65 protein-coding genes and 1 other RNA gene (1 of these 66 running past the window's edge) are annotated in these 92,147 nt (G+C 39.2%); 46 read left to right on the top strand and 20 right to left on the bottom strand.

Annotated features, from left to right (window positions below; all coding sequences use genetic code 11):
- Positions 1–661 precede the first annotated feature (661 nt).
- The 12 genes from HDC90_RS01255 (at position 662) to HDC90_RS01200 (ending at position 22,949) form a co-directional block, all read left to right on the top strand.
- Positions 662–1,870, top strand: coding sequence for a glycoside hydrolase family 88 protein (locus tag HDC90_RS01255; RefSeq protein WP_184463046.1), 1,209 nt, complete (start codon positions 662–664; stop codon positions 1,868–1,870).
- Positions 1,871–2,462: 592 nt separating this feature from the next.
- Positions 2,463–5,624, top strand: coding sequence for a SusC/RagA family TonB-linked outer membrane protein (locus HDC90_RS01250; protein ID WP_184463044.1), 3,162 nt, complete (start codon positions 2,463–2,465; stop codon positions 5,622–5,624).
- A gap of 11 nt (positions 5,625–5,635) precedes the next feature.
- Positions 5,636–7,387, top strand: a complete 1,752-nt coding sequence (locus tag HDC90_RS01245; RefSeq protein ID WP_184463042.1) for a RagB/SusD family nutrient uptake outer membrane protein — start codon at positions 5,636–5,638, stop codon at positions 7,385–7,387.
- 22 nt (positions 7,388–7,409) lie between these two features.
- Positions 7,410–10,493: a TonB-dependent receptor gene (locus HDC90_RS01240; protein WP_184463040.1), complete on the top strand. Its 3,084-nt coding sequence runs from the start codon at positions 7,410–7,412 to the stop codon at positions 10,491–10,493.
- 17 nt (positions 10,494–10,510) lie between these two features.
- Positions 10,511–12,364 (top strand): RagB/SusD family nutrient uptake outer membrane protein, encoded by a 1,854-nt coding sequence (locus HDC90_RS01235; protein ID WP_184463038.1) that lies wholly within the window; start codon positions 10,511–10,513, stop codon positions 12,362–12,364.
- 25 nt (positions 12,365–12,389) lie between these two features.
- Positions 12,390–12,887: a CHRD domain-containing protein gene (locus HDC90_RS01230; RefSeq protein ID WP_184463036.1), complete on the top strand. Its 498-nt coding sequence runs from the start codon at positions 12,390–12,392 to the stop codon at positions 12,885–12,887.
- Between the two features lie 252 nt (positions 12,888–13,139).
- Positions 13,140–13,313, top strand: a complete 174-nt coding sequence (locus HDC90_RS01225; RefSeq protein ID WP_184463034.1) for a hypothetical protein — start codon at positions 13,140–13,142, stop codon at positions 13,311–13,313.
- 117 nt (positions 13,314–13,430) lie between these two features.
- Positions 13,431–15,329, top strand: a complete 1,899-nt coding sequence (locus tag HDC90_RS01220) for a glycoside hydrolase family 97 protein (protein ID WP_184463032.1) — start codon at positions 13,431–13,433, stop codon at positions 15,327–15,329.
- Between the two features lie 28 nt (positions 15,330–15,357).
- Positions 15,358–16,590, top strand: a complete 1,233-nt coding sequence (fucP, locus tag HDC90_RS01215) for an L-fucose:H+ symporter permease (protein ID WP_184463030.1) — start codon at positions 15,358–15,360, stop codon at positions 16,588–16,590.
- Between the two features lie 270 nt (positions 16,591–16,860).
- Positions 16,861–21,012 carry a two-component regulator propeller domain-containing protein gene (locus HDC90_RS01210; RefSeq protein ID WP_184463028.1) on the top strand — a complete coding sequence of 1,384 codons (4,152 nt, stop codon included), beginning with the start codon at positions 16,861–16,863 and terminating at the stop codon, positions 21,010–21,012.
- Positions 21,013–21,165: 153 nt separating this feature from the next.
- Complete coding sequence (locus HDC90_RS01205; protein ID WP_184463026.1) at positions 21,166–21,729, top strand: RNA polymerase sigma factor; 564 nt, start codon at positions 21,166–21,168, stop codon at positions 21,727–21,729.
- Positions 21,730–21,905: 176 nt separating this feature from the next.
- Complete coding sequence (locus HDC90_RS01200) at positions 21,906–22,949, top strand: family 43 glycosylhydrolase (protein ID WP_221451768.1); 1,044 nt, start codon at positions 21,906–21,908, stop codon at positions 22,947–22,949.
- Between the two features lie 275 nt (positions 22,950–23,224).
- On the opposite strand, the gene HDC90_RS01195 is transcribed toward HDC90_RS01200, so the two are convergent.
- Positions 23,225–25,057: a glycoside hydrolase family 97 protein gene (locus HDC90_RS01195; RefSeq protein ID WP_184463025.1), complete on the bottom strand. Its 1,833-nt coding sequence runs from the start codon at positions 25,055–25,057 to the stop codon at positions 23,225–23,227.
- A 216-nt stretch (positions 25,058–25,273) separates the two neighbouring features.
- Here HDC90_RS01195 and HDC90_RS01190 point away from each other — a divergent pair, with 216 nt between their 5' ends.
- From HDC90_RS01190 to HDC90_RS01150, 9 genes are all read left to right on the top strand, one after another.
- Positions 25,274–26,404, top strand: a complete 1,131-nt coding sequence (locus HDC90_RS01190) for an alginate lyase family protein (RefSeq protein ID WP_184463023.1) — start codon at positions 25,274–25,276, stop codon at positions 26,402–26,404.
- A 478-nt stretch (positions 26,405–26,882) separates the two neighbouring features.
- Complete coding sequence (locus HDC90_RS01185) at positions 26,883–28,652, top strand: right-handed parallel beta-helix repeat-containing protein (protein ID WP_184463021.1); 1,770 nt, start codon at positions 26,883–26,885, stop codon at positions 28,650–28,652.
- A 10-nt stretch (positions 28,653–28,662) separates the two neighbouring features.
- Positions 28,663–29,865, top strand: a complete 1,203-nt coding sequence (locus HDC90_RS01180) for an alginate lyase family protein (RefSeq protein WP_184463019.1) — start codon at positions 28,663–28,665, stop codon at positions 29,863–29,865.
- A gap of 67 nt (positions 29,866–29,932) precedes the next feature.
- Positions 29,933–31,537, top strand: coding sequence for a hypothetical protein (locus HDC90_RS01175; RefSeq protein WP_184463017.1), 1,605 nt, complete (start codon positions 29,933–29,935; stop codon positions 31,535–31,537).
- Between the two features lie 26 nt (positions 31,538–31,563).
- Positions 31,564–32,580 carry a LacI family DNA-binding transcriptional regulator gene (locus tag HDC90_RS01170; RefSeq protein WP_184463015.1) on the top strand — a complete coding sequence of 339 codons (1,017 nt, stop codon included), beginning with the start codon at positions 31,564–31,566 and terminating at the stop codon, positions 32,578–32,580.
- A 160-nt stretch (positions 32,581–32,740) separates the two neighbouring features.
- Positions 32,741–33,107, top strand: a transfer-messenger RNA (tmRNA) gene (gene ssrA / locus HDC90_RS01165).
- A gap of 379 nt (positions 33,108–33,486) precedes the next feature.
- The gene (locus HDC90_RS01160; RefSeq protein ID WP_184463013.1) at positions 33,487–34,218 is read left to right on the top strand and encodes a TIGR04255 family protein; all 732 of its coding nucleotides are present in this window, start codon (positions 33,487–33,489) and stop codon (positions 34,216–34,218) included.
- Entirely contained in the window at positions 34,218–34,565 is a 348-nt protein-coding gene (locus HDC90_RS01155; RefSeq protein ID WP_184463011.1) for a hypothetical protein, read from the top strand. Before HDC90_RS01160 ends, HDC90_RS01155 begins: the two co-directional genes overlap by 1 nt.
- Position 34,566: 1 nt before the next feature.
- Positions 34,567–35,208: a hypothetical protein gene (locus HDC90_RS01150; protein ID WP_184463009.1), complete on the top strand. Its 642-nt coding sequence runs from the start codon at positions 34,567–34,569 to the stop codon at positions 35,206–35,208.
- A 340-nt stretch (positions 35,209–35,548) separates the two neighbouring features.
- Here the strand turns inward: HDC90_RS01150 and HDC90_RS01145 are convergent, their stop codons facing one another.
- The 10 genes from HDC90_RS01145 to HDC90_RS01100 form a co-directional block, all read right to left on the bottom strand.
- Complete coding sequence (locus tag HDC90_RS01145) at positions 35,549–36,442, bottom strand: hypothetical protein (protein ID WP_184463007.1); 894 nt, start codon at positions 36,440–36,442, stop codon at positions 35,549–35,551.
- A gap of 28 nt (positions 36,443–36,470) precedes the next feature.
- A complete protein-coding gene (locus tag HDC90_RS01140) occupies positions 36,471–38,063 on the bottom strand; it encodes a RagB/SusD family nutrient uptake outer membrane protein (RefSeq protein ID WP_184463005.1) in 1,593 nt (530 codons plus the stop codon).
- 19 nt (positions 38,064–38,082) lie between these two features.
- Complete coding sequence (locus tag HDC90_RS01135) at positions 38,083–41,184, bottom strand: TonB-dependent receptor (protein WP_184463003.1); 3,102 nt, start codon at positions 41,182–41,184, stop codon at positions 38,083–38,085.
- Positions 41,185–41,345: 161 nt separating this feature from the next.
- A complete protein-coding gene (locus HDC90_RS01130; protein WP_184463001.1) occupies positions 41,346–41,633 on the bottom strand; it encodes a hypothetical protein in 288 nt (95 codons plus the stop codon).
- A 133-nt stretch (positions 41,634–41,766) separates the two neighbouring features.
- The gene (locus HDC90_RS01125; protein WP_184462999.1) at positions 41,767–45,894 is read right to left on the bottom strand and encodes a two-component regulator propeller domain-containing protein; all 4,128 of its coding nucleotides are present in this window, start codon (positions 45,892–45,894) and stop codon (positions 41,767–41,769) included.
- 961 nt (positions 45,895–46,855) lie between these two features.
- Positions 46,856–47,275, bottom strand: a complete 420-nt coding sequence (locus tag HDC90_RS01120; RefSeq protein ID WP_184462997.1) for an arsenate reductase ArsC — start codon at positions 47,273–47,275, stop codon at positions 46,856–46,858.
- A gap of 134 nt (positions 47,276–47,409) precedes the next feature.
- The gene (locus HDC90_RS01115; protein ID WP_184462995.1) at positions 47,410–48,258 is read right to left on the bottom strand and encodes an arsenite methyltransferase; all 849 of its coding nucleotides are present in this window, start codon (positions 48,256–48,258) and stop codon (positions 47,410–47,412) included.
- Positions 48,259–48,295: 37 nt separating this feature from the next.
- Positions 48,296–48,625, bottom strand: coding sequence for a helix-turn-helix transcriptional regulator (locus HDC90_RS01110; RefSeq protein ID WP_184462993.1), 330 nt, complete (start codon positions 48,623–48,625; stop codon positions 48,296–48,298).
- Positions 48,626–48,814: 189 nt separating this feature from the next.
- Positions 48,815–49,432, bottom strand: a complete 618-nt coding sequence (locus tag HDC90_RS01105; RefSeq protein ID WP_184462991.1) for a hypothetical protein — start codon at positions 49,430–49,432, stop codon at positions 48,815–48,817.
- Positions 49,433–49,516: 84 nt separating this feature from the next.
- Complete coding sequence (locus tag HDC90_RS01100; protein ID WP_184462989.1) at positions 49,517–50,098, bottom strand: Crp/Fnr family transcriptional regulator; 582 nt, start codon at positions 50,096–50,098, stop codon at positions 49,517–49,519.
- 501 nt (positions 50,099–50,599) lie between these two features.
- On the opposite strand from HDC90_RS01100, the gene katG reads away from it, so the two are divergent.
- From katG to HDC90_RS01040, 13 genes are all read left to right on the top strand, one after another.
- Positions 50,600–52,876 carry a catalase/peroxidase HPI gene (gene katG / locus HDC90_RS01095; RefSeq protein WP_184462987.1) on the top strand — a complete coding sequence of 759 codons (2,277 nt, stop codon included), beginning with the start codon at positions 50,600–50,602 and terminating at the stop codon, positions 52,874–52,876.
- An 832-nt stretch (positions 52,877–53,708) separates the two neighbouring features.
- Positions 53,709–56,909, top strand: coding sequence for a TonB-dependent receptor (locus HDC90_RS01090; protein ID WP_184462985.1), 3,201 nt, complete (start codon positions 53,709–53,711; stop codon positions 56,907–56,909).
- A 26-nt stretch (positions 56,910–56,935) separates the two neighbouring features.
- A complete protein-coding gene (locus tag HDC90_RS01085; protein ID WP_184462983.1) occupies positions 56,936–58,492 on the top strand; it encodes a RagB/SusD family nutrient uptake outer membrane protein in 1,557 nt (518 codons plus the stop codon).
- A gap of 337 nt (positions 58,493–58,829) precedes the next feature.
- Positions 58,830–59,327, top strand: coding sequence for a phosphoheptose isomerase (locus HDC90_RS01080; RefSeq protein ID WP_184462981.1), 498 nt, complete (start codon positions 58,830–58,832; stop codon positions 59,325–59,327).
- A gap of 139 nt (positions 59,328–59,466) precedes the next feature.
- Entirely contained in the window at positions 59,467–60,195 is a 729-nt protein-coding gene (locus HDC90_RS01075) for an acyl-CoA desaturase (protein ID WP_184462979.1), read from the top strand.
- Positions 60,196–60,372: 177 nt separating this feature from the next.
- Positions 60,373–60,504 carry a hypothetical protein gene (locus tag HDC90_RS25435; RefSeq protein WP_255497433.1) on the top strand — a complete coding sequence of 44 codons (132 nt, stop codon included), beginning with the start codon at positions 60,373–60,375 and terminating at the stop codon, positions 60,502–60,504.
- 165 nt (positions 60,505–60,669) lie between these two features.
- Positions 60,670–61,005, top strand: coding sequence for a DUF1475 family protein (locus HDC90_RS01070; protein ID WP_184462977.1), 336 nt, complete (start codon positions 60,670–60,672; stop codon positions 61,003–61,005).
- A gap of 88 nt (positions 61,006–61,093) precedes the next feature.
- A complete protein-coding gene (locus tag HDC90_RS01065) occupies positions 61,094–61,894 on the top strand; it encodes a DUF1295 domain-containing protein (protein ID WP_184462975.1) in 801 nt (266 codons plus the stop codon).
- Positions 61,895–62,041: 147 nt separating this feature from the next.
- A complete protein-coding gene (locus HDC90_RS01060) occupies positions 62,042–63,070 on the top strand; it encodes a cyclopropane-fatty-acyl-phospholipid synthase family protein (RefSeq protein WP_184462973.1) in 1,029 nt (342 codons plus the stop codon).
- Between the two features lie 88 nt (positions 63,071–63,158).
- Positions 63,159–64,403, top strand: coding sequence for an NAD(P)/FAD-dependent oxidoreductase (locus HDC90_RS01055; RefSeq protein ID WP_184462971.1), 1,245 nt, complete (start codon positions 63,159–63,161; stop codon positions 64,401–64,403).
- Positions 64,404–64,792: 389 nt separating this feature from the next.
- Positions 64,793–65,605 (top strand): DUF1365 domain-containing protein, encoded by an 813-nt coding sequence (locus HDC90_RS01050; protein ID WP_184462969.1) that lies wholly within the window; start codon positions 64,793–64,795, stop codon positions 65,603–65,605.
- Positions 65,606–65,615: 10 nt separating this feature from the next.
- Positions 65,616–66,854, top strand: coding sequence for a cyclopropane-fatty-acyl-phospholipid synthase family protein (locus HDC90_RS01045; RefSeq protein WP_184462967.1), 1,239 nt, complete (start codon positions 65,616–65,618; stop codon positions 66,852–66,854).
- Positions 66,855–67,058: 204 nt separating this feature from the next.
- On the top strand, positions 67,059–69,485 hold the full coding sequence (locus HDC90_RS01040) for an outer membrane beta-barrel family protein (RefSeq protein WP_184462965.1): 2,427 nt from the start codon (positions 67,059–67,061) through the stop codon (positions 69,483–69,485).
- A gap of 384 nt (positions 69,486–69,869) precedes the next feature.
- On the opposite strand, the gene HDC90_RS01035 is transcribed toward HDC90_RS01040, so the two are convergent.
- Positions 69,870–71,504 (bottom strand): ABC transporter substrate-binding protein, encoded by a 1,635-nt coding sequence (locus HDC90_RS01035; protein ID WP_184462963.1) that lies wholly within the window; start codon positions 71,502–71,504, stop codon positions 69,870–69,872.
- A 46-nt stretch (positions 71,505–71,550) separates the two neighbouring features.
- On the opposite strand from HDC90_RS01035, the gene HDC90_RS01030 reads away from it, so the two are divergent.
- Positions 71,551–72,003 (top strand): hypothetical protein, encoded by a 453-nt coding sequence (locus HDC90_RS01030; protein WP_184462961.1) that lies wholly within the window; start codon positions 71,551–71,553, stop codon positions 72,001–72,003.
- 237 nt (positions 72,004–72,240) lie between these two features.
- Here HDC90_RS01030 and HDC90_RS01025 read toward each other — a convergent pair whose 3' ends face one another.
- Positions 72,241–73,578: a sigma-54 dependent transcriptional regulator gene (locus HDC90_RS01025; RefSeq protein ID WP_184462959.1), complete on the bottom strand. Its 1,338-nt coding sequence runs from the start codon at positions 73,576–73,578 to the stop codon at positions 72,241–72,243.
- 283 nt (positions 73,579–73,861) lie between these two features.
- Between HDC90_RS01025 and HDC90_RS01020 the strand changes: the two genes are divergently transcribed.
- The 8 genes from HDC90_RS01020 to HDC90_RS00985 all read left to right on the top strand — a co-directional run bounded on the left by HDC90_RS01020 (position 73,862) and on the right by HDC90_RS00985 (position 82,854).
- Entirely contained in the window at positions 73,862–74,473 is a 612-nt protein-coding gene (locus HDC90_RS01020; protein ID WP_184462957.1) for an N-acetyltransferase, read from the top strand.
- Between the two features lie 9 nt (positions 74,474–74,482).
- Complete coding sequence (locus HDC90_RS01015; RefSeq protein ID WP_184462955.1) at positions 74,483–75,586, top strand: M20/M25/M40 family metallo-hydrolase; 1,104 nt, start codon at positions 74,483–74,485, stop codon at positions 75,584–75,586.
- A gap of 93 nt (positions 75,587–75,679) precedes the next feature.
- Positions 75,680–78,148 carry a PIG-L family deacetylase gene (locus HDC90_RS01010; protein ID WP_184462953.1) on the top strand — a complete coding sequence of 823 codons (2,469 nt, stop codon included), beginning with the start codon at positions 75,680–75,682 and terminating at the stop codon, positions 78,146–78,148.
- Between the two features lie 100 nt (positions 78,149–78,248).
- The gene (locus HDC90_RS01005; protein WP_184462951.1) at positions 78,249–79,943 is read left to right on the top strand and encodes a sodium:solute symporter; all 1,695 of its coding nucleotides are present in this window, start codon (positions 78,249–78,251) and stop codon (positions 79,941–79,943) included.
- 87 nt (positions 79,944–80,030) lie between these two features.
- Positions 80,031–80,654, top strand: a complete 624-nt coding sequence (locus HDC90_RS01000; protein ID WP_184462949.1) for a bifunctional 2-polyprenyl-6-hydroxyphenol methylase/3-demethylubiquinol 3-O-methyltransferase UbiG — start codon at positions 80,031–80,033, stop codon at positions 80,652–80,654.
- Positions 80,655–80,944: 290 nt separating this feature from the next.
- Positions 80,945–81,463, top strand: a complete 519-nt coding sequence (locus tag HDC90_RS00995; protein ID WP_184462947.1) for a DUF2911 domain-containing protein — start codon at positions 80,945–80,947, stop codon at positions 81,461–81,463.
- A 542-nt stretch (positions 81,464–82,005) separates the two neighbouring features.
- On the top strand, positions 82,006–82,197 hold the full coding sequence (locus tag HDC90_RS00990) for a hypothetical protein (protein ID WP_184462945.1): 192 nt from the start codon (positions 82,006–82,008) through the stop codon (positions 82,195–82,197).
- Between the two features lie 198 nt (positions 82,198–82,395).
- Positions 82,396–82,854 carry an NUDIX domain-containing protein gene (locus tag HDC90_RS00985; protein ID WP_184462943.1) on the top strand — a complete coding sequence of 153 codons (459 nt, stop codon included), beginning with the start codon at positions 82,396–82,398 and terminating at the stop codon, positions 82,852–82,854.
- Here HDC90_RS00985 and HDC90_RS00980 read toward each other — a convergent pair.
- Positions 82,843–83,946: a DNA alkylation repair protein gene (locus tag HDC90_RS00980; RefSeq protein WP_184462941.1), complete on the bottom strand. Its 1,104-nt coding sequence runs from the start codon at positions 83,944–83,946 to the stop codon at positions 82,843–82,845. The genes HDC90_RS00985 and HDC90_RS00980 overlap by 12 nt on opposite strands.
- Positions 83,947–84,121: 175 nt before the next feature.
- On the opposite strand from HDC90_RS00980, the gene HDC90_RS00975 reads away from it, so the two are divergent.
- Positions 84,122–84,976: an NAD(P)-dependent oxidoreductase gene (locus tag HDC90_RS00975; RefSeq protein ID WP_184462939.1), complete on the top strand. Its 855-nt coding sequence runs from the start codon at positions 84,122–84,124 to the stop codon at positions 84,974–84,976.
- Positions 84,977–85,307: 331 nt separating this feature from the next.
- Here the strand turns inward: HDC90_RS00975 and HDC90_RS00970 are convergent, their stop codons facing one another.
- From HDC90_RS00970 to HDC90_RS00945, 6 genes are all read right to left on the bottom strand, one after another.
- A complete protein-coding gene (locus HDC90_RS00970) occupies positions 85,308–85,709 on the bottom strand; it encodes a DUF1634 domain-containing protein (RefSeq protein ID WP_184462937.1) in 402 nt (133 codons plus the stop codon).
- A gap of 11 nt (positions 85,710–85,720) precedes the next feature.
- Positions 85,721–86,554 (bottom strand): sulfite exporter TauE/SafE family protein, encoded by an 834-nt coding sequence (locus tag HDC90_RS00965; protein ID WP_184462935.1) that lies wholly within the window; start codon positions 86,552–86,554, stop codon positions 85,721–85,723.
- Between the two features lie 9 nt (positions 86,555–86,563).
- Positions 86,564–87,214 (bottom strand): FadR/GntR family transcriptional regulator, encoded by a 651-nt coding sequence (locus tag HDC90_RS00960; protein ID WP_184462933.1) that lies wholly within the window; start codon positions 87,212–87,214, stop codon positions 86,564–86,566.
- A gap of 262 nt (positions 87,215–87,476) precedes the next feature.
- A complete protein-coding gene (locus HDC90_RS00955) occupies positions 87,477–88,103 on the bottom strand; it encodes a hypothetical protein (protein WP_184462931.1) in 627 nt (208 codons plus the stop codon).
- Positions 88,104–88,561: 458 nt separating this feature from the next.
- Positions 88,562–89,626: a response regulator gene (locus HDC90_RS00950; protein WP_184462929.1), complete on the bottom strand. Its 1,065-nt coding sequence runs from the start codon at positions 89,624–89,626 to the stop codon at positions 88,562–88,564.
- A gap of 452 nt (positions 89,627–90,078) precedes the next feature.
- Positions 90,079–90,747 carry a hypothetical protein gene (locus HDC90_RS00945; protein ID WP_184462927.1) on the bottom strand — a complete coding sequence of 223 codons (669 nt, stop codon included), beginning with the start codon at positions 90,745–90,747 and terminating at the stop codon, positions 90,079–90,081.
- A gap of 341 nt (positions 90,748–91,088) precedes the next feature.
- Here HDC90_RS00945 and HDC90_RS00940 point away from each other — a divergent pair, with 341 nt between their 5' ends.
- Both HDC90_RS00940 and HDC90_RS00935 read left to right on the top strand, forming a co-directional pair.
- Positions 91,089–91,478, top strand: coding sequence for a BlaI/MecI/CopY family transcriptional regulator (locus tag HDC90_RS00940; RefSeq protein WP_184462925.1), 390 nt, complete (start codon positions 91,089–91,091; stop codon positions 91,476–91,478).
- A 30-nt stretch (positions 91,479–91,508) separates the two neighbouring features.
- Positions 91,509–92,147, top strand: the 5' portion of a protein-coding gene (locus HDC90_RS00935; protein ID WP_184462923.1) for a M56 family metallopeptidase. The gene runs 1,263 nt beyond the window's last position; only the first 639 of its 1,902 coding nucleotides appear in the window; the start codon lies at positions 91,509–91,511; its stop codon lies off the right edge, out of view.

The raw sequence follows: 92,147 nt of genomic DNA, 5'->3' as shown, positions 1-92,147 counted from the left end.
ATAGCTGATTTAATATCGGCTGTCCGGTAAAAAATGTATTTTTGCCCATGTTGTATTTAGGTGTGGTAACTCAAATATAACACTACAAAGGGTAGACTTAAAGCTACCCTTTTTTATAAACAAAAAAATATTTCTCCGGACAACAGTGAATTCATTTCAGCATCTTTTCTGCTATTAAAACACACTGAATCCAAAAAGCTTTTTTTACGTAAAAATATTATTTTCCGCTCTCTGCCGCGGTGGCATGGTACTTTGGCGCCCCAAAGTACCCAAAGCGCTTTGTCAATCCAGCAATGTGGCTCCGCACAGCCCGTGCACATCAAAAAACAGTGACGCTTCGTTTTGTGTTCAACTTTCTTAGAGGTTTTGAAGTACTGTTTATGAACACAAAACCACTGCGTTTAAGGCTTGGCACTACTCTCTTTTCATTAGTACATCTGTTTTTTTGATTTTCCTACCACTTGGGATTGACGGTGTTCTTCGCTCTAGGCTGTGATTTTTCAAAGCAAGTATAGCACCGTGCTCAAAACTACTCCCAAAAAGATGTTTCCATACGTTAGATTTAAGAAGTGGGTTACTTTCGGCATTATACCTGAAAATCTTTTACAACTAGTTTAAATTTAATGAGTATGTTTTTCTTTTTTTGTTGTCTAGGTAATATATGCACAATCCGAGATATTTAGCTTTTGCTATCATTGCCTTACTGTTTTTTTCAGGCAAAGTTACTTTTGCACAGCTTAATGCGGCAAAAGAGCTGGCTTACTGTACTGAACAGGTAAAAAAGACTTTAAAAGTTATTCCTCAGCAGGGCAACAATATTCCAAGGAGTATTGTTCCAGGTTCATCCAAATGGAAATTTGTAGGGTATAAAGACTGGTGCAGTGGTTTTTGGCCTGGCGTATTGTGGTATAGTTACGAGGCAACCCAATCAAGCGTCTTTTTATCAGAAGCAAAGGCTTTTTCCTCAGAACTTATACCACTTTCGCAGCAGCCGGCTTTCGATCATGATCTGGGTTTCCAGATCTTCAATAGTTATGGGAACGGTTACAGGCTTACCAAAAACCCCGAATATAAAAAGATTATACTCAAAACAGCCGATACGTTGGCTACCTTGTTTAACCCGAAGGTGGGCACCATCCTTTCATGGCCGAGGGAAGTTTCAGGAATGCAATGGCCACAGCATAATACCATTATTGATAATATGATTAATCTGGAAATGCTCTTTTGGGCAGCTAAGAACGGGGGAGGGAAAAGATTATATGATATTGCTTTTTCTCATGCCAACATTACCATGAAAAATCATTTCAGGCCTGATTATTCTGCATACCATGCCGTGATCTATGACCGTGAAACGGGAAAAAAAATTAAAGGGGTAACCCACCAGGGATATGCTGACGACTCCATGTGGGCACGTGGCCAATCGTGGGCCATTTATGGATATACCATGTGTTTCCGCGAGACGGGTAATCGTGCATTTCTTGAATTTGCCCAAAAAGTAAGCGATGTTTATCTGGCCAAATTGCCAACAGATGGAATTCCTTATTGGGATTTTAATGATCCTGCTATTCCTAATGCACCAAAAGATGCATCTGCAGCGGCAGTAGTCGCATCAGGTCTTTTAGAGCTTTCTACATTTGTTAAAAACAAGGCAAAATCACAAAAATACAGGAAAGCTGCCGAGCTTATGCTCACCTCACTTTCTTCAGCAGCATACCAAAGCAGAAATAAAAATACAGCCTTTTTACTGCATTCAACAGGCCATAAGCCTAATGGGTCAGAAATAGATACCTCAATCATATACGCCGATTATTATTACATGGAGGCGCTGTTGAGATTGGAAAAACTTCAAAAAGGAAATAAGCTAAAGTAATCTTTAGTGTAATAATAATTGGTATAACGCACTCACCGGAATATTGCTGGGCGGGACGTCTGATTTAATTTCTGACTGTCTCTTTTTCATATTTAGTTTTAGTCGATTTATATGCCTGGAACTGTCAGAATACCGAGACTTAATTCAACAGTCCCACCCACAATATTTTTATAAAAATTATCCGGGTTCCGTTATTGCCATAAACAGGATTGGTTATTCTTTGAATAAAAGAATGATCTAAAATGAAAATAGCAGAATATTTTTTAATTCTGGAAGCTGCTATAAAAACATAAATCTGCATGTCAGTTTTATATTTGGTTAATGAGGCGCGTTCTGGATGGAATGTGCCTTTTATTTTAAACTTAACATGTTTTTTAAAATTTTTTCTCCCTAAATGAGTATCAGGTAAAGCCGGCTGTGTCTATAAACTGTTGTACCCTATATCTGGCCAAAACCAAAAAATATGAGATTAAACGCTATTTCTTTATGGCGCATTTTTTTTGAATCACGATCATTTGAGCACTCTCATTTACAGGTAAGATGGCATAGCCGTCAATCCTGCTTTTTATGCTAACCAATTAAGATATCATTTATGATAAACGATTACATTTTAGATAAGAAAAGCCTAGCATTAGGTTTTGTTTTTCTATTCCTTAATGCCTATAGTTTTGCGGCAAACCAACTTTCCCAAAATCATAAAGCTACTGAAAAGATTTTTTTGGATTCACTGAAAGGAACCATAGTAGATAATAATGGAAAACCTTTAAAAGATGTAAAAATTTCAAATAACGTTAGCGGTGTCACCGTATTTTCTAGTCTCAATGGATATTTTGCCTTGCCTGGAACAATGGGTGATAAGCTAAAATTTGAACACCCTGATTTTTATACCCTTGAAAAGATCTATACAGGTGGGAAAAGCTCATTGTGGATTCAGCTTGCCGGACGTTATCTTCCTTCAAAAGATGTTATCGGGATAGACCCAAAGGATTCTTTGGCAGTTGACCGGGCTTCGGTTGAGGTACTGCACGGGCGCCAGCTAAAAGAAAACCTGCTTCAGTCTGTGGTTACTGTTAATACCAATCAATTAACAACAACACCAGCCTCGCAATTTCTTCAGGCGCTGCCCGGAAGGATTGCTGGCCTGAACATCGGTTTTAACAGCGGCGGCCCAGGCCTTGATGGAAATGGCTTGAACTATAACGTACGTTCTGCCCTTGGTAATAACATTGTGCTAATTGATGGTGTGCAGCGACCTTATATTTCTATAGACCCTGATCAGATCGAATCGGTTTCTGTTTACAAAGATGCACTGGCTACAGTAATGTTCGGCATGCGTTCCTCAAACGGAATTATTGCGATTACTACTAAAAAGGGAGATAGAGGGGCACCGCGTATTTCATTCTCTGCACAGGGTGGCATTGAAAGACCGATTGTACTGCCAAAGTCGCTTGATGCAGCAACTTATGCGATGCTTTACAATGAAGCTAAACAGAACGACGCTCCGGCCGGAGTAACTTTAACGCCCTCTTATTCTCCTGCAGATATTGCACTTTATCAAAATCAGGCCGATCCATTCCGCCATCCGAATGTTGATTGGTATAATACCGTGCTGCGGAAGCAATCGTATATCAACAGGTACAATTTTAATGTGCAGGGCAGCGGTAAGGGCTTCCGTTATTTTGTAGATCTTGATAATTTAAAGGAAACAGGTTTATTTAATACCAACGATTCACTAAACACTTACAATACCAATGCACAGCTTGATCGGTATATCGTAAGAAGCAACCTGGGAGTAGACCTCACCAAAACCACAGTGATGCAGCTCAATCTTTTTGGGCGGATTGCAAAGAATAATCAGCCTGGTGGCACAACTGCCACGGTTTTTTCGGGCCTTGCTGCTACACCAAACAATGCCTACCCTGTATTTAACCCCAATGGCACGCTTGGCGGTACGAGTACTTATGGCCAAAATCAAAATCTTTACGGACAGATTTTGCAGCGCGGTTACCAGTTTCAGGATTCAAGGGATGTTTCAGTCGATCTCCAGTTAACCCAGCGCCTGGATGTGTTCTTACCGGGACTATATGCTAAAATCCAGGGTTCGTACAATAATTCTACACTTTATAAAACCGATCGGTCAAAGAATTTTGCATCTTTTCAGCTTAACCCCGATAATTCTTACACCACCGTGGGAACCCTTACCGAGCAGGGTACAACAGGAACACCGGGGGTACGCAGCAGGGTTATTTATACCGAAGCCGACCTCGGTTACGAGCATAGTTTTGAAAAGCACAACTTATCTGCCCTGGTTTTAAGAAATGAACAAAGCACCATGCAGTTCGATACAGGCACGCTTCCTGAAATTTATACCGACTATGCAGCCAGGTTCCAGTATAATTACGATCAGAAGTATCTTTTTGAAGCAGCAGGTAGTTATGCCGGTTATAACTGGTTTACACCAGCCAATCGCTGGGCTCCTTACTGGGCTTTGGGTATGGGCTGGAATATCCATAATGAAGCATTTGTAAAAAACAATTTTAAATGGATCAGTAATCTTAAAATCCGAGGTACCTATGGGCAAACCGGGCAGGCAAACGCCGGCTATTATACCTATATCCAAACTTATTGGACACCTGCTACCAACACAAATAATGGCGATGGATATTATTTTGGAAATACTGGTGTGGGCGTTACCCGTAGTACCGGAGAAAATAGCCTTGCCAACCCTAATCTTGCGTCAGAAAAGGCAAAAAAGACCAATATTGCACTCGATCTGGGTTTTTGGAATAATAAATTAACCATCACCGCCGAATATTTTAACAACAGGTTTTATGATCTGGTAGGTAGCCCCGGCATAAAAACCAATATACTCGGTGCGGCTTACCCCAATAAAAACTTATATACCTATAATTATAAAGGATCTGATATTTCCCTCACTTACCAGGATAACATCAGCAATTTTAACTTTTTTGTTTCGGGTAATTTCTCGCTTGTTCAGTCGAAGATTATTTTCGTGGACGAAATTACCAGAAATTACGATTACCAGCGCCAAACAGGAAAACCGGTAGGCATGCTGTATGGTTATACGGCTACAGGGCTTTTCCAGAGCTTTGCAGAAATTAACGATCCGGCAACGGCTGTACTTGCAGCTACTCCAAAATCTTCGTTAAGGCCGGGCGATATCCGTTACCTGGACAGGAATGGCGATGGGATAATTAATGATTTGGATAAAGGACCCATCGGCAACGGAAAACCGACCGTTTACTATGGTGCTACAATTGGTTTTAATTTCAAGGGTTTCGATTTTAGCGCACTGTTACAAGGTGTAATGAACCGTCAAACCGCATTGGGAGGGCCAACCACACAATATGGCGATTTCTATAATGGCTTTGGTAATGGCGGTGCAGCCAATGCATTTGAGTTTAACCTGGGCCGTTGGACCCCTGCAACAGCAGCTACCGCCAATCAGCCCCGTTTATGGTTAGGTGCCAATGCCAACAACCAGGAAGTATCCAGCTACTGGCTTCAGAATACCAGTTTCGTCAGGCTTAAAAATGTCGAAATCGGATACACTATACCAGCATACCTCACCAAAAAGATTGGAGTCGCTTCGATCAGGTTATTTAGTAACGGGCTAAACCTGTTCACATGGTCGCCACTATCTAAATTCAGGAATGATGTTGATCCTGAATCACTAAACCCAACTTATCCGATGTTAAAGGTTTTCAATTTTGGAATCAACGCTAAGTTTTAATTAAAAATGATATGAAAAAATTAGTTATCAATATTTTACTTGCATTTTTCCTGGTTTTATCGATATCATGTAAAAAAGTCCTTGAAGATCATCCGCTGAATGTAAATAGAGAAAGCGACATCTGGGACCAGAACGATGCCACCGGAACCAATGCCCAGGCATGGGTAATTAAAATATATTCGCAGTTACCCAATGGTTTTATACGCCTGAATGGAATGGAGCTCGATTGTGCTGCCGGAGATGGGGTGCCCAGTAACAGGGCCAATGCGGTTTGGAATGTGATTAACGGTGGGTACAATTCGATTAACACTTTCGATGATAACTGGGCCAACAGTTATAGCGCTATACGCAGGGCCAATATTTTCCTGAATAACTATAAACGCGTGCCCTGGAGCGACCCAACACTGCCCAAGTGGCTTGCGGCCGAAGTACGCACGTTACGGGCATATTTCTATTATGAAATGATCAGGCGTTATGGCGGTGTTCCGCTGCTGGGTGAAAAAGTTTACAACCCTGATGATCCTGCCTTGCTGCAGTTGAAACGTAGCAGTTTTGCCACCTGTGTAGATTACATTGTATCAGAGTTAGATGCCGTAAAGGATCAATTAAGGCCCGATGTCTCGTTGGCAAGCCGCGGCAGCGGCAATGGGGTAGCAGAGGGTACTGATAATGATGCCGGTCGTATGCGCCCAACAATTAACATGGCCATCAAAGCCAAGGTATTGTTGCTTGCTGCAAGCCCACTTTTTAATCCTTCAGCTACTCCGGCACTTGATTTTACTGGATACGCAAGTTTCGATGCCAATAGATGGAAAGCAGCAGCAGATGCGATGAAAGCCGTTATGGACTTAAATATGTTCGCATTAGAGCCTAACCGCTACGTTCTGAATACAACCCACGTAAACAAGGAATTTGTTTTTATGCGTTATGCGGCAAGCTACCAGATTACCTGGGGCAACCTGGCCTCGCCTGTTGGTTATACCGTGGGTAATGTGGTAAGTGGTGGAATTGTAAGTCCAACACAAGAGCTGGTAGATGCTTTTCCGATGGCAAACGGTAAGGCTATAGCCGATCCAACTTCAGGTTATAATCTGGCCAATCCGTATACAAACCGCGATCCAAGGCTTGCTCAAACCGTATTCTACAACGGAGCCACCTGGCTCAGAAGACCTGTACAAACTTATGAGGGTGGTTTAGACAAACCGAATAATACCAATATCGCTGGCGGTGTGCAAACACAGACCGGTTATTACCAAAAGAAATTTCTGGCACAGGATGATAACAATACAGCCTTTACGCCAACCATGTATCACCCATCTGGCTTATCAACTTTTTGCCTCATCAGATATGCTGATATTTTGCTAAACTATGCTGAAGCACAAAACGAATTTGCAGGGCCTGATGCAACTGTTTATGCAGCAGTTAATGCGGTAAGACAACGCGCTGGTTTAAACCCTTTTGCAGCCCCTATAGGCTTGAGTAAAGAGCAGATGAGAAGCTTAATTCAGAATGAATGCCGTTTGGAATTTGCTTTTGAAGAAAGGCGCTTTTACGATATCCGTAGATGGAAGATTGCCAAAGAAGTATACGGAACAGGTTCGCTGCATGGTGTTAACATTGTTAAAAATGCAGATGGTTCTTTAATCTACACTCCGATTACTGTGGCTACTCCTTTCTTCAATGCCAATAACATGTACCTTTTGCCCATTGCAAATAGCGAAATCTTGGCTAATCCAAATATTGCTCAAAACCCCAACTACTAATCGATAACAACAAATATTAGTTATGAAATTTATAAAAATAATTTGTTTGTTCCTATTTGCGCTTACCTCCACAAAGTTATATGCTCAGGTGAGGACAATAAGAGGGCATATTGTGGATGAAAAAAATATAGCTTTGCCTGGTGTTACCATTTCAGAAGAAGGAAATCTGCGCAATGGTGCAATCAGTGATGAAAACGGAGATTTTGTAATTACCTTAAAATCAGTGAATAATACGATCCGTTTTACCATGGTAAGCTACATCACGCTTACCCAGCAAGCCGATGCAGGAAAAAAAATGGCCGTAAAAATGAAGCCAGATACCAAAGGGCTTGATGATGTGGTAATTGTAGGTTACAGTACGCAGAAAAGAATTACCAATCCAGGTGCAGTGAGTTCTATTAAAGCAGCCGAGATCGAAAACATCCCTACTTCGAGCATTCAGAATACACTGGCGGGCCGTTTGCCTGGTTTTACGGCGATTCAGCGTAGTGGTCAACCCGGATCAGATGCAGCCGAATTTTTTATCCGTGGAGTAAATTCGATGAACAATGATAACCAGCCACTCATCATTGTTGATGACATTCAATATACTTATGCACAAGTTGCCCAGCTCGATCCCAACGAGATTGAAACCATTACGATCCTGAAAGATGCATCTACTACAGCAATATATGGTGTAAGGGGTGCCAATGGTGCCATGGTAATTACAACCAAACGTGGTATGATTTCTAAACCTTCCATTAATGTTTCCACACAATTTGGTGTAAACCAGGTAATTCAGTATCCAAACTATCTGGATGCTTATGCAACTGCAGTTTTGCAAAACGAAGCTTACATTAACGACAGCTATAAACTAGCCTCACCGCTTACGCTGCCATGGACTGCTGCCGATTTGAAAATGTTTAAAGATGGATCGGATCCCTACGGTCATCCCAATGTGAACTGGCAAAACGAATTGTTAAAAAACAGTTCAACGCAGAGCAACTACAATGTTGATATCCGCGGCGGAAACAGCAAAGTAAAATATTTTACATCCTTTGGTTACTTTAAGCAGAACGGATTATTACGCGATTTTACCCCAACAAATCCGGATGATGATGGCGTTGAACCCAATTATTTCTATAACCGGGTAAATTTTAGGTCCAACCTGGATATTACCCCAACTAAAACCCTCAATATCAGGTTTGATTTAAACGGCCGTTTTGAAACCATTAATAATCCTAATGGACCGATTGATGCGGCGGGCTTATTTAAGGAATTAATTTCTTTTAGGAATCTATCGGCATTTAGTATGCCAATAAATAATCCAAACGGAACCTATGGCTATGCAAACCAGAGCTGGGGAAATGGATATGTTAACCCTATAAGCCGGCTCGCCAACAGCGGATATAAACGTAATTACAATAACAATTTTAATATTGTGGCTGGTGCCAACCAAAAACTCGATTTCATTGCCCAGGGCCTCGAAGTAAAATTAAATGTATCTTATGCCAGCAACATAAATGAACACCGTTTCCTTCAGCGCGATCCGGCAACGCTCCCGGCTTTTTACTATAACTCAGCAAATAACACCTATACGAGTAAAGGCAATAACCGGTTCCCGGTTTTCACGCAGGGCATAGGGAACGATGTCTTCAACAATTCTGTAAACAGTCAGTTATCACTAAATTACGACCACAATTTTGGTGTCCACAGGGTTTATGCGCTGGCATTGGTAAATGATATCAGCACCATTAACGGTGGAAATGTTCCGGTAAACTTCAGGGGGATTTCCGGTAGGTTAGGCTACAACTTTAGGCAGACCTATGGTATTGAATTTGATGTTGCACGAAATGGTAACGATTTGTTTAGAAAAGAACAGCGTTATGGCTTTTTTCCATCAATTTCTGGCTTCTGGAATTTAGGTGAAGAAAAGTTCTTTAAAAAATTATTCCCTTTTATCGATCTTTTTAAGTTCAGAGGATCTTACGGGCTTACCGGAAGCGACTTTGGCTACCCTATAGTACTTACCTCAATAGCCTATACACTGCCCGGTTCAGGAACAATTTTTGGAAACGGTGCAACCGAAGGTGCATTGGTAAATGCTGATGTAACCTGGGAAAAATCGAGGAAAACCGATGTCGGAGTTGATATTAATATGTTTGCAGGGAAACTCACCATGTCTGCAGATTATTTTTATGAATACCGGTACGATCAGCTGATTAACCAAGGGGCAATATCTACAATTATTGGTCAGGCCGTGCCAAGGAGAAATGTTGGAATTTCGGATAACAAAGGATTTGAGGTAGAACTGAATTACCGAGACAAGATCGGGGCAGTTTCCTATTCAATTGGTGGTAACCTTTCGCACTTTAAAAATAAGATCATTTATATCAGTGAGGCGCCAGATTATCCTTATCTGGCACAAACCGGAAGACAGATTGGTTTAACTAAAGGCTACCAGTTTATTGGCTTTTATCAAGCTTCAGATTTTGATGCAAACGGATCGGTTAGATCAGGGGTGGCTTACCCTTTATGGAGCACCATCCAGCCGGGTGATATGAAATATGCCGACCTGAATGGCGACGGCTTTATCACCGCAGCCGACCAGACCTTCCTGTCGCAGCCTAATATCCCAACCTATACTTATGGAATAAATCTGGGGTTAAATTATAAAAATTTCTCACTACGCGCACTGGTACAGGGCGCATGGGGTTATGCCATTAACGTTTTTGCCGAAGGGACTGATATTTTTAATGGTGTGCCGCAACCGCTGCATCTACAAAGCTGGAGTCCAAATAATCCGGATAATGCTATTTTTCCTAGGATTGGTTTTAATAACAACATTAACAACAGGACCTGGCAAACCATATCCGATTTTAGTCTTACACCCGGGAGCTATGTCCGTTTGAAATCGCTCGAACTTGGATTTCAGCTGCCTAAAAAGTGGATAGATAAAACGCATTTTATTCAGAATTGCAGGATATACACAGCAGGCTATAACCTCTTTACCATCAGAGATACGGGTAAGTTCCAGGTTGACCCGGAAATTGCCCAGGGTAGTAACGCCGGTACGGCATACCCCATTACAACGAACTATACATTTGGACTGCAGGTAGGTTTTTAATTTTAAAGGAGAGAAAAATGAAAAAGACAATTTTAGTGTATAAAAATATAGGTGCAGGTTGTTTAAACCTAATGATTGGATCTGGATCTCGGTTAATGTTTACAGCTATGCTTATTGCCGGTTTGAGCGCGTGCAGGAAAGCAGGATTTCTTGATCAGAAAAAACTCAGTCAGATAGATGAAAATACCGTTTTTACAGATAGTTTAAATAGTTGGAACTATATAAACAGTAGGTACAGTAATCTGAGTTATTCGTGGGAGCCGAACCGATGGGGAAGAGGTGGTGTTGATGCTGCAAGCGATGAGGTACAGTCGGCAAATGCCCCAACCGAACAAGAAACCTATTGGGCTGGTGGGGCTATTAACCCAAGCAACGTAACTGCCGAGATCTGGACAATTACCTGGCAACAGGTGCGGGCGGTTAATATTTTTCTTAAAAACCAAGCCCGTATACCCATGACAGCCAATACCAAAAAACTTTTGGAAGGACAAATGCGGTTTTTAAGAGCGTGGTATTACGCAACTATGCTGAAAACTTATGGAGGCTTCCCATTAATAGGTAACACCATTTTTAGCGATGGTGACGCAATTGATTTGCCACGTAACACTTACGAAGAATGCCTGAACTACATTATATCAGAGTGCGATGCTGCTGCAAGTCTGCTACCTGTTGATTTTGTGGCGGCCACAGGCAATCCGGCCGATTATGGCCGGGCTACAAAGGGCGCTGCTCTGGCATTAAAGGCCCGCTTACTTTTGTATGCGGCAAGTCCTTTGGTAAATGCATCAAGGGGCGACGATCCGGCACGACTGGTTTCATTGGGTAATACCGATCCTAACCGTTGGAAACATGCCGCCGATGCAGCACAAGCGGTAATTAACCTGGGGCAATATACTTTGTTTCGCAGGGTTACGCCATTTTTCTACAATCAGTTTCTCAATGGGCTTACTGCCAGTACACCAAATTCAGAGGCTGTTTTTTCTTTTTTACCCGCAACTACTACTCAAAATAATATGATCAGGGAAACGCTGGCCAATCCGGCAACAAGAGGTACAAGATATCAGAGTACGCCCAGTTGTTTTCCCTTACAAGAACTTGTAGATGCTTTTGGAATGGCTAATGGAAAAGCAATTGACGATCCTGCCTCTGGATATCCGGGCACTGGAAATAATATGTATCTCAACCGCGACCCACGTTTTTATGCCTCCATTACCTACAATGGCGGGTTGCGCTTTTTAAATGGTAAAGCAACAGATCAGCCAGTATGGACCTACACCGGAGATATACCCTCTTCACCTACGAATGATGCATCGATATCTGGTGCAAGAACCGATGGTATTTATACCGCAACAGGTACAAGTACAGGTTATTTTGCCTATAAAATGCTCGCCAATAATGTGGCTAATGGTGGGGTAGAATTAAACCGGCCAAGAATTCTGATTCGCTATGCCGAAGTGTTATTGAATGCCGCAGAAGCCAATAACGAATTCAGCGGACCATCTTCACAAATTTACACCTGGCTAAAGGATATAAGAGACCGCGCTGGCATTGCAGCAGGCACCGATGGCATGTACGGCATGAAAGCGAATATGACACAGGAAGAAATGAGAATATTTTTACAACGCGAGCGCCGGGTAGAACTGGCTTTAGAAGAGCACCGTTTCTGGGATGTTCGCCGATGGAAAATTGCACCTCAGGTACTCAATCAAGACCTTCATGGGATGGAAATTACGAGGGCAAGTAACGGAAGTTACAGCTACCGTACAATTGTAGTTAGAAAAAATGTTTTTAGGGATAACATGTATTTCTTTCCAATCCCACAGGCAGAATTAACCAAAGCACCTTCGATGAAACAAAACCCAGGATATTAACCTAATAATCACTAAGAATATAAAAATGATGAAAAACAACATATTTAAAATTCTGGTTTTATGTGCAGTCGTAATATTTACAGGCTGTACAAAAGGAAAAGAACTGAAATCTTTAACCGGGGCAACTTATACGGTTACCGGTGCTGCAGATGGAACGCAAATGGTACCCGCTACAGGTGTAAATGCTACAGGAAGTTTTAGTGGCTGGTACGATGAGCAGGTAAATGTATTAACCTTCACCCTAACCTGGAGCAATATTTTTACGGGTACTCCCGCTGATGTAATCACTTCGGTAAAATTTTATGGGCCTGCAGCAACAGGATCCAATGGCACGCTGATCAAAACAGTAACTTTTTCCAACAGTAATGCATCTGGCTCAGTTAACCTTGGGCTTGGCGGCTATGCCGAGCTAAGCTCAACAGAAATACCTGTATTACTTAACGGAAGCTGTTATTACGTGGTCTGTACCCAAAAATATCCAACAGGCATAATCAGGGGGCAACTTAAATCGGTCAAGAATTGATTGTAATCTGCTAGAATAATACATAGTATCATAAAGACAATTTCACCTTAAATGCTGCCATGATAAACTCGGCCTTTACTGAGCTTGACAAAGTATCGAAACAGATTAAAACTATTAAAATGGGGCGTTCGACAGGCTTAGGGTGATAAATCTAATTTATGATATAGCCTTTTTGTATTGGACGCTTTTTTTAAATTATTCAGTTTTATCGATTAATAGAGTATTAAAAACACTACACTGTGTCATAACAATATGAAAAACGAAAATCTGCCAGAAAAAACTGATAAAGAGAATCTGCCTTTCAACTTTAAGCGGCAGTTAGTTTCAGATGAAGATATCAGAAAGCATTGGAACCGCATCGCGACAAGAATTTTTAGAGATGGAGAAGCTGAACGTCCCCTGGAGCCAAAGAATAACAATATTTAATATGATTTAGCGGATAACGAAATTTTCCAGTACTATATTTTTACCCGTTTAAGTAGGGTAGTCTTTGATAACCGCACCTAATTTTTAAAACAAATGCCCCAATACGCCTAACATTTTATGAAATTTTACCGATATACTTTTCTTACACTATTTTTCTTTCTTACAATTTTTAGGGCATCAGCACAAAATATTAATCCTGGCTCAGAACAGATACTTTATTCTCCTGACAGATCTCTTATGATCCGTTTTTATCAAAAGGAATCAGCAGATCATAAAAAAGCATTTTTTTATCAAGTGTCTTATAAAGGGAAAAATGTTATTCTAGAGTCTAAACTTAATCTGGAGCTTGATAACCACCTGTCAGAAAGTGCAATGGCACTTCCGGTAGATACCCATCAACATTGGTTTGAGAATCTCGAGATAAAGAATTCAGTGCGCACGGAAAAAGATACAACCTGGACTCCTGTTTATGGAGAAAGAAAATTTATCCGTGATCATTACAACAGTTTGGTGATTAAAACGGTGAAGGACGATAATCCGATATACGAAATGAATATCGAATTCAGGGCCTATAATCAGGGTATTGCATTCCGATTTTTCTTCCCCGAAAACGTTAAGGGAACTTATTACCGGATCATGTCTGAAAATACTGAATTTAAGTTTGAAGAGGGTACATCTGCCTGGAAGGCAAACTGGGCACAGGCACCATATCATAAGGTTGCACTGGAGAACTGGGATGCAGAAGCCGAACGACCGCTGACCCTCGAACTGAAAAATGGCCTGTATGTATCTTTGTTAGAGGCCCAGATGGTAGATTATTCCAGAACAAAATTTAAACTAAAGGAAAAAAATACGGTAGTTACATCTATGTTTACCCCTGTAGATCTGATTTCTCCAGTAGCAACGCCCTGGAGAGCAGTAATGGTTGCCGAAAGTGCAACTGGTATTGCTGAAGGGACAGATCTGATCTTAAATCTTAATGAATCATCTAAAATAAAAGATCAAAGTTGGGTAAAACCAGGTAAGATTATGCGCGTAATGACGCAAACTACAAAGGATGCATTAGAGAATATCGATTTTGCTGCTAAACGGAACTTACAATACATTTTGTTCGATTGGAAATGGTATGGTCCGGCTTTTAGTTTTGATTCCGATGCCTCAAAAGTGGCCATCAACGATTTCGACTTACCTGCAATTATCAAATACGGAAAAGAAAAGGGAATAGGCGTATGGTTATATGTTAACCAACAGGCGCTCTTGATGCAAAGTGATAGTCTTTTTTCTATTTACAAAAAATGGGGTGTAGCAGGAGTTAAGTTTGGTTTTGTTCAGTCTGGTTCACACCGGTGGACCACCTGGATCGAAAAAGCGATACAGCAGGCTGCACAGAACCAGATAATGGTTAACATTCACGATGATTGGCGCCCAACGGGCGAGCAGCGCACCTGGCCCAATTTAATGACGGCAGAAGGAATAAGGGGAAATGAAGAAATGCCAGATGCCACCAGTAACACCGTAATGCCATTTACCAGGTATATTGCAGGAGCTGCAGATTATACTATCTGTTATTTTAATGCCAGGATTAAGACTACTCATGCGCATCAGCTTGCTTTGGCTGCCATTTATTTCAGCCCGATACAGACCCTATATTGGTATGATAAACCTGATCTTTATAAAGGCGAACCCGAACTTGAATTCTGGGATAAGATTCCTGCTACCTGGGATGAAACAAGGGTTTTATTGGGAAGCCCTGGCGAGTACGTTACAACTGCAAGGCGTAGTGGCGAAGAATGGTTTTTAGGTAGCATTACCAATAACGAGGCCCGTAAGCTAGAATTGAAGTTCGATTTTCTTCCGAAAGGACAAAAATTTATCGCCCGGATTTATAACGATGACAATACCGTTGCCACTGCCACTAAAGTAGGGATAAAAGACATAACAGTTGATTCAAAATCTACCCTGAAACTAGATCTTCAGGCTTCAGGAGGTGCTGCAATCTGGCTCCACAAAAAATAATCATATAAAGGATTACAACAACATCAAAATGAACAATAAACCTGCTTTTACAGAAAAGAAATTCCTTTTAACTTTTATCCTGGTTACTTCCCTGTTTATGTTATGGGGAGTGGCACACTCCATGAGCGATGTGCTCAATAAGCATTTTCAGAATGTACTTAACGTATCAAAAGCACAGTCTGGACTGATCCAGTTTTCCGTATTTGGTGCCTATTTTATCATGAGCATTCCTGCCGGGATATTTCTGAAACGCTTTGGCTACAAGGCCGGTGTAATATTGGGGCTTGGGCTTTTTGCGCTGGGCACTTTTCTTTTTGTACCAGCTGCAAATGCAGAAAGTTTTGGTTTTTTTAGGATAGCATTATTTATTCTCGGCTGCGGAATGGCAACATTAGAAACTGTTGCACATCCCTTTGCGGCCTCACTGGGCGATCAGCGTACCAGTGATAGAAGGGTAAACTTTTCACAGTCTTTCAATGCCATAGGTGCAATAATTGGTCCGGCGATAGGAACATTCTTTTTACTCAGAGCAACTTCCGGAGGACACGAAAATTCCCTCGATTCGGTAAAATTGCTTTACGCCGGACTAGGAGGATTTATTTTGATCGTTGCGGTAGCTTTTTTCTTTATCCGCATTCCCGACCTGATTGATCCCCATCACATTTCTGATGAACCCATTGCTGCACAGAATATCGATATTGCTCCTGGAAAAAAGCTTTTTCAGCACAGGCACTTTGTTTGGGCAGTAGCAGCTCAGTTTTTTAATGTAGCTGCACAGGCTGGTACCTGGAGTTATTTTATAAATTATGGACATGAGAAGATGGGCTTTTCTGATGAGAAGGCCGGAAATTTTATGGTATTGTTTATGGTAATGATGGCGCTTGGAAGATTCGTTGGGACTTACCTGATGAAATTTATAGCCCCGAATAAGATCCTTGCAGCATTTGCTATTTGTAGTATTGTTGCCTGCCTTATTGTAGCCCAAAGCTGGGGCTGGACATCATATTGCGCACTGCTAAGTATCAATTTTTTCTTTAGTATTATGTTCCCTACTATTTTTAGTCTCGGACTGAAAAATCTTGGTTCACATACGCAACAAGCTTCCTCGTATATTTCTATGGGCGTGGTTGGTGGAGCGGTAATGCCTTATTTCATGGGTAAGATAGCTAATGTAGATGTTGCAGATGCTTATTACCTGCCCATCATCTGTTATGTAGTGATCTTTCTTTTTGCTGCCAGATTTTTTAAGGTAACCAGGTAAACAATTTTAAGCATCCCATCTTAACACAGTATTTGAGCCTAAACCCAGCACTAGTCTAAAGCCCCGGATGATAGTTTTTTAGTTTTAGTTCTATATTAACCTGGCTGCCAATGGCGGCTGGGTTTTTATTCTTCAAACCTCACAAAAGGCTAGGCTTTATCAACGTATCAAATAACATTTGAGAAGAGAAATCGACAGAGTATGAATTAAGCTTGAATATGTCCTATTATTATAATGTTTCATTATTTTAGTAGCCAATAATCCAAAACTGTGCGAAGAATACTGCTGATCTTTCTTTTACTATATGCCGGTATAAGTGTGGCCTCTGAACGAGACTCGCTCAGCGTACGTCATCTGGAAATAGAAGATGGATTATCCAATAATTATATCCGCTGTGTTTACCAGGACAGAAAAGGATTTTTCTGGTTTGGGAGCAGAGATGGCCTAAACCGTTATGATGGATATGGGTTCAAAGTGTTCCGAAATGAGATTGGCAATAAAACTTCTCTGATCCATAATATTATACATGCAATTAACAGCGATGCAGACAATAATATATGGATAGGAACCAGGAAGGGATTAAGTATTTACAACGATAAAAAAGGCATTTTTACAGAAGGCTCATGGCATGAACCTGTAAAAGGAACAGATCTACCGTTTACAAATGTAATCAGAGATCTTGTTCCCGGCACAAACAACACGATGCTCGTAGCTACAGAGGGAATTGGACTGTTACGGTTTAAAAGAGGTAAAACCGTGGGCGAGCAAATCCCGCTTCTGGTAAATGGAAAACGCACTTTTTCTTATGGTGTGCAATCTGTGAGGCTTGATGATAAGGGGAGGGAGTGGGCATTTGTACAAAATCTGGGGCTTTATTATGTTGATCCTAAAGCTGGTGCACTGGTGCTGGCTAATGCAGATATCGTTCTTGCGCTTTCTTTGGGTGTAAGTAGCGGACAGGTGTATATTGGTACCAACAACGGTTTATACCACTATGATCCTATAAAAAGAAAAAATACAGCCATTCTAGGCAGTGGAATTAAACTCCCGGGTAAGGCAATTTCAAGCATTTCACCAGATAAGCATAATATGCTCTATCTGGGAACATATGGAGAAGGCGTGTTCTCTTATAATCCGGCAAGTGGAAGGGTGCAGGTGCTGGATAATGAAATTAATAACAGCTTGAGCGGCGAGCAGATTTACGCCATATTTATCGATAAAAACGATAGAAAATGGATCGGGACATATTCTGGCGGAGTAACCATTCTCGATCCGGTAAAAAAAATATTCCATACCTGGGCGCATAATCCCCAGGGCAATTCTATCCCGGGAAACTCCATATCATCATTTTTAGCCCCAAAAGATGGAAAACTTTATATTGGCACGGATGGTACCGGACTTAGTATCTGGGACAGGAAGTTAAATCAATTTACCAATTATAAATATACGTCAGATCCTAATACGATATCCAGTAATTTTATTTCATCAATGGTCTCTGACAGCTATGGAAACATCTGGATCGGGACTTTTACGGAAGGTGCTAACCGTTTCGATCCGAATACAAAGAGATTTACCAGGTATAAGATCGTAGATCCGCAGACAGGAGTAGAAAGTAAGGTCGCTTTTACGGTGTTTGAAGATAGCGACCTTGATATCTGGGCAGGAACCCTGAGGCGTGGAAGTCTTCTTGGCGGACTTTATCGCTTTAATCCCCGTTTGGATAAGTTTGAACTTTTCGACAAAAAACTGGGCGACCTGTTTACCATGATGCAGACCCGGGATGGACGCATTTGGGCCGGCAATCTCGATCAGCTGATCGAAGTTGATAAAAAAGGAAAGAATCACAGATTTTATGATCTTGGTTATACCGTTAGGGTGATATTTGAAGATAAAAAGGGATTGCTCTGGATAGGAACGGAAGGTGGTGGGCTCATTGTTTTTAATCCTTTTAAAAGAAAAATAGTTTCAAGGTTAACTACTGCTAATGGCCTTTGTAATAATTCGGTACTGAGCCTCATTCCCGATAATCAGGGAAATCTATGGATGAGTACCTATTTTGGGGTATCGTGTTATAATTTTGCTAAAGGTACTTTCAGAAGTTTTTACCAGAGTGATGGGTTACAGAGCAATCAGTTCCAGATCAATGCAGGCATCAAACTCAGTACCGGGGAAATCGCTTTTGGGGGCATAAAAGGGTTTAGTATTTTCGATCCACGGGAAATTATGCCACACAGCCAGATGCCAAGCCTGTTTCTTACCGGAATAACCATTAACAATACGCCGTTGGAAGAGAACCTGAAACTGATTGTTGATGAAGATAATATTACTATTAAGGAAATAGAGGTACCCTATGATCAGGCCGTATTTTCCTTTTCTTTTACCGCACTCGAATTTTCATCCCCAGAAAAAATTTCCTATAAATATTTTATGGATGGCTGGGACAGGGGCTGGACAAATTCGGGGAAAGACAGAAAAGCAACTTATACACATATTTCCGAAGGTAACTATACATTTAAGGTTAAAAGTACCAATGCGGAAGGGGTATGGGGGCACAATGAAATTATCCTGAAAATTAAGGTCCTTCCGCCATGGTACAGAACATGGTGGGCTTACCTGGGCTATATAGCCATTATCTCATCACTTATCTATATATATCTTCGATATAGGTCTGCGCAGACCCGCCTAAAATATGAAGTTCAGATTGTGAATCTCGAATCTCAACGGAAGAAAGCAGAATATGATACGCAAGTAGCCCAGCATAACATGGAGCGTTTAGCGCATGATAAGGAACGACTGATTAATGAGCAGGAAAAGGCGCTTGCCGAAAAGCGCATGTCATTCTTTACCAATATTTCTCATGAATTCCGTTCCCCACTTTCCCTGATCATTAATCCAATTAATGACCTGATCAAAAGCGGAAGCGTAGAAGGTAACGGAAATGCCGCGCTCAGCATGATCCAGCGCAATGCCAAAAGGATGCTGTCGCTGGTAGATCAGTTGCTGCTCTTCAGAAAAGCAGAAGAAGGTTTTGAGAACATTACAGCGGCTAAGCTTGATCTTGAAAAATTATCCAGGGAGGTGTTTTATTGCTTCGTTCAACAGGCCTCGGCCAAGCTCATCGATTACAGGTTTGAAAATTCTGCAATAAATAAGGAGGTATATGCCGATAGGATAAAGATCGAAATTGTGCTGTTTAACCTGATTTCTAATGCATTGAAATATACGCCAAATGGCGGCGAAATAGTGGTAAGGTTAACCGAAGCGGATCAAAGTCTTTTAATTACTGTTCAGGATTCAGGACCAGGGATTCCCCTTACGGCAGGAGAAAAGATTTTTGATCGTTTTTATCAGGCCGAGCGGACAGACGGAAACCATAAATCTGGATTTGGGATAGGGCTCTACCTGGCTAAACAGTTTATGGAAGCGCATTCTGGAAGTATTTCTTATAAAAACAGGACCGAAGGCGGAAGTATATTTACTATCTGTTTCTTAAAGGGGAAAACGCATCTTGTTGGCCATGTTATAGAAGAAGAACAGGAAAGTTCTGAAGCCCTTTTTAATGAAATGTATACCACCACACTTCCTGAATCTACAGAACAAAATAATATCAGTCTGGATGTAAACCTCGTTAGCGATCGGCAGTCTATTCTGGTTGTTGATGATGAAAGAGATATCCGGGAATACATTTCTGGCCTTTTCTCCAATCTTTACACTGTTTATCAGGCCGAGAATGGCGAACAGGGGCTGCAGTTTGCAGCAGAAAAACTTCCTGACCTGATTATTACAGATTTTAAGATGCAAGGGATAGATGGGATAGAGTTCTGTCAGATGATCAAATCCAATCCTACGCTTTCTTATATCCCTGTCATTCTATTAACCGCAAGTTCATCTCAGGAAGTAAAGCTGAAAAGTGTTCATGGTGGTGCTGATGATTACATCAACAAACCCTTTGAACGCGAATACCTGATTGCCAGAGTAGCCAATTTGCTTCGAAACAGGAATAATCTTCAAAATTACTTTTATAACGAGATTACGCTGCAGAGCAATGCTGTGGTGGTATCAGAAGAGTATAAGAAATTTTTGGACACCTGTATCTTAGTTGTTGAAAACCACCTTACAGATTCCGACTTTGGTATTAAGGCACTTGCCGATGAGATAGGGATGAGCCACTCTAATTTGTATAAGCGTGTGAAAAGTATTTCCGGCCAATCGGTGAATTCTTTCATCCGCTTTATCCGTTTGAGGAAAGCTGCAGAACTGATGATCAACTCTGACCATAATGTAACCGAGGTGGCTTTCCGTTCGGGATTTAATGACGCCAAATATTTTGGCAAACAGTTCTCAAAACTTTTTGGGGCCACCCCTTCGGAGTTTATCCGGAAACACCGCAAGGCTTTCAATAATAGATATAAAATGAAATAGAATGTTAGCCAAGCCCAAGTTTTGAAGACTGAAAAATGGCTTTTTTTGACTTGCTAAAGCGGTTTGGCGAAAATACACTCCTATTTTACGAATTTATACCCATCATTTTTTTTGGCTCATGCCATCTTCGTATCAACCAAATATTGATATGTTATGATGACCGAGAAATTAATTGCATTATGGGAAGGTACACTAGCGGGAAATGAGCGCGATTATGCACAACTACATGCAAGACTTTATCCAAAACTTTTCGTTTTTGCCAACAGGATGTTAGATGATGATGATGCGGTAAACGATCTTTTACAAGACCTTTTTATTAAGTTCTGGGAAAATAGAGAAAAAATCGGAGCAATCAGAAATGTAGAAGCTTACTTTTACAGGTCTGCGAGGTCAATCGTACTTAACCATATCCGTTTAACCAAACACCGTGAAACTAAGCTAACTTTAATGCCCGCTCCAAGCTTAGTATTTTCAGCAGAAGATATCATGGTATCTAATGAATCAGATTCGTTGATGAAACAGCAAATGGTTGTGGCGCTTAATACGCTCCCTGCCAAACAGCGTGAAATACTTACTATGCGTTTTTACGATGAGCTTAGCTATCCACAGATTGCCGACATCCTTAAAATACGTTATCAATCCGTTATAAATCATGTTTATCGTGCAGTACAAACACTTAGGCAGGTCTCAGACCTTTCATCTGTTTATGCAGCTTAGACAAGCAAGGTTAAGATAAATCGTCATCTCTCCGCTACGCTTTGCTCCGGTCGAGATGACGCTGATTTTTGAAATCTGCCAATTTTAAGTTAAGCGCAATTTAGAACACAATGAGAAGAAATGGTTTGTACGCAACTCAGTGCAGCAGTTCGAACGGAAGGATATCGTTTAAAAAAATGAAATCACATAAAATGAAAATGAACTATGCAGGCAAATGCCTGCTCAGATCTGCCTTTATCCTATTTACATTGTTATACACGGCAACAGGTATGGCACAGCAGCGAAAAGCTATCCTCCCGGGCGAACTTTGGCCAGATGATAAAGGAAATCATATCCAGGCGCATGGTGGAGGGATTATTAAGGTAAAGAATAGCTATTTCTGGTATGGAGAAGAGCGTCGCCAGGGATTGGATTCCAATTACAGGTACGTAAGCTGTTATTCTTCAAAAGATCTGATGAATTGGAAATTTAGAGGAGATGTATTTAAAATGACCGATCCGGATAGCCTTGGAAAAAAATGGGTACTGGAACGCCCGAAAGTTTACCATAACATCAAAACCGGAAAATACGTTATGTATATGCATATAGATGGGCAGGTTAAGGGCGAAGTAGGTAATTACAAGTATGCACGGGTAGGTGTAGCTATTGGCGATTCTCCTACAGGACCTTATAAGTTTATCCGCACTTTTCGCCCCTTAGGTCAGGTAAGCCGTGATATTGGCCAGTTTATAGATGATGATGGATCTGCTTATCTTATTTTTGAAGACCGGCCGGTTAAGGGCTTTCACATTGCAAAACTTTCTGAAGATTACCTGGATGTTGAAAAGGATATGTGTATCATTAAAGCACCCTTGGAAGGCGGAGCAGTGGTCAAATATAATGGTCTTTACTATGCAATTGGTTCAGCACTAACCAGTTGGAATCCAAACCCCAATAAGTATGCAACTGCTAAATCACTGGAAGGACCATGGTCTGAGTTCGAAGATATTGCTCCACCCGAAACCAATACCTATGGCTCACAATCTACCTTTATGCTTAAGGTTGTGGGTACAAAATCAACGGCTGTAATCTTTGTGGCCGACAAATGGAAGCCCCGTACCCAATGGGATTCCAGATACCTTTGGATGCCCCTGGAGATCGGTAATGGTAAACTCAAACTCCCTGAACCTAAACCGTGGCGCATCAACGTGAAAACAGGAGAAACAGCGTTCATAAAATAATGAAATCAGGGTAAAAGAAAAGTATCCATTTAACATCCTTTTTTTTCGTAGATATATCGTGTAGACATATATTTATGATTGTAATTTCTGATTTGTTTATGGCAATCGTCATGCTGAATTTATTTCAGCATCTTTTCTACAAAATAGACCCTGAAATAAATTCAGGGTGACGACTAGAAAATAAAAAAGTTCATAAAACATCTTCAGAATAGATTATTAATCGCACTAGGTTATATGACAGCTTCTTGCAATGACGAAGTTTTTAAGTCAAATACCTAACTAGGTGTAATCTCAATCGCTATACCACCTGCAGCCCTAATCATAAAAGGCATTTGATAGCCCCTTTTTACCGTGATCGTTTTTTTCGAAAGTTTTTTTTCACCGGTATCCTCCCAAATTGTTGCAGTATATGATTTGTTGGCATCAAGAAAGTCCATTACTATTGTGCCTTTCCAATCATTTTCGCCAGCAGCTGAACCTATAAACCAATTGTTCCCTTTTTTTCTCGCAACACTAATACTTTTTCCTATCTCTCCCTGAAGGTATATTGTACGGTCCCATACCGTAGGTACCCTGCTGAAAAATTCGATCTCATCCCAATTGGTATAATCTTTTGGCTTGCCATACCAGAAAATAGACTGCAGGGGGCTAAAGTTAATTACAGTAAGTGCAAGTTGCTGCCCCTTGCTTACTTTAAGGTTTTTGTTAAACTGGTTCTTTGGATTAGGGAAACAGAAAGTAAAATCAGCCGCCCCTGCCAAAAAACGTGTATAAGGGAGTACAGTGGTATGGAATGCATCAGGACTATTTTCATCACCACGGATGCCTTCCTGGGTTAATAGAAATGGATAGGTTCTATTCAGGCCGGTAGGTTTGTAGTTGTCATGGATATTTAGCAATAATCCGTAGTCATTAACTTTTTTTATTGCCGAAGAAAGCCATTGCAGCCCTTTTTGACTCAGGCCATCAATAAATCCGAATTTGATCCCCTTAACCCCCCACTTTTTATACAAAGGAAGAATCTCGTAAAGATGTGCCTGCAGTCCGATGTAATTTACATATACAATAAGTCCAACCCCGTGCTGTCTGCCATAACTGATTACTTTTTCCATGTCGATAGCTGCAATCGGAACTCTTGGGTCAGAAGATACACTTCTTTCCGGTCCGTACCAGCCCGCATCGAACATAATGTATTTAAAGTCCATTTTTTCTGCCAGGTCTATACAATCAAGCGCAGATTGGGTATCTAGCTGGGCACGCATCAGTTTTCCTGCAACTGGTTCGTCAGGTTGATTAGATAAGGGTGCGCTGGAAAGTTTAAATGGCAGTTCGCTAAATTGATGAAGGCCAATTGCATTTTTTGAAAAACTTATGGTTCTCCAGGGGCTTTGGAAGGGTAATATGGCCTTTACCCGGTTGTCTTTTTCAAATGAAACCTGCAGCGATCCAGGAGCCGTACCATGACTGAGTTCTGCTTTGGTATATCCGGTGTTTTCTGCCTCTCCAATACTTAAATAAGCATCTTTTGCCGTTAAAGTAGAAGGAAGGTCTGAGCTTCCTTTTAATGAATCAACAGGTAGCGGTCTGAATACAGATTCCTGGTGATACTGGTAAATCTGGTATTGCCCATTGAGATTGAAAGCCGTTTTTTCCTTTAATATGCTTAATTCTTTTTTTTCTTTTTGCTGTGGTATAATGTACCTTATGGCTAAACTTCCATCAAATACTCGAAAAAGTATTGAAAAATAATAATCCTTCGATTTTAAATTGATCCTGCGTTCAGTGTAGTCATTGTTAATTATCCTGTTTTCTCCTAGCAGGTTAATAATATTTTCCCGGTGCGAACTTCCGGATGTGCTGATGATGCTAAGTTCTGAAGCCACTTCATTCGAATCAATTTGAAGGCCAAGAGCAGACCAGCTCAAAATTTCTTTTCCATTTTTGCTCATACGGTACCTGATCTCCTTTTTTGAAAATAGGCTGATATCCACTTTTGTTCCCCTTTCTGGAGACTGGACCGAAATGATCTGCTGAACCTGCGCAAATGAGGAAATACCCCCCAAATTCAAGGCGATCAGCAACGCAAAAACTTTCCCTTTTTTTTTCATAAATGTTTAATTGAATATACGGTTAAGTTTTTTTTAATAGTAACTGCTACAAACCGGGGTTAGCCCGGAGGTCAGATTGGTGACTTATTGACAAAAGGAACAGTAAGGGATACTCTGCAATGTATATTTATATCTTTAGGCCTTAGAATGTGAGTATGGTGTTATATTTTTCGTGTCGTATAACGTATATTCCAAAATCTCCATTAATCCAAAACAATGAAAAAAAATCAGTGTGTTTATTTAGTTGTCTATTTTCTGTTTTTTTTAAGCTCTGTTTCGTCTGCACAGAAGAAATTTATACATCCTGGTATCTTGTTTTCAAGCTCAGATCTACAAAGAATACACCATACCGCTCAGGATAAAAACTCGGTCGGTTATGCATCATTTCAACTCCTAAAAGATAATCCACTAGCCAGTTCAGATTATAAGATAAAAGGGCCATTTAAGGTAATATCCAGAGATGGAGAATTTGGGAACACCAAGAGCCGTATGGAAGCAGACTTCAGTGCGGCTTATCTTAATAGCCTCATGTGGGTAGCCACCCACGATCAGAAACATGCTGAAAAGGCCATTGCCATTTTGCTGAGCTATGCAGATTCCCTGCAGCACATTCCGGCTACCAATGATGCTCCCTTATTGGTGGGTTTGGAAGGGATCAAGATTGTTAATGTTCTGGAAATCCTGAAATACGATTTTAAAACTGCTGATCCTAAAAAGCTTGAACGGATAGCCCGCATGGTAACTGGAATCTTTTTGCCGGTTTGCGAGCAGTTTTATGCAAGCCCTGCCTATACAAATGGAAACTGGGGCCCAATTGTAACTAAATTTTACCTCTCAGCTGCAATCTATCTTGATAATCAGAAAATGTATGATAAAGCGGTACATTTTTACCTGCATGCTAACGATAACGGAACTATAGCCAACTATGTGGATGGGAAAAGCGGACAGATACAGGAAAGCGGCAGAGACCAGGGCCATTCTCAGTTAGGTATAGGGGCAATGGCTACTGTTTGCGAAATTGCATGGAAACAAGGCAATGACCTTTATGGTGCGCTTGATAACCGACTATTAAAAGGATTTGAATATACTGCCAGCTATAACCTTGGCAACGAGGTTCCTTTTAAAACCTGGAAGGATATTACCGGAAAATATAGCGAATGGACACAAATTTCTACTGCCGGAAGGGGTAGGTTTATTCCCATCTATCAAATGGTTTATAACCATTATGTACGCAGAAAAGGGCTTTCAATGCCGTTTACCCAACAGGTGATTGCAAAAATGGGCGCTGAAGGTTATGATCGGGACCAACCCGGCTTTGGTGACCTACTTTACCTTGGCAGCAAATAAGCTTACAGCACAAATATTTTGTCTTTTTTCGATTGTCACAGGGCATACAGGGCAATCATGTCATTAAGTTAAGTACCGCGGTCGTTAGTCTGGGCGTAGTCGAGGATTTCTTGAGATTGATAGAAAGTAAGTAAATGCCTTCGAATAGGCTAAGATTGATAGATTTCAATAGAATGACGATTCCCACGCAATATACTTAACTTAATGATATTATCTATGCCGACAATCTATAACGCAGTGCATTAGGGTAAGTACACGGTCATAAAATCGAAAAAGATGTTCATTTTGCTAAACCGGTTTTGTTTAGTTAAGTTTGGCTAACCAGATAAGCAATTCATATAACCAGGATATTTCTCCAACAAACAATTTTCAGATATCTAGAGTATCCTATGGGCAATCAGGTGTCATTATTCTGTGGAATCTAAATCTTTTATCCTGTCTGATCTTTCATTAAAATAAAAGAAACCTATAAACATTGATGAGTAAAATTTTCTTATTTCTTATTTTTCCGTTACTGGGGCAATTTACAGACAAAACTATTAGATATGTCCCGGTTCCAGTTCCCCCTAAAAGTATTTATGTTTCCGTATCAGGCAGCGATAGGGCAGAAGGTTCGGCGGCTAAACCTTTCAGAACGATTAATTATGCAGTTTCAAAGGCCATGCCCGGAGATAAAATACTCATAGCTGCAGGCGTTTACCGTGAATCGGTGGTGTTTGAGCGTGGTGGAAGTTCAGCAGGCAAAAGCATTACGCTGCAAGCAGTAAACCAGGCAAAAGTGATGATCAAAGGCTCCGACCGGAAAACAGGATGGGTAAAGGATAAAAACAAACTTTGGAAATGTGTACTGGATACCACCCAGACCAGGATGATGCTCTTTTTTAACAGCAAGAAACTGTTTAATGTACCAACCCTCCAGGAGTGCAGTAAGGCATTGCGCTGGACTAAAACCCTTGAAGACGGAAAAGCGGTAATTTGGGCCAATTTCGGGACATTAGATCCTAATGTAGGGCTAACGGAGCTATCGGTCAGGAATATCGGGATTAGTGCCAGGCCGGGTGTAGATTATATTAACATCGAGGGAATTTCCATCAGCCAGGTAGCCAATGGTTATGCCTCTATTTATGCAGAACAGCCTGGCGCAATAGATACCAAAAACGGAAAGTACTGGAACATAATAAACTGTTCTATAAGTGAATGCCAGGCTGTGGGTATTTCTATAGGCATACCGGGGCATGTTTATACAGATGTTAACGCGGGCAGGCCAGAATTTAATGATTATACAGATCTGGCTTCTGTTGGGCACCACAAGATTAGCAGAAACCATATTTTTAATTGTGGGCAGGCAGGTATTTTTGGGTTAATTGGTGGTACAGCCAGTACTATAGAAGATAATCTGATAGAGAACATCAATCAGGATGGCGATTATACAGGTGATGAATCTGCAGGTATCCGTTTGGCTATGGCAGTTGATGCCACCCTTACGCATAACCTGATCCGTAGGGTTTATGGTAAAAATGGTTATGGTGTATTTTTAGGCCCGATTTTTCAGGGCGCCCGTTTATCAAGGAATATTATTTCAGACTGTGATGCCGGACTGTTATACCTGTTAAAAAACCATGGACCTACTCTGTTTGACAACAATATACTTGCAATGGCCGATACGGCAGATAAAAAAGTTGATGGCGTAAAAATGGAGGCATCTGAGGCAAATGTTTTTGTTCAGAACCTGTTTTATAACTGTAGCTTCCTCAATGGCCGGCAATCTGGTATGCCAGTATCAACATCCAATTTCTTGCCGCATAGCCTGGTCATCAAACAGACAATTCCTGCACTAAACATAGACCACAGATGGTATGGGAACCTTTTTATCGGCAAAGGGGCAGGCATAGCAAAGTCAACGGGGTGCGAGGCAGATTTTAATCTTTATGCAGATGGAGCAATGCCGCTAAGCTGGGCCGATGTGAATAGCACAAAAGCCAAAAATAGTCTATCCTTCCGCCTGGAACATCACCAGAAAGGTGTAGCATTATTATGGAAAAAGGAAGCACTAAGGCCAATAAAGATTCCGGCATTAACAGCTGATTTTTTAGGTTTTTTTGCACTGAGCAAGCAATATATAGAATATCCTGATGGAAAAAAGATAACGATTAACAGGGATTTCCTGAATGTGACAGGTGCTTCGGTAAGGCCTCCAGGCCCTTTTTATCGAGGGCAGGGCCTTAAACAAAGAATAAAATTATTTTAAAATATTGAGCATGCATAGTTTAAATGTTTGTAGCAGGTTAATCCGTCATTGTAAGTGGATGTTAACCTTTATCGTCTTTTTTCTCTTTATAGCGGATACGTATGGGCAGGTACTGAAGCTGGGGGCAACAGTTGCGTACCATCCAAAACCTTTTACTCATCCTGGCCTGTTGCACTCAAGTAGTGATCTACAGCGGATGAAAGATATGGTGGCCATAGGCAGGGAACCGTGGAAGAGTGCCTTTGAGAAATTCAAATCGCACCCGTGGTCAAGCGCTTCCTGCGAACCTCATGCCGTTCAGCATGTAGAGCGTAGCTTACTGATTGGAGCTGGTAAAAATATAGGAAATCTCGAAAAAGATGTCTGTGCCGCATATCAAAATGCAATAATGTGGAGTATTACAGGCGATGAAGCCCATGCTAAAACTGCCATAAAAATAATAAATGCCTGGTCTGATACTTTTAAAGTTTTTGATGGAACAGATGTAGAGTTAGGGGCAGGACTGAATGTTTTTAAGATGGCCAGTGCCGCAGAGATTATGCGGGCTACTTACCCTAAATGGAAACAGGAGGATATCGAAAAATGCAAAGTGATGTTCAGGGATGTGTTTTATCCGCCCATCCAGTATTTTGCACTTTGGGCCCACGGTAACTGGGATCTGGCCTGTATGAAAGGGATGATGGCTATTGCTGTTTTTAATGATGATCATGAAATGTTCGACCGTGCAGTTGATTTCTACTATAAGGGTCCCGGAAATGGTAGCCTGCTGCATTATGTCGTAAATGAAGATGGTCAGTGTCAGGAGAGTGGGCGCGATCAGCCACACTGTATGCTTGGAATCGGCCATCTGGCAGAAATGTGCGAAATTGGGTGGAACCAGGGGATGGATATGTACAGTTTTACGCAGAACAGGTTGCTTAAGGGGTTTGAGTATACAGCCCGGTATAATCTTGGAGAAGATGTACCTTTTCAGCCATATAACGATATCAGTGGCAGGTTTCCTGCCGATAAGATATCCATCAATGGGAGAGGAAAGCTGCGCTCGATCTTTGAACAGGTATACAACCATTATGCTTTCCGGGTAAAGGGTATACCTGCAGATCAATACCGCTATACCAAACGGGCAGCAGATGAATTGAGACCCGAAGGGGCAGGATTTAATGCCGACAATGCAGGTTTCGGAACGCTTTTCTTTTCCCTGCCTCACCCGTAGTGATCTGGACAGCAAATAATAACTTAAAATAGCGTTGGAACCTGATAATATACTGATCTAAAGTGATATGTACAGAGTAATTTTTATCTGCTTTACTTTTTTATTGCTGTGGCAAAACATTTTTGCTGCAGAATGGCAATGGTCTGTTTCCGTACCGGGTAATATTTCTTCCGAAACAGGAGAAAAGCCGACGGCATTTTTATGGATACCGCCTGACTGTAAACAGGTAAGGGGTGTGGTTATTGGCCAGCACAACATGCTTGAAGAAGGGATATTGGAGCATAGTGCTTTTAGAAAAAATCTTTCTGTGCTTGGCCTTGCAGAAATCTGGATTACGCCGTCGGTCGATATGGTTTTTAACCTCAGCTCCTCGGCAGTTTTTTTCGGAACAATGAAAAACCTCGCAGAACTATCTGGTTACGAGGAACTCGCATTCGCTCCGGTTATCCCCATAGGGCACTCTGCTGCGGCAAGCTATCCCTGGAATTTCGCTGCTTTTAATCCCGATCGTACAATTGCCGTGTTATCCATTCATGGCGATGCGCCATTAACCAATATGACCGGGAGCGGCAAGCCCAATCCTGATTGGGGCCAAAGAAATTTAAACGGTATCCCCGGGCTTTTTGTGATGGGTGAAGATGAATGGATAGAGGGACGCATTAACCCGGCAATAAAATATAGAAAAGATAATCCCAATACGCCCATTGCATTACTTTGCGATGCTGGTCATGGTCACTTTGACTATTCTGATGAACTGGTTAACTACCTTAATTTGTTTATCTCGAAAGCGGTAAAAGCCCGGCTTCCCCAAAAAACACCTTTACGTACTTTTCCTATACTTTCTGCTGTTAAGCCTCAAAAAGGATGGCTGGTGGATAGATGGAGGAGAAACGAATGGCCAAATGCCATTTCAGCGCCTTATAATGATTATAAGGGAAACAAGGCGGAGGCCGGATGGGTATTTGATGCGCAGATGGCCAAGGTAACTGAGGATCTGTATCGAGCTGCGCGGGCAAAAATAAAACGTACAATCGGATTCACGCAACAGGGCAAACTCTTGCCTTCTGCAGGAGCCGCTGGTTTCAGACCACTTTTTCATCCTCTTGCAGATGGAATTACCTTTCATGTTTCGGCTATAAATACCGATACCACAACCCATCAGATTGATGTGCGTTATCGTCCTGAAGAGAAAATTGTGATTTCCAGGATTTGTGGGCCAGTCAAGAAAATCAATGACTCCACATTTCAGTTATCCTTTTACAGAATGGGATTTAATAACAGTAAGCGGAGCAATGATATCTGGCTAATGGCCAGTCAGAAAGGCGACACTAAATATCGTTCATCGGTACAACAGGCAAATATGAAGATTCCCCTTACCAACCTGAAAGGGATGCCGCAGCAAATTATTTTCCCTGAAATTCCCGACCAGAAAAAATCTGTGAAATCCTTAAAATTAATTGCCCATTCTGACGCTGGATTGCCCTTACAGTATTTTGTAAAGGAAGGACCTGCAGAAATTGTAAACGGCATACTTTATTTTACAGGCATCCCCCCCAGAAGCAAGTTGCCATTAAAAGTTACGCTGGTAGCGTGGCAATATGGATATAATACTCCAGCGAAGCAGGTTCAATCGGCTGTTCCGGTTCAAAGGACATTTTCGATAATTAACTGATCGGTCACTTTATCTAATTTCCGGTAATGGCAAAAAAGATTTCCATAGGCGATATAGCAACTGCCCTGAATATTTCAAAGTCTACAATTTCCTTCATTATCAATGGTAAAGCAAAAGAGAAACGTATCAGTTTGGCTTTGACCGAAAAAGTATTGCAGTACATTGATGAGAACGGATATAAACCAAGCCGCCTGGCCCAGAGCCTGAGCACTGGTAAAACCATGATTATTGGCCTGATGGTGGAAAAAATATCCGATTATTTTTTTGCACAGATGGCCTATCATATAGAGGAAATTGCCTACCAGAGCGGGTATAAGATTTTCTATTGTAGCACCGATAATGATCCGGATAAAACCAGGGAGTTGATCCAGCTATTTAGAGACCGCAATGTAGATGGTTACATCATAACCCCTCCGCCTGGGATGGAAAAAGAAATTCAGGCACTTATTGATGAAGGATCTCCCGTTGTACTTTTCGATAGGTATTACCCTGATATTGAATCAAGCTACGTAATCCTCGATAATTTTAAAGCCAGCTATAATGCTTCCAAATACCTGGCAGAAAATGCTTTTGCCCATATTGCATTTATTACGCTGGATAGTAACCAGAGCCAGATGGAAGAAAGAAAACTGGGCTATACCAGGGCAATGGCCGAATATGGGTTGGAAGTTATTATAGAAAAAGTGCCTTATGGAAATGATCCCGCGCAAACAGTTAAGCAGCTTGTTAAATTCCTTAAGCAGAACAAAAGGATCGATGCTATTTACTTTGCTACCAATTATCTTACTTTTAGTGGTATGAAAGCGATCAACCAGCTCGGATACCATATACCCGGTAAAATGGGCATTATTGCATTTGATGATCATCAGGTTTTCGATTTTTATGCCCCAACTATAACCGCAGTTGCTCAGCCTATATCTGAACTTGCGCGGCAATCCATCGGGGTACTGCTCAGTTTGCTCAACAAACCTTTAGAGGAGAGGGCTGTACAAAAAGTAACTGTCCCGGCACATTTCATCGTCAGGGATTCAACCACCAGATGATTATAAAATAGCATAAATATCATCCGGTAAATTAGAATTATAGTATGCCGGCTTTAGTCTGGTACATTCCTTTTTTATGGGCAAATGAGGTAAAATTGTTATTTAACACAGTTTTTCGTATATTTGTGGTCTGGTATTTTTTGCCGGGAGAACTTTTTCTGGGGCCGTTCTTGGATTTGACGGGGTGGCGAAAGTTATGTTAGCATGCAGTGCGTTGTTCGGAGAGCACTTAAAGTGAACGATCACATTTTAGTTGGCGAAAATACTTACGCCTTAGCTGCCTAGTTTAGAACTAGCTTAGCTTTTGTCCCTCTAACTGCTGCATTGTTGGGTTAGAATCTGGGGCATCGAAACAACAAAGCTGGCTTTAAGGAGATACGACTTAAAGTGAGATAAAGTATCTAAGGATTTAAACAAGGTCGGTTTTCAGCCCGTTTATTTCCCGAAAATCAACTGAAAAATAAGCATGTAGAAGGTATAATTTATCTCACAACTGGACAAGGGTTCGACTCCCTTCGGCTCCACTAACGTCTTTCATGATATCGTGAAGGACGTTTTTATTTTTACCCCGTTTTTTAACCCTCGATTAAAGTAAATAGAGACCTGTTTTGGTTCGAGCCCCGTTGGGGCAAGCATACTGGGATAAACGAAAATTGTTTTGTTTTACCCAGTCTTATTATTTGTTAATTTCTTGTTTTTTAGTAGTTTGATTTATTTGTGTAATGGTTCGATTCGTAATATATAAATACACTAGGTGCTTTGCATTGATTTTATAAAATCTTTTAAGCGTCGAATTTGTTAATTAGTGTTAAAGAGCAATAAAGAATGTAATATTTGTTTAACTTGTGTAAGTATGTATTTTGTGATTTTATAATAAGAATTTTATAACTTTGCATGCCTAATCGAATGATGTATTCAAATAAACACCTCAAAGAAGTGCTTTGCACTTTTAAATTTCTTCCAGGCCCCATAAAATGGGACAGTGGCTTCTTCGGTCAATTTTATGATAAAATTCAAGCAGATGGTTTTTCTTTGAGGCAAGAAAAAAAGGGGATTGTTTTCGAAATAGGGAATTTGAATAATGGTGTTCCGATTACTCCTAATGTTCAAGAAGCTGAAACGCAAATGATTTTTAGAAACCCAGAGAAGAATTATGCTATTTCTATGGGTAATTCTTATGTTACTTTTCATATTGTAAACACTTATGAAAGTTGGGAGGTGTTTAATGAGTCGCTTATGCAGCCGTTTATGGAAAAGTATCTTGAGCTGGGCATATACGATAAAATACAGACCTGTCAGGTTGTTTATCTGAACAGTTTCGAAATAATTGCGGAAGACCCTTTGTCTGATTATTTTACAGTAGTTTCACCTCCTTTTAACACGTTTGGGAGAGAGGCTGCGGTGCAGGTATCTAAAAATTATGTTGCAACAAATGGAATAGTCCTCAATTTTAAAATCAATCCACAACCGACAGCCAAGCAAAATACGAAAAGTATAATGTTGGAATGTGGAGCTGTGGGAACAGTAACAATGGGTAGGCCTATAAGCGACTGGAAGACAATGTCTCAAGATATAAAAAATCCTGTCAGGGATTTTTTCGAATCAATAATTACTGAAAAACTTAGACAAACATTATAATGGATTTTTCTGGATTTATACCGACCAACTATCAGCCAAGTATGTTTTCTTGTATAAGCTTGGAAAATGAAAGTGTTTTAGTATCTCCTGTGAAAACAGAAGTATTAGATATATTTGTGACAGAATTTCCCAGGTTTTCAGACGAAGATATACCTCAAACACAGTTCGCTTTTCTTTATTTTGAGCAAGATAATGTAGACTTTCTAAAATATAGGGATACAATTCAACATCTTTCAAAAAATTTATTTGGCGATACTAAGCTTCTTAGCGATTTTGAGCAGAATGTGCTCAACCAAACCCTTCAAAAGGCTTTAAAAACTAAGCCAACTAGACCCAATAGGTTGTAATATGGCATTTGGTGAGCGCTCTTGGGTTGAATTGTTGCCTTCTTATCTAACGAGTGAGAATAAAGGCCGCCTACAACAAGGGATTGAACAGTTTTATCCTGAAAATAGGAGTGAAATTTCATATGACAATTTCTATAGGGACTTTGGCCATAAGTACTTTCTTCAAGGTGATATTATTTTAGACGTTAGGATGGCTAATTGGAATTCAAGTACGGCTAGTTATGAAAAAACTTATATCGAAGGTTTAATACTTAGCAATACTTGTGACATTTCGTTAGAAAATAAAAGAGACGTAAATCCTAAACAATGCTTGTTTGCTCCTTTAATAAATTTGGAGGAGTTTCTATCAGACCTCTCAATTAATGGTTTATCAGGCGATAAGCTAGAAACATTTAAAAAAAATGTTAAAAGCCAGTTTTATTCAAACATTTTTTATTTACCAAAGATTAAGGAAAATGAAAGTGATAGGATTGCACTTTTGGATAAGATATTTTGGTTTCCAATAGAAGAGATGGAAAGTCTGATAGAGACAATTGATGAAGAAAGGATTGCTTCTTTGGATCATTATGGCTTTTACCTTTTGAATTTCAAGCTATCATACCATTTCTGTCGTTTACCAGAACAATGCGACAGGGTAGCCTAGTATTCGGAAGTAATTTAAAGTTCTAAGGCCTTGTTACATACCGTAACTTGGTTCAACTTTTACCCCGTATCCTTGCTTTGATTCTTTCTTAAATCAATCAAAACCCTTAAATCATCTATAAAGCGGTTCAAGTTTTCCCTCGTATCGCCCACTGGAATCAGTATCAGGAAATACTGAAAAACAAAAAAAGCCTGCAAATTGTTTATTTGCAGGCTTTTTTTGCATTTAGCGGCTTTCTTGACCAAATAACGCATATGCGAGGTGAGCTGTTGCGTACAAATGTCTTTTCATAAAAAACTCAGGCTTTACCTGAATAAAGAAGCCTAAGCAATAACGCAGATTACTTTGCTATAAAATTGAAAGAGAGCATTGCTGGTCCTTCGCCATCAACATCCTTATCTCTAATCACACCAAGTTGAAGTGTATTTTCATCAAGAGATAAGATCTTATAGTTTGTCCAGTTACTTATTCCTGTAATTCCATTTTTTGCTGGTTTGTAACCTCTAAGGATTGAAGCTGAATTGATAGTTAATATTTTCGTAGCCGTATTTAAATAGTAAGTTCCATTTTGGGTAATTCCATTTTCCATGGGTTTAACTGCTTTAAAAAATGCTGTTCCTTTCAATCCAAACGTCATTACCCCGTAGTCACCTTTGGCCATCATATTTGGATAAATGTCGGCAAGCCCCGGACCCCACGTCCAGCAATCGCCACCATAGCATCCTGTGCTATTGGAACCCCACGGACCACCTTCTTTAAGCCAACCAATATTTACTCCATAAAATGCAAATGGCCCTGAAAAATGACTGGCTTCGGTATCTAATACCCATTCTTTCTCTTTGCCAACACCACCAGAAAGGGCGGCCCACATTGGGTCGTCCACATAGTTTAAATTGTCTTGTGTAACTTTTACGACTACAGAATCCATTTTTACTTGTAATCCTCCGCTGAGTACGGAAAATTTTATCACATAATCTCCTTTAAAGGCAAATTTAACCGTGTCTACCATCCTTCTGGAGGTTCCAGTTCCATAATCCCACATGGATATAGTGCCGGGCGTAGCATTTTTAAGAATTACAGTATTCCCACCGGGATCGGCCTTAAAATCCTGTGTTACGGTATATTGTATTTCAGATTTATCAAGCGTCCTTTCAATACTGTGTTTGTCTTTTTTACATGCAATGAACAGCAATGGCATCATCAGCATTGCAAATATTATTATGTATAGTTTCATTTCTTTAATGATTAAGATAGATGATCTGTTACCAGCCTGCATTTTGTTTTAGGGTTCCATTAGAAAGACCGATCTGGGTATATGGTATTTGCTGCAAACCTTTTGTAGCAATGATATTTGCAGCAGATATTTTTTTCTCTGCACTTACACCACCATTTAATACCGTTGTTGTTTCGGCAATTTCCTGAGCCGCCTTATCGATTCCCTGACGCAATAAATCATAATAACGTATTCCTTCAAAAGCAAATTCCAGTCTGCGCTCTCTAATGATGTTAGCCTGACTTACGGCCAATGGCGTAAATGCAGTCTTATATGCGCGCTGCCTAACCGTATCAAAATAGGATTGGGCATTTCCGCTTCCCAATTCTGCTGCCATAAGCAATACATCAGCATAACGAATAGATACATAATCCTGAAACTGACCTATCTGGAAGTTAGTATTGCCATGTGCTTCTGGTAGAGGTTTGCCATCTAAACCGATCATTGGGCTATATTTTTTCGCATAGTAACCGGTGTATTCTCTTTGACCTTTTTGATTGGTGAATGGCAGCTTTTCGTCAACAATTGAAATAATAGAACCCACTCTTCTCGTATCAGTTGGCAGGTATGCATTCCATAATTTAGGGTTTACTGTTTCAACTCCCCATCCGTTTCCATACGGGTAAAGTGCCTGCTCACGGATACCCGCGATTACCATCCAGTGATTTCCATCAGTATTTCCGGCATAATCACTCGTATAAGTATATTTTATTGCAAAAATGGTTTCCTTATTGTCCTCACCTGCGTAAGATGTTAGTGATGCAGCAGGCCACAGGTCGGCAAAATTTTCAATTAAACCATATCCGCCTTTAGTAATTACATCTTCAAGATATGCAAGTGCTTCTGATTTAGACACAAGACCAACCAGATCGGCTTTTGCATAATAACCGGTATAGAACAAAAACACCCTACCCAATAATGCTTCGGCGGCATATTTGGTAACCCTGCCATGATTTGCCACAGCCTGGGCCGGATAAGCAACATCAGGTAAATTTGCTGCAGCGAATTTAAGATCATTAGCAATTACCTTATAAACTTCATCCGGGTTACTTTGTGGAATATTCTCGGCAGATGGAGCCGTTAATAATGGAATGTTACCCCAAAGTCTAACCATATCAAATAACAGGTAAGCGCGCAGAAAACGCGCCTCAGATTCGTATGTTTTTCTCAACTGCGGATTGCTACCCCATTCTATCTGATCCAGCTTACCTAAAAGCACGTTGCAGCGAAACAGCGCTTTATAATATAAAATCCAGTTACTATTGTATAAATTCTGATCTGAAGGTGAACGTGTCTTATCAAACTCATCAATCAGCTGATAACCAAAACCATCAGAATTTCCACCACCACCAAAAGTATTATCCGACATTACCTCGGCCGCAACAGGCAAAGAAACGCCTTCAGACCATACAATCTGTAGTCCATCGTAACAACCAACCAATGCAGTAAATGCATCCTTTGGTGTTTTATAAAAATTTTGATCTGTTACTGCTGTTACTTGCTCAGTATCCAGAAAACTTTTTTTGCAGGCGCCTAAAGATAAAAGGCTTAGTGCAACAGCATATATTTTTATAGCTTTCATATTTTTTATAATCTTGTAGTTAAAACTTAAGATTGGCTCCTATCATGAATGTTCTTGGTCTTGGATAGTAACCTAAATCTATCCCCGATGCAAATCCTTGGGTACCATAACCTATCTCCGGATCCATTCCATCGTATTTTGTAAAGGTGTAAACGTTTAATGCAGCAGCATATAGCCTTACCTGTTTCAGGTAGCTCTTTTTAAATACCTTACCAAGATCATAACCAACGGTGATATTACTGATCCTTAAGAAGTCACCTTTTTGAATATAGAGGTCAGAAAAATTACTCCAATTCCGGTTGTCTTCAGTTACACGCGGAATGGTGTTCGATGAGCCCTCCCCGTGCCACCTATCGAGTATCCGGGTGGTATAATTACCAAACTGACTAGATGGATTTCTGTAGGATTGAACAATATCATTTCCGGCAACTCCAGAAGCTACAACAGAAAAATCGAAGCCTTTGTAATCACCCGAAAGTGTAATACCAAATGTATAATTCGGATTGGGATTACCAATCATGCCTCTATCCTGATTATCTATCATACCATCTCCATTAACATCTACGTACTTAACGTCGCCAGGGGCAGCGGTAGGTTGTATGACCTTACCATTGGCAGATCTGTAATTTTGAACCTCGGCTTCATTCTGAAAGATACCCGCTGTTTTTAAGCCCCAGAAATAGCCGATTGGGAATCCGGTTTGGGCACGATAGAACTCAAGTGCATTGTTAAATAGCTCATTATCACCACCGTGAATAATTTGATCGGAAGTAGGAATATTTTCAACTTTGTTCTTATTGTAAGCACCATTAACTCCAATAGAATAATTAAATTCACCTATGCTGTTTTTATAAGCAAGTGCTAGTTCTATACCTGTATTTTTCACATTACCACCATTAATAAATGGAGGTTCGGCACCGGCAGTAGCAAGAATTGGTACAGCTATTAACCAATCTTTAGTAGTCTTGTTATACCAGTCAAAGTTCAAAGCAAATTTGCCCTGCAAAAAATTAGCATCAAATCCGATATTGGTCTGTTCTGAGGTTTCCCATTTCACTGCAGGATTACTAATTCTGCTTTGGTAGCCCCCAGGAGTAAGCACACCCTCATCAGGACCAAAAATATAGTTTGTATTATTTAGCTTAATTGGTGCCAGATATTGAAAAGCAGCTATATTTTGACTTCCAACCTGCCCCCAACTGGCACGAACCTTAAGAAAATCTAACCAGTCCTTTTGTTCTTGCATAAAATTCTCGTTAGTTACTACCCATCCTGCCGAAACAGAAGGGAAGTATCCCCAGCGTTTTTCGGGACCAAAACGTGAAGAACCATCTGCTCTAAAAGTGGCATTTAACAGGTATTTTCCTTTGTAGTTATAATTTAACCTGCCAAAATAAGATAACCTGCGGTCGGGATCAGTGGGGCCACCTCCAATGGTGATACCTGCTACAGTTTTACCTGTTGTATTACTAAGCCAGGCATAATCAAAACCATCAGCAATCAAATTGGTATTGGTTCCAAAAATATTAGAACCATCTGCACGATATGCAGAGCTACCCACCATCGCTTCAAAAGTATGGTCTTTATTTAAGGTAAATTTATAACTCAACAAATTATCCCAGATCAGAGATTTACCTTTGTTCATTGCCTGGCTGGCTTTGTTAACAAGGTTATAACTATAAACCGACAGGCTGTAAACAGGGGTATAAGAACGACTTTCGCCTGCACTATAATCCATACCTAAACTGGTTCTGAATTTCAGATTTTTAATCGGTTCAATTACCATATAGATATCACCAAGTATGCGCTGGGTATTATTTCTGTTCTGGCTGTTATATACCATCAATGCATAAGGATTTGCCTCACCATTATTCCATGTAGATTTGCTGTTATCGAAGAAGTTTCCATTCTCATCATACATCTTCAAAAATGGGCTGGCACTAAATGCTCCACGTAATGTGTTGTTGTACTGATTACCAACACTTATACCATTATTTTTAATATCTGTATAGGTAAGGTGCTGACCAATTTTGATGATATCTTTGTAAAAGTTATGTTCAGAATTGATTTTAAAGCTGTAGCGCTGGTAATTAGACAAGCCTTTACCTCCTACAATGCCCTCCTGCCCGGTATATGATAAACCTAATGAATAAACTGAAGCGTCAGATGCACCGGATGCACCAAGCGCATAATTTTGTGTGAGTGCATTGTCTACAAACATCTCATCCATCCAGTTTGTACCTTTGCCAAAAGCTTTTATCTGATCATTAGTAAATAGTGGCTGCTTGCCACCGTTTACAGCGGCCTCGCTCATGATAGCGGCGTATTGCGAAGCATCAAGCAATGCTAATTTTTTTGCAACATTTTGTACACCTGCATAAGCATCTAAAGTAATCTGCCCTTTCTGCCCGCGTTTACCTTGCCGCGTAGTAACCAACACCACACCATTAGCGGCCTGAGAACCATAAATAGCTGCAGATGCAGCATCTTTTAGCACATCGATCGATTCGATATCCGATGAGTTTAAATAAGTGATATCACCTGTAAGGACACCATCTACAACATATAGTGGCGATGCATTGCCAATAGTACCTAAGCCCCTTATGGTTACCTTGATGTTTTCGCCGGGCTGACCGGAAGTAGAGGTGATTTGTACACCGGGAGTTTGTCCTTGTAGGCCTTGCAATGCGTTAGTTGTACTTTGCCTTTGCAGTGTTTCTCCTTTAACCTGAACTGTGGCACCGGTTACCAGTTTCTTTTGCTGAACACCATAACCCACTACTACTACCTCGTCAAGTTGTTGTTTATCTTCTGCTAAACTAATGTTAATCGTAGCACTTTGTTCAACCGGTACTTCTTTCGATACAAAACCAACAGAGCTAACCTGGAGTATATCTCCTGTTTGGGCATTAATGGTATACGTACCTTCACTACTTGTTCCGGTTCCACCGGTTTTTCCTTTAACTTTCACTACTGCACCCGGTATAGGGAGCCCATCCGCTGAGGTCACCTTTCCGCTGATTTGACGCTGCTGTGCAAATAAAGATTCGCTGAAAACAAGCAGTGAAAGAAACATCAACAGAAAAATGTGTTCTCCTTTAATTATAGAATTCTTTTTCATGCTGTTCTTAAAAATTTAATAAATAATTGATTCATTTTATATTGGTTTAATTCTGGTTAGTGCTTAATTGTAATTACCTTATCGCTGTAGGTAAAACTGTAGTCTGCCTTTTGATTAAATTCTAATGCCTTGACTAACTTTTTTTTGGGGAGGGGTAATTACTACGACATTAAAGGTTCTACTTTCCGGCATTTAAGAGCTGCAGCTGAAAGCTTAACGGCCATTAAACTTTTGTCGTCAGGAAACTTTTCTGTCGCAATTGCAGTTACATGAATGATTTGATCAGATAACGCTTGAGGTTTTATTTTTTGAATTCTTGAGGAAGAAGGTTGAATAGGAATTTCTATCCCTGAAGTTGTTTGCACATCATCTTTTACCTGTCCATTTACATTTATATAAAGTAGAATACTACCTATAAATATTACGGCGCCTACCCTAATTTTTTGCATAGAAATAAATACAGTTTATACCTGGTTGATTTATTTCTAAAGGTATATGCACGCAAAAAAATCGAGGGCACTCAAATGATAACAATTAGGTATTCATATGTTAACAAATTGACCAAAAAGAGTGTTAAACAGGCTATTGATCAGGTTTTGTTAAGGCATACGCTGATGGCAGCATATCGAATTCCTGCTTAAAATATTTACTGAAATGTTTAGGGTTACTGAAGCCGACTTCATAAGCTACCTCGGCAATGGTCATCTGCGATTTCAGCAACAAGGGTTTAGATTTTAGCAATCTGTAAGCACGTATGTATTCTACAGGTGATTTACCCGTTAGCTGAAGTACTTTTTTATATAAACCTACCCTGCTCATATTCATGTCTGTACTTAACTGGTCGACAGTATAGCCGGAGTCTGACAAATGTTCTTCTATATGAAAAGATAACTGCCTGATGAACTTATCGTCAACAGATTCAATTTCTGTTTCCGGTGGTTTAAACTCAACCTGCTTTTGGTAGATCTTTTTTGAAAGTGCCTGCTGTTGGAGTAAGTTCCTTATTTTCGATAAAAGAATCTCAAAGTTAAAAGGTTTGGTAATGTAATCATTGGCACCGGTTTCAAGGCCCATCAGTTGTTCATCTTCAGTGGTTAGCGCGGTAAGTAATATTACAGGTAAATGGGCCGTACGCTTATCCGCTTTAATTTTCCGGCAAAGATCAATACCATTCATATCAGGCATACTCACATCACTAACAATCAAATCAGGATGTATAGAAAGTATTTTTTGCCAGCCTTCTTTACCATTGGCAGCTTCGGCCACCTGGTAGTATTCTTTTAGATTGTCTTTTAAATAAAACCTAAAATCCTCATTATCTTCTACCAGCATAAGCATCGGCTTTTTACTTTTCCATACAAACTTTGGATCACTTATCTCATTTTCTTCTGCCTTGGCAGTAATGGCCAGATCTAGCTTAGGTTCTGGAACAGGCGTTTCTGCATTTGTTTTAGGAAAAACAAGGTAAACTGTAAACTCAGTTCCTTTATTCACAATGCTGTTGACTGTAATGTACCCACCATGTAGTCTTACAAATTCTTTGGTAATTGATAAGCCTATACCACTTCCCTGGTTAACAATAGAATCTGGAACATCATTTTGAAAAAACCTTTCGAATATCCTTGTCTTATTATCCTCAGGAATCCCAATACCCGTATCAGAAACCTTAAGAATTAACTGGGTTTGTTTATGTTCATTAACGGTAGTAAGCAAACTTACTTTCACTTTACCACCCTGGGGTGTAAATTTAAACGCATTTGAAAGCAGATTAAATAGTATCCTTTCAATTTTATCATGATCAAAATAGGTAATCAGACTCTTTCTATCGGTTTGAAAACTAAAACTGATGTTCTTTCTGTCGGCTATATCACTAAACGAAAATGACAGCTCCTGAATAAAAGAAATGATATCTCCTGTTTTAGGGTGCAGTTTTAATTCGTGCACCTCCATTCTTCTAAAATCCAGCAATTGATTTACCAGATTAAGCAGGCGGCGTCCGTTCCGCTGAATCATCTGAAGTTGCGGCTTTTCTGAATTCTGAGCTTGTTTAATCAGTTTCTCAAGCGGCGTAATGATCAGCGACAAGGGTGTCCTGAATTCGTGACTTACGTTGGTAAGGAATTTTATCTTAAGCAGATCCAGTTCATGCATCCGTTTGGCTTGTTGCCGTTCCTGTTCTATTAGAAACTCTTTCTTTATCCGTTGAATGCCACGATGCCTGATAAAAAACAGCGCACCGCCAATTAGCAATATATAAATGATATAGGCCAGCGTTGTTCTCCAAAATGGAGGCATAATGGTAATATTAAGGCTAGTCTCGTTGTTTACCCAATTTCCCGAAGCATCAGTAGAAACCACTTTAAAAGTGTATTTACCAGGATCAATATTGGTATAGGTTGCCAATCGGTTATTTCCCTGAAGTTCCTGCCAGTGTTGATCAAATCCTTCCAGTTTATACCGGTATTTTATTTTTTGAGGATTAAAGAAATTCAATGCTGCAAACTCAAGAGCAAATCCATTCTCGCTATAGTTCAGCTTTAAATCTTTTGTAAAAATGATAGACTTCTTTAATATACCCCTTCCATTCACCTGGTCATCAATGCCAATGCTCCTGTTAGAAATCTGCAGATCAGTAAAAACGATAACAGGCTTGTTAATGTCATTCCTGATATCGGCCGGCTTAAAAAGATTAAAGCCGTTTGCTCCTCCAAACAAGAGTTCTCCTGATTTGGTCCTAAACCCAGCATTGGCATTAAATGCGTTGCCCTGCAGGCCGTCATGTTCATCGTACTTCCGGAAAGTATAAGAAAATTTGTCGTTATTTATCTTTTTAACAATAACCTCGAACAAGCCATTTGCAGTACTTACCCAAAGATTTTTGTCATTATCTTCAACCACTTTTAAAGTCGTCATTTCAGTGAGCCCATCCTTACTGTCGAAATTCTGGAACGTTGCAGTTTCAGGATTTAACCGACTTAACCCATCACGTGTGGATATCCATATAAAACCATAGCTATCCTCCATTATGCCATAAATAACATTATTGATCAGCGATTTTTTATCACCCGGTTTATTTTTGTAATGAACGAATCGGCCATCTGGTTTCATTTCATCAACCCCTTCCGGGCTCCCTATCCAAATACTTCCTTTTCTATCCTCTATTAAGCAGCAAAGCAAATTTGAAATAATACCATTCTTTTCTCCTGCCTTTTTGTGAATAAAAATGCCTTTGTTTTTATCGAATTTATCCAGCCCACCGCCTAAAGTAGCAATCCATAGTCGCCCCTTACTGTCTTCAAGAATATCCCATACCCGGTCATCGGCAAGGCTGTTTACATCCTGACTATTGTGTTTATAATGAATAAACTTTTTGCCATCAAAGCAATTTAAGCCACCAAAATAGGTCCCTACCCATAGCTTTCTATCACGATCTATAAACAGGCTTACAATGATGTCGTTACTCAAACTATTTGGATTTCCAGGTTCATGTACATACCTTTTAAACTGACCCGTTTTTCTATTAAAATAAAACAGTCCACCTCCATTTGTACCAATCCAGATATTACCCAGTCCATCTTCTACAAAACGGTTTACATCATCATAAGTGAGCCCATGTGGATTTGCATTACGGTGTTTATAGAGCGGGAATTTGAGGATCTTTTCATGATAAAAACTAACACCCTTTTTATATGTTCCTACCCAAATTATCCCTGAATGATCTTTATACATGGTTAGAATGGCATTTTGACCTATACTCTTACTATCGCCCTCTTTATTAACCAAATACCTGATACTAAAATCCCTTTTATCCAACAGGTTAACACCTCCATGATCTGTGCCTATCCAGATTAAACCTTTATCGTCCTGAATGATACTGCTGATCAGGTTGTTATTCAGACCGTTTGGTGCCTTGTCTATAAATCTGGTTTTTCCGGTTTTGGTTTCATAAAAATCTATTCCTCTCTGGCTATTGGGTGTATATATCCATAGATCAGACGCATGATCAACAAACAGTTTAAAATATTGAAAAGTTAAAGAATCCTGACGTTTGAATGCAGTAATGCGCTTACGAACTTTACCTGTAGAACTATTGAGTAATTCAATAGTCTTATCCATATGAATAACCCAAATATCTCCATTGGGTCCTTTTTGTAATGCCGAAACAGGAGAATTGGATAGCGAAGCAGCGTTTTTTGCATCAAGTTTTAAATGAATACTTTTTTTGCTCACCGTATCATATTTAAATATACCTTCTTCAACGGCATTGAACCAAAAACCTCCATGATTATCATTTACTATATCTCTGATCTTTTTGGCAGAGATATGGAGCGCTTTCTGCAGGTAAGGGTTAACATCCCTGATAAAAACCTGGGTTTCTGCATCATAGATGTTTGCACCATTCTGGGTTTCCAGATATAGCTTATTATTGGGGAGTTCAGAGATATTAGCAATAAAATCATCGCTTATTGATTTATGATCTCTCGGATCGTGTTTAAAAACCTTAATCTTCTGTCCATCAAAACGATTTAATCCGGAAAGGGTACCGATCCAAATAAAACCTTTACTATCTTTAAGAATTTTATTTATCTGATTATGCGAGAGCCCGTCGGAAATATTTATACAAGAAAACTGGATCTGGCCTTGCTGAGCTAAACCCGCGAACGAAATAAGTAAGAAGATTAATGCAATTATGGTTTTCCGTGTAAACATTAAAGAATCATTTTATAAAATTCGAGTATGTTATTCTTAAGTCTGAATAACCGTTTAATATTGCAAGATAGAAAATGAATTATAAACAAAGATGTTTCTGTAATTGTTAACGAAGAACAACCTTTTACTTTTTACCAACTCTCTTTGCACTAGACAAATCTTTTATTTTGATGTTCTTAAAGTCGACAGAATGGCCTTTGCTTTGCTGCACCGCTAATTAGTGACTTAAACAAAGGCATCTCTGAGTTACTGATAAAATCTCAAAAAGATATGGCCATTGATTACCTGTTTGATTTCTTGTCAGGGCATTTCGTTTTGGATAAAGAAAAGAAAGATGTTATGTATAGCAGTCGAAAATATTGATTGTGGATTTGCTAAAGCGCATTTTACAAATAAACAACCCCGAGGTATTAAAAGAGTTTGAGTTGTTCTAAATGTATTTTTTGATATTCATTTTCTTTACCTTGATTCTCTATATATTTTTAGAGTAAATTGATATGTTTATTTGTATTGTATTAATAATAAGGTTGTTGTGTGAAAAAAAACTTAACTATGATTGATGTTTCAAAATTTATTTGAAATTAAATTATACCTCATGCAAGTTCCCATACAAAGTTCTCTTAACTCATTTTTATGTGGTTTTGTGCTATTTTGGAAAAAGCAATCCACAAATTATAGTTCTACGCCCTTTCGGATGTTTGATTTTGGAGAAATATTATCTATTGATTGACAGGCAGATAAATAACTTGTTCATTAGAATTCTGTGAATAAAATTCTTCGAAGGTTATGATTATAATAATACCGAGATTAGCTTAATAAACTTTTTTTCTCTCTCATTTTCGTCATAATACGCTTCGATTTTAGTAGCAGTCGCATCCCTTGGTTTAATACGTTTTGCTCTTCTTTTTTGCATATACCATATTAAAAATAAGTAAAGAAACATTTCTGATTAAATAAGTTTTTAGAACCTCAGGTTTTCGTTTACGAAGTTCCTTACGTATCTGCGGATCATTTCCCGAACTTCCCTGAACTGCTCCATGACCTGTTCTTCAGTACCGACTGCCTTTGCAGGGTCTGGAAAGGCGTAATGGAGCTTTATGGCTTTGGATGGGAAGTAGGGGCAACTTTCCTTAGCATTGTCGCATACCGTAATCACAAAGTCGAAGTCGATGTCTGTATATTCATTTATGTTATTTGAAGTATGTGCGGATATGTCTATTCCATCATGCTTCATGATCTCAATTGCCTTTGGGTTGACCCCATGTGTTTCAATGCCCGCACTGTAGATTTCCGCAATATCCCCTGCGAAGTACCTTAGATAGCCCTCTGCAATCTGGCTACGGCAACTGTTGCCCGTACATAGTACCAATATCTTTTTCATGTTTTCTTATACTAATAACCAAATAATATTAATGATACAGAACTTAGCATCAAAGCCGAAGATGAGCTGTAGCAAAATGACCGAAAAGGTAATAATGATCGGTTTTCTATATTTATGGAGCGTTTCAGTTTTCATCACTGATCACAGCATCCTGGTGGACAACAAGCCTGTTTAACTTCTGGTTTCTCTGCAAATACAGTTACGCTGAAAATACCCGTATTCCCACTTTTGAAGCTTTCGATTTCCTGTGGTAAAAGGTATTTGGAAAGTATATCATCGGGAATGATGATTGGTTTTTCTTTCTGAACGGTTACATTGTGGAAGCCATTGTCATTGATGAGGTTAAGATAGGTTTCCTTTTGGATGGCACCAGCTACACAGCCGGCATACATTTCCGCATCCATTCTCAGTGCATCCGGAAGCTCACCGATCAGTACCACATCAGAGATACTGAAGTGTCCATTTGGTTTAAGAACCCTAAAGATTTCCTTAATAACGGCATCTTTATTTGGAACCAGGTTAAGTACACAGTTGCTCACAATCACATCAGCTACACCGGAGGTAATGGGCATCTTTTCGATATCGCCCTGTCTAAACTCGACATTATGGTAACCTAGTTTTTCTGCATTTATCCTGGCTTTTTCAATCATGGCTGGAGTGAAGTCGATACCGATGACCTTACCAGTTTCACCCGTTTCTTTTCGTGCGATAAAGCAATCATTGCCCGCACCACTGCCAAGGTCGATCACCACATCACCTGCTTTTATCATAGCGAACTGTGTCGGCAAGCCACAACCCAATCCCAGGTCCGCATCGGGAATATAGCCCTCTATTTCAGTATAATCATCTGTCATGATGTTATAGACCTCTGTTGAGCATCCGCCGGCACCACAGCAAGATGCAGCATTAGTATCCTTGTCCTGCAAGGCGATCTCACTGTACTTTTCTTTAACGAGCTCTTTTAGTTTTTCGTTCTCTTCCATATTGATTGTAATATTACGATTGAATTTGGCAAATTTTTTAACAGCAGTTCTGCTCGCCCTTGTATGAACCGAAAAGCCTGTTCAGTTCTTCCTGTAGCATTTTCCACGTTTTTGGTTCGATGCAGTAGCATACGCTTGCCCCCTCGATTGTTCCCTGTATTATACCAGCATTCTTCAGTTCTTTCAGATGTTGCGAGATGGTCGCTTGGGCCAGTCCAAGTTCGTTTACCAGGTCGCCACAGATACAGGCGTTCACTTTGATCAGTTCCTGCAAGATTGCAATACGTGCGGGATGTGCAATTGCTTTCAACTGTACAGCCAAACTATTCTGCTCTTCTGTGAATATTTCTGATTTTGTTGTTCCCATATCGCAATATTACGATGTAATTATTAAGTACCCAAACATTTAATCGTAATATTGCGATAGATAAATATATGAAACTGAATAACAGCTATTTAATTTGTAAAATATTTTGAAAGACCAGCGTATTGAGACCACTTCCGTGCATAACGAATAGCCGCTCTTGTCATATTAACAATGAATAGAAATTATCTACTAAAAGTTAAACCCAAAATGAAGCCCGGGTTGAATAAAGTAGTTAGGCCATTTTTTTTCTACTACTCTAAATGATTCAGGTACATTAGTCCTTACAGGCCAATAACTGCATCCAATAGCTGGTTCAAAAAAGAACCGGTTTTTAAAAAACGTAAACTGGTAACCCAAATGGACGTTCAGATACAGTGTGTATCCATTTCCAATCTTTTTTTTATTCTCGTCGATATATTTTTCAAAAGCATTCAATGCATAAACGGATGTGTAGACTCCTTTCCACCAAAAATGCTGGTATCCTAATGTAGGTGCAAGTATACGTGCATGCCCGGGATAGTTTTCTCCCGGCGCATCAAATGATGGTCCAAAAGGGATACCTATTGGCCAGGAATAAATGGATCTTTTAAATTCAAAGGAAACAACATCTTTGGGTGTTATCCTATATCCAATATTTAATTGTACATACTCAGGATTATTTACTTTGGAAAAATTTCCCAACATCAAGAGTGAACTCCCAATATAATACTTTTTGTAAGTACTATCCTGTTGGGTAGATTGGGCATTCACCTGTAAACTGCCTGCCATCATTAAGATCAAAGCGAACATTAAAATTTTCTTTTGCACATCAATACTATTAATTGTTAAATGATAATGCAAGGTAGATTAGCGAGGGGCCTTAAATTGTTCACTTAAGTTAAGAAATGAACCCTAGCCTTTATTTTTTCCTACAATTCTTGCTCTCAATCTACTTAGAGATTGGGGTTTGACACCTAAATAACTTGCTAATTGATGCTGTGGAACGCGCTGAATAAGTTCCGGTCTTTTTTGAATCAGGTTCAGATATCGTTTTTCAGGGGAAGAAGTTTTAAACTCGTCAAAATCTATTTGCTGTTTAGCTAAGAGTTCTTCGGATAATATTTTGCATAGGGTTTCAAACTTTGGAAATTTCCTGTTTATTTCCATTTCCATATCAGAATTTGAAACAGTAAGTATAGTGTCTTCTATACAACTTACATAATATTCAGAGGGCGTTTTGCTTATTACACAAGGGGGTGTCAAAACTTCCATTTCTGTATAGAAAGCAGTAGTTTTTTCTTCACCATCTAAAACATAATATGTCCGAATACAGCCTTTTAAAACAAAGTAACTATCTTTCGATTTTTGTCCTTCTTTGAGCAAAGTTGTCCCTTTCTTAATAGAGCGGAATATGTCTAACGAAAGTATTGTGTTCTTCTCCTCTTCTGTCAGAGAAACGTATTTTGATATAAAGTCGAATAGTATGTCTTGCATTGTTTTTATTTGTTGTTACTGTCGTTTGTTACACTTGCTACCAATTCAAAAATAGGCGCAATTCTACAATTTTTTTAGAAAAACGACATATATATACCCATGTGACACACCCATCCTTTGCTAATCATCCAAATGCATTATTCTATTATTATCCGCTCTTATACCGCTAAAAGCTTTACCTAGGTATTCCATATGGCCCCCATTGCCACTATCGAAAACCCTCTATTGCTTTTTAAAATCATTCTGAAAGCGCCGGTTTCACTATACCTGCAAAAGTTAAATACCTAATGGGGCTTTTATTTTAAGATTAACGTCAGGTTAAATTTTTGCGGTCCCAAGCCCTCGCACTCCTCTTAAACTACTGATATAGAAAGGTAATAGATTCTAACTATTCCATTATAGAATTAAATGATTGTGATTAGTTATTTCAATTCTCTAAATTTATAATAATCTGGTTAACCCATAATAACAGATCAGATTTTACTAACAAATATTATACATATGGAAAAAGAATCGAATGATATCAGCAAATGTCCGTTTCATAATGGCAGCATGAAGAGTAATGTAGCTGGTGGTGGCACCAGAAATGGCGATTGGTGGCCAAAGCAGTTAAAGTTGAGTATTTTACGTCAGCATTCTAACTTATCTAACCCAATGGATGGTGAATTCAGTTACGCTGAAGCTTTTAAAAGTTTAGATTTGGCAGCGCTAAAAGCAGATCTTCATGCACTGATGACTGATTCGCAAGATTGGTGGCCGGCAGATTTCGGTCACTACGGAGGCTTGTTTATCCGCATGGCATGGCACAGCGCCGGAACCTACAGGGTGGGCGATGGCCGTGGTGGTGCTGGAGCAGGGTTACAACGTTTTGCGCCACTTAATAGCTGGCCAGATAACGTGAGCCTTGATAAAGCCCGTAGATTACTTTGGCCAATTAAACAAAAATACGGGCGCAAAATTTCGTGGGCAGATTTAATGATCTTAACCGGTAACGTTGCCTTAGAATCGATGGGGTTTAAAACATTTGGCTTTGCTGGTGGGCGCGAGGATGTTTGGGAAGCCGACGAATCGGTATATTGGGGTTCGGAAACAACCTGGTTGGGTGGCGATCTTCGCTATGCACACGGCTCTGATGGAGCAGAAAAAGCACATGGCGTGGTGGTTACAGACGATAATGCAGACGGCGATGTACATTCGCGTAATTTAGAAAAACCTCTTGCTGCTGTGCAGATGGGATTAATATATGTAAACCCAGAGGGGCCGGATGGAAACCCAGACCCGATTCTTGCCGCTAAAGATATCCGCGATACTTTTGGCCGCATGGCTATGAATGATGAAGAAACGGTGGCATTAATTGCCGGTGGACATACCTTTGGTAAAACCCATGGTGCTGCTTCGGCAGATCATGTAGGCAAAGAGCCTGAAGCCGCTGGTATAGAAAGCCAGGGTTTAGGATGGAACAACAGTTATGGTTCTGGTAAAGGTGCTGATGCGATTACCAGTGGATTAGAAGTAATCTGGACCACCACACCAACGCAATGGAGCAATAATTTTTTCGAAAACCTTTTTGGATTTGAATGGGAATTATCGAAAAGCCCTGCCGGCGCACATCAGTGGAAAGCGGTCAATGCGGAAGCTATTATTCCTGATGCATTTGATGGATCAAAAAAACACCTGCCAACGATGTTGACTACCGATCTTTCTTTAAGATTCGACCCTGCGTACGAAAAAATATCAAGACGTTTCTTAGAAAATCCAGATCAGTTTGCTGATGCGTTTGCAAGAGCATGGTTTAAACTAACCCACCGCGATATGGGCCCCGTAGCGCGTTACCTGGGACCAGATGTGCCTCAGGAAGAATTGCTTTGGCAAGATCCGATACCTGCGGTTAATCATGTATTAATTAACGAAAGTGATGTTGCTGCATTAAAGGCAAAAATATTGGCTTCAGGATTGAGTGTATCTGAACTGGTTTCTACCGCTTGGGCTTCCGCCTCTACCTTCCGTGGTTCCGATAAGCGTGGTGGTGCCAATGGCGCACGGATCCGTTTGGCACCACAAAAAGACTGGGCCGTTAACAATCCGCCACAATTGCAAAAAGTATTGGGTGTATTAGAGGGGATTCAAAATGAATTTAATGCTGCACAAATTGATGGTAAAAAAGTTTCCTTAGCCGATTTAATTGTACTGGCAGGTGCTGCTGCAGTAGAAAAAGCGGCCGCTGCTGCCGGACATTCGGTTACTGTTCCTTTTACGCCAGGCAGAATGGATGCATCGCAAGCACAAACCGATGTAGAATCTTTTGGTTATTTAGAACCACTTGCAGATGGTTTCCGTAATTACCGTAAATCTAAATCTACAGTTCCTACAGAAGAATTCCTGATCGATAAAGCCCAGTTGCTTACTTTAACAGCACCAGAATTAACGGTGTTGGTTGGTGGTTTACGTGCACTGGATACCAATTTCGACGGTTCTAAAAACGGTATCTTAACTACAAAACCGGGTCAGCTTACCAACGATTTCTTTATTAATTTATTGGATATGGAAACCGCATGGAAAGCTGTTGCAGAAGATAAAGAACTATATATCGGAAGCAGCCGCTCAACTGGTCAGCCAAAATGGACAGCAACCCGTGCCGATCTTGTATTTGGTTCTAATTCCGAATTGAGGGCAATTGCAGAGGTGTACGCAAGTTCTGATGCGCAAGGTAAATTTGTAAAAGACTTTGTGGCTACCTGGAATAAAGTAATGAATGCAGACCGTTTTGATTTGAAATAATCAGAAATACAACGCAAAACAAAAAGGTACTGGAAAATTTCGGTGCCTTTTCTGTAAAATGGTAGCTTAAGCAGTATCTATTTACTTTCTATCCCCCAAATAATAAAAAAATCAATATTTTTTTATTTGTTAAAACAATTCTCAAACTTATTTGTCTTATTTACTCATTAGTTTGTTTGGTTTAGTTTTATTGGTGGATGCTAATAAAACAAAATAATTGGCCTCATAGCAATATGGGGCTTTCTCGTTTATATATGGCAATAGCTCATTATGCAAAATGGATAATAACTATACTAATCAATGTTATCTATAGGAAACCTGGTGAGCTTTCTTTTGAAAAAAAACTAAAATTTTTTATCTAATTCTTAAAAATAGACTTAAGTAGGTGAGGCATAATGAATTTGGATCAAGCCATTTTCTGATTTACATGAAACATTTATTCAAAAAAAATAGCACCTGTAAAAGTAATCATACTGTAATCGGATTTATACGATAACGTGTTTCTAATTATCAAAATAATATTCTTGATTTTGTGATAAAATATTTAATATTGAATTGATAAATCGATTTATCAACAACCGAATATGATGATGAGCTTAGGTATATTTACGCCCTGCCGGGCAGTATATGTCTGTGTAGTTTATTTGTGTGTAGTTTTTAATCCATTTAAAAATGCGATCTCCCAGCACACAATTGCTTTTAACTCAAAGCCCTTCTGATTAAAAATGATGATTTGCTTTCAATTGTTTTTTATTGAATAATTGATAAAACGTTTTAGCTGCTAGCAGCTGAATTATATATTATTAACTAACCATTTCTAAACCTAAAACCGATGAAAATCAATCTATTAAAGATTTCGGGGCTTTCTGTGCTTTTTTTGCTCAACAGCCCTGCTTTTTCGATGAATCTGGTTGCTGAAAAATCCGAGGGGTTTTCCGGGCCAAATATGCCTCTAGTGCATATTCAAAACAGAAAAGTAATTACAGGAACCGTATTAGACGAAAAAAACATGCCGATTCCAGGCGTTGGCGTCAAAAACATTTCTTCAGGTAAAACAGCTGTAACTGATGAAGCTGGTAAGTTCAGTATCGAAGCGAACCCGAATGATGTGATCCGTTTTTCTTATGTGGGTTATCAAAATAAAGATATTACAGTAGGTAACGAAGCTAACATTAGCGTTAAAATGATACCTGCCGAAGCCAATAAGTTAGATGAGGTAGTGGTAATTGGTTATGGATCGGTGAAAAAGACAGACCTTACTGGTTCTGTTGGTGTGGTAAAAGCCAGCGAACTTCAGGAACGTCCGGCTTCATCACTAAATCAGGCACTCGCTGGCCGTATTTCTGGTGTACAGGTAAACACCAACTCAGGTAGACCTGGCGGACAGACAAACATCAAAATCAGGGGATTTAGTTCCATCAACACGAGTAACAATCCTCTTTATGTGGTAGATGGCGTGGCTTTGCCAGTGGGATCGCAAACACAGAACAGTAACGCTATCGATTACATTAATCCAAGTGATATCGCTTCAGTAGAGGTGTTAAAGGATGCATCTTCTACAGCCATATATGGTGCAAGGGGTGCAAATGGCGTAATTTTAATTACGACTAAAAAAGGAACAGCAAATGCTCAGCGCATCACTTATGATGCAGATTTTGGTGTAAATACGCTGGCCGCCCACCATGTTAAGATGCTTGATGCCTTTGAGTATGTTAAGGTGCAGGATCTGGCTTATGATAACATCAAGGTGTACGATCCCGTAGGTTGGGCCGCAGGTAATTATGCTTCAACCCCTGTTCCTAAAGCTGCAAGGATTGCCTTACCACAATTTTTTGATGGCAATGGAAACCCATTATATAACACCGATTGGTTGAAAGAATCTACACAGAATAAACTCTCGCAAAATCATCAGCTGGGTTTTACAGGTGGAAACGAAAATAGCACTTATGGCGTTTTTGCAGGCTATCGCGATGATGAAGGCCTTTTGCTAAACTCTTATCTAAAACGTTATTCGGGCAGATTTAATTTCGACAGCAAAATTAAACCGTGGTTAAAGGTCGGCGGTAATCTGAGTTACAATAACCAGAACGAAAACATTGTTGATCAGGGAACAGGCGGCTTAAATTCAGTCCGCATGATTACCGAAGCATTCCCTTTTCTGCCCATTAAACTGGCAGATGGCAAGTGGGGCGATAATAAACTGATTCCATGGGCAGAAGGAGGCTCCAATCCGGTGCATATCTTAACTGACCAAAAATATGGAATGGTTACCCAAACTGCTTTAGGGAGTATTTATTCTACCATTAGCTTTAGTAAAGATTTAGAATTCCGCACCCAGTTAGGAGCCAATATTGTGAGCCGCAACATTAACGAGTACAACGCCAAACAATTGTACGGTATTTCTGACGGGCAGAATGGAACAGCCAATGTAACCAATGATAGGGAAACTTTTTGGTCATTGGAAAACTATTTAACCTATAACAAACGTTTTGCCGAATCGCATGCCATTAATGCGTTATTGGGTATTTCATGGCAGGCGACCAATTTTTTTAGCAATACCAGCCATGCCGAGAATTTTGTAACGGATTTTTATGGAAACAATAATATGGGCTCCGGAAGTAAATCGATTACGGTGGGCTCTAGCCGTAACAGATCGGCTTTTAACTCTTATTTTGGAAGATTAAACTATGCCTTTAAAGACAAATACCTGGTTACTTTTACAGGTAGGGTAGATGGATCATCCAAATTTGGAGAAAATCATAAGTTTGCCTTTTTCCCCTCGGCAGCATTGGCCTGGAAAGCCTCAGATGAAGATTTTCTTAAAGGAAACAAAACCATCTCTAATTTAAAACTAAGAACCAGTTATGGTTTAAGTGGTAATTCAGAACTTCCCGCTTACCAGTCGTTAGCTACATTGGTTAATAACTCGGCCATTATTAATGATAGTAAGGTAACAGGTATTGGCATAGGCAGATTGGCCAATCCAGATCTGGTTTGGGAAAAAACAGCACAGGTTGATGCGGGTTTAGAACTTGGCTTATTTAACAACCGCATTAATTTAGAGGCCGATCTTTATTATCGAAAAACAACCGATATGTTACTGGATGCACCAGTGCCACGTACCACAGGATATGCAGTGATCAGAAAAAATATAGGATCTATGCAGAACAAAGGTTTAGATTTAGGCATCAATACGGTAAACGTACAAACCGACAATTTTACCTGGAAAACCAGCTTTAATATCTCCCTTAACCGCAATAAAGTACTTTCTTTGGCCACACCTGATGATATTTTTGGCGTGGGTAATCCAAATTTCACCAATCAAACAGGTATTATCAGAGTTGGAGAGCCTGTAGGGGCATTCTGGGGCCTGGTGCGTTTAGGAACCTGGAGTGAGGCCGAAAGAGCAGAAGCAGCTAAATATGTAAGTTACCGCGGTGGTAAAACTTTGCTTCCGGGCGATATCAAATATTTAGATGTAAACGGCGACCATGCCATTACAGATGCCGACCGTCAGATTATTGGTAACGGAACACCAAAAGGTTGGGGATCATTTGGTAACTCATTTCGCTATAAAAACTTAGAGTTGATTGTAGAGCTTCAATATTCATATGGTAATGATGTATTGAATATGACCCACCACTCAGGTGAAGACAGACAGGTACAGGCCAATAGCTTTGCCAGCGTATTAAATGCCTGGACTCCCCAGAACCAAAATACGCCGATTGCTGCAATCAGGGATCAATCTGCCGGATATGTAACCAATGTGGATACGCACTGGTTGGAAGACGGCTCTTTCATCCGTGGAAAAAACCTTTTACTGGGCTATACTTTTGATAAAACACTTGTCGAAAAATTGCGCTTAAGCAAACTCCGTGTTTATGCATCTGTTCAGAATTTCTTCCTGGCCACCAAGTATACTGGCAACGATCCTGAGGTAACCACTTATGGAAATGCATTTGCACAGGGTCAAACATTTTTCGATTATCCAAAGCCTACAACTTTCATGGTGGGTTTAAACATTGGATTATAAACATTAACTAAAGAAAGGATATCAAAATGAAAATAAACATAAAAAATATCGCCGCTTTGTTGTTACTAAGCGGTGCTATAATAGGGAATTCGGGATGTAAGAAGTTTTTAGATGAAACAGATCCTACCAATCTTTCGCCCAATAGCTTTTATACCTTACCAGAACATGCAGAAGCAGGTATTGCTGCTGTTTATGCAGAGATTAGATTTATTGGCAACGGTGCTGGTATTTATTCCAACAACTGGCAGATGTTTGATGCCCCAACAGGCATACAATCTACCGAAACGGCACAAAATTCTGATCTGAACAATTTGTATGCACTAATTTATGATGGAACAAATCTTCATGTTAACCAAACCTGGAACGGATTTTATAAAGTAATTGCGCAAACCAACCTGGTATTGGATAAAGTTCCAGGAATTAACCCGATGGATAATGCACAGAAAAAAAGAATTTTGGGAGAGGCTGCTTTTATTAGGGCCTGGGCCTATTTTTACCTGGTACGTTTGTGGGGCGATGTACCTTTGATTACAAAACCGATTACAAGCCCAAATGATCCCAATTTTTCTCCTTCCCGTACACCGCAAGAACAGGTTTATAAACAGATTGTTGATGATCTGGTTGCTGCAGAAGCAGCGGGTTTGCCTTTTATGGATGCAAGCGGACGAGTTTCTACAGCGGCAATTAAAACTGAACTGGCAAAAGTATATTTAACCATGGCAGGGCAACCCCTTAACAAAGGAGCAGCTTATTATAAATTAGCTGCTGATAAGGCCAAAGAAGTAATCGATTATTCAACAGGAAATCCTGCATCACTTGGATTATTTTCAAGTTACGGGGCCCTGCACGATGCAAAGAACGATAATAAAATGGAGCATTTATTCGGAATCCAGTACAATGATGCTGCCGGTTCTGGTAACCCTCTGCAATCATCCTACTTACCATTGCACCAACCCTTGGTTTCTAAAATTGACGGGATTGGAACTTCTATCCCAACTTCGAGTTTTTATGGTTCTTATGAGGCAGGAGATTTAAGGGCTAAAAACAGGGAAGGTTATTTCTTTACCGATTATTATACCGATGGATTTAAAATGCCATTGATTAACCGTGGTAAGCCTTATGTTTTCAAACACTTCGATGTGGTTGCCAATGGAACACTAGGGGTAGAAGGTACCAGTAGGAGTGATCTGAATATCCCACAGATCCGTTATGCGGAAACCCTGTTAATTTATGCCGAAGCACAGAACAGAGCAGACGGAAGTCCGAATATTGCTGCCTATACGGCTGTAAATACTGTGCGGAAAAGAGCTCAATTGGCTGATCTTGCAGGCTTGAGCCAAACACAGTTTGAAGAAGCTGTATGGAGAGAACGCTGGCATGAGCTGTGTTACGAAGGTATTATCTGGTTCGATATGGTAAGATTGCGTAAAGTGTATAATGAAAGCACCAATGGTTTTGATAATTTTGTTGGCCATATTAATAAAAGTGTAAACCAGCCTTTGCAAACCAAACATTTATTGTTTCCTATTCCTACTTCAGAAATCAAGAACAATCCTAACCTAACTCCAAACCCAGGTTATTAATAGGTATTTAATGGTTGGTATTATACCTGCCTTAAATAATGTTTTAGCAAAAAAAAAACGGGTACCTTATTTGGTTGCCCGTTTTTGTTTTTTGTGTGCTTCTACCTGCCATTCTAAATGCAATGAAGAATCTGTTAGTGAATAGTAATCTTGGAGGTCTTTCGCTGCGCTACCTCCTCTTTAAATCGATTCGAAAAATGAGTTTAAAAAAATAAAAGTCACGAAATGGCTTTTTTAATTTATTAGGCTTATTTTTGCAGCAAATTATAGAACCATACAGGAGATTAATTAATGCCTGTGAACCTCGATAATCATTAGAAAAACTCATATTTTATCAATGACAAACGACAAAAAAGAAATATTCGAAAGCGTAGCACAACGTTTAAAAATTGAAGGTTTTAATGTAGTAAACCGTGATGAAACCCGTCCTTGGGGTGGTTTCTTTGTAATAGATGAGTCGCAGGCGCAACAATTTGCCGATACTTATTTTGATGGATTAAATGTTGAAGACCTTAAAATTGGCGGTAAATTAAGTCCAAAAATTTTAATCGTTGCACCAAATACACGCCTTTCGTGGCAATATCACCACCGCAGAGCTGAAATTTGGCAAGTGGTTAATGGTACCGTTGGTATCAAAACCAGCCAAACTGATGAAGAAGGTGAAGTGAAAAAATACGCTCCGAAAGACCAGATCAAATTACAACAAGGTGAACGTCACCGTTTGATAGGTTTAGATGACTGGGGAGTTGTAGCAGAAATATGGCAACATACTGATGCTTCTAACCCATCAGATGAAAGCGATATTGTTCGCGTTCAGGACGATTTCGGTAGATAATAGACACTTAATATATGGAATCCTGTTCCACATCGGAACAGGATTCTTTTTATCTAAACGCTTAAAAATTAAGCGTCTTTTCCTACGCTAAAAAAACTAAACGCTTTCAAAATCCGTTTATAAAGCATACACATCATACATGGTAATCTTCATTTTTTTTATTTGTCATTGGTTTTTATCCCTGTTTAGCCAAACCTTTTTCCTCCACCGTTACTCTTCACATAAGATGTTTAAAATGGAGCTTTTTTGGGAGCGGTTTTTCTATCTGATATTGCTAATCTCGCAAGGTTCATCATTTTTAAACCCGAGGGCTTATGCCATTTTGCACCGGATGCACCATGCTTATAGCGACACAGAAAAAGATCCGCACTCACCGCATTTTTTTAAGGATGTTTTTGGGATGATGATTGCAACAAAGAATATGTACATGAATTATCTGCAATTTAAAATACAGCCAGAACCAGCTTTCCAGGGGAATTACCCCGAATGGCCGATTGTTGATAAGATTGGAAATTCATGGACTTGGAGAATTGCATGCGGGCTGTTTTATATCGGCTTTTATGTTGCTTTTGCCAACCACTGGTGGATGTATTTATTGTTGCCAATTCACTTTTTAATGGGACCTTTACATGGGGCAATAGTAAACTGGTGTGGCCATAAATATGGCTATGCTAACCACGATAATGATGATCATAGCAAAAACTCATTACCTTGGGATTTCTTGTTGATGGGCGAGCTTTTTCAGAACAACCACCACAAAAAACCAAATAGCCCTAACTTTGCCACCAAATGGTGGGAATTTGATCCAACCTACCCGGTAATGAAGGTATTACACTGGATGAAGATTATCAAAATTAGAAAGGTTTAAGGGAAGACTAAAGCTTAAAGCTAAGCCCGTCATGCTGTTGCGAATATTGAGATTTATCCCATGGTCTGTGTCACCACAGACCGCTATTCACAAATTTCTTTTCTACACTATTCTGTGTTAACTAAACCCTGTAGCAGCAAAAATCCTTTTTGTTGGCAGTACCTAACATATATTGCCATGCTGAAGTACGAAGTATCCACGACTGATGAAACAGATACCTGCCTATCAGCACAACCGCACCTCAAAAAGATTGAAGTGAATGGCAGGACTGTGGTAGCCGTAATGAACAGAACCCTGCTTTTCAGATAAAAACGAATTTGTTTTTTGCCAGGGAAACCTGAAACACGTAGAGTATATTCCGCGCTTTGTTACCCTGAGCGGAGTCGAAGGGTAAAGGCCGGGGTTTTACCATAAAATCCTTTTTGCCTATCTTAACGTATATATTCCCATCTGTTTTAAAAATAAAATCACCCGATGATCAACCTCCTTAAAATTGTTTTCTCTGCACTATTGGTTTTTATGTGTTACAAAGTAATTAACACTTCCTTAGAAAGCAACCTTTTCGAACAATGGAATTTTCTGGGTAGCATTCCCTGGATGCGCGCTACGCTCTGGGATTTTTACGCTAACATTTTCATTATCACGCTGTGGATGTTTTATAAGGAAAAAAGCATTATTCTTAAAATCTCTATCACCATTTTGTTCGTATGTTTAGGTAGTATAGCAACCTTAGCTTATGTTTTAGTATACTTATTCAAACTAAAAGATGGCGAAGGTGTTAAAGAATTACTTGTAAGGCGTGAGGAGTAGGATTTAAGGTATAGGGGTCTTACAAGGAGTTTATTTATAGCAAAGCTGATTTTGGCTTTTGGGCCTTAAACCTTTTATCTTAAACCTTATGCCGCTCCAAACAGGACATCTACTAGTCATTGCACTCATTTCGCTTATTACTTGCTGCGCTATTATGGCCCTGGTTTGGCTTTGGGCAAAGAAAATTAAAAACGCAGGTGTGGTTGATGTTTTCTGGGCGCTGAATTTTCCTGTAATTACAATCATTACCTTTTTTTTATCTGATGGTTATGATCCACGAAAAATTTTGATCTGCGGTATGTTTTTATTGGCAGAGTTACGCTTGGGCATTCATCTTTGGCAACGTGTTATCGGCCATTTAGATGAAGAAGAGGGAAGGTATGAGCAACTGCGTAAAGAATGGGGCAAAAAAGCCGACCGCAATTTCTTTGTGTTTTTTCAGTTTCAGGCCATATCCAATGTCATTCTAGCTATTCCATTTTTTATCATTACCGCAAATCAATCGCAGGGTATTTCTATTTTAGAATTTGCAGGTGTACTGGTTTGGGTAATTGCTTTTTTCGGAGAAATGATTGCCGACAGGCAGCTTGCGGCGTTTAAAAAAGATCCTGGCAATAAGGGTAAAGTGTGCGATACCGGATTATGGTATTACAGCCGTCACCCTAACTATTTTTTTGAATGGCTAACCTGGATGGGCTATTTCGTTTTTGCGCTGGCATCGCCATGGGGTATTCTAGCTATAATCAGTCCGGCAGTTATTTTGTATCTATTAACCAGAGTTACCGGTGTACCCAACAACGAAGAGCAAAACCTGCGGAGCAAGCCTATAGCTTATAAAAGATACCAGGAAACAACGAGTGCCTTTTTTCCGTGGTCTAAGAAAAAATAGTCCGAAGTCAGAGATCCGAAAGACCGAGGTTTGGCTGCTAATATAACACTGTAAAATCAAAAATAATCAATCTGCTCTTAAGCATTTTGCGTATAGAACAACACCGGACCTCCGATTTCGGACTTCCGACCATCAAATTCAAACTATATGTGGTACGATAAACTTTTAGAAAACGACAAACTTCCGGATACGGCCTTGCGTATAGGCATCAGAAAACTATGCAAACAGCGCCTGGATGATGAAACACTGGGCAATGAAGAATTACAGCAGGAAAAATTTATGGACCTGGTAGCTGAGCTAAAGCAATCGCCGATTGCGGTAAATACCGCCGATGCCAATGAACAGCATTATGAACTGCCGACCGAATTTTTTCAGTACTGTTTAGGCAAAAATTTAAAATATAGCAGTGGTTATTGGAAACCCGGTGTTAAAGATATCGATACCTCAGAAGAAGATATGCTGGCTTTAACCTGTAAAAGAGCCGATTTACAAAACGGGCAGAATGTTTTAGAGCTGGGCTGTGGCTGGGGGTCGCTTTCGCTTTACATGGCAGCTAAATACCCGGAAAGTACTTTTACCGTGGTATCTAACTCTGCAACGCAAAAAATCTTTATCGATGAAACTGCGAAGCAGCGTGGAATCCAGAACCTGACGGTTTTAACCGCCGATATGAATACGTTTACCATTGCAGATACATTTGACAGGGTGGTTTCTGTAGAAATGTTTGAGCACATGCGCAACTATAAATTTTTACTCAACAAGGTTGCTTCTTTTATGAAACCGGATGGGAAGTTATTCGTGCACATTTTTACACACAAAACCCTGGCATACAAGTTTGAAGTGATTGATGAAACCGACTGGATGAGCAAGTACTTTTTTACAGGTGGGATCATGCCATCCAACCACCTGTTTTTTTACTTTAACGACGACCTCAAAATTGATAAACATTGGGTGGTAAATGGAACTAACTATGGTAAAACATCTGAAGCCTGGCTAAGCAATATGGATAAGCATAAAAAGGAAATCATGCCTATTTTAGAAACTACCTATGGTAAAGATCAGGCGGTGAAATGGTGGGTGTACTGGAGGTTATTTTACATGTCGTGCGCTGAACTGTTCAATTACAATAAAGGAAACGAATGGATGGTATGCCATTACTTGTTTAAAAAGGCTTAACTCAGTACATCATCCTTGAACTTGATTCAGGATCTTCTTAGAGATGCTGAAATGAATTCAGAATAACGGTTAATTCAAATCTATCACAATGAAAACACTCGCCATTATCGGCTCAGGAATAGCAGGCATGGGGTGCGCCCACAAACTGCAACATCGATATAATATTACGCTTTTTGAAGAAGCCGATTATATTGGCGGCCATACCAATACGATTACGCTCGAAGAGGATGGTAAACCAATCTACCTGGATAGTGGTTTTATGGTTTTTAACTATCAAACTTATCCAAACCTGACAGAAATGTTTGCTGAGATCGATGCTCCAGTAGTTAAAACTGACATGTCTTTCAGTGTGCAGTTTCTGCCTAAAAAGTTAGAATATAGTGGTTCGAGCCTGAATCATCTTTTTGCGCAACGGAAAAACCTGTTTAATGTTTCTTATTTGAAAATGTTGATGCAGATTAACCGTTTCAACAAACAAAGTGTCGAAATTTTGGATAAACCAGAATATCAGGATTATTCAATCGGGAAGTTTTTTGAAGCTTTTGGCTACAGTCAAGATATGCTTTGGCAGTACCTCATCCCGATGAGTGCTGCGGTTTGGACTGCACCGATGGAGCAGATTCTTGATTTTCCTGCGGTTACCTTGATCCGTTTCTTTAAAAATCACGGCTTTTTAGGCTTGGATACGCAGCATCAATGGTATACACTGCAAAATGGTAGTCAGGCTTACCGGGAAAAACTGATTGCTCCTTTTCGCGACAGGATTAAGATCAATACTAAAATTGTTGCGGTAAAACGTCTGGAGAATGGAAAAGTTGAAGTGGAAAACCAAAAGGGCGAGAAATTCGAATTCGATAAGGTAATCATGGCCAGTCATGCCGACCAAACTTTCGAAATCGTAAAAGATAAAACAGCACTCGAAACTGAACTGCTTTCAAGGTTTAAATATCAGCTAAACAAAGCTGTTGTACATACCGATGAAAAGCAGATGCCCGAAACCAAACTGGCCTGGAGCAGTTGGAATTACCGCGTAGAAAAACAGGGCGATAAATTATTGCCTAGTACCATTTATTGGATGAATAGTTTACAGGGTGTTTCTAAAAAGCAGAATTACTTTGTTTCCATTAACCCCACCGGAACTTTAAATCCAAACAAGATCATCAAAGAAATCGATTATCATCATCCTTTGTTTGATGTTCCTGCCATGCAGGCACAAGAGCAATTGCACAGGCTAAACGAAACCGGTCCGATATACTATTGCGGAAGTTATTTTAAATATGGTTTTCATGAAGATGCTTACAAGAGCGCAGTGGATTTGTGTAGGGGGCTTTAATGATCTGATCATTTTTCCGGGTTTAATCTGTCTTCAATGATCTTCCTCGACTGGAGTGCAGCGGAATGAAGAGATCTATCCATTAGGTTTAGCTCCATTGAGTACTAAAGTGGCTCTCGACAGTGTTGCACTTCACTACCCTTGACAGGTGTTAAGGGAATTTCGTCATTGCGAGAAGGCTTTTTCAGCCGACGAAGCAATCTTTACAGTGAGAATTACTAGCATGAAAGATTGCTTTGTCGTTCCTTCTCGCAATGACGCGTTTTTGTCATGATCTGTCATCCTAAATGTAATGAAGGATCTATTAGAAAAGATTCTTCGCTGCGCTCAGAATGACGATATAAATAGGGTGATAAACCAGCAATAAATTTTTGTAAATTGTAATAACAATGGAATTCAACTCAAACATATTTACCGCAAAAGTGATGCACAATCGCCTGGCACCAAAAAAACATTCCTTTTGGTACAACGTGTATATGTTTTATATCGATCTGGATGAGTTGGATCTGCTGGCGCAAAAACTACTCTGGTTCAGCCGGAATAAATTTAACCTCTTTTCTTTTCGCGATGCTGAGCACCTTCAGCTGCCAAAAGAAAATCCCGATAAAACTAAAAATACACGTCAGCATTTAGAAGCTTATTTAAAAGAAAATGGTGTTGATGGCAGCAGGCTTAAAATAAAATTGCTTACCAACCTCAATGTACTTGGGTATAATTTTAATCCTGTTTCCTTTTATTATTGCTTTGATGAAGAGGGCAATCCGGCATGTTGTGTAGCCGAAATCAGCAATACCTACCGGGAAATGAAACTTTTTTTCTTTGGGAAAGACGAATTGTATGGCGATACCTTCGAAAAAGTCACCACCAAATACTTTTATGTTTCGCCATTTATCGATCATGACGATTCTTTCGATTTTAAATTAAAAGTGCCGGCTGATAAACTTGATATTAAAATTGATGATATTGATAAGTATGGTAACCGCTTTTTTATCAGTACTTTAATAGGAGAAAAAAAGCCATTAACCAATGCTGCTTTGCTACGATATTTTTTCGCTATGCCCTTAATTCCATTACAGGTAATGGGCATGATCCACTGGCAGGCCCTTAAACTTTGGATAAAAAAAATACCTTTTCATCCAAAATCCGAAAACCCTGAGCTGCAACGCAACGTATATAAACCCTATAAGCCACAAATAAAATAAATCAAAAATTATGAATACGCTTACCGCTGATAGAACATCGAGGGGTTTTTTCGAAAGAGTAGTGCTTAATGCACTTTCTAAAATGACATTGGGCAAATTGGAACTTTCATTGCCAAGTGGCGAAATACTGGTTTTTGGAAACGGTGAACATAAAATTGAAGCACATATTCAGGTTAACCATCCCGATTTTTTTAAATCCATTGCACTTTATGGCGATATCGGTTTTGGTGAAGGCTATACCTCGGGTTTGTGGGATACCACGAATATTACCAACGTAATAAAATGGGTAATCCTGAACATTGAAAATGCGCCTTCGGTTACCGGGAGCAAGGTAAATTCCATTGCGCTGAACATCTTTAAATGGGTTAACAAAATCTATCATATCCGCAGGGCGAATACCCTGGCTGGATCGCAGAAAAATATTTCGGAGCACTACGATCTGAACAATGATTTTTTCGCTACTTTTCTGGATAAAACCATGACTTATTCTAGCGGTTATTTTAACCCTGAAGATTTAAGTTTAGAAGAATCGCAATATGCCAAATATGATCGCCTGGCGAGACAATTAAAAATTAAAGCAACCGACCATGTGTTGGAAATTGGAAGTGGTTGGGGTGGTAATGCAATTTTTTTAGCCAAAAAATATGGTTGTAAAGTTACTTCAGTTACCATTTCTAAAGAACAGCAAAAATTGGCGATGGAGCGTGTGTATACAGAAGGCCTGGCCGATAAAGTTTCGATTATTATTCAGGATTACCGCAAAATTGAGGGTGCTTTTGATAAAATCGTATCCATAGAAATGCTCGAGGCTGTGGGGCACCAATATTTGGAAACCTATTTTGAAAAATGCCAGCAGTTATTAAAACCCGATGGGATTTTTGCCTTTCAGGTAATTACCTCTCCCGATTGTAGGTATGATAAATTGAGAAACGGTGTAGATTGGATTCAGAAGCACATTTTTCCGGGTTCGCTTTTACCTTCGGTAGCTGCTATAAACAAAGCAGTAAACGAAACTGGCGATTTAACCCTGGTCGATTTGAAAGATATGGGTTTGGATTATGCCCGTACACTTCATTTATGGTTTATAGCATTCAATAAAAACCTAAATAAAGTAAAAGCCTTGGGCTTTGATGAAACCTTTATCCGCAAGTGGAATTATTACCTAAATTATTGCGAAGCCGCTTTTGCTATGCGGAATATTAACGTAATGCAAATGGTTTATTCAAGACCAAACAATATTTCGAGATAGATATAACAGGTATAATGTAAGACGGAGAGATAGGAAATTTCATCATCTATCTTCCGTCGTCTATTTTATGACTGCATGATTTCTTTTTACCGATAAAAGCGTAGTGTTTGCCGACTAATCAATAGAGTTTGTGTAAAAAGTATAGCGTATCATTGTAACAAAATGCAATTTGCGTAGACTAATTACAAAAGACTAACTCTTAACATGAAAAAACTTTTATTATTAACTTTCATTCTTGGAATATTTTTTACCGCACACGCCCAGTTTCCCGGTGGTGGCTTTGGTGGAGGACCAAAAAAAACTACTGTTACCGGACGTATTACTGCTATTATACTCGATTCATTAACTAAAAAACCAATAGATTACGCAACGGTATCACTAATTACAGTAAAAGACAACAAATCTGTAAATGGTGGTGTAACCGATGAGAAAGGAAAATTATCCTTACAAAATGTATCGCCTGATTCATATAAACTAATGATCGGTTTTATGGGTTACAAAACAAAATCTGTTTTGGTTACCACCACGCCATCTAAACCAGATAACAATATCGGAACCATCTATATCTCTTCGTCAGAAAATACTTTGGCTGATGTTCAGGTTCAGGGAACCAAAGCAGTTATCGAAAATAAAATCGATAGGATGGTATATAATGCAGAAGCTGATGGTACAAACGCCGGTGGCGATGCAACCGATGTAATGCGTAAAGTGCCAATGTTATCGGTTGACATTAATGGCAATGTACAGTTACGGGGGGGCGCTGTACGCGTTTTAATTAACGGCAAGCCTTCTGGTACCATGGCCAGCAGTGTTGCTGATGCTTTAAAAATGATTCCGGCAGAACAGATTAAGAGTGTGGAGGTAATAACCAGTCCGTCAGCTAAATATGATGCTGAAGGGTCTGGTGGTATTATCAATATCATCACCAAAAAATCCAATGCACAGGGGGTAAGCGGTTCGGTAAATGCATCTGCAGGTACGCGCCAGAACAACGGAGCTTTTAACTTAACGGCAAAAACGGGCCGTTTAAGTGTTAACACAGCTCTTGGAGGAAATTTTGCATATGCCCAAAATTCGAGAGTTGTTATTGTTAACAATACACAGCTAACTAATGGAAGTGCTATCAACACATCACAGGATGGTTACTCAAAATGGAGTAGAAATGGTTTAAATGGTAGTTTTGGTGCTGATTATGACTTTAACGCATATAATAACATTAGCTCCAATATAAAGTTTAACCGTTTTTCGAACGGCGGACCAGGCGAATCAGATTTTCTTTCTAATGGTTTCCGTCAAAAAAATATTAGCGATATGGATATGACATTCAGTAATATGGATTGGAATGTCGATTATAAAAAAACATCTAAAAAAGAAGGAGAAGAGTTCTCAATTTCTGCACAATTATCTAGAGGTCGTACGCCGCAAAGATTTAGTAATACGCTTATTCCTGAGGGTTCTTTAACAGGTGAAACTAAAGTACGAAATAATACCAGTAAAAATAATGAGTATACTGTTCAAACAGATTATACCTACCCATTTTCTAAATCTACAACTTTAGAAGTAGGGGCCAAAGGTATTTTTCGTAAAATTAGAAGCCAGTTCGATTTTTCATCTCAAGACTTTGATTACAGTCAGGATGTTGCCGCAGCCTATGGTGTAATTAACTTCAACTTAACCAAAAAGCTAAAGTTTAAAGGTGGTTTAAGAACGGAGTACACCACTATTAGCTTCAATACAAAAGCTAATGGCATTCAGAAGAATGATTATTTGAATTTGTTCCCTAGCGCAATTATATCGCAAACCTTAAAAGGAAATGCAACATTAAAACTGAGTTATAACCGTCGTTTACAAAGACCAGGTCAAAACTATCTGAATCCTTTCCTTAACGATAGCAACCCAATTAGCTTGCAGCAGGGAAATCCATATTTAGATCCTGAATTGAGTGATAACTTAGAGTTGGGTTATAGTACCTTTATAAAAGGATCGGTAATTAATGCATCAGTTTTTTACCGCCGTACAGGAGGGATAATTGAAAGTTCACTTACTACAACTGCTGCTAATATACCATTAACTACTTATATTAATGTGGGTACTGGCCAAACTTATGGTTTTAACGTATTTGGCTCTTACAACCCTAAGCCAAAATGGACTTTGATGAGTAACTTCGGATTAAATACTTACGAAGTGAATAACAAGGTAGCCAACTTTAATACCGGTACTTTTATAAACTATAATATTTTTGCCCGTTCTGCATATGGTTTTGGTAAAGGTTACAATTTTGAATTATTCGGTGTTGTAAATTCTCCAAGAAGAACCTATCAGGGTAAAACAGATGCGATGATCTTTTATGGTGCATCATTCAAGAAAGATATCTTAAATAAAAAAGGATCTATTGGTGTAAATACTTTGAATCCTTTTGCAAGAGATCTTCACATCCAAACGGTAAACAATTCAATTTCGCCTACGGAAACAGTTTTTCAAAGTCAAAATATCTATTATCCATTGCGTTCTTTTGGGGTTAATTTCAGTTATTCATTCGGTAAGCTTAAATTTACTGAGAAGAAAAAAATCAAAAATGATGATGTGAAACAAGATCAGCAACAAGGTGGTATGGGTGGAGTACAACAGTAAAACCCAATCTAAATATATAGTTCAGGCCTCTCGATCAAAATCGGGAGGCTTTTTTATTTAGGTATCGTTATATCGAGTGCTTCAATTGGAGATCTGTTGTTTTTTAGCTGCCAAAAAGGCAACTAGGTTTTTAAAATTGCTATTTTTCAGAAAGCAATGCGCTTGCTGCTTCGGCTACAGCAGTCCCTCCTTTTGCTTAATCCCATAAGAGAATCCATAGATAAAAATATTCTTAAATCGGGATAACGCTGTCAGTCGGGTTTGTTTTACTACAAACAGAACTACTATTTAAGCAACTAAGCCTTAACCTCAAAGTGGAATGTCAATTTTTCAATAAACAGATAGGAGGATGGAAGTATTGTTAAACGACAGCAGTGAATTTTTTTAAATTTTCCTTATCCGTTTTAAAATCATCAGGCTCAACGGATTAAAGGAATATCCGCTAATATTGTTCTGAAGCATCACTACAGATTGATCGTAGAACAGCGGAACAACCGGGGCATAATCCATTACCATCTGATCCATTTTGCGGTATAACTCAAAGCGTTTTTCGTTATCTGTTACATAATAGCTTTTTTCGAACAGCTGATCAAATTCCTTGTTGTAAAAAGCAGTATAATTTGGTCCGTAAGGGACTTTGTTTTTGGAGTAAAACATAGAAAGGAAATTCTCTCCATCGCCATAATCGGCAAGCCAGGAACCACGGAAAAAGTTTACATTGTTTTTCGACATTAAATCCCGAAGACTAGCACTTGGACTTACATCAATTTTGGTTTTAATACCTACTGCAGTAAGTTCGCCCTGAATAAATTCGATCAGATCTTTATAAGTTGTGGTTGTATTTAGGGTTACCTCTCCCATACCTTTTCCTTCTGGGAAACCAGCTTCCGCTAAAAGCTCGGCAGCAAGTTTTGGGTTATAAGCATATCCCCGAACCGCCAAACTATCAAAACCAGGCATGCCTTTAGGAATGAAACCAGATGTTGCGGCTACGCCAATGCCATTCCTTAAGTATTTAATTAATCTGTCGCGGTCTATAGCATAATTAATGGCCTGTCTGATTTTTTTTAAGCGCAATGGCGATTTCTTCACAATCGAAAGATTGGTATCAACCAATATACCCACATACTCGGTACACAGGTATGGGCTTTTGGTTAATGTAAATTTGCCTTTGTATTTCGAAGCCATTTTTCCGCTTTTGGTTAGAATATCATCACGGTAACTGCCATCTACATTATAGTAAAAATCCAGATCCTTTTTCAGGAAACTCATAAAACCACTTTGTTTATCGGTAATAAAACTGGCTTTTACGGCATCAAGATAGGGTAGTGGCATTCCTTTGGTATCTTTTTCAAAATAATGATCGTTTTTTAAAAGCACCAATATTTCGCCTTCTTTCCAGTATTTAAACCTGAAAGGGCCAGTACCAACCGGATGGCTCCTGAAATCTTTACCGTAATGTTCTACCACTTCTTTGGGTACAACAGAGCAATATTGGGTAGTGAGCAAACTCATAAACGGTGGGAAAGGGCGTACCAGTTTGATCTGGAAAGTAGAATCGTTTAAGGCGATAAAATTATCTTTATCCTTCACTTTGTCGCTAAAAATCCAGCCGCCCGATGAGGCTACTTTTGGATCGATTAAGCGATAAAAACTATATACAAAATCACTTGCTATTACTTTTCTACCTTTTCCGTTTTTAAAAATCGGATCATCATGAAAGTAAACATCATTGCGCAGGTTAAAAGTATAGGTAAGTGCATCTTTCGAAACCTGCCAGCTTTTGGCAATACAGGGGATGGTTTGCAAGGAAGAATCGATCTGTACCAATCCGTTAAAAATCTGGTTGGTCATCCAGATTGCATTCTGGTTACGTGCAAAGGCCGGATCAATAGAAGTTAAACCCTGATCAAGGTTGATATTGAATACTTTTTTGTCTTGATGATCAGCATTCTCCTTACATGAAAAGAATAAGCTTACACAAAAAAACCAAAATATATACTTAAATGAGCCTCGCATGCGATCAGGAATGTTATTTTTGCACAAATTAATAAATTTAATGCAGATGTCTTTTTTAAACGATTTATTTATTGGCCTCGATGTGACTAAACAGGAAGAATTACAGGAACGTTTAGATTTAGTAGAACACAAGATTAAATTTATGGATAAAATGCCTGTGGCCTGCTTGGATACAGGTAATTATCCGGGTTATCTTTTATCAGAAGAAATCGCATTGGCAGGGGGTATGTTGGAAACCGATACTTTAAACGCTGTTTTCATTATCTATTATCAGCCAGGTAAAACACTTACCGATTTGATGCGTGAAGTGCCTTCGGTATTGGATACCGACTGGCCAGCCGTAAAAAACAACCGCATTATTTTATTGAATGACGATGTAGAGCGCGAGAGAACTGCCGAAAATGCCGTTTCCCTAATAGAAGATATTGCTGAAATGTTACACCCCGGTTCATTTATTTTCGGGCATGAGGGCGATAAGTGGATCAGGTTTGAGGTTTAAGAAAGATTTGAGAGGCTAGATATGAGACAGTTAAAAAAACGAAGATTCAATGTTTGTGCTGATTAAAAAATGGTTTCAACTGAATCCGGTGGATGGATTTGTAACCTTTCAATTTTTAAACCTTTCAACGCTCTAAATAAAAAATGTACACTCTGTCAGATGGTAACGCTGACAGCAGGGTAATTAGATACCCAGTCGCCCGACTTCGGACCCCCGACCCCCGGCTTTATTTTATCTTCAAATCTCCCTAATCTGATACTCTTCTATCTTCCTGTAGAGTGTGGTTAAACCAATTCCCAATAACCTCGAAGTTTCAGTTTTGTTCCCTTTGGTATGAATAAGTACCTTTTGTATGTGCTGTTTTTCTATTTGTTGCAGATTATAATCGTTTTCTATTGGTGTAAACTCAAAAAACTCGGGTGGGAGGGCAGTAGCACTTAGTACATCGCCGTCTGCTAAAATAACCAAACGCTCGATTACGTTTTTTAACTCACGGATATTTCCTTTCCAATTGTGACCGCTCAATATAGATAAGATTTTATCATCTATTTTTGGTGTTGATCGATTTACCTTATTGGCAAATTCTTTCAGGTAGTATTTAGCCAGTGCAGGGATGTCGGCTTTACGTTCACGGAGCGGAGGTAAGGTGATGGTAAAAACTGAAAGCCTGTAATAGAGATCGGATCGGAATTTTCCTGATAATGCATCAGCTTTTAAATCTTTATTGGTGGCGGCTAAAATCCGAACGTTTACTTGTTGTGTTTGGGTATCACCCACTTTGATAAAGGTTTGGCTTTCGAGTACACGCAATAATTTTGCCTGCAAATCGAGGTTCATCTCACCAATTTCATCCAGTAATAATGTGCCACCGTTGGCTTCTTCCAACAATCCTTTTTTGTCTTTATTGGCACCTGTAAAAGCCCCAGCTTTGTATCCAAATAATTCGCTTTCCAATAAATCTGGGCTAAAACCACTACAGTTTAAGGCAACAAAAGGTTTTGCAGCTCTCGGGCTTTCGTAATGGATAGATTGAGCGAAAACTTCCTTTCCTGTTCCTGTTTCGCCCAATAACAAAACGGTAGTGTCGGTTGCGCTCACTTTTTTAGCCAGATCGATCGCTTCCATCAACGATTTTGACTGACCAATAATAGTTTCGAAGCTATGTTTTTTAGCGATTTTGTTTTCCAGGTCAGAAACCCTGCGCTGCAAATTTGACTTATCCATTGCCTTATACAAAAGCGGAATAATCTTCTCGTTATCATCGCCCTTTACGAGATAATCAAATGCCCCGTTCTTAATAGCCAAAACACCATCAGAAATGGTACCGTAAGCAGTAAGGTTTATAATTTCTATATAAGATTTTATCGCTTTAATATCTTTAACCAGCGCAACGCCACTCACATCAGGCAATTTTACATCACTGATAACAATACTCACATCATTGTTCTTAAGTAATTTAAGGCCTTCTTTACCAGTACCTGCCTGTAAGGTTTTAAAACCTTCGAGTTCTATAATTCTGGAAAGTAAACTGCTGATTTTCTTTTCATCATCGATGATGAGGACCATCCCATTCATAGGTAAAAATTATGCTGCAATATTAACAATAAATATACCGAATAATGAACGATTGTGATAATTCGGTCCTTTCGGCTTTAGCTCGAAATCCAACCAATCAAGCAGGAGACAAAAATAACTTTTCAATATGGAAAGAAGCCTTTCAAAATGGTATGATTTTGTTCATGCTTACTGCAATGGTATTTGTTTTTTTAAATTTTTACACTGATAATCAGTGATTTATTGTTTTGTTCTCTACGCAGGTATTGCTTTTGATGACTGGCAATTATGAAATTTTATTAAAATGAATAATTCAATAATTTTTGTCAGGGTAGCAACCAGCGCAGATGCAAAATATGCAGATGAAATTGTTGCAGAAACACAAAGCTCTGCATTGTTAAGGGGATCAGGAATTGCGAAAAGAACACCGACTTCAGTTGTCGAAAAAATGAATGCCGGGAAAGCCGTTATCGCAGTAACTGCGGCTGGCGAATGGGTGGGTTTTTCTTACTTCGAAAGCTGGCAAAACAACACCTTTATTTCCAATTCAGGATTAATTGTTGCGCCTAAATTTAGAAATGCTGGCGTTGCCAAAAGTATTAAAAACCGGATTTTCAGTCTCTCCCGTCGCTTGTATCCCGAAGCCAAAATATTCAGCATTACCTCTGGCGCAGCCATTATGAAAATGAATACTCAACTGGGATTCGAGCCCGTAACCTTTGCACAAATTACCCAGGATGCTGCCTTTTGGGAAGGTTGCAAAAGCTGTGTTAACTATGCTATCCTCCAAAGCAAAAATAAAAGCAACTGTTTATGCACGGCCATGTTGTTCAGTCCAGAACATATCGATCAAATTATCGCCAGTGCAGAAAATACTCTACAATTGAAACAAAACATAAACCTTAAAAGCATTTAATAAACCGTTATGAATACTGTAGAAAAACAACTAATCAGTCATCCTGATTTAAACCGCTTATACAATGAGGCGATAGAACTTTTGTCTGCTTTAATTGCTATACCATCCATTAGTGGTTCAGAACAGGGCACTGCAGATAAAATAGAATCGCATTTGGCTAAACATGGCATTACTACTATCCGCAAAAATAATAATGTATGGTGCTACAATAAGTATTTCGATCCTGCAAAACCGACTATTCTGCTTAACTCGCACCATGATACTGTAAAACCGAATGAGCAGTATACATTAGATCCTTTCCGCGCCATCATTTATGATGAAAAAATACATGGCTTGGGCAGTAACGATGCGGGTGCTTCATTGGTATCGCTAATCTCTACCTTTATTTATTTTTATGAATCCACTGATCTCGCTTTCAATTTATGTTTGGCAGCTACTGGCGAAGAAGAAAATTCGGGTTTAAACGGCATCAGAAGTATTCTGGATGACCTCAAACCCATTTCTTTTGCAATAGTAGGCGAGCCAACAGGTATGCAAATGGCTATAGCTGAAAAAGGCTCGATGGTAATTGATTGTGTAGCCAAAGGCCGATCAGGACACGCTGCACGTGAAGAAGGCGACAATGCCATTTACAAAGCCATCAAGGATATCGATTGGTTTTCACATTTTCAGTTTCCGATTGAAGATCATTTACCTGCTCCGGTAAAAATGACCGTTACAGAAATAAATGCGGGTTTGCAACACAATATTGTACCGGGCGAATGCCATTTTACGGTCGATATCCGTTTCGATCACAATTATACTCCGCGCGAGATCTTGAATGTGATCATCAACCATACCTTAAGTGGTTTTAACGTTCGCCCTAATGTGCTCCATCCTTCCAATATTGATGTATTACATCCGCTCGTAGTGGCCGGAATAGCGCTTGGCAGAAAAACCTATGTTTCCCCTACCAGTTCCGATCAGGGTTGGCTGACCATGCCTTCTGTAAAAATGGGGCCTGGAGAATCAGCCAGATCGCATACTGCAGATGAGTTTGTATTGATTGAAGAAATTGAAGAAGGAATAACAATCTACATCCATTTGCTCGAATCTGTTTTTAAGATATTGTAAATCGGAGAAACACTATTTTTTGTACCTTTTTCGTTTCGGAGGCATTAAAGTAAAAGCTTTTTGAGCATATTTGAATTTCGCAAAACAAATAGTATGTTCAAAAGATTAACTGCCATATTCACGCTATGTTTACCGGTAATGTTCTGTGCGGCGCAACAAGTTCGCCCCGCAAAATCTTCAGAGATTTACAGAGAACTTAAAACACTGAAACACCTGCCTAAGGTTCTATATTTAGCGGCCCATCCGGATGATGAAAATACTGGTTTACTTTCTTGGCTAATTAACGATCAGAATGTAGAAACAGCTTATTTATCGCTTACCAGGGGAGATGGCGGGCAAAATCTTTTGGGTACAGAACAAGGTGCGGCATTAGGCTTAATCAGAACACACGAACTCCTGGAAGCCCGTAGATTGGACGGTGCACAACAATTTTTCACCAGGGCGATTGATTTCGGTTTCTCTAAGAATACCAGCGATACTTTTAAACAGTGGGATGCCGATAGTATTACAGCCGATGTGGTTTGGGTGATCAGAAAATTCAGACCTGATGTGATTATCTGCCGTTTCCCGCCAACTGCTGCTGCGGGTCATGGGCAACATGCGGCTTCTGCTGTTGTTGCAGAGAAGGCCTTTAAGGCTGCCGCCGATAAAAATATGTTTCCTAATCAGCTTAAATATGTTTCTGTTTGGCAGCCCAAAAGATTGTTATGGAACACCTTTAGGTTTGGTGCTGTTAATACAACAGACGAAAATCAATTAAAGGTTACCGTTGGGCAGTATGATGCCCAGTTGGGAATGGGGTATGGCGAGTTAGCCGGATTAAGCAGGAGCTTGCATAAAAGTCAGGGCGCAGGAACACAATCGGTAGCCGGTGTACGTTCCGAATATTTTACCAATGTTTTAGGAGATCCTGCCAAAAGAACTCTTTTTGATGGATTAAGTGTCAATTGGTCGGATAAAGGTATAGGCGATATTGATGAACTGATTGATATTATATTGCTATCATTTAATTACAATCAACCTGATAAAAGCTTGCATGGACTGCTAATGTTAAGGAAGAAAATTGCAGAATTGCAGGATGTAGCGTTGAGGAAAGATAAACTTGCCGCAATCGATAACATCATTTTAGCTAGTATAGGTTTTATGGGCGAGGTGGTCACCAATCAACCTGAAGCAATTGCTGGCAATAGTTATAATTTCCGTTTAAACTTAATTTCAAGATCTGCTACTCCTGTAACGGTAGAAAGTGTGAATTGGTTAAACCAGACAGATAATTTAAACAGAAAGCTTGCCAACGATTCGTTGATGACCCTTGAACGTAAAATCCAAATTCCTGCAGATGCTGCACCTACTGAGCCTTACTGGTTAGCCAGCCCTGCAAAAGATGCGGCAACATTCAGCGTAGCTAACGATACTTTAATCGGGCTTCCAGAAATGCAATCACCTGTTAATGTGCAATTATCATTAAAAATCGAATCGGAAAAATTTGAGATCAAATTGCCTTTATCGTATAAAAAATTAGATCCTGTTAAAGGTGATGTTGTAGAAACATTGAGGATTATTCCCCCGCTTGATTTAAGTTTTAGCGAACCTGTTTATTTTGCTAAAGAAAAAGAAGCTTTAAATGTTAGTCTTTGCTTAAAGGCAAATAAAAACATTAATTACGGTAAAGTGAGTTTTAAGATCGGTAACCAGGTAGTTAAAACTTTCCAGGGAATTAGCCTTGCCGAGAATACCATTACCGCTAAAGATTTTCTGATCCCGGTTGAAGATCTTGCCAAAATAAAAAGCAGCCAGAATAAACTCGAAGCAGTTTTTTCTTCAGAAGCGAATGAATATTCAAAAGGACAGGTATTAATTCAATATCCTCATTTGCCAACCCTACAGTACTTTGTTCCGGCTACAACGTGGTTAATTAAAGGAGACGTAAAAGTACTGGCAAAAAAAATCGGCTACATTGAAGGGGCTGGCGATTTAATCCCTGAGTTTTTAAGGCAGGCAGGTTTACAGGTTGATGTGCTCACAGAAGCGGATATCTTAAACCCGGCAAAACTGGCAAGTTACGATGCTGTGGTAACCGGGGTAAGGGTAATTAATACCGAAAAAAGAATTAAAAACTGGCAAGCTGCTTTGCGCAGTTATGTAGAAAACGGTGGAACCATTGTAATGCAGTACAATACTACACAGGATATGGCACTTCAGGATTTCGGTGTTTATCCGTTTAGCATTAGTGGTAAAAGGGTAACCGAAGAAAATGCCGAGGTTAAATTTTTGAAACCTGAACATAAGCTGTTAAACTACCCAAATAAAATTACCGCTGAGGATTTTAAAGGCTGGGTGCAGGAGCGTGGTGCCTATTTTCCAGATAAATGGGATGCTAAATACGAACCGCTTTTCGAAATGCACGATACTGATGAAGAACCGCTTCAGGGATCAACACTTTATGCTAAATATGGCAAAGGGAATTTCATTTACACCCCTTTGGCATTTTTCAGGCAGCTGCCTGCCGGAAATGTTGGCGCGGCCAGGTTGTTCTTTAACTTTTTATCAGCTGGGAAGTGATGAAAAATCAATTCAAAAACTGGAATACCTGGTATATTTTGCTCGCTTTGGCGCTACTGTTCCAGATTGTATTTTATTATCTGTTTACTAAGTTCTGGGCATGAGTAATATCGATTGGGCTGTATTGATATTCACCTTGCTTGCTATTGTAGCTTACGGCGTTTTTATTGGCCGCGGGCAAAAAAGCAATGCTTCCTATTTAAAGGCCGATAATAAAATGCCCTGGTACATTGTGTTATTGGGTATTATGGCTACACAGGCGAGTGCCATTACTTTTTTATCAGCGCCCGGTCAGGCTTATACCGATGGTATGCGCTTTGTGCAGTATTACTTTGGTTTGCCGCTGGCGATGATTGTTATTTGCATTACTTTCATCCCAATTTTTCAGCGGTTAAATGTATATACGGCCTTCGAATATTTAGAGAACCGTTTCGATAAAAAAACAAGGGTTTTAACCTCGTTGTTATTTCTGTTCTCGCGGGGATTATCAACCGGTATTAGCATTTATGCGCCAAGTATTATCCTTTCAAGCGTTTTAAACTGGAATATTTATCTAACCAATATCCTTACCGGCGGCATTTTATTGATTTATACTTATGTTGGTGGTGCAAAAGCAATAGCACATACACAAAAACTACAGTTTTTAATTATCCTGGGCACCATGGCCTTTGCCGGATATCTTTTAGTGCAAAATATGCCTAATGGAATAGGATTTAAAGACGCGCTTTACCTGGCCGGGAAATCTGGTAAATTAAATGTAATTACCACCGAATTCGATTGGAAGGATAAATACAACATCTGGAGTGGTTTAATTGGAGGCTTTTTCCTCGCGCTTTCTTATTTCGGCACAGATCAGAGCCAGGTTGGAAGATATATTACTGCGAAAGATAATACCAATGCTAAAATGGGATTACTGTTAAACGGATTGGTTAAAATACCAATGCAGTTTGCTATCCTCTTAATCGGCGCATTATTATTTGCATTCTTCTCTTTAAAACCAGCACCGATTTATTTCAATGAACGCTCCTATCAATATTTAAAAGAAACTCAGCCGCAGCAAGCCGCAGCTTTCGAAAAAGAACACCATGCTTTAGCACAAAAATTTAATCAGCAATCTAAAAATATCCTTGTAGAAAAGGAAAAGCAATCATCATCTCTAAATAACTCCATAGCAGACTTTAGGACTACTCAAAAGCAGGTGAAAGAGCTGCATGGCAGGGTAGAAGAGGCCATCAACAAATCGAATTACAACGCAGAGAAAACCGATACCAATTATATATTTTTATACTTCGTAAAAAATACCCTTCCGGTTGGGATGATCGGTCTGCTTTTTGCCGTTATCTTTTTGGCGAGTTGGGGATCTATTTCAGCTGCATTAAATTCGCTGGCTGCCTGTTCCTTAAAAGATATACACCTCATTTTTGGTAAAAAAGATGTAGATGACGAAACTGAATTAAAATATAGCCGCTGGCATACTTTAGCCTGGGGCATTTTTTCAATAGCTGTTGCCATGTTTGCTACACAGATGGGTTCGCTAATAGAAGCCGTTAATGTACTCGGCTCGCTCTTTTATGGGCCAATTCTGGGTATTTTCCTGGTGGCATTTTATTTTAAAAAGATAAACGGACCTATCGTATTTATTTCGGCCATCTTATCCGAAATTGCCGTTGTCGCTGTGTATGAGTTCGATATTGTTTCATTCCTTTGGCTCAATGTAATCGGAGCAGCAGCAGTAATAATGTTCTCGGTAATTGGTCTCTTATTTTCTAATCCAAAAACAGTAGTTGGCAAATAAACTTTTTACGCGCAGCAGATATTTGCTGCCCGGGTACAAGCCTAAAATTTAATATCTTTATTTCTGACAAGATAGATAGCGCTAAATATGAATGAAACTTGGGTAGATAGGTGGAATGATCGATACAGTACTGGTGAGTTTGCTTATGGCGAACAACCGAATAACTATTTAAAAGAGCAGTTAATGCATCTTGAGGCAGGAACAATACTTTTTCCGGCAGAAGGAGAGGGCCGAAATGCTGTTTTTGCTGCTAAACTCGGTTGGAAGGTTTCGGCCTTTGATATTAGTATTGAAGGAAAAAATAAAGCACTGCAACTCGCGGCAAAAAATAGTGTTAATATTGATTACCAGGTGGGCGAACTCCAGGAGCTGGATTATAAAACCGAACAGTTTGATGCCATTGCCTTAATTTATGCACACTTTCCATCGGCAATTAAGTCAACTTACCACAAAACATTAAGCAATTATTTATGCAAAGACGGTTTGCTTATTTTCGAAGCTTTTAGCAAAAAACACCTTGATTATCTTGCCAAAAACGAAAAAGTTGGTGGACCAAAAGAAATTGATATGTTATTCTCAATCGAAGAAATAAGAGCTGATTTCGGAAATTATGAGATTTTGGTGCTGGAAGAAAAAGAAATTGAACTGAAAGAGGGTTTGTTCCATAATGGACAGGGTTCGGTAATCAGATTTGTTGGAAGAAAAAAATAAAGGTGTTGGCCTATAACCGAGAAATTAATTCCTAACTGTCTATAGAGTTCCGATGGGCTCTACAGATTGCAGAATGGATAAGCGTTTCTGACTTGCTCCTTATTACTGAGTTGTAAACTCAATATCATTCATAAATCCGCAGGGTACTACATCTACGCAATGTACAAGATCTGCACCTACAATACTTTATCGTCATTCCGGTATCAATTTATTTAGGATTATTGTTTTATCGCGCTAAAGCCATAAATTCGTAAAATCAAAAAACAACAAAAACAGATAAATATAATACTATGAAAACGATGATTAAATCTATTACATTGCTATTTACGGCGATTACCATTTCTGTAAGTGCAATGGCACAAGATGCGCAACCTAAGCCAAGCCCTGCGGCTACAGCAACGGGAAAAGTTAAAGGTGCAACCATTACCATCAACTACAGCAGCCCTGCAGTAAAAGGACGTAAAATCTGGGGCGGTTTAGAAGCTTTTGATAAAGTGTGGCGTGCAGGTGCAAATGAGGCTACTACTTTTGAAACCGATAAAGATATTGTAGTTGAAGGTAAAGCTTTGCCAGCTGGTAAATACAGCTTCTTTTTAATCCCTAAAGAAAGCGGAACCTGGACAGCTATCTTTAATAAAGAACCAAAACAGTGGGGTGCTTACAAATACGAAGAAGCTAAAGATGCTTTGCGCGTTGATGTTAAAACCAAAGCGTTAAAAGCTACACAAGAGCGTTTGGTTTACAAAATTACCAAAAGCGGCTTTGCTTTAGAATGGGATAAAATTTCTGTTCCGGTTAATATTAAATAATTAGATAAAATTATTCAGAGCCGTCCCAGCTTAAAAATTGGGACGGTTTTTTTATGCCTTTTTTTGAAAATAACTGTGCAGTAATTTTTGGCTATTTGCAGTTCCGTTTTCTATTATAAGTCTTCACTGCGCTGCGAAGCGTAAAGTGGAAAACGGGCAGAAACTTCTTGTTATGTACAGGTCTTGCGTTCCAAATGATATTTGTTTCAGGATTATGAAATGAGTGGCCTGTGGTGCTTGGAGCTTGGCAGCCCCGCTTTTCGCTTTATCCCGATGAAAAAATCGGGATGTTGGCTGCAATACGGGTTTAAGAACAAGGATTTGTGCTCTCTGCAATGGAAAGTTTTACAAAAAGAACTATATCACACAAGAGAATATTAATGGCGAAGGGGTATTCAAAATCGTGGTGCTGGGTGTTCCAGTTAAAATTTCGGATAGCGAAAACTGGATTTCGAGTCTTGAAAAATAATTATAAAAAAAATTACAAAAAACGGCAAACTTATTCCAGATAACCCTGTTGTTCTAGTATAAATTTCAAGATCATGGCACCTTTAAAATTAAGCGAAGAACAAAATGCAACACTAGGCAACAAGCGCACATTAGAACAAGTTAACGAACAACGTTTAGAACTTCATCCGGAAGCTTATAAGGTGAAAGGCCCATCTCCGGATAAGATGAAGACGGTATCATCCTCTTTAAGAAATTATGCTCACGGCCTGTACGGCTTGTTGTAAAAACGCCTCTAACAAAATCTCCTCTTCAGATTATATAAAGCAGTCAAACTTAAAAAAATGACTGCTTTTTTGTTCAGTAAATGGAATGCGCCTTTATTTCTTAAATCGTCCTCCTGAACTTGTTTCAGGGTCTTAACCAAAGGATACCAAGATCAATTCATTATCAATTTTTTAATTCCAAATCCCTACTTTACCCTTATGAAACAAAGTGCGGGAATATTGCTCTTCAGGAGAAAAAATCGACAGGTAGAATTTTTTCTTGTTCATCCCGGTGGACCGTTTTTTGCAAAAAAAGATCTTGGCTTTTGGACAGTACCGAAAGGAGAATTGAACGAAGGTGAAGAAACTTTAACGGCTGCCATCCGCGAATTTAAGGAGGAAACCGGCGAAAGCTTAACCGGAAATTTCATTGAATTAACACCTGTTGTACAGAAAGGAGGAAAAAAAGTACTGTGTTGGGCAGTGGAGGGAGATCTTGATCCTTCAACCGTTGTTAGTAATACTTTCGAAATAGAATGGCCACCCCGCTCGGGTAAAAAGCAAAGTTTTGCAGAGATAGACAAAGCAGATTGGTTTATTTACAGCGATGCCATTACGTACATTAACGAAAAGCAGATCGCTTTACTTAATGAATTAATATCAAAATTAAGCGGTTAATTCAAACTGTGAAATATTCTTTTCGGCACCGTTAATAATTATCGAAATCTGATGGTCGCCCAAATGAAATTTACGTGTGGTAATCAGTACAAATTTTTGCTTTCTAATGATGTTTATTGTTGCACCTGCAGCATAAATCCTTTCTGAAATTTTATACACTTTTTTGGTATTCTGTCCATTTTGTTTTTTATAATAAATGGCGTATTCCAGTCGCACTTTTTGTTCAGAAGGATTTTCATTAAGAATAGAGAACGAAAACTCCAGGCTTTCGCCAATTTTGATCAGTGGCGTTAAGATCTTGAAATCTTTTAATAAAATTCCTGCATCGTCTAATCCATAATGTTTAAGAATATCGGCATGGCCTTGTTTAAGTAGTGTACGGCAGCCATGTTTAATAATAGCATCTGTTTCGGCCCCCAAACCCGACCAATTTTTAGCTATATTTAAAACAACATGGGGATGATCTTTTGCAATGTCGTTTAAGCTATTGGCAACACTCCGCCTTACATATTCTGACGGATCTGTTTTAAGATTTTCTAGTACCGGTAAAATGGATGTCGGGTCCTTTTTCAGAAAGGGGATGCCCATGGCCCAGGGTAATCGTGGTCGGCTGCCTTCGCTGGCAAGCCTTCTCACTTTATGGTTTTCGTGCAGCGACCATTTTTGCATTTTTAAAATCATCTCATTTCCGTATTTTAAAATAAAAGGACGAACGGCAAATTCGCAGCTTACAAACTGTGTTACAAATTCGAGTGCTTCAACTGAACTTTCGAAATCATCAATGCCATAGGTTTCGATATAATCTGGTAAAAACATATAAGCCAGGCTATCTTCTCCAATGCCCTGAAGCCTTAACTGTGTAATTATTTTTTTGATCAGCACGATTGTTTGAGGATAATCTTCAGTTAAAAAATCGTGTAACACATTCGTGGTGTGTTTCATCCGCTCTTTCAGTTCTTTTAATTCAAATTCGGGTGTGAAAATCTTTTTGATAAATATTTCTTTCTCGAAACCTGGTATGGTAACAGTCAACACATGGGTTAATCTATTGTAAAAAGCAGGTGAATATAAATCTTTAAGCAGGTTGGCCATATGGTTTGATAATTATGGAGTAGGATATTATTTTAATAGGCAACTAAATTACTAAAAAAATTAGTAATTTTTAAGTGGCTCGCTCGAATAGTTATTTTATCGTATCATTTTTACGTTGCGTTTAAGGAATTTCAGCTTTTTCTTTGGCACATTTGTTTATCACAAAAACAACGAAATGAATACAACAAAAATAGGATGGATCGGGTTAGGAAACATGGGAATCCCGATGGCAGAACAACTGATAAAAGCAGGTTATACCGTTATGGTTTACAACAGGAGCAAGGATAAAGAAGTTGCGCTGAAAGAAATGGGCGCATCAATTGCCAAAACACCTAATGAGCTGATTGTAACTACTGATGTTGTAATCATTATGGTATCCGATAATGCCGCAATTGATCAGATTTTTAAAGGAGCAGAGGGACTTTTTAGCGTAGAAACTTCGGGCAAGATCATTATCAATATGAGTACGGTTTCCCCTTCAATTTCAAAAGAAATGGCCATGTTGTGTAAAGAAAGAGAGAATTTTTATTTAGATGCACCAGTTTCAGGAAGTGTGAAGCAGGCAGAAACCGGTCAGTTAGTTATTATGGTTGGAGGAGAAGAATCTGCTTTTAACCAGGTAAAACCTATTCTCGAAAAAATGGGAAAACTTGCCAAACTTGTTGGTGGAAATGGTGCAGGGAACAGTGCAAAGCTGGCCATCAATTCACTTTTGGCCTTATATGCACAAGGTTTGGCCGAAACGGTTCTGTTTGCTAATGAACAAGGGATTGGAACCGATGATTTATTAGAATTGATTAATAATGCAGCCATCGGCAATATTTTTACTAAAATTAAAGGCGATGCCATTATTGCGGATAATTACAAAGCTGCTTTTGCCCTTAAACATATTGTGAAAGATCTGAACCTGGCCAAAGCAGAGGGTATTTCATCGCCCTTGGCTGAAACAACACTGAATACTTTTGCAGATGCAGCTGCAAAATATGGAGAAGAAGATATTATTGCCGTAGTTAAACAGCTTAAGAGATAATTGGGGTTGTTTTTATAAGAACTTCATATCGTTCTGAGCCTGTTGAGGGATAATTAACGACGCTGTAAAGCTTAGGTGTAACACACTCCAATTAATATTCGTGTTTTAGGATTAGGAAATGAGTGGCCTGTGGTGCTTGGAGGTTGGCAGTACCACTTTTCATTCCAAGTCCTCTCCCGATTGAAAAAATCGGGATGCGGGCTTTACCCCATCTATCCGTAGAGTTCTGAAAGACTCTACAGATTTTGAATGGAAAAGCGTCTCCTACTCGTACTTAATTAATTAATAAAAACATTGTACTAAGCTGCACAAAAAGGTAAAACCGAAAACATTAAACTTTTAAGCCCCCAAAAGTACTTCCCAATATAATTGCGAGCACAATTAAGGTAATGATTACATAAAGTTTATCCTTTTCGAGTATAAAAGCAAACAGCGAAAATATAATGCGCATAATCGGGGTAATGATTAAAAGCAATACTCCAAACTGAATAATAGCCATGGACTTAAGGGAAAAAAGCCCTATAAAAATACCGCCGAAAGTGATAAAATCATTTTCTTCACCTTTAAAGATATGGTAATCAGGTCGGCCTTGTGTGCCGTTTTGTATCAAGAAAAGTATGCCGCCCAATAAAACAACCAGGCTAGCAGTGATTACACCAAACCTCAATAGTTTGCCGACGATTTTTTCTACATCGCGGTCTTGTATAAGATGTGTTGAACTGATATTTTTCATTTGTTTTTAACTTAAAATTTGTGGTAGTAACCATTGTAAATCATTTCGAGTGCAACGAAGGTGATGGCGATACAGAAAATAATCCTTAAGATTGAAGGGTTAATCTTGGTCAATAATTTAGCTCCTGTAAATGCTCCGCCCAATACGCCGAGTACGACGGGGAATGCAATCCCAGGATCCATATATCCACGTTGCAGATAAACTACAGCACTAGCTGCTGCGGTAACCCCGATCATAAAATTACTGGTAGTTGTACTTACTTTAAATGGTATTTTCATCGCCGTATCCATGGCCAGTACTTTTAACGCACCAGAGCCGATACCCAACAAGCCCGACATCACACCTGCTACCGTCATAATCGAAAAGCCGGCCCCAACGTTTTTGAGTTTATATTTTACCGTTCCTGTTTGGGTGGGGTAACTGCTATTAAGTTTCAGTATTGCAGATAACCTGCTGCCTTCGGTTAAGGCTTCTTGATTCTTTTTTCTTAAGGTCATTGCTGCAGAAAATAGAAGTACAGTGCCAAAAAGAATGGCAATGGTGTTAGTTGGCGTATATATTGCAATTAATGCACCTATTACTGCGCCAACGGTAGTGGCTATTTCTAAAAACATCCCAAGCCTGATGTTGGTAATGCCCTCTTTAATATAAGCACTTGCCGCACCCGATGAATTGGCAATTGAAGCCAGCAGGGCGGCACCAATGGCATAACGGATATCGACATGGAAAACGAGCGTAAGTAAAGGAATTACGACTACCCCGCCACCGAGTCCGGTTAGAGAGCCCACTAGGCCTGCAAGGTATGCCCCGAGTATTAAGATCAGGGTAAAAGTTAAAATTGACATGATTTTATTTTAATGATTGTTGTTCAATATAGTTGTGATGATTTCGCGGGCAGCATCAGCATTTCTGTTATTTATTGCATCAAATAACGACTGGTGTAAGTGATGGCTCATTGCAAAATGAGCAATGCCAGAAGAGGTACGTTTGGCAAAAAAATCGCGGATAATTACGGTGAAGCTTTCATAAAGATCACTTAATACTCGGTTTCCGGATGCCAGCGCAATGGCCAGATGAAATTCGATATCGGCATTGGCACATGCTGCTCTCGATTCGTTTTTGATGGCGAGTTTTCGTTTTTCAAGCGCTTCACCAATAGCTTTTAAATCAGAATCGCTTCTGTTTTGTGTAGCTAAACGCACAATTTCCTGTTCTAATAATGCCCTAACCTGATTAATTTCTTCAAAACCGGAACTACGTAAACGCTGTTCGATGGGCTCGGTAGGTACAGCATTAACTTTAGTTCCAGAACCTTGCTGAACGGTGAGGATTCCTGATAAGGCTAGCGATTTTATTGCTTCCCTAATGGTAGAGCGGCCAACACCATATAACTCCATTAGTGCAGGCTCTGATGGAATTTTTTCGCCCACTTTAAATTTTTCTTCTTTAATATCCTGGCGGATTTTAATTGATATCTGCTCGAAAAGCTTGTTCTCCTGTTTCATAGTTTTGAATCTACTGTACAAACATATGATGTTTTTTATAAACATCATATGTTTTGTGTCTGATCAATATCATTTTGCTTTGAAATAAGGTCAATCTGGTGCTTACTTCCTGGATAGTTTCAGATCGATAAGGATAATGCTTAATGAATGATGGTATTTTTATTAGATATGCTGTTGAATAGATGTGGTTTATATCCTGCACTATTCAACAGCATTTTTGTGATTGCCTAACGGAAAAATTACGCTTTTCTAATCTTTGATCTTAAAATTTAGTAAGTACACCCATGCTATGTACATTATTTATTTGCAAGTTTTGCTTAGGTATTAAGTTTAAATCAATGTCAAGATAGGAGAGAAGCAGATCAGTAGGGATCAGGTCAAATAGGCCAGGATAAATACGTTTAAATAGCGATATTCTGTTTTCAGTATTCTGCAGTCTAAATAAGATATTTCTATTGTTTAAATCAGCCATGGCAGTTGGGAGAAGATAAGCATTAAATAATGAATCAAGAACCGGGTACCATGAGCAGCCTTCCTCCAGCTCAGTTTGGTCTATCAAAAAAACGATAGTATCCTCTACGGCAAAAAGATTGAAGTTACCGTCTGTTTGTTTAAAACCGTTCGGGATATGTACGCTGCCTTTCATACCCAACCATATATTGGTCTGTTCGGCCTCTCCTTTGGCTAAATAGCCATTAACCAGGCCATCTGCAACAATTATAATGTTACCGTTAGCAGTTGAGCTGTTTGGCCTAAAAAGCGTTTTTCCTTTGCGAATGCTGAGAAAGGCTGTATGTCTGTACATAAAACGAATAGCTGCTCTATCTTTCTTCCGATCTAACAATGGAAGAAATACCTTTAAAAAATATTTGATGTAGCCTACTTCCATGTTAGTTTAATTAAGTTTTGTGGTTAACATATTGATTTGTTTTTTATTAAGTAAATCGCATTTACAAACCGATCATGTTCAAAGGCTCAAATCCTCACCCGAATTAAAAGGGTATAATTTCTTATCAGTTACCAATCATCGGCTCTTTCTTCTTCATAGGTATTAACGGAACTGAAGGTGTTATAGGGATATGACCAGTCGAAAACTATTCACCTACCCGAACATCAGCTTTGGAACATCTCTACACGTCATTAAATAGATTTATGATTTTTGTGCGATGATCGTTTTTGATATTGTGCCAATCTCTATTAAGATCGGCTACAACTAAATTCTGTATTAAAAATTAATTTTCATCTGATTTTGATCAAGACTTATCTTGATCTTACTCATGGCTATAACTAGGTAGCGATGTGAGCAGAAGGATAATTTTCCAAGTGAATATTCCAGATAAGTACGTGCTAATTTTTCATCGTTTTCAAAGCGTTCATATCGATTATAATAATGTTATTGCCGTCTTTTTCAATTAAACCCTCTCTTGTGAAATCCCCAAGCACCCTACTCAGTGTTTCGGTTGCAATACCTATCAAGCATGCCAAATCGTATCTGGGAAGTATAAATCTATTATTCTCTGCCGGCACATGGTTTAGTTTAGCCAGTTCGATAATTGCTTTAGCTACCCGCTTTCTTACAGAGTAATAGGCAATATTCAGCAGCTTTTCATCACGGTTGTTTAAGCCGTGGGCGAGAGCTTTAGCCAAAATACGGAACATGTCTGGGGAGTCTATAATTAAATTCTGGAGATCGGTATAAGGAATGGTCAGTATTTCAACACCATCAATGGCTTCTGCAATTTCCTTGTTTTCAGTACCTAATAATGCACCCTGAAATCCGAAATATTCATGTGGGCCATAGATGCCAGTAATAAGTATGTTGCCGGCTGAATCAGCTACGTAGGTTTTTACCTTTCCTGATAAAATGTAATGTAACCCGAGTGATCGTCTCTCACCCTTGTAATAAAGAACCTGGTTTTTTTTAAAAGATCTGGGCAAACAACCTTCAAATCTTGATCTTAACCAGGATAACTCATCTCCGCTTTTGTTAATATTCTTTAATTGAGTATGCTGTTTTAAAAATAATTCATGTTGAAGCCTTTTTTTTCTGAGTTTTACCTCAACATGGTTAAGCAGCTCGCCATCATCAAAAGGTGCCATGAGGTAGCCATCTGCGCCTAATTCCATCACTCTGCGGGCAAGGTCATAATCCTGATTGTTCAATACCATAATAAAACTGATGCCTGCAGTTTCTATAAATTTATTTACAACACGCAATACCCCAATTCCGTCCATTTCAGCTACATTTACCCCCGAAATAATTATATCTACCGGACTTTTTCTGATAATGTCGATTGCTTCTTTACCGCTATTTGTTGATTTTACATTGTATTTCCCGATTGTTAGTATTTCGGCGATTTTTATCCTTAGATCGAAATCCTCAAGTATAATCAAGATTTTAGATCCCTCCATTTAAATTTTATGTTTAATCCTGAAGGCAGTAGTTTCCTTTAGATTGGTAAAACGGGTGTTAAACCTGGTTTACGGACCTAGTTGTTACGTTATTTAAAGCTTTTCGATAGACTAAATTAAGGTCTTCGAGAGAGGAAGATAGACAATTGAAATAATAGGGGTTAGCAAAAAAAACTTCAGTCGCTGGGTAGAAAGATTATCTTGACGGAAGTGAAGATAATACTGCAGGCTTTGTTAAAAAAATGATACAGTTTTTTAACAAGCATTTTTGAAAAAGGCATTTATTAAAGGTTTTTATAGGGATTAATAGACAAATATCCAATAAAAATCGTTATTATGAAGGATAAACAGGTTGATAATTATCAAATATATTTTTGATTGTAATCAAGATTACAAAAACAACTAATTAAAAAGTCTGTTTAATGCTGAAAATTAATCTAAATAGCCGCTTTTTAATTTGTTTTAGGGAGGATAATACTCCTTTGTTGGGTAGGTGAGTAATAAAAATCAAAAGATGTTGTATTGCCAATAAAGATAATACTATTATCTACCGATGGTTCATTTAAGTTTTTAAGGATGTTTGTATTTTTTTTGTTGCTTAAACAATTCTGCGCTTCCAGATCAATCCTGGCAAGTACAACAAAGGTTGTGATCAGGCAGCAGGTGGTGAATAAATGAAATGACAGGTAGCTGAACTGAAACATCCTAACATGAAAAAGAATAATCCATAACAACAGTGAAAGTAAAAGGGTAATGCCGAATAACACCAATGAGAGTTTTATATCCTGAAAGCTGATGAGGAATGGTAAAAACGTAAATGGCAATACGCCGATCAGAAAGGCAAAATTTCTGGTAAATAACTGGTTGGTTATATCGTAGATCCAGTAGTGAATGATAAAACCTGCGGTAATAATAAATGGTAGAAAGATTAAAAAAATGCATTTTTCCCAATGCGAAAGTCCTCTTTGCGATAATAAGAGGTCGGCAAAGTCATCGAAGTTTAAGATTTCGATATTAAACCTGATAAAAAAATAATATTCACCAAAGAAGGCCAGTAACACGAGGTAAATTACTGTCAATATCAAATATTTGATATAGATGGTATTTATTTTATCTGCCATCTTAATTTTTGTAAGCGATAAAATGTAACCATAAAACGAAAGTATACAACATAGGATAGATTTTGATTCCCAAATTTGCTTAAGCATTACCTTATTTCCATTGATAAAAATTAACGCGATTAATGATTGTTGTCAAAGTATACTCCATTCGAGTATTGTTTTATACTTTTTAGATCTGGTTGGATTAATAAAATTGTCTGATTCTAAAGATGCAATATCTATCTGTCGGAGTTTTAATATTAATTTTTTTTAATTGACTAAAAATCAGTTATTTACTTATTTTATTGAAAAATAGTCAACATAATATTTGTATCGTACGAAAAATATCGTACCTTTAGAATATGAAAAATAATCAAACTGAAAATAATCTGCCTGAACCTACTAAAGCTGAATTAGAAATTCTTCAGGTGTTATGGGAGTTTGGTCCATCTACAGTTCGGTTTGTAAACGATAAATTGAACGAGCAACGCGAGGTGAATTATACCTCAACTTTAAAGCAGATGCAGATCTTAGCCGAGAAAGGAATATTAAAACGTGATGAAAGCCAAATGAAACACATTTATATTCCTGTTGAAGCTGAAGAGAAAACCAAAGTCCAGTTGTTAGATCGTTTTGTAAATACACTATATAAAGGATCTGCTTCGCAGTTAATGATGCAGCTTTTGGGTAACGAGAAAACCTCTAAACAGGAAATAGAAGAGATAAAGCGGCTATTGGATAGCATGGAATAATTAATAATAACAAGATTCTAAAGAACCACAATGATGGAATTTAAGTTAATTAACCTTTTACCCGAAAATTGGCTTCATGCCCTCGGTGCTACTTTATTCCACTCGCTATGGCTTGGGGTAATATTAGCCTTGCTTGCTGGTTTGGTTATGTTTACTACCCGAAAAGCAAGTGCGGCAATGCGATATAACCTGCTTACTATATGTTTAGCGTTGTTTGTTGTGGCAATATTCTTCATCTTTTACAAAGAGCTGCAAAGTCCTATAGGTTCTACAGCTGGCCAGGTGGTGATTAATCTTCCTGGTGGAGCTGCAAATCAGCCCGTAATTACAAACGTACAGCATGATATGTATTCGGGATTGAACAAAATTCTTTCTTTATGGAATGCATATGCTTATCAGATTGTACTGATCTGGTTTTTAATTATATGCGGAAAAAGCATTCAGTTAATGGTAGGTTTAAATGGTGTATATCATTTACGCAAACATAAAACTTATGCTGCAGGTAAAAAATGGGATGAAAAGTTAGCCATGCTGGCCGAAAAATTAGGTTTAAGTCAACCGGTTAAAATCATGCAGTCGGGTATTGCGCAGGCACCAATGGTCGTGGGGCATTTTAAACCCTTAATTCTGGTTCCATTGGGTTTGCTTAGCGGCCTGTCAAATGCTGAG

The organism is Pedobacter sp. AK013, assembly GCF_014205835.1.
In the GTDB taxonomy this organism is placed as follows: domain Bacteria; phylum Bacteroidota; class Bacteroidia; order Sphingobacteriales; family Sphingobacteriaceae; genus Pedobacter.
The sequence above is the reverse complement of the archived record's forward strand: the minus strand, read 5'-3'. Positions and strand labels throughout refer to the sequence as shown.

What these genes read in the sequence shown, in the direction of transcription:
- HDC90_RS01045 (WP_184462967.1), top strand. Translation starts at nt 65,616, where the DNA reads ATGAATACGCTTACCGCTGATAGAACATCGAGGGGTTTTTTCGAAAGA.
- HDC90_RS00945 (WP_184462927.1), bottom strand. Translation starts at nt 90,747, where the DNA reads ATGGCAGATAAAATAAATACCATCTATATCAAATATTTGATATTGACA.
- HDC90_RS01195 (WP_184463025.1), bottom strand. Translation starts at nt 25,057, where the DNA reads ATGAAAAAAAAAGGGAAAGTTTTTGCGTTGCTGATCGCCTTGAATTTG.
- HDC90_RS01225 (WP_184463034.1), top strand. Translation starts at nt 13,140, where the DNA reads ATGAAAAACGAAAATCTGCCAGAAAAAACTGATAAAGAGAATCTGCCT.
- HDC90_RS01115 (WP_184462995.1), bottom strand. Translation starts at nt 48,258, where the DNA reads ATGGAAGAGAACGAAAAACTAAAAGAGCTCGTTAAAGAAAAGTACAGT.
- HDC90_RS01090 (WP_184462985.1), top strand. Translation starts at nt 53,709, where the DNA reads ATGAAAATCAATCTATTAAAGATTTCGGGGCTTTCTGTGCTTTTTTTG.
- HDC90_RS00970 (WP_184462937.1), bottom strand. Translation starts at nt 85,709, where the DNA reads ATGAAAAATATCAGTTCAACACATCTTATACAAGACCGCGATGTAGAA.
- HDC90_RS00995 (WP_184462947.1), top strand. Translation starts at nt 80,945, where the DNA reads ATGAAAACGATGATTAAATCTATTACATTGCTATTTACGGCGATTACC.
- HDC90_RS01075 (WP_184462979.1), top strand. Translation starts at nt 59,467, where the DNA reads ATGGTAATCTTCATTTTTTTTATTTGTCATTGGTTTTTATCCCTGTTT.
- HDC90_RS01255 (WP_184463046.1), top strand. Translation starts at nt 662, where the DNA reads ATGCACAATCCGAGATATTTAGCTTTTGCTATCATTGCCTTACTGTTT.
- HDC90_RS01035 (WP_184462963.1), bottom strand. Translation starts at nt 71,504, where the DNA reads ATGCGAGGCTCATTTAAGTATATATTTTGGTTTTTTTGTGTAAGCTTA.
- HDC90_RS01030 (WP_184462961.1), top strand. Translation starts at nt 71,551, where the DNA reads ATGTCTTTTTTAAACGATTTATTTATTGGCCTCGATGTGACTAAACAG.
- HDC90_RS00950 (WP_184462929.1), bottom strand. Translation starts at nt 89,626, where the DNA reads ATGGAGGGATCTAAAATCTTGATTATACTTGAGGATTTCGATCTAAGG.
- HDC90_RS01230 (WP_184463036.1), top strand. Translation starts at nt 12,390, where the DNA reads ATGATGAAAAACAACATATTTAAAATTCTGGTTTTATGTGCAGTCGTA.
- HDC90_RS01220 (WP_184463032.1), top strand. Translation starts at nt 13,431, where the DNA reads ATGAAATTTTACCGATATACTTTTCTTACACTATTTTTCTTTCTTACA.
- HDC90_RS00975 (WP_184462939.1), top strand. Translation starts at nt 84,122, where the DNA reads ATGAATACAACAAAAATAGGATGGATCGGGTTAGGAAACATGGGAATC.
- fucP (WP_184463030.1), top strand. Translation starts at nt 15,358, where the DNA reads ATGAACAATAAACCTGCTTTTACAGAAAAGAAATTCCTTTTAACTTTT.
- HDC90_RS00985 (WP_184462943.1), top strand. Translation starts at nt 82,396, where the DNA reads ATGAAACAAAGTGCGGGAATATTGCTCTTCAGGAGAAAAAATCGACAG.
- HDC90_RS01010 (WP_184462953.1), top strand. Translation starts at nt 75,680, where the DNA reads ATGTTCAAAAGATTAACTGCCATATTCACGCTATGTTTACCGGTAATG.
- HDC90_RS01110 (WP_184462993.1), bottom strand. Translation starts at nt 48,625, where the DNA reads ATGGGAACAACAAAATCAGAAATATTCACAGAAGAGCAGAATAGTTTG.
- HDC90_RS01240 (WP_184463040.1), top strand. Translation starts at nt 7,410, where the DNA reads ATGAAATTTATAAAAATAATTTGTTTGTTCCTATTTGCGCTTACCTCC.
- HDC90_RS01025 (WP_184462959.1), bottom strand. Translation starts at nt 73,578, where the DNA reads ATGAATGGGATGGTCCTCATCATCGATGATGAAAAGAAAATCAGCAGT.
- HDC90_RS25435 (WP_255497433.1), top strand. Translation starts at nt 60,373, where the DNA reads ATGCTGAAGTACGAAGTATCCACGACTGATGAAACAGATACCTGCCTA.
- HDC90_RS01140 (WP_184463005.1), bottom strand. Translation starts at nt 38,063, where the DNA reads ATGAAAGCTATAAAAATATATGCTGTTGCACTAAGCCTTTTATCTTTA.
- HDC90_RS00980 (WP_184462941.1), bottom strand. Translation starts at nt 83,946, where the DNA reads ATGGCCAACCTGCTTAAAGATTTATATTCACCTGCTTTTTACAATAGA.
- HDC90_RS01125 (WP_184462999.1), bottom strand. Translation starts at nt 45,894, where the DNA reads ATGTTTACACGGAAAACCATAATTGCATTAATCTTCTTACTTATTTCG.
- HDC90_RS00965 (WP_184462935.1), bottom strand. Translation starts at nt 86,554, where the DNA reads ATGTCAATTTTAACTTTTACCCTGATCTTAATACTCGGGGCATACCTT.
- HDC90_RS01205 (WP_184463026.1), top strand. Translation starts at nt 21,166, where the DNA reads ATGATGACCGAGAAATTAATTGCATTATGGGAAGGTACACTAGCGGGA.
- HDC90_RS01130 (WP_184463001.1), bottom strand. Translation starts at nt 41,633, where the DNA reads ATGCAAAAAATTAGGGTAGGCGCCGTAATATTTATAGGTAGTATTCTA.
- HDC90_RS01065 (WP_184462975.1), top strand. Translation starts at nt 61,094, where the DNA reads ATGCCGCTCCAAACAGGACATCTACTAGTCATTGCACTCATTTCGCTT.
- HDC90_RS01120 (WP_184462997.1), bottom strand. Translation starts at nt 47,275, where the DNA reads ATGAAAAAGATATTGGTACTATGTACGGGCAACAGTTGCCGTAGCCAG.
- HDC90_RS01150 (WP_184463009.1), top strand. Translation starts at nt 34,567, where the DNA reads ATGGCATTTGGTGAGCGCTCTTGGGTTGAATTGTTGCCTTCTTATCTA.
- HDC90_RS01055 (WP_184462971.1), top strand. Translation starts at nt 63,159, where the DNA reads ATGAAAACACTCGCCATTATCGGCTCAGGAATAGCAGGCATGGGGTGC.
- HDC90_RS01085 (WP_184462983.1), top strand. Translation starts at nt 56,936, where the DNA reads ATGAAAATAAACATAAAAAATATCGCCGCTTTGTTGTTACTAAGCGGT.
- HDC90_RS01070 (WP_184462977.1), top strand. Translation starts at nt 60,670, where the DNA reads ATGATCAACCTCCTTAAAATTGTTTTCTCTGCACTATTGGTTTTTATG.
- HDC90_RS01235 (WP_184463038.1), top strand. Translation starts at nt 10,511, where the DNA reads ATGAAAAAGACAATTTTAGTGTATAAAAATATAGGTGCAGGTTGTTTA.
- HDC90_RS00990 (WP_184462945.1), top strand. Translation starts at nt 82,006, where the DNA reads ATGGCACCTTTAAAATTAAGCGAAGAACAAAATGCAACACTAGGCAAC.
- HDC90_RS01050 (WP_184462969.1), top strand. Translation starts at nt 64,793, where the DNA reads ATGGAATTCAACTCAAACATATTTACCGCAAAAGTGATGCACAATCGC.
- HDC90_RS01080 (WP_184462981.1), top strand. Translation starts at nt 58,830, where the DNA reads ATGACAAACGACAAAAAAGAAATATTCGAAAGCGTAGCACAACGTTTA.
- HDC90_RS01060 (WP_184462973.1), top strand. Translation starts at nt 62,042, where the DNA reads ATGTGGTACGATAAACTTTTAGAAAACGACAAACTTCCGGATACGGCC.
- HDC90_RS00960 (WP_184462933.1), bottom strand. Translation starts at nt 87,214, where the DNA reads ATGAAACAGGAGAACAAGCTTTTCGAGCAGATATCAATTAAAATCCGC.
- HDC90_RS01185 (WP_184463021.1), top strand. Translation starts at nt 26,883, where the DNA reads ATGAGTAAAATTTTCTTATTTCTTATTTTTCCGTTACTGGGGCAATTT.
- HDC90_RS01020 (WP_184462957.1), top strand. Translation starts at nt 73,862, where the DNA reads ATGAATAATTCAATAATTTTTGTCAGGGTAGCAACCAGCGCAGATGCA.
- HDC90_RS01250 (WP_184463044.1), top strand. Translation starts at nt 2,463, where the DNA reads ATGATAAACGATTACATTTTAGATAAGAAAAGCCTAGCATTAGGTTTT.
- HDC90_RS01200 (WP_221451768.1), top strand. Translation starts at nt 21,906, where the DNA reads ATGAAATCACATAAAATGAAAATGAACTATGCAGGCAAATGCCTGCTC.
- HDC90_RS01155 (WP_184463011.1), top strand. Translation starts at nt 34,218, where the DNA reads ATGGATTTTTCTGGATTTATACCGACCAACTATCAGCCAAGTATGTTT.
- HDC90_RS00955 (WP_184462931.1), bottom strand. Translation starts at nt 88,103, where the DNA reads ATGGAAGTAGGCTACATCAAATATTTTTTAAAGGTATTTCTTCCATTG.
- HDC90_RS01175 (WP_184463017.1), top strand. Translation starts at nt 29,933, where the DNA reads ATGTACAGAGTAATTTTTATCTGCTTTACTTTTTTATTGCTGTGGCAA.
- HDC90_RS01005 (WP_184462951.1), top strand. Translation starts at nt 78,249, where the DNA reads ATGAGTAATATCGATTGGGCTGTATTGATATTCACCTTGCTTGCTATT.
- katG (WP_184462987.1), top strand. Translation starts at nt 50,600, where the DNA reads ATGGAAAAAGAATCGAATGATATCAGCAAATGTCCGTTTCATAATGGC.
- HDC90_RS01015 (WP_184462955.1), top strand. Translation starts at nt 74,483, where the DNA reads ATGAATACTGTAGAAAAACAACTAATCAGTCATCCTGATTTAAACCGC.
- HDC90_RS01000 (WP_184462949.1), top strand. Translation starts at nt 80,031, where the DNA reads ATGAATGAAACTTGGGTAGATAGGTGGAATGATCGATACAGTACTGGT.
- HDC90_RS01135 (WP_184463003.1), bottom strand. Translation starts at nt 41,184, where the DNA reads ATGAAAAAGAATTCTATAATTAAAGGAGAACACATTTTTCTGTTGATG.
- HDC90_RS01170 (WP_184463015.1), top strand. Translation starts at nt 31,564, where the DNA reads ATGGCAAAAAAGATTTCCATAGGCGATATAGCAACTGCCCTGAATATT.
- HDC90_RS01100 (WP_184462989.1), bottom strand. Translation starts at nt 50,098, where the DNA reads ATGCAAGACATACTATTCGACTTTATATCAAAATACGTTTCTCTGACA.
- HDC90_RS01190 (WP_184463023.1), top strand. Translation starts at nt 25,274, where the DNA reads ATGAAAAAAAATCAGTGTGTTTATTTAGTTGTCTATTTTCTGTTTTTT.
- HDC90_RS01180 (WP_184463019.1), top strand. Translation starts at nt 28,663, where the DNA reads ATGCATAGTTTAAATGTTTGTAGCAGGTTAATCCGTCATTGTAAGTGG.
- HDC90_RS01245 (WP_184463042.1), top strand. Translation starts at nt 5,636, where the DNA reads ATGAAAAAATTAGTTATCAATATTTTACTTGCATTTTTCCTGGTTTTA.
- HDC90_RS01145 (WP_184463007.1), bottom strand. Translation starts at nt 36,442, where the DNA reads ATGAAACTATACATAATAATATTTGCAATGCTGATGATGCCATTGCTG.
- HDC90_RS01160 (WP_184463013.1), top strand. Translation starts at nt 33,487, where the DNA reads ATGATGTATTCAAATAAACACCTCAAAGAAGTGCTTTGCACTTTTAAA.
- HDC90_RS00940 (WP_184462925.1), top strand. Translation starts at nt 91,089, where the DNA reads ATGAAAAATAATCAAACTGAAAATAATCTGCCTGAACCTACTAAAGCT.
- HDC90_RS01040 (WP_184462965.1), top strand. Translation starts at nt 67,059, where the DNA reads ATGAAAAAACTTTTATTATTAACTTTCATTCTTGGAATATTTTTTACC.